The organism is Klebsiella sp. BIGb0407, assembly GCF_024807845.1.
GTDB lineage: Bacteria > Pseudomonadota > Gammaproteobacteria > Enterobacterales > Enterobacteriaceae > JGM124.
Genome location: NZ_JANUEQ010000003.1, coordinates 230687 through 346029, shown reverse-complemented (window position 1 = coordinate 346029; position 115343 = coordinate 230687). Strand labels below are relative to the sequence as shown.

Sequence of the window (115343 nt, the reverse complement as noted above, 5' to 3'; positions counted from 1 at the left end):
GCGGGCGAAATGTATCAGGAACAAATAGTCCTGAGTCAGATAACGGCGGAAAGCGACTTCTGGCAGAGTGCCAGCGCCAAGTTGTTGCAGAAAAGGATGAGAAACATAGTGTTGCCAGTCTTGTCCGGCGCTTTCACGCAGACGGCCAAACAGACCATATTCAAACATTGAAACAGACATAAGATCTCCAAAAAATGGTGGAGATCCGGGGTGCGCGGCGGTGTGAAGAGTCAAAGCACAGCTGTGCCTGACAACCCGTCCCTTCGCTGGCATGACCCAGATCAGGTTCAAAGGGTTCGGCATTACTACTGCCATCTCAGCCCATTACAGGACACCCCTCGGAGATGCTTGTTATACGATATTTATTTTTGTATTACAACATAATGCGGGGTAGGGCTAAGGGGGCATGCTGCTATAAGCATATGCGGGAGGCGAGTTTACAGGCATAGAAAATAGGGACTAACGTTCAAGATGATTCTTAGGGCAACTCCGAAACTCTTTAATAATTTATAGTTACATGTTGATAATAAAAACTGAAATAATTATCATTTTTATTCAAATTGTGAGGATTTTCTCTCTCTGACTGCCCTTTTGGGGTAGCCCAAAAGATAATTTAAGGGTTGTTCTAATGAGATTTACCGCCTTATACGCCGCGATGATGTTGTGTCTGACCTCCTCTGTCTATGCACAAACCACGACAAATGCGGATGATGAATTGATTGTCAGTGCAACCCGTACTGATGGCTCAAGTAATGATTCACCTCAGGTTATTAAGATCATTACCGCAAAAGAGATAGCGCAGCAGCGAGAGCTGACTTCGGATACTTCACAGATCCTCAGTAACCTATTACCCTCATTTTCGCCTTCCAGACAAAAACTATCAGGTAGTGGTGAAACACTCAGGGGGCGAACTCCCTTAGTGATGATCGACGGTATCCCACAATCAAATCCGTTACGTCCAACTGGGCGTGAAATGCATACGATCGATGCTTCAATGATCGAGCGTATTGAAGTGATTAAAGGGGCTAATGCGAGTAATGGTATCGGTGCAACCGGGGGTGTTATTAATATCATTACTAAACGCGCCCAGCCAGGTAAGGTAAATCAGCACTTCAGCATAGAAACAACCACACCGACCTCAGAGCTTGACCACAATACGCTTTCCTATAAAACCAACTACAGCGTGAATGGTAGCGAAGAGTATCTCGATTATATGTTTGCCCTGAGTTATGAAGATCAGGGTTTATTCAAAGATGCCAATAACAATGCGATAGGGGTTGATAATACCCAGGGGGATCTGATGGATTCTCGCGCATGGGATATGATGGCGAAAGTAGGATACTGGCTGGATAACGATCAGCGCGTACAGCTCAGTATTAACCGTTACAGATTAAAAAATAAAAATAATTATCTGAGTGTCAGAGGTGACCGCGCGGCTGGTTTACTGACAACATCCGTGAGAGGTACACCGGAAGGAAGTGCACCTCATAACGATGTCTGGACGGTGGGAACCACCTACGATAATTATGATTTTGCCGGTATGAAACTCACGGCACTGCTCTACTATCAGCGCTACGAGGCATTATTCGGAGCCACTAACTCTTCATCATTCCAGGATCCGACCATTGCTCCTATCGGTACACTGTACGATCAGAGCCGCGCTTATACCGATAAATACGGCAGTAAAATTGCACTGACAAAAGACGATCTCTGGGATGATAAAATTAAAGCTACGGTAGGCTTCGATACCTTATTTGATAACTCAAAACAGGATCTGTGGTCGACTAAACGTACTTACGTTCCTGAAATAAAATACACCGATCTCTCACCTTTCCTGCAACTGGAATATGCACCGATAGAATCGGTTACGCTCAGCGGGGGAGTACGTTACGAGTACGCTCGTTTGAATATTAATAGTTATCAAACGGTATGGGCTAACGATAATGTCAGTGTTCAAGGCGGAACCCCTACGTTTAATAAGACATTGTATAATGCGGGTATTGTCTGGACGCTATTTGAGCCAGTGAGTTTATTCGCCAGTTATAATGAAGGTTTTACGGTTCCTGATGTGGGTCGTGTATTGCGCGGTATTGATACTCCGGGCGTCAGACTGGACGATTACAGTGGTTTACAGCCAATCGTCACAAAAAACAGCGAAGTCGGTATTCGGGTCCAACAATCTGCATTTGATTTTGAAGCCAGCTATTATAAATCAACTTCAAAACTGGGAAGTCGGGTTGAATTACTGGACGATGCCTTTGTTGCCCGTCGTGAAAAAACTGAAATAGATGGCATGGAAATCAGTGCGGGTTATCGTCCTAATGAGGATCATAAATTAACGCTTGCCTGGTCACATATGCGCGGTCGTTATGACAGTAATGACGACGGACAGCTTGATGCGAAACTGGATGGTTTAAATATCGCACCCGATCGTATCATTGCCAGCTGGTCTGCTAACTGGGATCCAAAGCTAAGTACCTTCTTACAGGCCAACTGGGCTTTGGGTAAAACCTTTGACGATCAGAATAAAGACTTTTCCGGTTATGCATTAGTTGATGCTGCCGTCGCTTATCGCCTGCCTCATGGTAAGTTAAGCCTTGGTGTCAGTAATCTGTTGAATAAACAGTACATCACGTATTATTCGCAAAGTGCTTCTGTTGATCCGGATCGTTATTTTGCAGGGCGTGGCCGTACTGCGACACTGGGTTACAGTATTGATTTTTGATTAGGATTGCCCCCTAACCGGGGGCAATAGTATTAATAATGAAAAATGATTATCCGTTTTCGCTCTTGCGTCGTCGTTGCTTGCAGGCGTTATTGCTGGGCAGTGTTTCGCCTACATTATTTGCAGCGCCTTCTCGCCAGCCGCGCGTCGTTTCCTTGTTCCAGGGATCAACGGATAGTTTGGTGGCATTGGGCGTGACGCCCGACGGTATTGTGGAATCCTGGGCGGAAAAACCGGTTTATCGCTATCTGCGTCCTTACCTTTCTGGCGTCCCGCAGTTAGGGCTGGAAACCCAGCCTTCGCTTGAGAAAATTGCCCTCATTAAACCTGATATCATTTTTGCCTCGCGTTTTCGTCACCAGGATGTCGCTCCCTTGATGGAAAAGATTGCTCCGGTCATGTTGCTGGACGATGTTTTTGAATTTAAGAAAACATTACAGGTTGTGGCGGAAAGCCTGTCGTTAACGGATCGTGGCAGTGAATTACTGACTGAGTGGTCACAGCGGACCGCTATCATTCGCGAACGGGTTGGAAAACAGTTTACTTCTCCGGCACCTCCGCAGGTTTCCGTGATTGAAATCCGCCCCGATCATATTCGTCGCTATACCGCTCATAGTTTTCCAGGCTCAGTAATGTCTGAACTGGGTTTTGGCTGGCAGGAGCAAGATACCCAGACGCGCAATTCATCAATCCGTTTTTCCAGCATGGAAAATATTCCGCTGCTGGATGCGGATATCTTTTTTATTTTGTTACGCGCCAATAGCCCGGCAATTACTCGTCAGTATCACAGCCTGGTTGCTCATCCTCTGTGGAAACAGCTGAAAGCGGTAAAAATGAACCAGTTATGGGAAGTCGATAGCGTTCCCTGGAGTTTATCGGGTGGCATTCTCGGTGCAAACCAGATACTAACCGATGTTGATAACGCCATGATAGGGCGGAAGGCATGAGAAAAGGACTATTCTCAGGTACTATTTTATTGATTATTCTGGTAATTCTGAGCCTGATGACGGGCCCTCAATTCTACTCTTTAACGCAACTGATGAATGCGTTATTCCACAATGACCCAACCCGTACCGTTGATATTATTATTCACACCTCCAGGATCCCCCGGACTTTACTGGCAATGGGAGTAGGCGCCTTTCTTGCCGTTGCCGGTGGATTAATGCAAGCCTTGACGCGTAACCCGCTGGCTTCTCCGGGGCTGTTTGGTGTCAACGCTGGAGCAGCATTATTCATTGTTTTTGCCGGTAGTTTTTTTGCCATAAGCACTCCCGGAAGTAGCTTACTACTGGCTTTCTGCGGTGCATGTGCGACCGGAACACTGGTGTGGTTTGCGAGCAAAGTCAGTAACGGGCAGCTTAATCCATTGCGTCTGGTACTGGCAGGGGTAGCCATTACGGCTCTGTGTAATGCTTTTACCCAGGCTATTCTGGTTATCGATCAAGAGAGTCTTGATACCATGCTTTTCTGGCTGGCGGGAAGCCTTGCCCGAAGTGATGGTGCCAGCATCTATCCGGTATTAATTTTCGGAGGGGTATTGGTCATTCTGGCCTGTATGTTTGCCGGACAGATGAGCGTGCTCAATGCCGGGGAAGATATTGCCCGAGGATTGGGTCAGAATATTGCGCGGGTGCGTTTACTCGCCAGCATTATGGTGGTGGGTCTGGCAGGTTGTGCCGTTGCCCTTGCGGGGAATATCGGTTTTATCGGTCTTATTGTACCGCACATTGCCCGCCAGCTATTTGGCAGTCATCTTAACCGCTCCTTGCCTGCTTGTGCTCTGCTTGGTGCATTATTGTTGCTTGCGGCAGATATTCTTGCCCGAATCGTTATTTTACCTCAGGAAGTCCCTGTCGGGGTGATGACCGCTTTGATGGGCGCGCCATTTTTTATTCTGTTAGCCCAGCGCGGAGGAAAATATGCCTGATAGCCAGATTTTCCGTTGTGGCCCATTACAGCGTGAGTATTCGCCGGCTCTTCTACCGGTTTTTCTGCTGTGCTGCACTGCCACGCTATTAATTATCGTTAGCGCATTGAGTATTGGCGAAGTGGTTTTCAGTCTACCGCAAACTCTGAAATTGCTGTTTGAGCCGGATACCAGCGCGCAGAGTTTTATTTTGCATGAACTGCGACTGCCGCGTGTCATTCTCGCCTTACTTGCTGGCGGAGGATTAGGTATTGCAGGACTCATTATGCAGACCCTGGTACGTAATCCCCTGGCGTCGCCGGATACGCTTGGTGTCACAACGGGAGCCAGTGTCGGAGCATTAGTCTGGTTATCATTTTTTAGCCTCAAGTACGGTAGCTCGCCAATGCCCTATGCGGCCATGACCGGTGCAGCCGTAGCAGTCGGATTAATTTTCCTGCTTTCATGGCGTAGTGGTGCCACTCCCTTAAGGCTAATTCTTACCGGGGTAGGAGTTTCGGCTCTTGCCGGTGCCGGGGTCACGCTGATTCTCGTTTTTAGTCCGCTAACGACGACTTTTTCAGCCTGGGTATGGCTGAGTGGCAGTGTTTATGCCGCAAGCTGGGAGAAAGTACGCCAGTTGCTGGGCATCTATTTATGGGCTCTGCCAATTTTGCTGATGCTACTTCGCTATATGAAAATACTCCAGCTGAATGATCATCTTGCGATTGGTCTGGGGGTATCAATCCACCCTCGCAGGATATTATTACTTCTGGCTTGTGTGATTTTATCAGGTGGCGCTATTTCGTTAGTGGGTGCAATGGCCTTTGTTGGTTTAATAGCCCCGCACCTCGCCAGATTGATTGTTCGCAGTGGATTTTTCAGTCAGCTATTGATAACGGCCTGTTGCGGCGGATGTATGGTGATTATTGCCGATCTCCTTGCCAGAACGCTATTTCTACCCGCAGACCTGCCCGCGGGTATTTTTGTTGCTCTGGCTGGGGCCCCGTTATTTTTATGGTTACTTATTCGGCAGCGGACATAACCTGATGGAGAAAATGTGTCTCTTTTAACCCAAAATCTGAGTATCAGCTATCAGCAGAAAAAAGTGATAGATAATCTCGATTTAACCTTGCCGGCACATAAAATATCGGTGCTGATAGGCAGCAATGGCTGCGGTAAGAGTACGTTACTTAAATCTATGGCAAGGTTACTGATACCTCAGTCTGGCGCTGTTATTCTGGATGGTGAGGATATTCATGCCAGTAATACCGCTCAGATTGCGCGTAAGCTGGCAATTTTGCCGCAAACACCCGTTGCGCCAGAGGGGGTTACCGTTCGTCAGCTGATTAGTCTTGGTCGTTTTCCTTATCAGAACTGGCTGCGGCAATGGTCAGAAGAAGATGAAAAGCAGGTCGATGAAGCATTACGTCTTACCGATACTTATGCATTACAACATTCAGCCGTAGACGCATTATCCGGCGGACAGCGCCAGCGGGTCTGGATTGCCATGACGCTGGCACAGGATACTAACTACCTGCTGCTGGATGAACCTACGACCTATTTAGACCTGGCGCACCAGATAGAGATCCTGGAATTGCTGCGTGAGCTGAATCAAAAACAGAATAAAACCATCATTATGGTTCTTCATGACCTTAATCTGGCCTGCCGTTATGCCGATAATCTGGTCGCGGTGCATCTTGGGGGGATTTATGCCCAGGGTAAACCACAAGATATTATGAATGAAGCGCTGGTTAACACAGTATTTAATCTACGCTGCAAGATTATCGATGATCCTTTTTTCAATACTCCTTTGTGTATTCCGTTTCCCGGAGCATTGAATGCTAACGCCTGCTGAACGATCCTATTTATACACTTCTTTTCGTCTGCGCAGGTGCAATGAAGCTGATGTTCGTAGCATCGCGGCAGATTCTTTACTTGATACTGATACTTGCCGCCGCATGTTAACGACGATTATGCCGTTGATAGATGCTCCTGACCTGGCCATTACCGCCTCATTATATGTTAAACGGTTAGCCTTTCTTACCACCGGTAATGTGTTGTATGCGATGAGCGTATTCGATAAAGGATTAATTCTGTCACTTTCAGGCAGCCAGCTAGAATATGCGCATGATGACGGACTATGGACCTCCTCATTACCGGCAGATATGACCGAGAGTATTGCTCCCTGTGAGGGGCGTGACCAATGGCGTGAAGCTATTGTTGGGGCATTATTCAAAGACTTTCTCTCGCCATTATTGAATGTTTTGTCGCAGGTTAGTGGTATCCCAGTCCAAATACTCTGGGAGAATATCGCAGTTCGCGTTTATTCCCTGTATCGGGGAAGGATGGAGGGTCTTGACTCGGAACAGGCACAACGCTGTCAGGCGGATTATGACTGGTTATTAAGGCAGGCTGATGCGACGGTATTTGGTCTGCCCTGGAATCCATTAAAACGATTTAACCGGCCACTGAAACAAACGGCTACTGGCGAAAAAGTCCGTTTTCGCCGGACCTGTTGTTTTTATTATAAAGCAACCAGTCCTGTTGAATATTGCCATAATTGCCCGCTTCTTATTACCAAGAATATCGAGGCTGCAACCGGCCATAAGAAATAAAATAATGCCTCATCAGTCTGAAACAGAGGTGCATAGATACACCTCTGTTTATCCCTCTCTACTGAGTCAGAAACTCCATGTCAGTCCCAGCACCGGGCCACTTTGCAATATGTCATGGACATGGCCGCTGCGGTCGTAATTAACTTTAAAAGCCTTATAGCCTGCTGAGAGCGTAAGGCTGTTGGCAAAAGTATAATTAACGGTGGATAGCACCGACCAGGTGTACTCAGACCCTATACCGAATCCTCCGGCATCAATCTCAGACATAAAAGAAATATTGTCGGTGACAGGGACAAAGCCTCTGGCACCAATTAGCGGGTCTATCCACCAGAATTTTTCACCGTAGGAGACGCGCTGATCGCCAATTGAAGGGTGGCTTGCATTCACTCTGACGTTATTTCTGATGAACCAGTAACGGAGTCCTCCTAGTAAATCGAGTGTGTAATGCGGTGTGTCTTTGATGCGATAGCCACCCATCATGGTCGTCATAAATTGAGTGGAGTCGGCTCGGCCACTGATGTGCGTACCCTGGGGGATAACGCCTGTGATCCCTGGTACCTGGAATGCGGGTAAATCATTGTATGTCTGACGGTCAGTACCGTCGGCATACATGATATTACCGGAGAAAACTAAACGCCCGTTTCGTGCCCAGATATTGGTAAAACTTCCCAGATTAAGGTTACTCAAAACTTCAGAAAAGGACTGATTAACCTCGACCGTTTCTCCGCGCTGAAAAGGAGCGACTCTGCCGCTGATGCCTGCAGCCCAGATAAATGGACTGATCTGAAATACCCAGGGTTGCCTTTCTTCTTCAACAGGAATCTGGATAGGGGTTGAAGGTGCTGCATTGACGGTTTGCAAGCCAATGAGAGGAAGTACAATTAACAGAGAGTATCGGTTCAAGGTGCATTTCCTTATGCAATAAATACCGGTTAAATAAAAAGGTTGATGTGTTTGATGCTTTCTATAGAATTACAATTAGTCTTTTAATATAGTGTTTTGTTTTATAATTCATGGTGTTGTGATTGTTTTTATTACGATGTTTGAAGTGTTTAGGAATGATTGTGAAATAAGATTTCCCGGTGTTGTTAAGATAATGAAAATTTGCCATAGCTGTGATTTTTTATCAACATTATTAAATTTATTTATTGGGTTTTATTCTGTTTTCATATGTAATGTTTTAAATGAATGATATATGTAGCCAGTAATAACTAATAGTTTCCTGTTAATAAAATCACTTTATCGTCTTATTACAGAAGACTTTTTATTTTAACTAACATTCTGTTTCGATAAATTACTCTGCTAATAGCCGTCAATAAACAAAAATATGCTAAATGTTATTAGTTAAACTCAGTGATAAAATAATTAAATATTGCTTTATAAATTCCAGAAGGTGACTTCTTACTCAATTTTTCGTGTAACTCGCTGAGAAACTTACCTTAACCTGTTAGCTAAACGGAATCCTGGCGGATGGCTACCAGAAGCTCCCGAAATTTTAGCAAAATGTGCTATTTTTTTGCTGATAAAAAATATTTTCCATTTTTTCTGGAGAAAAATAAGGTCAGTAAAATGAGTCAATCTACCGATTTCTTCCTTCACATATTCCTCACAATTTCCCCATTAAACCCTCATTAATCGGCCTCTGGCGCATCTTTCTTCACGGCGATTGTATCCGTTGGTTTCAGCAAAAAAACGGCAATAACCAGCCACAGAGCGGCCCTGAGAGGTGTGTTGTAAGGGTTATTACTGTATTGATAATGATTATGAGAATAATTATCATGCCGATAATCGTTTGTAGCAATTGTATAGAAAGTACTAAGGCGTTGGGTTTGATATGTTAAAAATCATGCAACTGATTTTTACCGGGCTGCTGTTCCTGGCAGTAGGTTGCCAGCAAAAACAAAATGACAGAATCACTTCTTCGGCTGTGCCTGATACGGCTCTGGATGCAACTGCACAGATAATTGATCTGAAGACTTCAGAGCAGATAACACCTCGCGCGTTACTGAAGGCGATAAGTGATAAACCGATGGTGATAGTCGGGGAAAAACATGATAACCCGAGCCATCATCTGATTGAGCAGTGGCTGCTTGAACAGCTTGCCACCCTTCGTCCTCAGGGCAGCGTTATCCTCGAAATGATAACCACTGACCAGCAAGAGGCGGTTAAAACCATTGAGGCCGGTCTTAAAGATAATCCTTATATCCGCGAGCGTCGTATTCAAGAACTACTGGCCTGGAATATCGGCTGGCCCTGGCCGCTTTATCGCACCATGATAATCAGCAGTTTGCAGGCAGACTATCCGGTTCTGGCGGGAAATATCAGTGAGGATAAAGTCACTGAATTCTATAAAAACCGGGTACGACCAGAGGGGCAATTATCCCGGCAGCCAGCGGTCATTGAAAAGATGTCACAGCTGATTATTGAGATGCACGACGAGCCAATTTGCTGTGAACAAGTTGCATCCATGCTGGCGGTTCAGCAACAACGCGATCGCTTTATGGCACAACAGTTACTTAAAGCGCCTAAACCAACGTTATTAATCGCCGGTGCCTTCCATGCTGCCAGTAACTTAGGTGTCCCGCTTCATCTGCAAGACTTGGCTCCAGGCCAGAAGCCGGTGGTGGTTATGCTGGGGGAGAAGGGGATGAATATTACCCGCGCTGAAGCAGACTACATCTGGTACGTCGACGCGGTTACACCATAATGACGGCTTCATTTTCTCCGGTACTGGAACGAGAGCCTCTGCGCTATGGTCTCTCTTCTGCACTGAGCGTGATTTTCCATCTGGGCATTGTTGCTTTACTGATTGTCACCTTTGTTGACGAGACGCCGGTAAAGGTTCCTCCGGCGGCGATCATGCTCAGTTTTGCCGAACAGATTCAGGTAAGTCAGCCGAAAGCGATTTTGCCTCTGGGCGTGAATCAGCAGCAGAAGGCGGAAGCTTCCGCTGCTGAACAGACGCCACAGAAGGAAGAGGTAGCGCGCATTTTAGCCGCAGAAACCGGTGAGTTTGCGGAGAAAAATCCACAAAAAGTCACCAAAGTGACGCCAAAACATATCGATGCTAAAAAACAAAATACCCTGAAGCAGCAGGCTATTCAGGGGAATGCGACCCTGACCAAGAGTATTATTTTATGTGTAATCTGCGTTTTATTCTCGCGGCGGGCTGTCTTTTTGCCGCAAAACTGTGTCTGGCTGACATTCAGCTTAAGGCGCCTGTTGCTGAAGTTATACCGGAGACACTGACCACCCTCCAGGATACCCGGGTTGATAGTTACCGCTGGCTGCGCGATGACAGTCGGCAGAATCAAAAAGTTATCGACTACCTTGAGGCGGAGAATACCTACAGTTCCGAAAAGTCCAAGGACTGGCAGCCCCTGACCGAAGAGATTTATCGGGAGATGAGCGCCCGCCAGGAAGAACAACGTTATATCCCACCTTATACCAAGAATGACTGGACCTATCAGAGCCGCTACCCGGACTTGGCCAACTACCCGGTTATCTTCCGGCAGAAAAAGGGCAGTACAGACTGGCAAGAAGTGATCGATGCCAATACGCGTGGTGCCGGCAAGGCATTCTATCGAATGTCGGGTTACGCGGTCAGTGAGGATAATCGTTTTATCGCCGTGGCAGAGGATTTCAGCGGCGACAGCCAGAGTCAGATCTCATTACTGGATACCGCGGCGAACCAGTGGCTGACCGATTCACTTCTGCACACCTCAGGCAATATGGTTTTCAGCCAGGACGGTAAACAAATTTACTATGTGCTGAACGATGAGCAAACCCTGACCCCTAATCGGGTCATGCGCCATATTATCGGAAGTCAGCAAGCGGATACTGAGGTCTATTTTGAACCCGATGGCCGTTTTTTTACCGGTATTGCGCGCTCAGCTTCAGGGGATTATCTGCTGATTACCCTTAGCGGGAATGATATTTCAGAAGTCAGGGCGTTATCCCTGACTTCTCCTGAAGCCAGAATTCAGGTGATTAAGCCGAGAGCGGAAGGGGTGGAGTACTATGCCGATCACTTTGCCGGGCGTTTCTATATTCGCAGTAATCACCAGGATAAAAACTTTGCTATCTATACCGCATCTCAGCCCGGTAGCGCGCTGCAATCCCTGGTGGCTCCAGAGAAAGAGACCCTGATTGAGAGTTTTGACCTGCTGGGGCACTGGCTGATTATCACCAAACGCAGTGAGGGCAAAACGCAGTTTACTAAATACGACTTGACTACTGGCCAGTGGCAAACTCTGCAATTTCCGGATGCCAGCTATATGGCCCGCCAGGGCAGTAATACGGATAGCTCCGCAAAGGTATTCAACTATATCTATTCCTCCCTGAACCGACCGCTGAGCTATGAGCAGTGGGATTTGACTACCGGTAGTGCTAAGCCGGTGCATCAGCGCAAAATTGCTGACTATCAGGCCGGTGACTATGACAGCAAACTGGTCTTTATTACCGCCCGGGATGGCGAGTCAATTCCTGTCTCTCTGGTATGGCGTAAAGACCGCTTCCATGAAGGGAAAAACCCGCTGCTGGTTTATGGCTATGGTGCCTATGGTATGAGTCTGGATGCCGCCTTTAGCGCCCCGCGCCTGAGTCTGTTAGACAGAGGTTTTGTCTTCGCTCTGGTTCATGTACGCGGCGGAGGGGAGAAAGGCGTTGACTGGTATCAGCAGGGGAAACTGGCTCACAAACAAAATAGTTTCAATGACTTTATCGACAGTGCCCGTGGCCTGGTTGCTGAGGGCTATGGGGAAAAACAGCGGGTTTATGCCATGGGAGGCAGCGCGGGTGGCTTGCTGGTGGCTGCTGCGATAAATCAGGCACCTGAGCTGTTTTCAGCGGCCGTATTACAAGTTCCTTTTGTTGATGTACTGAATACGATGCTCGATAGTTCGCTCCCCCTGACTCAGCAGGAGTATGCCGAATGGGGAAATCCTGCCACGCCTGAGTATTACTCACTGATTAAAAGCTACAGCCCTTATGACAATCTCGCTGAGAAGTCCTATCCGGATATGCTTATTACCACGAGCTTAAATGACACCCAGGTGCCTTACTGGGAAGCGGCTAAATATATTGCCCGACTGCGCGCGGTGAATCAAAACCCACAGGCGACCTTCCTGTTGAATACCAATATGAATGCGGGCCACGGCGGACGTAGCGGACGTTATTCCCGCCTGCAGGACTCAGCCAATGCTTTCAGCTTTCTTATCTTTATCGATCAGCAAAAAAATAAAAATCCAGGAGTTACGCCGTGAAGTATATCCAAGTGGCTAATGTTGCTTTAGCTGGCTGTCTTTTATTGCCTGTTGTAGCCAGTAGCGCGACTGAAAGCAAAGAGTCGAATTTCTCTGCCTTAGAAGTTTCTGACGATAGCCAGCAATCGGAAGAGAGTGGAGTGGGCTCTGCTGAAGAGACCTTTACTAAAGCCGGTGCACACAGCACTCGTAAAGTTAACACTAACTTGCAAAGTGTTGACTCTCTGTTCCGAAGCGTTCCGGGTACCTATACCCAACAAGATCTTTCCCAGGGGACGGTAAACGTCAATATTCGTGGGATGAGTGGTTTTGGTCGGGTGAATACCATGGTTGATGGTGTCAGCCAGTCGTTCTATGGCACCACGCCCTCGAGTTATCACGGTGGAAACAACAGTTCTTCCGGGGTGTTAATCGACCCTAACTTTTTAGCCAGTATTGATATTCAACGGGGTAACAGCGGTGGCCCTCAAGGCGTGAATGCCCTGGCGGGAAGCGCCAATATGCGCACCATTGGCGTTGATGATTTATTGAAAAAACATCGTCAGGTAGGCGTTTTGTCGCGCTTCTCTGTCGGTGATAATGGTTTTGGCCGTACGGGTATGATTGCGGTTGCTGGCCGTACTGCTGCTCTGGGGGATGGCGGGAGTATCGGTGGATTAGTGGGGCTAAGCGGCAATGTGCAGCATGCCACCTTTGAGAATGGCGCAGGTGTTAGTAGCAGCGAATTTCTTGGAAACGATACCCAGTATATGAAGCAGAAGCCGAAATCACAGCTTTATAAACTGAATATTAACCCGGATCGTTTTAATAAAATTGAATTCTCAGGCCGTAATTATGAGAATAAATTTACTCGCAGAGATATTACCAGCGACGACTATTACCTTAAGTATGACTATACGCCCCTGTCAGAGCTGATTGATATAAATATGCTTGTCAGCACCAGTAAGTCGCGCCAGGCCTATGATGCTGACTCGCTGAGTGATGCCAACCACGCCGTTACCACCAACCGTTCAAATGCTATTACGCTTACTAATACCAGCCGTTTCTCTCTGAGTGACTATGACTTTGCCTGGCAGTTAGGCGGTAAACTGATGGATACGCGATATGAGCGTATGTTTGATAATAGCGATGAGAAAACTCACAATACTTTCGCTCCAGCCGGTAAACAGAAAGTCACTTCGGTGTTTACGGGGCTGACGATTAACAAAGATATCTATCAGCTCGATCTTAACCTCAACTACAGCGACTTCCGGGTCAAAGGGTTTAAGCCCGCCTGCCTTGATGGCCAGCGCTGCTTCCCTCAGGGAGACGCTCATATTGAGCTTAATGATCACGCAGTCAATCCAAGTATTGAGTTTTCGGCACAGGTTACTCCCTGGCTGCAACCTTTTGTCAGCTATAGCTACTCTTCACGCGCACCGGTCCCACAAGAGGTCTTTTTCGCCAATGAGGGTGGAGCGTCAATGAACCCTTTCCTTAAACCGGAAAAAGCAAAAACCGCTCAGGTTGGTTTCAATATCAATCAGAACGGCATTCTACTTGAGCAGGATTCATTTCGTCTGAAAGCTTTGGCTTATCAAACCCGGATTAACAATTATATCAACAGTGAGCGTTTCTTTATCTGTTATGAGGGAGCCTTGTGTCAGGATATTAACAACTCTCAGGGGAGCTTCCAGGCCAATATATTTACCAATTCGCAGTCAGAAGTCAGAACTGATGGCTATGAAATTGAGGCAGGCTATGACGCTGAATTTGCCTACCTGAATGTTTCCTGGAGCAAGCAGAACACTAATCAGCCTACTTCAGTAGCCAGTACAACTATAGGCGGATTTGGTTATGATGACTTAAGCGACTTGCCGAAAAGCTATGCCACCGTAGATGTGGGCGCACGTTTCTTTGATAAGAAACTGGTTGTCGGTAGCCTGATTAAATTCACCGGTAAATCAAAGCGCCTCAGCACCGAGGGTATTAATGGTGACTCCGGTCTGCTGGAAAAAGAAGCGATGCCGGATATTCCGACCGTGGTTGATTTGTACAGTAACTATCAGGTGACTGACAACGTGCTGCTACGCTTCAGTGTCCAGAACCTGGGCAATAAGAACTATGCCGATGCGCTGAATAAAATGAACCAGGACTATAACTACGCCGGGGATGATGGCCGTTCCATCAATACCACCGCCCGGGGCCGAACCTATATCTTCGGCGGAGAACTTAGCTTCTAGTTTTATCCCTCTCTTTTTATGGCCTGCCTGTTGGCAGGCCTTTTTGTAAATCAGCTTACAAATAATTACGACTGTTTGATTTTGATGACAAGATATAACATCTGAGATTATCTTTTACACTTATGATGTTAAAATGTTTAGTGTGCTTTGGTTTGTTTTTGTGTTGTTTTTGTTTTTATATATCAACAATAAAGATAAGCATTGTTAAATTAAAGGTGATTTTACTTTAAGCAATAAGAATACGCCTTAAGTAAGCGCCTGATCGTAAACGCTCTTTAAACGTGAATGATATTTCAGTGGGTTTCTTCAAAATAACTCATCAGATGAGCTGGAAATAAACAGTTGTTATTCGTTACCTGAATAAATTAGGATTGAGAGAATATTATTTATATCAGTCATATTTTATTGGTGTTGCAAAGGGCGAAATAAGTCTGGCAATAGTGATTTTTTATATTGGTTGGCAGGTTAAATATAATATTGTGAATTATTTTTGCTGTATCTTTCTCAATAACTAAAATTAAAGGTATTTTTTAATGAAAAAATTAACACTTTCGTTAATGGCGTTAGCTTTAGCTGGATTATCCACAAGCGCGATGGCATCGGTAAGCGATGAAGGTTATTACGGCGCTGCGAGACTGAGTAAAGTCTGGCAAAAAGCCGATAGTATGGACACCAGCAGCCGTCCGGGTATTGGCCAGTTTGCAGCAGGTGACGATAAAGACAATTTTTATAATGGTTCAGTGGCAGCAGGTTATCAATATGGTAATGGCTGGCGTACCGAGGCTGAATATACCTTTAAGAAAAAAAGTGAATATACCAGTGGATCCACGACTTTCCCTGCCAGCCTGAATCATCATAAAACTGATTCTCAGCGTTTAATGCTGAACGCGTATCGCGACTATGAAATCTATCAGGGCATCTCCCTGTATGGCACCGTTGGTCTCGGTATTGCTAAAGTCCAATCATCTGGCTGGCAGGGTAATACCACGCGTCAATACAGCAGTAATACCGATACTAATCTGGCATATTCTGTTGGCGCGGGCGTCAGCTATGAGCCGATTGATAAATTAAACTTTGATTTAGGCTATCGCTATATTGATTTAGGTAAAGTTGAAAGCGGCATGAATACTTTTGACAACGCCAGACATCTGCAAGATGAACAGATGAAAGCGCACTTAAAATCACAAGAGCTGGTTTTAGGCGTCAGATATTTATTCTGATGAGCTTTATTTGATTTAGTTAATAATATCCGGCGAATTAATATTTCGGCGGATATTTTCCTATGTTGGAGCAGAGCGCTATATCTTAACGCTCAGTGCAGAGCTAAAGGCTCCGGCTTTCTGTTAAATGATATCCCTTCTTCTTGTAGGCTATTCTGATAAGAGAAATAGTCTGTTGCTTTTCTCCGTTCTCTGTATCGCTCATACCTCAGATATAATATTGTTTCTACACCGCTACGTTATGGATACTTTTTCGTGATTTTAATCATCTACGCTCACCCTTATGCGAACTTTTCTCATGCTAACCGTTTTATGCTGGAGCAGGCGAGTTTGCTCCCCGAGGTGAAAATCCATTCCCTGTACGATAACTATCCTGATTTTTCGATAGATGTAGCCCGTGAACAACACCTGCTTTCAGAAGCCAGCCTTATTATTCTTCAACACCCGATGCAGTGGTACAGCATGCCCCCTCTGTTGAAACTATGGCTGGATAAAGTGCTGGCCTATGGCTGGGCTTATGGGCCTGACGGTAAGCAATTACAGGGTAAATCGTTCCTCTGGGCGGTCTCTACGGGCGGAAATTCAAGTCATTTCTCACTGGGTGACCACCCTGGTTTTGATATCCTGGCGCAGCCACTACAGGCCACAGCGCTCTATTGCGGTATGAACTGGCTTCCCCCGTTTGCCGTACATAATGCGTTTGCCGGTGATGATGGCGAATTACAGCGCGGCGCTGAACGCTATAAGCAGAGACTGGTTGAATGGCTGGAGGCGAAGCGTGGATAGTCACAGCATTGAACAGGTCTTAGTGTACCTGGGAGCTGCCGCCTTTATTGTGCCGCTGGCGGTGCGTATTGGCCTCGGTTCGGTACTGGGGTATTTAATTGCAGGCTGTATCATCGGCCCCTGGGGCTTAAAATTCGTCGATAACGTACACACTATTCTCGAGTTTGCTGAAATTGGCGTGGTACTGATGTTATTTGTTATCGGGCTGGAGATGGATCCCAAGCGTCTGTGGAGTATACGCAGAGACGTGTTTGGCAGCGGCACCCTTCAGATGATTATCTGCGGGCTTGGCCTTTCTGCATTTTCGATGGTGATGGGGCTAAGCTTGCCGGTTGCGTTACTGATAGGCTTTACGTTAGCGCTATCCTCCACGGCGATTGCCATGGCGGCGATGAATGAACGTAACCTTCTGACCTCGCCCGTTGGCCGTTCGACTTTCTCGGTGCTGTTACTTCAGGATATCGCGGCTATTCCCCTGGTGGCGATTATTCCACTGCTATCCAGCACTGGCAGCGCGATGGATCTTCACTCCATCGGTATCTCTACCGCCAAGATAGTTGCCGCTTTAGTACTGGTTGTTCTGCTCGGCCGCTATATTACTCGTCCTATTCTGCGGTTTGTTGCCCGCTCGGGCGTCCGGGAAGTGTTCAGTGCCGTTGCCTTATTCCTGGTATTTGGCTTCGGTATTTTGCTGGAAAATGCGGGGCTGTCTATGGCGATGGGGGCTTTCCTGGCAGGCGTTCTGCTGGCAAGTTCTGAATACCGGCATGCGCTGGAAAGCGATATTGAACCCTTCAAAGGACTGTTGCTTGGCCTGTTCTTTATGGGCGTTGGCATGTCCATCGATTTCGGAACCCTGTTTGAGAATCCGTTACGTGTCCTCGGTTTCCTGGCCGGTTTTCTTCTCATCAAATTATTCACCTTATGGCTGGTGGCGCGTATCACCCGAGTTGCCAGACTACAAAGACGCTGGTATGCGGTGCTACTCGGGCAGGGCAGTGAATTTGCATTTGTAGTCATTGGGGTGGCTAACAGTGCCCAGGTGCTCGACGATAACTGGGCAAAAATGCTGATTTTAGTGGCCGCGTTATCGATGGCGATTACACCATTATTACTGCTTGCACTCTCTGCCGCTGAGGGAATGAAGAAGAAAGAGGACTTACCGGCAGATAGCATTGATGAAGATGCTCCGGCCGTGATTATTGCGGGCTTCGGGCGTTTCGGGCAAATTGCCGGGCGTTTGCTGATGACCGCAAATGTTAAGGTGGTGGTACTGGATCATGATCCTGACCATATTGAAATCTTGCGTAAGCTGGGGATGCAGGTCTATTACGGCGATGCAACAAGACAGGACTTACTGGAATCCGCCGGGGCGCATAAAGCTAAGCTGCTGATTAATGCCATTGACGATCCTGACAATAGCCTTGAGCTGACGGAGATGGCGAAGACTAACTTCCCGCACCTTTTGCAACTGGCGCGTGCGCGGGACGTGGAGCACTATGTGGCATTACGCCGGGCAGGTATTGAACATCCGCAGCGAGAAGTGTTTGAAAGTGCGCTGAGTATGGGGCGTGATGCTTTGACAGCTCTGGGCGTGGGTGCCTATGAAGCCAAAGAAATGAGCGATCATTTCCGTCGCTATAACACGCAAATTCTCGAAGAGCTTTCCATGGACGATAGCCTGACAACACGCGCTGAAATGCTGAAAAAAGGTCACCATTTAATCAGCGATATGATTACCGACGATAAGCTTCATCTCTCTTCTGTCCGGCTGCATGGCTGGAAAGGGACGGACGAGGGTCAGCACAACGGAGCCACAGAAACCCGTATTCAGTAAGCGACATTTTACTGGAGTAATGTCCGATAAACAGCCCATCCATTGCCAGCATAATAAAATGGATGGGCTATTTTTATGCCCGTTATTTGCCTGTTTGTTTACTCGTTATTAATTCCCTTCATGTTGTATCCACTATCTCATTTTATTTTCTATTTTCCCCTCTATGACCTGACTCATTATGGTGCACCACCTGCACTCTATTTTATTACCCTGGTGCAATTTTGGTGAGGGATGTATTTTTTTATCTATTTATCAGTGTCATACCTATTGGCACGCTCTTTGCTTTTATGAATATCGAAGAACATCAGTTTGATGAGTAGTGATTCTGGTGATGCAGTTTAAGTGGCAGGCCCGACTTTACTTTATGACGATTCATTCCTTCTTTTGATATTTCTGGGGGCTTTACAGCATGAAAAAACGTTCATTGTTTAACTCGATGGGGCTTTGTGCGACGGTAGTCAGTCTTGGTCTGGCATTCAGTGCTAAGGCAGAAGACACCATTAAAGTCGGTATTATGCATTCATTGTCCGGAACTATGGCTATTTCTGAGACACCCTTAAAAGATGTTGCCTTAATGACCATTGATGAAATTAATGCGAAAGGTGGCGTTCTCGGGAAAAAATTAGAACCTGTCGTTGTTGACCCTGCCTCGAACTGGCCATTATTTGCTGAAAAGTCACGACAGTTACTGTCCCAGGATAAAGTTGCCGCGGTATTTGGTGCCTGGACCTCTGTTTCCCGTAAGTCTGCACTCCCGGTATTTGAAGAGCTGAATGGTTTACTATTTTACCCGGTGCAGTATGAAGGTGAAGAAATGTCACCTAACGTTTTCTATACCGGAGCGGCTCCGAATCAGCAGGCTATTCCGGCGGTTGAATATTTATTAAGTGAAGATGGCGGCGGGGCGAAAAGATTCTTCCTGTTAGGCACCGATTATGTTTATCCCCGTACTACCAATAAAATTCTGCGCGAATTCCTGCATTCAAAAGGCGTAGCGGATAAAGACATTGAGGAAGTCTATACCCCGTTCGGTTATAGCGATTATCAGACTATTGTCTCTGATATTAAGAAATTCTCTGCTGGCGGTAAAACCGCGGTGGTCTCGACCATTAACGGGGACTCTAACGTCCCATTCTATAAAGAACTGTCCAACCAGGGCATTAAAGCTACCGATATTCCAGTGATTGCTTTCTCAGTAGGGGAGGAAGAGTTACGGGGTATTGATACCAAACCGCTGGTAGGCCAGCTGGCAGCCTGGAACTACTTCCAGTCTCTGGATAACCCGACCAACAAGCAATTTGTTGAAGATTACAGAGCCTACGCGAAGAAGAAAAACCTGCCTAATGCCGATACTGTCGTCACCAATGACCCGATGGAAGCCACTTACGTTGGCCTCAATATGTGGGCGCAGGCCGTAGAGAAAGCTGGCACTACCGATGTCGATAAAGTTCGTGCCGCTATGGCCGGGCAGACCTTCAAAGCTCCTGATGGCTATACCCTGGTGATGGATGAAACTAACCACCATCTCCATAAACCGGTGATGATCGGTGAAGTGGGCCCTGACGGGCAGTTTGAAGTGGTATGGCAAACAGAAGAGCCGGTTCGCGCTCAACCCTGGAGCCCTTACATCGCTGGCAATGATAAAAAACCTGACCACCCTGTTAAATCAAACTAAAACCTTTGCCATCCGGCCCTGAAATCGGGCCGGGTGATGCTGCCCGTTGCAACAAGGCCTGAATGATGAATACTCTCCGCTACCTCGGTTACCTGTTGTTATTTCTGCCATGGCTGGTTCAGGCGGGAGATAGCGCCGATTTCACGACTGCCAGTCGTAGTCAGCAGGCTCTGTTACTTGAACAGTGGGCTTCTGCACCGCAGCTACAGCGCTTAGGATTACTTGAAGCCTTGCGCAATGAAACTGTGGTTATTGACGAAAATAAACAGCCTTTCTCACAGCAGAAAGGGCAGTTAATACCTCTTGATACGGTACAGCAGCCGGCGGGAGAGGTGAAAAAAATAGTGATTAATAACCGTCTGCGAGGGTTGATTGCCAGTGCCCTGGCTGCGCATCAGCTGGTCAGCGATGACGCAGCGACCCGGCTCAAAGCCGCCCGTGCTTTGCAGGTTAATGGTGTTCCCGACCAGCTCCCGCTGCTTGAAAGCCGTATTGCCGGTGAACAAGATAGTCAGATAAAAGAAACCTTAACCATGGCTGCGGCGCGACTACAACTAAGCAGCCCTGATGCTGAAGTCCGGTTACTGGCGGTTGAACGACTGGGCCACTCCAGTGACCCCGCGATGCAGTCGCAACTATCCGCGCTGACACAGACGGCCAATGAGCCGGATGCCAGAGTCCGCGCCAGTGCCGAAAAAAGTTTGCAGGCGATTCAGTCCCGTCTGCAGTGGGGAGACTGGCTGGGGCAGATTTTCGCAGGTCTCTCTCTCGGATCCATTCTCTTACTGGCGGCATTAGGCCTGGCCATTACCTATGGTCTGCTCGGCGTTATCAATATGGCACACGGCGAAATGCTGATGATTGGCGCCTATGTAACCTGGCTTACCCAGGGGGCTTTTCAGCAGTTTGCTCCTCAGTGGCTGGCCTGGTATCCCTTATTTGCGATCCCCGCCGCTTTCCTCGTTACGGCAATGATCGGTATGGCGCTTGAACGGACACTGATCCGCCACCTCTACGGTCGCCCGCTGGAAACCTTACTCGCGACCTGGGGGATCAGCCTGATGCTGATCCAGCTGATCCGTGTACTGTTTGGTGCCCAGAACTTAGAAGTGGCTAACCCGGGCTGGTTATCCGGCGGTATGCAGGTTCTGCCGAACCTGGTACTGCCCTATAACCGTATTGCCATCATTATTTTTGTCGGCATCGTACTGATGCTGACCTGGATGATACTCAATAAAACCCGCCTCGGGCTTCGCGTCAGAGCGGTAACCCAGAACCGCCAGATGGCCGATTGCTGCGGCGTACCGACCGGAATGACGGATATGCTGGCCTTTGGTCTGGGATCGGGCATTGCCGGTCTTGGTGGCGTTGCATTATCGCAGCTTGGCAACGTCGGGCCGGAGTTAGGCCAGGGTTATATTATCGACTCCTTCCTCGTGGTTGTGGTCGGGGGCGTCGGACAGCTGGCAGGAACCGTTATCGCAGCCTTTGGGCTGGGTATTCTTAACAAGTTTCTTGAGCCGCAGATGGGGGCCGTGCTGGGTAAAATCCTCATTCTTCTGATAATCATCCTGTTTATTCAGAAACGTCCGCAAGGATTATTTGCCGTCAAAGGGAGGGTTATTGACTAATGCGCCAGCCATTTACCGTTTTGATGATACAAAAGGCCCCCTGGCTCACCTGGATCCTCGGTGGCATTCTGGTGCTGGCTCTGCTGACCATGCCGTTTCTGGCACTGTTGCCGGAAAGTCACCCCTGGGCTCTGTCGACCTATACCCTGACGCTGGTCGGTAAAATATTATGTTATGCCATTGTCGCCGTGGCTCTCGATTTAGTCTGGGGCTATGCCGGATTGCTCTCTCTGGGGCATGGCTTATTTTTTGCGCTTGGCGGCTATGCGATGGGTATGTATCTGGTCAGACAAAGTGCCGGAGAAGGGTTGCCTGCTTTTGCTTCTTTCCTGTCATGGCAGGAATTACCCTGGTTCTGGACGGGAACCCAGTTCTTCCTCTGGACGCTGTGCCTCATCATCCTGGTGCCGGGAATACTGGCGTTTATCTTTGGTTTTTTTGCCTTCCGCTCAAAAATTAAAGGCGTCTACTTCTCGATTATTACCCAGGCGCTAACCTACGCCGCCATGCTGCTGTTCTTCCGCAATGAAACCGGCTTCGGCGGTAATAATGGTTTTACCGGCTTCAGTACCTTGCTTGGTTTTACTCTGACTGATACTTCCACACGAATAGGTTTATTTATTGCCACCGTTGTATTACTGCTCTTCAGCCTGTGGCTGGGCTATCGGCTGGCACGCAGTAAATTTGGCCGGGTGTTAACCGCCGTGCGTGATGCAGAAAACCGCGTGATGTTTATTGGCTATGATCCTCAGCGTTTTAAGCTGTTTATCTGGACGCTTTCTGCGGTGTTATGCGGACTGGCGGGCGCCTTGTACGTGCCGCAGGTCGGGATTATTAACCCGGGTGAAATGTCGCCGACTAACTCGATTGAAGCGGCTATCTGGGTCGCGCTGGGTGGGCGGGGATCGTTGATTGGTCCGGTGCTCGGGGCGGCGATTGTTAACGGCGCCAAGAGCTGGTTTACCGTCGCTTTTCCGGAATTCTGGCTATTTTTCCTCGGCCTGATGTTTATTCTGGTGACGCTGTTTCTGCCTTATGGCGTGGTTGGTTTATTCCGTCGGAGGCGTAATGACTGAACAACTTTATACCCAAATCTATCCTAACGATTCTCATCGGGAACAGCGTGACCCGGTACTGATGCTGGATAAAATCAACGTCTCATTTGATGGTTTTCGTGCTCTGACAGACCTGTCTCTGAATATTGGTATTGGCGAGCTACGCTGCATTATCGGGCCCAATGGAGCGGGTAAAACGACGTTAATGGATGTTATTACCGGCAAAACGCGACCGGATAACGGCCAGATTACCTATGACCAGGACATAGACTTAACCCAGTTATCCTCGGTAGAGATTGCCAGAGCAGGGATTGGCCGTAAATTTCAAAAACCGACGGTTTTTGAAGCATTAACGGTATTTGAGAATCTCGAAATTGCCCTGAAAACCACCAAAACAGTCTGGGCTAGTCTGCGCACTCGTCTCAACGGTGAACAGCGAGACCGTATTGATGAGGTACTGATGTTATTGCGTTTGCATGCTTCAAGCCAGCGACAGGCCGGACTGTTATCCCATGGCCAGAAACAGTTTCTTGAGATTGGTATGCTGCTGGTACAAGACCCGCATCTATTACTGCTTGATGAACCCGCTGCCGGTATGACCGATGCGGAAACCGAGTACACGGCGGAGCTATTTCGCGGATTAGCGGGAAAACACTCTCTGATGGTGGTTGAGCATGATATGGGCTTTGTCGAATCGATAGCCGATCATGTCACGGTACTACATCAGGGACAGGTGCTGGCGGAAGGGTCACTGCGCGAAGTACAGGCCGATGACCGCGTAATCGATGTCTATCTGGGGCGCTAATATGTTACAGGTTAAGGATTTAAATCAGTATTACGGTGGCAGTCATATTCTGCGTGGCCTGTCGTTTGAGGTGCAGCATGGAGCAATCACCTGTCTGTTAGGACGTAATGGTGTCGGCAAAACCACCCTGTTAAAGTGTCTGATGGGCCTGCTAGCGGTGAAAACCGGAGAGATACAGTGGCAGGGCAAGGCGATTAATCGCTATAAACCGCATCAACGTGTACAGGCTGGTATCGCCTATGTGCCCCAGGGGCGAGATATTTTTCCCCGTCTTACAGTTGAAGAAAACTTGCTGCTCGGACTCTCTCGCTTCTCGGGCGCTGACAGTCGCCGGGTACCCCAGGATATTTACCGACTTTTCCCGGTACTGGAAGAGATGAAACACCGACGCGGGGGCGATTTATCCGGCGGTCAGCAGCAGCAACTGTCGATTGGCCGGGCGTTAGCCAGTAAGCCTCAGTTACTGATCCTCGATGAACCCACAGAAGGGATCCAGCCTTCTGTTATCAAAGAGATAGGCGCGGTGATTCGCCAACTGGCGCAGCAGGGCGATATGGGAATACTGTTAGTTGAACAGTTCTATGATTTTGCAGCCGAACTGGCGGACAACTATCTGGTGATGTCCAGGGGCGAGATTATACAAAGAGGGGCGGGTAAAGATATGGAGCAAGACCGGGTCAGGGATCGCGTGACAATATAAACAGCGATTGTACTCACTCAGCTCGCCGAATCGCCCGCTCGGGCTATAAGATTCGGCGCGCCTGATTTAAGAGCCTATCCCATTAGGCTATTTTATTTGTCATTTTGGCCCTGGGCAGTGCTCAAAATCCTCACGGACGAAGTGTACGCTCCGGTTTTTCCGCGCTGTCTGTGTCCAAACTGACTGCAACAATATACGCCTAATGGGATAGGCTCTAAGACTGAGTGAGAGCCTGATAAACGCTCAGGCCATTAACGCTATTTTCATCAAAATCCAGCTGCTGTTGCAGGGCGTCTAAATGATCACGCATTAACCGCTGTGCCAGGTCACAATCGCCGCTACGTAAGGCCGCGATGATCTGCTGGTGTTCATCGCAATGACAGTGGGTCGAAATATCTTTCTGATAGAGCATCATAATCAGCGAACTCATCACCATCAGGTTATTGAGAATATCGCGTAGCACCTCGTTGTCAGCAATACGGGACATCAGGGCATGAAATTCCCCTAATTGATGCACCGTATCCCGATGATTTTTACTGAGTAATGAGCTGTGTTCATTGTGCTGCTGCTGTTCTATTTCTTTGGCAAAACGGGCCATCTTCTCGGGCGTAATACAGGAAATAATCGCGCATTCCACCATATTACGAGCAAAAAAGATTTCCTGGGCCTGTTTTGCCGAAGGACGAGCGACCATTGCGCCATGATTCGCCTCAATCTGGACAATACCCTGACTCGCCATGCGTTGCAGCGCGGACTGAACGTGATTACGGTTCGCCTGAAGAGACTCCACTATTTGCGCTTCAATAAGACGCGTGCCCGGCCGTAATTTATGCTGACCGATTGCCTGAGTCAGTGCGTCTACCACCCGATTTACTTCCCGTTGTTTTGGCGTCAATATTTTAGTCATGACTTTTTTTATCCATTTTTACTTCCTGTACCAGACCTTTTTCCCGCGAAAGTAGACAGCATCAGCCGCAATCTGCCTGGCGACCACTTCAGCAGAGCAGGACGCATTCATTAATATAAAGCTGGCTTCATCACCTGCTTTTGGCCATGCACGTTCACCCTTATCATTAAGCGGCAGGCAATTGCCGGTGGCGATAGCCAGCGAGCGACTCAGGTTAAATTCATCGCCGCGGGTATAAAGCCTTGCCCAGTCATAGGCTTTATCCAGCATGCTACCTGACCCAAAGGGAGACCAGTGATCGGTCACACTATCGGTTCCGCTCAGTAACGATACGCCTTTTTGGCGTAAAAATGGCAGTGGCATTACTGATTTACCGAGAGGGATCCCGGTTGCCAGTGAAACACCTAGCTCCACCATTTCATCGGCTAATTCGTCCAGTTCTGCCGTTTCTATCTGTGCCAGACAATAAGCATGACTGAGCGTTAACTTGCCTTGCAGGCAAGGTTCTTTTCTCAGCGCATTGAGCAGATAGCGAATACAGGCGATGCCCGTCGCTTTATCCTCATGTAAATGATAATCGATACCTTTTCCCGCTTCCAGTGCCAGACGAAGCGTTATCTCGAGGGAACGCACCATATCGCCGTCTACCTTGCTCGGGTCGAGGCCACCGACCCAGTCACAACCCAGCGACATAGCTTCTTTCATCAGGGCCGCGGCATTTGAGCGTAATAAGCCATGTTGTGGAAAAGCGACGATTTCACAATGCATCTGCTCGCGCCAGGGGATTAGGGCTTCCTGTAGCTGAAGTAAACTTTGCAGGCCACTGGTGGGTTCGATATTGCAATGGGTGCGCACATGGGTGGTGCCTTTTTCCTGCAACAGTTGTAGCAGGCGATGGGTACGCCGTTGTGCCTCTGGCAGTAATGTCGGCAGCAGGCTCTCTTCCAGAGCAATCATCTGGAAAATATCCCCGGCATTATTACCCCGAGCGGCGCGCCAGGGGTCACCATAGAAGGTTTTATCTAAATGAATATGCTCATCCCGGGTGCCGGGAAGCAATAATCGTCCCAGGCCATCCACGCAGGCTACATCCGGAGAGTGCAGGTCACCTTCATGGATAGCGGTAATCTTATCGCCGTCAATTTCCAGCGTATATTCCTGACATTCAGTACGTTGAACCCATCCGTTATCGCGGACAAAACCAGACTCTAAACGCACATTATTCAGCAGATAACGTTTAGTCATGGTTAGCTCCTTTCTGATGTAGAGGAAAGGTTGACGGTACAATCTCGGAGACCGGGGGATGACCGACGGTTCGCTCAGGATAGGTGCTGATAATGTGCTGAAAAACGGACTGAGACTCGGCATGTAATTCATCAAGACTGAATCCGGCCTGAACCATTTCGCCTTCCCAGAACACCTTCCGTCCGGCAACAATAGTACCTTTCACATCCCGGCCATTACCGTTCAGCACCAGCGCGGCGATAGGGTCGAAAATTTGCCCTAAAGCAGGCTGGTTAAGGTCAATCACCACCATATCCGCCTGACACCCGACGGCCAGTCGGCCTAAATCATCGCGTCCGAGCGCTTTTGCCCCGCCAAAGGTTGCCATGCGGTAATAGTCCGCGCTATTAGCAGCAGAAATATCGCCGCTTACCACACGGCTTAACACTACGCCCATGTGCATATTGCTGAACATATCCGGCGGGAAGGTATCGGTTCCCAGCGCCATATTGATACCAGATTGCTTAAAGCGCGGGTGATACTCCATATATTTTGCATGCCTGCCAGAGACCAGCGGACAGCTGACAACGGTTGCACCTGAACGGGCCAGGCGGGTAATATCCTCCTCGACACGCCCGGCATCAGGTTGAGAACCGCCTAAATACTGGCCATGAGGGAGCAACATATGCTGATTCAATAGCCCGCTCTCTTCCAGTACTGCCAGCGAGCTTTTACCGCCAAAACGCCGGGCAATTTCATTGATCTCCAGTTCGCTCTGACAGCAGTGCAAGCGGGTGGGGCAGGCGAGAGTACTGACCAGTTGAGCGAGGTCGTTGAGCCAGACCTGATCCCCTCCCTCAATTCTGTCCGGAGCCAGCATTGCACTGAGCGTCGGAACTCCACGCTGCTGAATACGGTTAGCAAAAGTGAGCGCATCTTCCAGCCCCTGATGTGCTCGCTTTTGGTCTTTCCGGCGACTGATCTGACCCTGTTCATCGGTGACATAGTATCCCGCCATAAAGGCCGGACCCAGCCAGGCGCGCGCTCCCAGCGATTCAGCCACATCCGCCGCATACAGGTACTCATCAAACTCTTCAGCCCATTCGCGATAGAGAATCGAGGTAATAGGTGCAAAGCTGGTGATACCGTTACGCAGTAACTGGCTATAGGCATAGCGTTTGGCGAAGTCGAGCTGACTGCGGCTGTAGAGATCCCGGCGCTGCCAGTCATGCGCCACCACCCGGCCTTTACGCCAGCCTGGCTGATTATCAAACGCCAGTACCGTGGTATCTAAGTCTCCTAGCGCATCAAGATCGATAAACCCCGGGCCAACCAGCGCATTGCCGACATTAATTTCTTCATCAACCCGGCCTGGATAGTCGTGGCCGACAAACAGAATTTTATCGCCCTGATAGACCACTTCGCCCTGAGGATACAGGCAGTGATCGCCGTTCTGATAGCCGACAACCCAGGCGGCACGGATGCGGGTTACAGTTGTTGTCAAAATAAGCACTCCCCATTCTCAGCAATCAATACCCCACGCTTAAAGACGGTACGGGCCGTCGGCAGTTCCACCAGCGATTCGACCATGCTTCTGCCCGGCACCAGGACTAAGTCAGCCCGACAGCCGACCTCCAGTCCGTAATTTTTAAGCCCCATCACTCGGGCACCGCCTTCGGTAATAGTTTTGGCGGCACGTAGTATTTCACTGTCTTTGCGCCAGCGGTAACGTAACCCCATGGTGACGGCCCGCTGTAACATATCGCCATTTCCATAAGGGCTCCAGGTATCGCGTACACCATCATTACCGGCACAAATGGCAACGCCTGCGTTGTCCAGACACTCCCATGGCGGGACCGCAATATCAGAAGGGGCGGTGGTCGCCACGCTGACTCCTAGTTCGGCCATCTGTTCGGCAAAATACTGCTGCTGAGAGGCTTCCACCATGCCGAGACAGAAACCATGACTCAGGGTCACGCCGTTCTGTTTCTGGTAGCGGCGAGTATAGTCAAGGATCAGTTCCAGACTGAATGCCCCCAGCTCGCCACGTTCATGAAGATGAATATCAATTTTTTTGTTATGACGGCAGGCCAGCTCAAAAATAATATCCAGGTGCTTTCTCGGATCGCGGTCAAAAGAGCAGGGGTCAAGTCCGCCTATTAATTCCGCTCCCATGGCTAAAGCCTGGTCGAGCAGGGCCTCGGTTCCGGGATTTTGCAAAATCCCGCTTTGCGGAAAAGCGACTATTTCAATATCGACATAACCGGCTAATTTGCGACGCGTTTCGAGCACGCCTTCCAGATTAGCGAGGCCAATCTCGTTATCAATATCAACATGGGTGCGAATAAATGAGGTACCGCTGGCGATACCCCCGCGGGCAATACGTTCAGACTGTACCTGGGCGTCGGGTTGCTGTTGCTTGCGATAATGACGTTCATTTTCAATCATCGCCCCCAGGCTGCGGGGAACATCATTGATGTACCAATCCCGGCCCAGTAAGGTTTTATCCAGGTGGGCATGGGCATCAACAAAACCAGGGAACAGCTGTAATCCCCGGCAATCGATAGTTGTCGCTCCGTCAGGAGCGGCTAATGCGATGCCTCTGGCTGCAATGATTCCGTCTTTAAGCAGTAAATCAACAGGCGTCTGGCTGTCAAAAGGGGTAACCCCGGTAAGCAAATATTGTTTCATTTAAGAGACCTGCGCTAACGGAATTGTGTCGTGGTGCGCCATCACCTCAAGGGGGAAATGGCACTCGATTTGGTGATTATCGCTGAGACTAAAAGCCGGGGGCATAGACTGGTGGCAGCGCTCTTTTGCATAAGGGCAGCGGGGAGCAAAAGCACAGCCCGGCGGGGGTGCCAGCGGGCTTGGCGCTTCACCGCGAATAGGCTCGCGTACGACCTCCGGACTATCGAACTGCGGGATAGCGGCAATAAGTAGCCGGGTATAAGGATGAGCGGGGCGAGCGAAAATCTCTTCCACGCTACCTTGCTCTACGATACGCCCCAGATACATCACCCCGACGCGGTCAGAAATATGCGAAATAACGGCCATATTGTGGCTGATAAAGAAATAGGTCAGGCCGTGCTCGCGCTGTAGCTTGCGCATCAAGTTAAGTACCTGAGCCTGGACTGATACATCCAGAGCCGAGGTCGGCTCATCGCAAATCAAAAAGCTCGGTTGTGTAGCCAGGGCGCGGGCAATCGAGATACGCTGACGTTGCCCGCCCGAAAATTCATGGGGAAACTTATCCAAGTCTTTGGCCGAGAGCCCAACCTGTTCCAGCAATTCGCCACAGTACTGCCGCGCCTGGCGGCTATTGCCAATTTTTTTCGCCAGTACCAGCGGCTCTGCAATCGAACGTCCTATGCGCCAGCGGGGATTAAGGCTGGCATAAGGGTCCTGGAAAATCATCTGGGTGCCATTCTGTTCACGCCCGTTGCTATCGGCACTGTCTTGCCAGGCAAAGTGAATCTCGCCGTCAGAAGGCTTATAAACCCCCGCCAGGGCGCGAGCTACCGTTGATTTCCCGCACCCGGACTCACCGACAATACTGAAGGTTTCGCCTGCCCGAATGGTCAGGTTTATTCCCCGTACCGCATGGAGTTCCTTCTTTGCCGCCGGGCGGAACAGCGAGGTCTTTTTCTCCCGACCGAGGTTAAAGCGAATATGGAGATCGCGAACGGTCACAATTTCATGAGCTGATGATTCACTCATAATGAACTCTCCTGTGGGTGGAAGCAGGCCAGTTGCACCCCATGATGAGGATGGATGACGGGCTGTTGTTCGTGACATTTAGAGCTGGCATGAGGGCAGCGAGGGCTAAAAGCACAGCCTTGTGGCAGGGCATTCAGTCTGGGCATTGCCCCGTCAATCTGGGTGAGATTTTCCCGGCGTTCGCGCATTGAGGGAATCGCGCTGATAAGTCCCCGGGTATAAGGGTGCTGTGGCCGACGAATCACTTCGGCAATAGGACCGGTTTCAACGATACGTCCGGCATACATTACGGCAACGCGGGAACAGACTTCCGCCACTACGCCCATATCATGGGTTATCAGCATTACCGCAGTGCCATGCTGTTCACACAGGCGACGCAGTAAACTTAATACCTGTGCCTGAACCGAAACATCCAGCGCGGTGGTTGGCTCATCGGCAATCACCAGTTGCGGATCGACACACAATGCCAGCGCGATGACCACCCTTTGACGCATACCGCCAGAAAGCTGGTGGGGATACTGATTAATACGCTGTTCCGGGCTGTTAATGCCCACTTCGGTCAGTAAAGCGATAGCCCGTGCTTTCGCTTCACTGGCTGACAGCGGTAGATGGGTTCTGATGGTCTCGATCAGCTGCTGCCCGACGGTCAGCACCGGGTTAAGGCTGGTCAGCGGATCCTGGAAAATGCAGCTAATTGCTTTTCCCCGCAGCAGGCGGCGTTCCTCCTCGCTGAGATTATCGATGCGCCTGTCGTTAAACCAAATCTCACCCTCGCGAATACGTCCGGGACTCTGGAGTAGCCCGGCAATCGCTGAACCAGTGAGTGATTTACCGGCACCCGACTCACCTACCATGCCGAGTATTTCACCCGGTTGCATGGTCAGAGACAGTTCCTGAATCGCCTGTAAATTGCCCTTGCGGTGCAGAAATTCAATGCTTAAATTTTTTACTTCCAGCAGTGAAGAGGAGGTAATGGTCATCAGGTTATCCTCTTAGCGGAGTTTGGGGTTTAGCGTATTCAGTAACCAGTCGCCGAGTACGTTAAATGACAAGGAAAGAATCACCAGTAAGCTTGCCGGGAATAACACCGTCCACCACTGTCCGGAAAACAGATACTGATTACCTTCGTTGATTAGGGTCCCTAATGAGGGCTGATCCGGCGGCATGCCGACACCGAGGAATGACATCGTCGCTTCGGTTAAAATGGCGACGCCCAGGTGCAATGTGGCCATCACCAGTACCGGACGCATCACATTAGGAACGATATGGCGCAGCATAATATGCAGCGGGCTGCCTCCACTGATTTGGGACGCCATCACATACTCACGGCCTTTTTCCAGTAGCGTCAAACCGCGTACCGTACGGGCATACTGCATCCAGCCGGTTAAGGCGATGGCACCTATCAGGATCATCGGGGCAAAGTGGCCGATATATTCTTTAGGAATAACGACTCGGGCCACACCGCTCACCAGTAAGGTGAACATAATGGTTGGAATACTGAGCATCGCATCGGCAAAACGCATAATAACGGTATCGACGATGCCGCCGAAATAACCGCTCAAGACCCCTAATGTGACACCAAGAATTACGGCGGCGAGCACGCTTAAACCACCGATGATCAGTGAAATATTAAGCCCATAAAGCATCAGCGAAAGGATATCCCGCCCTTGCACATCGGTACCCAGCCAGAATTTCGGGTCGCCGCCGTTAATCCAGAAAGGCGGTAACTCAGAATCCATTAAATCAAAACTGGACGTATCAAAAACATTATGCGGCGCTATCCAGTGGCTGAATAAAGAGCAAAACAGAATCAGCATGCAACAGAAAAACGCAATCACCGCGCTTTTGCTCTGCCAGAATAACCAGACAAAATCGCTATCAGAAAATGTCCGCCAGCGGGTGAGGAGACGCGTGGTTAATTTCTCTTTGGTCTCACTCTGGGAGTAATGTTGAGGTTGCATTATTGCTCCTTATTGTGCGCGCATACGCGGATCGATCAAGTAATACAATAAATCGACGATGGTGTTGATAACGATAAAAATAAAGGCAATAAATAACAGGTATCCGGATAATACCGGGACATCAACATAGTTAATTGACTGAATTAATAACAGCCCCATACCCGGCCATTGGAAAACAGTTTCAATGACGATAGCAAAAGCAATTAAGCCTCCAATTTCCAGACCAATAACGGTAACGACCGGTAATAACGCATTTCTCAGAGCATGATAAAACCAGATACGATGGCTTTTTATTCCCCGAGCCCGGGCAAATTTAATATATTCGGTTTTCATTACCTCCAGCATTTCCGTTCTCACCAGCCGCATAATGATGGTAATCATCGACAGTGCCAGTGAGAGCGCCGGGAGAATAAGCGCTTTGAGTCCAGTGGCGGTAAGTAACCCGGTACTCCAGAAACCTATTTTTACTGTGTCTCCTCGCCCGCTGGATGGAAGCCAGCCAAGCCAGACCGAGAAAACGATAATTAGTAATACGCCAATCAGGAACCAGGGCAGCGAGACGCCAATCAGAGAGATGATTTGCACCGCTTCACGCATAAATTTATTCGGTGAAATGGCCACCCAGACGCCGAGCGGGATACCGACCAGCAAAGCGATAGTGATAGAGACAAAGACTAATTCCAGGGTTGCCGGTAGACGCTCGATAATTAACTGAAATACCGACAGTTGATTATAATAAGAGATGCCGAAATTACCGTGCATTAACCGAGTGATATAATTTAAGAATTGAACGAACATCGGATCATTCAATCCAAGACTGGTACGCAATTGTAATCTTTCTGCTTGAGTGGCACTCTCTGGCAGCATATTAGCGACCGGGTCACCAAGATACTGAAAAAGAACAAACGAGATCAGGGCAACCCCAATCAGTAAAAAAAATGCCTGAAATAGCTTCCGCAATAAGAAAAACATTATTGCCTCCAGTATGAAATTAGGGCCTGACTAATTATTCAGTGAAATAAAATAGCGTTACCGTTATACAGTATGATTTTAATAGCTGATTATCAGGCCGAAAATGTTAGTTATATAAATATTTAAACTGTCATTTATTATTGTTTTATCGTTGCGTACCACAGACGCTGAATATTATCCGGGGTTTGCTTAATATCGAGATTTTTACCTACCGCCCAGACTACCGGCTCAAAATGCATCGGTAAGAATGGCAAGTCCTGGTTGGCTTTACCGACCGCTTCACTGAGTAGGGCAAGACGCTTGGTATTATCCAGTTCACCAACGGACTGATCTATCAGGCTATCCACCTCAAGATTGCTATAACGGGGAATATTAAAGGTACCCATATTTTTGCCATCATTGGTATGTAAGAGCTGAACGGCGACACTGTACGGATCCATAATTGGCAGGTTGGCCCAGCCGAGCACGCCAACATCGGTTCGTCCATTAACAATAATCGGGTCATACACACTGGCCGGATGCATATTCAGCGTCGTTTTAATGCCAATTTTCGACCAGTAACTTTGCACCGCCTGACACCACTGAACGGCATTAATATAGGTGCCTTCCGGGCAGTCGAAGGTGAGGTTAAAGCCATTCGGATAGCCTGCCTCGGTCAGTAGCGCTCGGGCTTTTGTCGGGTCATAGCTAATTTTTGGTGCTGCATCAGCATTATAACCAGGAATATCCGGGGCTAAATAGTTATCGGTCGGGATAGTCAAACCGCGCATCACCTTTTGCGTAATGGCATCACGATTAATCGCCATCAGCATTGCCTGACGTACCCGAAGATCTTTTAACGGGTTTTCCGCTTTGTCATTTTTAGCATTCAACTGGTCACGAAGATTAAGACTTAAATAATCGACGCGCAGTGAAGGGCTGACTTGCATATTCAATTTTGGATTGCTTTGCAGACGCGGAATATCCTGCAGGGGTACTGAAGTCACGAGATCATATTCCCCGGCTAATAAACCGGAAAGACGGGTTGCATCTGAGGTGACGGGTTTAAAAATGATTTTATCAACGTTGCCGCCAGCAGTGGTATTCCACCATTCGGGGTTTTTGACCAGCACCATTTGGGTATCGCGCTGACGGCTTTGTAAAATATAAGGGCCGGTACCATTGGTATTATTGGTTGCATAGCCTTCGGTTCCCTGACTGATATCAGTGGGCTTCAGGGCATTATGCTCGGCAAGCCAGGGCTTGCTCATAATCATCACCCCGGTTAATTCATTCAGGGCAATACCGGTTTTTTTCACCAGATGTATATCAACGGTATGTTTATCGACCGCGACCGCATCTTTAATCGTCGAGGCATTGGCCCGTACGCCGGAGGCCGGGTCGGTGATACGGGCAACTGAGGCTACCACATCGTCGGCGGTAAACTCATTACCGTTGTGGAACTTTACCCCTTCACGCAGTTTAAAGCGCAGAGTGGTGTCGTCAAGCTGTTCCCAGCTCGTCGCCAGCCATGGCTGGATTTTAAGATCTTGGTCACGTTGTACCAGCCCTTCATAAATATGGTTCTGGAAGGTTAATGCTTTGGTTGAAGCATAGGCATCCGGGTCAAGAGTTGGGATATCAGCATCGGTTGCCCAGCGGATAACATTTTCCGCACTGGCAGTGTGTGAAGTCACGGCAACAACGCTTCCAATCAACAGCGATAACAGTAATTTTTTCATCATTCATCACCCAGTTGTTTTGTTAGTAATATTGCTAGCAATCTTATTCATATCTGCAATAACGGTGCCAGGTTGCTTAATCCTGATTGAATCAGGCTATCAGAGAGGCCGCCCGGTCAGGGACTGATGTCATAGGTACTCTAAAGTGGTATTGGTCTGTTTTACCGGTGGCCGGTGAACCGTTATTCTCAGGACCCTGCACTTTTTTAGTTCAGTTGCTGCCTGAATGGTGCTTATCTTGTCTGTTTATGAAGCCTGGGACGAAAACGACCGGGCGATAGCTGAAGGCGTTGTCAGCCAGATATCATTGCGCTGCTCTATCAGATGACGCAGGGTCTGCTTTAACTGATAAAAACGGAACGGCTGACCGACAATATAAGGGTGTAAGGCAATGCCCATTATTTGTGCGCTGCGCTGGCTGCGTTGTTTCAGTTCACTAAATTGATCCTCAATCATGCGGCAGAACAGTTTGATAGAGGCACCGTTAGGAATAATGGTCGGAATATCATTAATCTCTTGTGGATAGGGGAGGGATAACAGCGGCCCTTCTTCCGTTTGCATCCAGGTAGGCATATCGTCATGGGCCCAGTTCAGGTTGTAGCTAAAGCCCTGGCGTTTAAGAAAATCAGGAGTCTGCTGACTTTCCGAGATCCAGGGAGACAACCAGCCAGCCACCGGTTTGCCCTGAAAATCGGTTAAACGTTTCTGACAGTATTGAATTAACCGCTCTTCATCGGCAGGGCTCAAATCCCCCTGGCGCTGTGAGTTCGTATGGCCGTGGCCGATTAATTCACTGCCCGGAATCGCAAGCCAGCGTTCCAGCAAGTCCGGGCAGTAATCAATAATTGAGGTATTACAGATAACCGCCGGGGGAATCGCTAAGGATTCGAATAAATCGGCCAGATGCCAGGCCCCCACCCGGTTACCGTAATCCCGCCAGCTGTAGTTAAGAATATCCAGCGAGTTTGCAGCCCGGGATAGCTTCGCCCCTTCCGGGCTGCCGAAAGCAAAATGCTCAAGATTGATGGCGATATAGAGCGCCATTTTTTTCCCGTCAGGCCAGGTAATCTCTGGTGCCTGATGGGCTGCCCGCCAGTCAAAACGTCGGTGTGTATTGATATCCCAAATAATGTCAGGTGTGGCCATAGTCAAACTTCCGCGCTAAAGGGGTAGGAGAGAGTGTTCAAGCAACTCCTGTGCCAGGTTAGCAATATTGCTAGCAACGAAGATGGCAGAAAAACGGGCTACTCAGACAGTTAAACGCAATAGCCGTGAGGGGATGAACCCCCTGTAAGGGGCGCTAAATATCGGTTAGCTAAAAAGCGGAAAATGACGTGAGGATTTGTTATTTCAATTATTTACAACGCGATTGTTAGTCTGGATTTCAACCTGCATAAATAATAAAAGGTCGAGCCCATGACAGACTCAAGACAGATTAAACTCGGTGCATTTCTTCCCGGCGGTGGGCAGCATATTGCTTCCTGGCGTCACCCGGAACAGCCCTCTGACGGGGCAACACAGTTTGAGTTTCACCTCCAGCTTGCCCAGACCGCAGAGCGGGGATTATTTGATGCCTATTTTCTGGCTGATGGACTAGCGGCCTCTTTTGCCGGTGGTTCAGAAGGCGGTAGCGCTAAAGTGGCGGGCTTTGAACCGCTGACCCTGTTTTCAGCGCTGGCGCCATTAACCAAAAATATTGGTTTTATTGCCACCGCTTCTACTACCTATGAAGAACCCTATAATCTGGCGCGTAAATTTGCCTCGCTGGATTTAATTTCTGGCGGACGTGCCGGCTGGAATGTGGTTACCACGGCGACAGAAGCGGCGGCGCGTAACTTTAATCTTGATACTCAGCATCCCCATGAATACCGCTATCAACGTGCCAGAGAGCATGTCGAAGTGGTGAAGAAATTATGGGATAGTTTTGAAGATGATGCTTTTATTCGCGATAAAGCCAGCGGTCAGTTTTTAGATTTAGAAAAGCTTCACGCGACCAACCATGTCGGGCGCTTTTTCAAAGTACAGGGGCCGCTCAATGTTCCGCGTTCCCCTCAGGGACACCCGGTAATTGTGCAAGCGGGTCAGTCAGAAAGTGGCCGCAGCCTTGCCGCGCAAACGGCAGAGGTAATTTTTACTTCTCACCAGCATTTACATACGGCTCAGGAATTCTATCGGGATATTAAAAATCGTGCCCGCGCCGCGGGTCGTAACCCTAATCATCTGCTGATTATGCCGGGACTGGCGCCGTTTATCGGACGCACCCTCGAAGAGGCGCAGGAAAAATACCGCACCCTGACCTCACTGATTGTCGAGTCTGATGGTATTTCGTTACTCAACGGTTTAGTGGGCGGTGGTGTTAACCTGGCTGATTTTGACCTGGATGGACCGCTCCCGCCACTCCCGGTCACCGAGGGAATGAAGTCGCGCCCGGAACTGATCCGCCAGATTGCCGATGAGCATGATTTTACTATTCGTGAATTATATCAATGGGTGGCCACCGCTCGAGGTCATCTGACCGTTGTCGGTAGCGCTGAACAGGTGGCGGATATTATTCAGGAGTGGTTTGAAAATGAGGCCGCCGATGGCTTTAACATTCTTCCGCCATGGTTGCCCGGCGGGCTGGATGATTTTGTCGACTTAGTGGTTCCTATTCTGCAAAAGCGTGGGCTGTTCCGTACCGCTTACGAGGGAAGCACACTGCGTGATAACCTGGGACTGCCTTATGGGGTGAATCGCCATAGTCTCCCCCAAGCTAAATCTGCCTGAGGAATGAGCCGATGAGTATTATTTATCCCCCTAGGGCGAGCAGTAAAAAAAAGCAGGTTTCCGCCAGCCCTTCGGTAACTATTGCTTATAAACGCAGCCTGAATCTGGCCTCGCGCTATGGTTTACTGCTGCTGTTTGTCGCCTTCTGGCAGACAGGCAGCCACGTTGGCTGGCTAAATCCGGCCGTATTACCCCCTCCGGACAGAGTGATAAGCGCACTTTATCAAGGTATTGTTTCGGGCTCATTGCTGGGTGATATCACCATCAGTCTGCAACGTGCGGGTCTGGCATTCTTCTCTGCGGTGATTATTGGTATTCCGCTAGGCCTGTTTATGGGACAGAGCCGGGTGATTGAGCAGGCGCTTGATCCGATTCTACAACTGTTTCGTCAGACCTCCGCCTTAGCGCTATACCCGGTCTTTATTCTGATTTTCGGTCTGGGCGAAACCTCAAAGGTCTTTGTGATTTTCTGGGCGGCTCTGTTCCCGGTATTACTCTCGACCATCAGCAGTGTTAAAGAGGTGGACAGCAAACTACTCGAAATGGCGAGAACCTTTGGAGCCGGGCGTTTAACCCTGTTTTACCGGGTCATTGTTCCGGCTTCAATACCGGGTATTTTTGTTGGCCTGCGTCTGTCTGCGACTACGGCACTGTTGCTGCTGATTGCCGCAGAAATGATTGGAGCCAACCGCGGTGTAGGTTTTCAGGTCATTAACGCCCAGTACAATTTCCAAATACCGCTGATGTTTGCTTCTATTCTGCTTCTTGCCCTGGCAGGGCTATTAACCAACACCCTTCTGGTTCTGTTGCAGCGTCGTTTGTGTCGCTGGAATCCCCGTAGCCGGTAATTACTCATTCTCTTTTTTATACAGGACACCAGAATATGAAGATTTCGCACTCTTTGATTGCGGGCGCGACCCTGCTAATGGCTGCAACCAGTTTTACCGCCAGTGCTGAGGAACAAGTGACCCTGCGCTATATGCCAAGCCACGGGGGAATTTCGGCCCATGAGCTGGCTGATGCGCTGGGCTACTTTAAAGGTACTGGCATTAACATGAAGAATGTCGGTTATGCCAGCGGTGGGCCGGAGTCCCTGTTTGCTCTCGCTTCGGGCAGTATCGAGGTTGGCTCTGCTGCAACCCCTGCGGTGATTAATGCGATTGCCAGTGGTAATAAATTTGTGGCCGCGTATCCGACTAACGGGATAGATGACGAGACGAAATCTATTTTTTATGTGCGCGAAGACAGCCCGATAAAAACGGTAAAAGATTTGGCGGGTAAAAGCATTGCTATTAATACCTTAGGTGCGCATCTCGACTATACCCTGCGTGAGGCGCTGCATAAGGCTAATCTTCCTGAAAGAGCTGCACGCCCGGTGGTAGTACCAGGGCCGCAGTTAGAGCAGACTCTGCGATCCGGACAAGTGGATGTTGCCGCTTTTGGTTACTGGCAGACCACCTTTGAAGGTGCCGCTCGTAGTAACGGCGGACTACGCCCGGTGTTTAATGATACCGAAGTGCTGGGGCCAATTGCCGGAGGATTTACGGTATTGAGCGCTGATTTTGTTAAACAGCATCCGCAGGCGGCACGTGACTTTGTTATCCAGTCAGCCCGGGCACTTGATTTTTCCCGTGAAAACCCGGAGAAAACCCGTGAAATACTGGCCGAGCAGCTAAAAGCGCGTGGTGAGAACCCGGAACTGGCCCAGTACTTTACCGGCTATGGCGTTCGTCCTGGCGGCCGTGCCGAAGACCATGATATTCAGTTCTGGATTGATATTCTTGAGCGTGGCGGTGTGATTAACAAAGGCCAGCTTAAAACCAGCGATATCTTACTTAAAGTCTAGCCGGAGGTGCACATGCAGACAGAATCTATTCGTTCAGGCGAAATCACTATCCGGCATTTACATAAAGCGTTTTCGCTTGAGGGCAAACCCTTTGATGTGTTTCGTGGCTTAAATTTACACATTGAAGGAGGGCAGAGCATTGCTATCGTTGGCCCCAGCGGCTGTGGCAAAACCACACTTCTGCGTATCCTCGCGGGTCTTGAGGAGCCGGACGGCGGAGAGGTGAATATTGACGGGCGGGAGGTACATGGCATGAGCCGTGAGCGGGCGGTGATTTTCCAGGAACCCCGGCTACTGCCCTGGCTTTCCGTACTGGATAATGTCCGTTTCGGGCTAGACCTTCAGGGTGTCTCAGCCAGTAATGCACGGGCAAGAGCACAACAGGCGATTCAACTGGTAGGCTTAGAGCAGTATCAGAGTGCGCTGCCAGGACAGCTTTCAGGCGGCATGGCGCAGCGAGTGGGTATTGCCAGAGCGCTGGCGATTGACCCGGAAATCTTGTTACTGGACGAACCGCTGGGAGCTCTCGATGCCATGACGCGCATCACCATGCAGGAAGAGCTGGAGCGTATCCGTGCGCGCGGTAATCTGACCATGGTACTGGTGACTCATGATCTGGAAGAAGCTATCTACCTGGCTGACAGAGTGCTGGTGTTACCGAAAGAAAAAGGCAATGCGATTCGTATCATTGAAGTGGCTCTGAAGCGCCCAAGGGAACGCAGTAGCCAGGCGTTTGTGGCGTTGCGCCAGCAACTGATGGCTGAGTTTGGTTTGCATTAATCTGTCATATTTCCGGTTGTCTGGATGCCTTACCGATCATGGCGTATGCGGATATTGTTTTTGATTGACCCTGTCTTTTTCAGTTAAGTTGTTAGCTCTGCTATATCTGGAGAAGAACAATGATAGTAAGAACATGGCATGGGTGTGTACCGCTTGAACACGCTGAGGATTTCGCTGTACATCTTGATTTAACGGGGGTGAGGCATTCTCAGAATATCGAAGGTAACAAAGGTGCCTTTGTAAAAAGAGTGACCCAAGGTAGCTGGGAACATTTTTTCCTTGCAACATATTGGGACGGTATTGAGGCGGTTAAAGCTTTCGCGGGTAACGACTACCATGTGGCTGTTACCTATCCTGATGATGAGAAATTTTACTTATTGTCGGATCCATATGTTTTTCAGCATGAAGTAGATGCTATTCATCCACTTTGAGTGGATGAATAGCATCACTGTCAGTGATTAAGAGGCGCTTAATCACTGATTTACCCTCTGAGGAATTAAACGCGGAACGCTTCAACCATATTCCGCAGGTTATGCGCCTGATCTGCGAGAGACTGGGAGGCGGTAGAGGATTCACCAACCAGCGCGGCATTGGTTTGTGTCACGCTATCCATCTGGTTAACCGCAATACTGACCTGAGAAATACCCTGCATTTGCTCCGCAGAGGCTATCGATATATTGTCCATCGCTTCCGCCAGTTCACCGACCATGCCGACAATTTTCAGAATACTTTGGCCGGTACCGGCTGCAACGACAACCCCGTTTTCTACCTGGCTAACCGCTTGTTCAATCAGAACTTTGATATCTCTGGCCGCGGTAGCACTACGCTGTGCCAGCGTTCTGACCTCTCCTGCGACAACGGCAAAACCGCGACCCTCTTCACCCGCACGCGCCGCTTCTACCGCAGCGTTAAGTGCTAATATATTGGTCTGAAAAGCAATACTTTCGATGACAGAAGTAATCTCCCGCACCTTCCCCGCGCTGAGTGAGATCTCTTTCATCGTCCCGGACATGCGTTGCATATCCTTCTCACCAGAGCGGGCAAGAGAGGCTGTTTCCCGGGCTGACATAGCTGTCTGCTGAGCGCTTGTAGCATTACTTTTTACGGTAGCTGTAAGCTGTTCCATACTCGCAGCAGTTTCCTGTAACGCCGCAGCTTGCTGTTCGGTACGAGAGGAAAGTTCTGCATTCCCCTCTGATATCTCATCGGAAGCCAGGGCCACTGACGACGACGTATCCTTGATTTTTGATACCAGCCTGCGCAAGTTAGTTTGCATACTCTCCAGCGAAGCGAGCAGGCTGGAAGTATCGTTTTTCTTCAGGATAATCTGGGAAGTCAAATCGCCTGCCGCAATTGCGGCTGCCAGTGCTTGCGCCTGAGCAGGTTCCCCGCCCAGCTGACGTTGAAGTCGGCGGGTTATCAGCCAGCTCAGAGTTAATCCCAATGCTGCGAATACAAAAGTCAGCACGAATAAGGTGACAAAAACGCCCGAAATAGCCTGGGAAGACCCCTTTGCCGTCCCTGTTGTGACACGAGCCTGGTAAGAGACCATATCATCAACTGCGGAGTGATAGCCTAAGATAGCGGGTATCAAATCAGCATTCAGAGTCTGTTTAGCGGCGTTATCCTGTTGCCCAAACAGCGTTTTAGCCTTGGTGCTCACCATCGGTGCCGCAAGTTCTATTTTCTCTAATAGCCCGGAAGCTTCATCAACTTCTTTAATGTTAATGCCAGGTATTGCCCTGGCACCGTTAATCAGCATACGGAACTGAGAAATAGTCTCATCGTTGTTTTTCTGAAGGGTAAAAAACTTTTGCTCCTGACTATTTTGCTGTTGTCTGTTATCGGAGAGATAGCTCAACAGCAGCATATTTTGCTGGTTTATATTATCTTTTAATGTTTGAAGTAACTGTAAATCAGCCAGTCGTGCTCCGGTGAGATCCTGCTGTTCATTTGCAGTTCTAAGCTTAATTCCGGCAAACCCTGTAACAAAAACCCCCATCAAAATGACAAAAAGGAATGCCATCATCAGCATGACGCTTAATTTTATTTTTTCTGGCCGAATCATAATCTTACTCCGCAAGTTTAGTCAGGAATATCAAAACATTTTTCTCGCGTCCAGGTGACCCTGGGTCACAGATCTCTATCGGCATAAAATTAAAGAGCTTCATGCGTTTTGTTTGAAGTTATGGCTTATTGTTATTGAAAGCGAGGGGATTCTGTTGATTTGTATGGTTATTTTTTATGTATTTATATTTCTCTTATGAGCATAAATATTTTCCCTGTTATAAATAGAGAGTCATAATTAGAATTTAAAGAATTTATCAAAATAATAAATCAACTTAATATTCACGATAATCCAGTCAAGTCGTCATATTATTTTAATATATGAAAAGTCCATTCGAGTTAAAATACGTTCAGTTAACCTGTATGTAATTTATCAGTTATCCATTACCGGTAGTACAGCGGACTTGATTGCCTCTATAGCTAACGTAATGATGCCCATCACAGTTGTTCTGGCTTTTTTTGTGGCCATCAGCTGGCACTCCAGCTGATGGCCCTTGGAAGGGGGCAATAATAATATTGAACGCTCAACTTGGCCTGACTATACTCCAGTTAATGTAGCGGAATGCTTCATCAGTATTGGTTGAAGGGGCTCTTGATGTTCTGCCCGCACCAGAAAGTTTTTTTGGTATATGTGGCTTCGTATTCCCGGCTAAGATGTATCCACCTGACTTAATTTTAGATGAAACTGACTCTCTTGGGGACTTCTTGCGGGTAGAGCAAAAGAGGGTGGATGAAAAAATGTTAACACAAATATTTTGTCAATTTGCCTATAACCCTAAATAATTCGAGTTGCTTGTAGGCGCAAAGCTCAGACAGCCGATGAGCATAGATAAACTATGTAATTCGCTATCTGAGCGTATGCAACGCCCAAACAGCTTGAAATATGACGGGTATATATCACAAAAAATGAGCGTGATTATGCGTACATCTATTGTCTGAATAATATTTAACAAATTTAAAATATTTATTATATGATATTTCCCATGACTTATTTAATGGACTGCGTATGACTTTATTTTCATTTTGTTTTGCTCCTGTTTTCTTTTCCGTACTGGCTTGTTTATTTTTTCTACACGGAAATACTGACTTGCATAAAAAGAAGTTGCAAATATTTATATTAATACTAATATCGGTTTCAGTATGCTTCGCATATCCTTTATCAAACGTATATATTAGTGGGCGATATGAAATATTTGATGATTTTTTCTTATTTTGTTTTCTTTCCTCACTAATTTCTATGTTTATAAATCTAATGATTTTTATAATAAAATCAATTAATGGTTCTTCATCTAATAAAGGGAATTAATTTATGAAAGAAATCAGTAAACAAGATTTAGCTCTCGTTTTTGGTGCTGGCGATCCTAATGATAAATTAGTGAAAGATTTAGGTGAAAATATGGCATGGGGTGCCGCCTTTGGTGTCCGTGGTGGCCCAGCGGGTATGGCTTTGGGTGCAACTGCAGGGGCTTTACAAACTGTAGGGCAAGGGCTAATTAATCATGGCCCCGTTAATGTACCTGTTCCGGTACTTATGGGGCCGAATTGGAATGGTAGTGGAAGTAACACACCGAATAATGTTAATAATAGGAAATAGGTACCATCAGTCATAGTGGTCAAAAAAATATAAAATAATCTATAATAATGCATATATAAAGCATCATGTAATTCATGATGTTGTTATGATGCGGGGTGAATATACTATAGGTTGAATGATTAACAATAAAAACATGACACTAGTTAATTATTTGGTGTAAGAATGGCATTAAATCTGTGTGATGATGTTTTTTATTCAACCTTATTAATTTTAACTCACCAATGAAAAGTTTTCCCAGGCAATATCATTTAAATATTAAATGTCCGGATCATTTATTACGGTGACCGCCGGTACGGTCACTTCTGAGAAAAAATTTACACGGAATATATGTATAAGATCATGTGACTGTTTTACGTTCACTCTCCTGTCTGCCCCAGGGTACTGGTCACTATCAGAAAACGCCTATCTCAGCGCCTGTGCCAGTAAAGTAATGGGATGTTCACAGCGTTTACTAGTGGACATCTCAATTTGCCACTTACAGGTTTCGCAGTCGGTGACGACTATATCCGCGCCACTCTCTTCAATCTGACGAAACAATGGTGCACCGATAGATTGCGACGTGGGATAGTTCTCTTTCTTAAAGCCGTAGGTTCCTGCAATGCCGCAGCACTGGGAATCCAGTACCGTCAGTTCCAGTCCCGGAATTTTACGCAGCAGTTCAAGGGTATAAAGCGTCCAACCCATTTTTTCCATATGGCAGGGCGTATGGTAAACCACTTTTAATGGCAAATTTTTCAAGGGCAGTGTTTTGCCTTCATCCAGCTTACGCCAGAGCCAGCGGGTGGCAAGTTCGATATGTTCACGCAGGCCAGAGTTATCAACATCGAGGACTTCCGGATATTCATCGCGAAGCGCAAAAGTACAGGTTGATGACGTGGCGATGACCGGAATACCTTTTCCCTCAATGGCTTCACGCAGTGATTCGACATTCCTGACCGCCTGTTTACGCGCTTTATCCGTAAAACCATTGGCAATAAGCGGAACACCGCAGCATTTCTCTTTATTCAGCAGCTGTACTCCGGTTCCCATCGCGTTCAGAACGGTAACTAAATCCTTACCAAGCTGAGGGTGGTTATAATTGACAAAACAGCCGTGGAAGAAGGCGACCTGATCCTCAAACTGCGCTTGCTGTTTCGCGATGCTGCGATACCAGTGACGGAAGGTACCCAAAGAGTATTTTGGCAGTGTCCGCCGATGGTCGATTTTTAAGGCATAGTCGAGCAGCTTGCGCACCGGCTTAAGTGAGGTCGCGGTATTCACGAGCGGGGCAAATGGCGTCGAGATGCTGCCCATCAGGTCAGTATGACTGAGGACAAAATTACGCAGCGATGGCCGGGTAGTATCATATTTTGCCCTGGCTCGCTGGATAATATCGCCGATTTTTATATCCGACGGGCAGGCGACTTCGCAGCGTTTACAGTTGATACAATACTTCAGGGCTTCATCATACAGGGCGCCATCTTTCAAACGCAGACGTTCGCCATCCGGCCCGGCCTGTTTAGGTCCCGGATAGCTCGGATTCACCTGGCTTACCGGACAAACGGTGGTACAGACTGTGCATTTGATGCAACTTTCAAAGCGGGTATCGTTCATTGCTTCTCTCCTGCGCGTCTGGCGACCTGCCGGGCGGCATACAATGCGCTGACGGCACAGACGCCGCCTCCACAACCTTGAGCTATTGGGTCGAATCCAGCGAGTATCGAACCGATGGCATAGAGGTTTTCGATAGTTTTACCCGCCAGTGAGGGGCGCAATGTTTCATCGGTCATCACGCCAAACTGCTGCCAGGGCTGGGGGTCAAAAAAGTCACGCTGATACCAGTCTGCGCGAGTAGCGGTTTGCTGCACATCCAGACCGAGAATAGGTTCTCTGATACTGTCCCGACTGGCGACTAAACCCTGGCTAAAGAAACTGCCGCTGGCGAGCACGGCAAAACGCGGACGCAGTGGGATATCCGCATGATTACGCGTCCAGATTTCACTGACCACGCCATCGTGACAAGTGATTCTCTTCACCTCATCGCCGGGCATCCAGATACCGCCCTGACGAACAAATTGCCGTTGCAACTGGTTTTGCAGACGGATACCCAGAACCGAAGGTGGCAGGGTAGGAAGAAGCATCACTGAGCAGGGGAGTTTTTCATTAAGCCAGCGCCAGAGCCGCTCATCGGCGAGCCCGAAGCAGGCCGGTAAGATTATCATTTCGCAGGTTCTGGCTATCGGGAACAATGCTTCGTACAGCGACGGCCACAGATCTTCTTTATCCAGCTGGCGGGCAATATTCACCGAGCGAAATTCGGTTGGATTATCACGCAGGACATCTAACTGCGGGAGTTCTATTTCAGCGGTCTCGGCCGTCACTCCCTGTTCGGACAGCGAGGCGGCGGCCAGATGTGCCTGAAAATCCAGCAATCCACTGATGCCTACCAGGCAAACACGTTTGGCAGAGAGGGGCCAGAGTGGCACTTCTGGCGAGCTTAACCAGGTTGAGCGCAGAGTCCCCAGCGGTGTGACGCGGTGCTGGATGCTGTGAACATCCCCCTGCAAATGCGCCCCTGATTCTGCCAGCAGGTTTTGTGCCTGCTGCGCCAGTTGCAGCACGGTTTGGGTGCCTATAATACTATAAGGGTGCCGTGGGGCTTGTTCCGACAAGGTATCGAGACCGGCTTCGATATCGGTAACAGGCTGACCATCCGGCAGGTAACTGAGTAAATCGAGAGAACCTGAAGAGAAGGACAGTGCACTCTGGCCTCGGGTGATAATCGCGCAGCGTACGCCGCTTTTTTGCCGTTGCAGGCCGTAAAGTAAACCGGCCAGGCCACCGCCGATAATAACCGAGTCAAATTTCATGTTTGTGCTCCTTCTTTTCCATACCGCATAATCCCTGGTACACCCAGCGAGTAAACTCGCTTTCGCGTAAGGCATCTCCCCAGGCAATCGGCTGCACCCCTTTCCAGCGCTCATTGAGGAAGTCAGAAAGCTGAGTAATAGATTGTGCGGCGGTGGTGACATTAAATCGCTGTAGCAAACCTGCTGCCCGGCAGGCACACAGCTCTCCCTGACAAGTTCCCATTCCCACGCGGGTACGACGACGTAAGTCAAGCAGGCTATTCACGGTCAGATTTTCAACCGCGTATTGCACTTCGCCTGCGGTGACGGCTTCGCATTCACAGACCAGACTACGGTGCTGACGGCCTTCGCTGAGCCAGGAGGGAGTACGGTCGCCGTGGCGATAAACGGCAGAGCCGCGTAGCGGGACGGGCAGGGAGATCACGCGCTTAAGCGTGCTTTCGGTTGATTCTTGTGAACCCGGCAGCGGCGTGTCGGCGGTGGTGCAGGGACGATTATTCCCCAGCTTGCGGCAAACCGCGTCGGTCGCCCATTCGGCCATTAAACGGTAGGTCATTAATTTCCCGCCGGTAATCGTAATAAATCCGTCCATTCCGTCACGTTCAGCATGGTCAAATAACACAATACCGCGGCTGACGTTACGACCGGTGGGGTCATCATCCGTGGCAACCAGCGGGCGCACGCCGGAGTAGGCACGCAAAATGCGGGTCTTAGCCATAATCGGGGCCAGTTTTTCCCCTTCGCGAAGCAGAATATCCACTTCCTGGGCGGTCACGCGGTTGCAGTCAATATCGTTGTAGTCAATATGCTGGGAGGTGGTGCCAATCAGTGAGATGGTATCACCGGGCACCAGAATGTCGGCATCAGAAGGTTTACGGCAGCGGTTAATCACATGCTGATTAATTCGGTGATCCATGATTAACAAAGAACCTTTCGCCGGAAGCATGCGAATACTTAAATCGGCATATTCTGCAATACGCTGCCCCCAGATCCCGGCGGCATTAACCACCACGGGGGCATGCAGAGAGAGAGTTTCACCGGTCAGGTGATTACGCAGATTGACTCCGTGAACCCGGGTTCCGGTACGAATGAGCCCGGTGACTTCATGAGCAGTTAAAATAACGGCGCCGTGCTCTCTGGCATCGAGCATATTGGCAGCGGTCAGACGAAAGGGGTCAATGGTGCCATCCGGTACTTTCACCGCGCCGGTCAGTAGCGGATTGACCGCGGGTTCAATAATACGTGCCTGTTTGGGATCAATGGCTTGTGCACTAATACCCGCTTCTTCACAGGCACGAATAAAAGTGGCCTGGAATGAAAGCTCGTCTTCCGGCAGGGTGATAAACAGCCCTCCGGTTGGCTCCACGCAGTGACGCGCTATGCGTTTCAGTATTTGGTTTTCGCTTATGCACTCGCGAGCAGATTCCGCATCGGTAACCGCGTAGCGTGCACCGCTGTGTAACAGACCGTGATTTCGGCCGGTTGCTCCGGTAGCTATATCATGGCGCTCCACCAGCGTCACCTGCAATCCACGCAGTGCACAGTCGCGCGCAATTCCCGCGCCAGTAGCTCCTCCACCAATGATAATCACGTCACTTGTTTGTGAGTCATGAATTTTCATTTTTCTTCCCGATGTGGTTCGTTTCTTACTATTTAGCCACATTAAAAACATGACTTGTTTGATTTTGCTCAATATCGCCAGTATTCGAAAATATAATTACGCATATCGCTCAATTTCGAACATATATTATTAAATGTGTGGCGTAATTCACATTAGTTGTAGGGCTATTTCTCTTAACATCGCCGCTGTATTGAAAACAACTGAGTTGTTTGCACAATTTGCACTGTGCACTTCTGATGGGATAGAAGGTAATGGAGGCTTTACATGTTGAGTATCTTTAAACCTGTGCCACATAAAGCACGCTTACCTGCAGCGCAGATAGACCCGGTCTATCGCAAGCTTCGCTGGCAAATTTTCTTAGGAATATTCTTCGGTTACGCTGCGTATTATCTGGTACGTAAGAATTTTGCGCTGGCGATGCCTTATCTGGTTGAGCAAGGTTTCTCCCGCGGTGATTTGGGCTTTGCACTGTCGGGAATTTCGATTGCTTACGGCTTTTCGAAATTCATCATGGGTTCCGTTTCTGACCGTTCGAATCCGCGCGTTTTCCTGCCCGTCGGCCTGATTCTTGCCGCCGCCGTTATGCTGTTTATGGGATTTGTTCCTTGGGCGACTTCGAGCATCGCGATTATGTTCGTTTTGCTGTTTCTTTGCGGATGGTTTCAGGGAATGGGGTGGCCACCTTGTGGTCGAACAATGGTGCACTGGTGGTCTAAGAAAGAGCGTGGCGGTATTGTATCGGTGTGGAACTGCGCCCATAACATTGGCGGTGGTTTGCCTCCGCTGCTGTTTCTGCTGGGAATGGCCTGGTTTAACGACTGGAAATCCGCGCTTTATATGCCCGCGTTTGGCGCGATTATCGTGGCGTTAATTGCCTTTGCTTTAATGCGCGACACCCCGCAGTCCTGTGGCCTTCCACCGATTGAAGAGTATAAAAACGACTATCCCGACGACTATAACGAAGAGGCAGAAGAAGAGCTTACTGCGAAGCAAATCTTCATGCGTTACGTGCTGCCAAACAAACTGTTGTGGTATATCGCGATTGCTAACGTCTTCGTTTATCTGCTGCGTTACGGCATCCTCGACTGGTCACCCACTTATCTGAAAGAAGTGAAGGATTTCTCGCTCGATAAGTCATCCTGGGCCTACTTCCTCTACGAATATGCCGGTATTCCAGGCACTCTGCTGTGTGGCTGGATGTCGGATCGTGTCTTCCGCGGTAACCGTGGTGCAACCGGCGTCTTCTTTATGACATTAGTGACTATTGCCACCATCGTTTACTGGCAGAACCCTATCGGTAATCCGAATGTTGATATGGCTTGTATGATAGTCATCGGCTTTCTGATCTACGGTCCGGTGATGCTGATTGGCCTGCATGCCCTTGAACTCGCACCGAAAAAAGCAGCAGGTACAGCAGCAGGCTTTACCGGATTATTCGGTTACCTGGGCGGCTCTGTTGCGGCCAGTGCTATTGTCGGTTATACCGTTGACTACTTTGGCTGGAATGGCGGGTTTATGGTAATGGTCGGGGGTTGTGTACTGGCTATTATCTTGCTGTTTATCGTAATGATGAGCGAAAAGCGCCACCATGAAATGATGCAGAAACGTAATGGTGATGAGGCTCATTAAGTAACAAAGGTAGTGATAAACCGCATGACAGCGACCTGTATCAATAACGGGTCGCTGTCAGAAATGGCATAGCTAGTATTGTTTATCGGCTAAGGCGATAGGTATAAGCATATTCAAGGCCCAGTGCGAAATCCCAGGGAACATGTTTGATAAACAGATACTCGCCCTCGACTGAGAAAGGAACCTCAACGGTTTTACCCTGGCACAATAAAGTACAGTTCTGAGGTGTTTCTCCCTGAACTAACTTTATTTTAATCGCACCCACCGGCCAGGACTGGCTAATCACATAGTCATTATTACCGACCTGGGTTAGCGCAACCTGCTCATCATCGCAGGCCAGCCGGGTACAGATTTCACTGTTATAAATAGCTTCGCCGTTAATTTCCATCCAGCGGCCAATATCGCGCAGTCGTTCTTGTTGCAAGGTCGGAATCCTACCGTCAGCGGTAGGGCCGACATTGAGCAGGAAATTGCCTCCTTTAGAAACGATACCAATTAACTGATTTACCAGCTCCTGGGAGGTACAGTAGTCTTCCAGCTGCTCCGCGCGGTTAAAGCCATACGACTTGCCGATACCGCGACTCTCTTCCCAGGCATGATGTTTACCGAAGCCCTCTTTATCGTTGTATTCGGTACTGTAGTAGTCACCGTGATTACCCGGCATGCCTTTATAGAAGCGATCGTTGACCACAACTTCGTCTTTATTACTCGCTTCATTATATAGCCAGGAAAGTAGCTCTTTAGTCTGGCTGAATTCCTCGCTGAGATCCCATTCTCCGCCATCAGAGAAAATCAGTGACGGCTGATAGTTTTGCACCAGCTCTTTAAGCTGTGGGATCAGAATTTCGTCAGGATAATCTTTTTCCGGAATACCGAATTTTTCCCGATCACGCTCAGGTACAAAATAACCGCCTTCTGCACGGTGGGTCCAGTTGGTTTCCCAGTCAATGATGGAGTAATAAATCCCCATTTTCAGGCCGTTATCACGTACTGCCTGCGTAATATCGCCGAGCAAATCACGTTTCGGGCCGGTATCACCGCTGTTCCAGTTTTGTTTATGCTTATTCCTGGTTGGCCACAAACAGAAGCCATCGTGGTGTTTCGTCGTTAGTACGACATATTTTGCACCTGAGGCTTTAAATAATTCAGCCCATGCCTCCGGCTGGAATAGTTCGGCCTTAAACTGTGGCGCAAAGTCACGATAGAGGAAATCTTTCCCGTAGTGTTGTTCATGAAAACCCGCATCATTATTACGATAGTTGCCATAAACGCTGGCGTAATACCATTCGGCGTAGGAGCCAAATAACGTATTATCGACGGTACGCCATGCCGGAACAGAAAAGACGCCCCAGTGGATAAATATGCCGAACTTAGCCTCGTTAAACCAGGCTGGCATTTCACGGCTGTCGAGACTTGCCCAGTCAGGCTGATAGGTTTTATTACTCATGAATCAATTCCTTTTTTTCTACAACTACAGTGTCAGTATCAGTATCGGGATCGGTTTTGGCAATGCAGATGCCGGTAACGGCATAGAAAGCGGCAATGATCAGCCCGGCGTAACATTGTACCGCCCATAAGGCATAATCCAGAGTTGGAACACCCAGGGTGCCGGCCATAAACACGCCTGCTGCGGTCCAGGGAATTAAGGGTTCAATAACGGTTGCCGCATCTTCAACGGTACGGGAAATATTTTTACGATGCAGTCCGTTATTCTCAAAGGCTTTACGGAATAACTCAGAAGGCAGTAAACAGGCAATATTGTTATTACCGGTTGCTGCGATTAAGGCAAGACAAGCAGCGATAGTTGAAAAAATAAGACCCGCAGCGCTTTTTACCACTTTGGTAAAGTTATTAATAATGATATCCAGTGCCTGGGTCAGGGTCAGCGGGCCGGCAAAAGAGAAGGCGCAAAGGATAACCAGAATTAATGGCATCATGGAAACGACGCCACCGCGTTGTAACAAGTTGCGGATACTCTCAGGGATAGCTTCAGGATGATCGGTGAGATTGCCGGCATTAAACCCTGATACCCAAGTATTGAGGTTCTCAATAATACCGATACCCTGGGTAAAGTAGGAAATAGCGATAGAGATACCGGTTGTGAATAACAGAACAGGGATCACCGGTTTTTTCATCAAAGCGCCAATAAGCACGATAAAAATCGGTACCGCCAGTATCCAGTGCGTGTTATAGAGAAGATGTATCTGATCGACAGTCTGCTGAGCAGAATCAGCACTGATCGCGGTTTCTTGCGTATATAAACCAATCACCAGGTAGATGATGACCGAGACAATATAGGCTGGGATCGTGGTTTTACATAAATGTTTAATATGCACATAGAGATCGAGATTATTGACGATAGCAGCAAAGTTAGAGGAACCGCTTAACGGCGAGATCTTATCTCCGAAGTAAGCACCACCGACGACTGCACCTGCAACAGCAGCTACGTTGGCATCTAAACCGTGGGCAACTCCCATAAAGGCGACGCCAATAGTGCCGGCGGAACCCCAGGACGTCCCGGTACAGGTTGCGACAATACTGGTGACGATAAAGGCAATCATCACGATATACTGAGGGTTAATAATTTTTAAACCCAGCGTAATTAAATAAGGAATAGTTCCTGAACTCATCCAGACACCAATAAGCCCGCCGACACACATTACAATCATCAATGAAGGTAATGCCTGCGAGAACTTCTGTACAATCTCATCGATGATATTCTGGAAGCTGTATCCTAACCACATTGCGACAAACGAGATAATGATTGCCGTAAGAATCAGTAACGCTTCTAGTTGTATATTCAGCAAGGTATAGCCGAAGATAATAAAAGAGAGTGAGAGCCCTAATAATAAAAAAGAACTGGCTAAACTGAGCTGTTTAGAACCGGGTCTTTTTAGCGGCTCTTGGATTGTAGACATAGAAAACCTCGCTATATTTATAATATTGTTGCGATAGCACACGAGTATGCGGACTCGTTATTTTTTTACATTATTATTTGAGAAAAAATCAGGCAAATATCACCTGTTCATATATATGACCTCGTAGCGTTTTTTAATTAAATATTATTGGTCGTGTAACGAGAATATCTGTTCCATCCTGACCCACTTTTCCCCTTCAGGTGTCCAGGGGGTCGGGCGCTGGAATTTCCACATTAAGGTTTCCCAGCGCTGGATCACCGGGTTAATTTGTGATTGCTGAGCAAAATGTTGCTCATCAAAGGTTTCGTCAACTTCCATCACCATTACCAGACGCGTACCTAGCCGATAAATTTCCATCCCCGTGACGCCGTGCTTGCAGATATGTGTCGCGACTTCAGGCCAGATTTTTTGATGAAGCTGACAGTATTCAGCGATTTTTTCTTCTGAATCGGCCAAATCAAGCGCCAGACAGAATCGTTCCATTTTCTTAATCATGATGTCGCCCTATCAAGATGCAGATATCCACCGTCGACGCTTAACCACTCGCCCGTGGTATGAGAAGTCCGGGATGAAAGTAAAAAGACCACGGTGTTAGCAATTTCCTGCGGAGTCGTCATGCGATTACCTAACGGCACGCGCTGGTTGATTTTCTCCAGTTCGACATCAGGGTCAGGGAAGGAGGTTATCCACTGTTTATACTGCGGGGTCATCACCTCTGCAGGCACCACGGCATTAACCCGCACGCCGCTGTGACGTAATGACAATGCCCATTCCCGAGTCAGCGATAAAATCGCGCCTTTTGCCGCACAGTAACCGCTGGTACCACCCTGGCCACTGAGTGCCGTTTTTGAGGCAATATTGACCACCGCGCCCCGGCTGATTTCCAGTGCTGACTGGCAGCAGTGCATCATTTGATAATAATGAAATAAGTTTTTTTCCAGCGACTGGATAAACGCGGTTCTGCCCGCTTCGATTCCCACTCCATCATTGATGCCTGCGTTATTAACTAATCCATCAATGCGACCAAAACGTTCTAGCACGTTTTGTACCGCGCCTGCACATTGTTGTTCATTGCATAAATCAGCAATCAATACCGTGCTTTCCGGTTGCTGCTGATTTAAGGCTGCCAGCCAGGCTTCATCGGGGGAGGTGTTAGTGATCATCACCGGAATGGCGCCTTCTTCAGCTAACAGCTGAGAAATGGCCGCACCGATACCTGAGCCACCTCCCGTGACAATCACGACTTTATTTTTTAAATACAGATCCATTTTATCCTCGCTCCAGACCATAAATTCGGGCTGCAGTTGTTCCCCAGATTGCGTCCTGCTCAGTGGGCGATAAGCGTTGTATCTCTTGATGTATCAGCTGACAGGTTTCATCATATTCAGCCGCTAACAAACAGACCGGCCAGTCCGATCCAAACATCAAACGAGAAGGGCCGAAGCGTGTCAGTGCTTCTTCGATAAAAGGACGTAGTAGCTCATGATTTCCCCGCTCGGCGGGATTTTCGGTGACCAATCCGGAAAGCTTACAGACCACATGGGGGAGGGCTGCCAAAGGCGCTATTTGTTTACCCCACTCAACAGCACCACGGGAAATATCGGGTTTACCGAGATGATCCAGTACCAACCAGTGATTATCATGCTGACCCGCAAAGCGAGCCGTGGCTGCGAGAGAGCGCCAGGTCACCAGTATCTCCCAGATATACTCCTGCTGTTGTAAGCGTTTTATTCCTTGAGTAACCGCTGGCTGGTATAGCCAGCCAGCCGGATCGGCTTCATCCTGAACTTGATGGCGAAACCCTTTTAGTAAGGGATGCTTGAGCATTTCAAGATGATGGTTTAAATCTGGCGACTGAATATCGACCCAGCCAACGACGGCATTGACGCCATCACCTTCTTCCGCCCACCTTAATAGCTGTTGGGTTTCCACCATGCTGTGACAGGCCTGAACACTGATTGAACCCTCGAATTGTTGCCCAGCCAGCAACGGTTGCAACGTCCCAGGCAGAAAATCCTGTTTAAGACGACCCAGTTGCTCAGTTATCCAAGGATACTGTAGCGGGTTATAGCGCCAATAGTGCTGATGGGCATCAATACGCATTTTTATGCTTCCTTCACCGAATAACGATATTTTTCACGCGACTCAGGATACATTTCGATGGAGAAGCCCGGCGCACTCGGTGGCATATAGGCCGCGCCACGAATTTCGCAAGGATGCAGGAAGTGTTCATGTAAATGGTCAACAAATTCAATCACGCGACCTTCATGGGTTCCGGCAATGGCGACAAAATCAATCATCGACAGATGCTGAACATACTCGCAGAGCCCAACGCCACCCGCATGCGGGCAGACCGGCAACTGGTATTTTGCTGCCATCAGCAATACCGCCAGGACTTCATTGACCCCACCCAGACGGCAGGCATCGATTTGCACTACATCGATAGCACCACGCATGATAAATTGCTTGAACAGAATTCGGTTCTGGCACATTTCACCGGTCGCGACTTTAACCGGCTCTACGCCTTCGCGAATTTTGCGGTGCCCTTCGATATCATCCGGGCTGGTGGGTTCTTCAATAAACCAGGGTTTAGCAAATGCCAGCTGTTTCACCCAGTCGATGGCTTCGCTCACTTCCCAGACCTGGTTGGCATCAATCATTAAATGGCGATCCGGGCCTAAAACTTCACGGGCGACCGTTACGCGGCGGATATCATCCTCCAGGTCACGACCCACTTTCAGTTTGATATGCGAGAAGCCTGCATCCACCGCTTCCTGACACAGACGACGTAATTTTGCATCGTCATAGCCCAGCCAGCCAGCAGAGGTGGTGTAGCAAGGGAAACCTTCTTCCTGTAATTGTTGTATCCTCTGTGCTTTACCTGCCTGACGTTGGGTCAGCAGCTCAAGTGCCTCTTCCGGGGTAATACAGTCAGTCAGATAGCGGAAATCGATACAACGCACCAGTTCTTCGGGTGACATATCGGCGACTAATCGCCACAGGGGTTTTCCTTCCGATTTGGCCCATAAGTCCCAGACGGCATTGACTACTGCACCGGTCGCCAGATGAATCGCACCTTTATCCGGGCCAATCCAGCGTAGCTGACTATCTCCGGTGATATCACACCAGAATTTCCCCATATCAGCGGCAATATCAGCCAGTTTACGGCCGATAACCAGAGGTTCGAGGGCGCGGATAGCGGCGCAGCAAATTTCATTTCCACGGCCAATGGTGAAAGTCAGCCCGTGACCATTCAGTGCCGGGTTATCGGTTTCGATAATCACATAAGCGGCGGAATAGTCCGGATCCGGATTCATCGCATCAGAACCATCAAGGTGCTGAGAGGTCGGGAAACGAATATCTTCCACGCGCAAAGCGGTTAAAGTGGTCATTATGCGGTCCCTACCGTGGTTTGACGTTGCTCTCCAAGACCTTCAATACCGAGGCTCATGACTTGTCCTTCACGTAGATAAACAGGCGGTTTTTGTCCCATTCCCACGCCTGGAGGCGTTCCGGTTGAAATAACATCTCCCGGTTGCAGGCTCATAAACTGACTCAGGTAACTAATAATTTGGGCGACGGTAAAAATCATCGTCCGGGTATTACCGTTTTGATAGCGTTTACCGTCGACTTCCAGCCATAAATCCAGCTGCTGCGGATCGGCGATTTCATCGGCGGTCACCAGCCATGGCCCCAGAGGTCCGAAAGTATCGCAGCCTTTCCCTTTATCCCAGGTGCCGCCACGTTCAATCTGGTATTCACGCTCTGAAACATCATTGATCACGCAATATCCGGCAACATGAGACAGGGCATCTTCTTCGGAGATATAGCTGCCACCTTGGCCGATAACCACACCCAATTCGACTTCCCAGTCCGTTTTTATCGAGCCACGAGGAATACGGACATCATCGTTTGGCCCAACCACGGCGCTGGTCCATTTACTGAAAATTATCGGTTCAGCGGGAATATCTGCGCCGGTTTCTGCCGCATGGTCGGCATAGTTAAGGCCGATACAGATAAATTTACCAATCTGCCCGACACAGGCTCCGATGCGTGGATTACCGGTGATTTCAGGCAGCTCGCTGACCGGAAGTTGGCGTAATTTATTCAGCGTTTCAGGAAGCAAAGCCTCGCCTGCAATATCAGAAATATGCTGAGATAAATCACGTAAAACACCTTGCTTATCCAGCAGCGCCGGACGTTCCTGGCCAGGCGTACCTACACGTACTAATTTCATGTCCTACTCCTTAATTAATTACTCCAGCCGCCATCGATAATCTGTACCGTGCCGGTTGTATAAGAACTGACGTCTGAAGCCAGATAAGCGGCTAACGCGGCTATCTCTTCAACGTTGCCAATACGCCCAATCGGCTGACGGGCGACAAAAGCGGCATAAACCTCTGCTTCGCTGCGTCCTTCCGCTTCTGCCTGGGTCGCAATACGCTGACGCAATGAAGGAGAGTCCACAGTTCCCGGGCAAATCGCATTACAACGAATACCCTCCCCGATATAGTCCGCGGCAACAGAGCGAGTCAGTCCAATAACGGCGGCCTTTGTCGTACTGTAAGCAAAGCGGTTGGCAACGCCTTTCACGCTCGATGCGACAGAGGACATATTGATAATTGAGCCGTTTTTCTTTGCTATCATCGCTGGTAAAAATGCCTGAATCATATGGAACATCGCAGTGACATTAAGATCTAACGCAAACTGCCAGTCCTTATCACTGCATTCCAGTAGTCCACCGCTATGGACCACGCCTGCACAGTTAAACAGCACATCCAGAGTGCCGATTTCTGCTACTGCCGCAGCAATCGCCTGCTTATCGGTAACATCCAGAATGAACGGGGTAATACCCGGTAAATTCTGTAATGCAGAAACATTGATATCACTGGCAATAACTTCTGCACCTTGGGCAGCAAAATATCGGGCGCTGGCAAGGCCAATTCCCTGTCCTGCAGCAGTGATAAGAACGCGTTTACCTTGTAAATTCATTACAGCCCCTATGGTTCAATGATCTAATGGTCAGGCCAATTTACGTGTGCATTGCCCATAAAACGGGTATAGGGTTACACTACAAACTTAGCTATCTGGGATGATGTTTTATTAACATTCGAATAACATTGAAAGCATCATGACGTTTTTTTGTGCGCGACATCACTGAATAAAAAAAAGGTTAAAATGAAATGCCGATAAAAAAAGTTGAAACCTCCAGACTTTACAGGCAGATAGCCGATCAACTTATAAAATTGATTGATAACAATGAATTTCCACCTGGCAGCCGCCTGCCGTCAGAGCGCGATCTGGCTGAACAGCTGCAAGTGAGTCGTGCTTCCGTTCGTGAGGCGATTATCGCTCTCGAGGTCATTGGCCTGGTTGATGTCAAAGTCGGCAACGGTGTTACCGTTAAAGCCCGCCCGAGTAATCATGAGCCCGTCATGCAGCAGGCGGGGCGTAATCAGTGGCTGGACTCAGATACCGATTTACCGATTAAGCTCGATCTCTCAACCGAATTGCCCCCGTTTTCTTTGCTGCAAGCTCGCCGTCTGATTGAGCCCGAAGCGGCTGCTCTTGCGGCATTGCATGCCAGCGATCAGGAATTGCTGACAATCCGCGAGGCCTATCTGCAAAATTGTGAAGATAACCGGGCCGGGTCGCGTGACCACCCTGGTGACCGCCTGTTTCATATTCGTATCGCTCAGTCCTGCGGTAATCCTGCCTATGGTTTTATGATGGGTTACCTGCTTGGTCACCGGTACGGCAGTATGTTCAGAACACTACAAGCCCACTATACTCCCGACGATATGCCCGATACCTCAGAGGCAGAACATCTCGCGATTTTACGGGCATTGGAAAAACGAGACTCAAAAGCAGCCCGCCTGGCAATGAAAGCGCATATCGACCGCGTTATTGCTATTTTTGGTCGTACCGATACTGATGAGTAATTATCTGGCCGGGATTGAGTCAGTTCCCGGCTACATTTTTCTCAGGATATCAATTGAGCTGCTATTTCATCGGTGACCACTCTGCCACGCGATACCGGGTAATACACCATAGATTATTCTTATGATTCAGATGCAATATTTCTATCGCAAATCTTATAGTACGGCCCATCACAAAGGCATAAACTGTGCCGCGGAAAATATTCCGAACTCGCTAGTATCTTCAATTTTTCAGGAATCCCTACATGTCTGGCATGTTAACTTTTCTTCGTGTGTGTCTGCTGGCGCTGGTGGCGTTTATGCCTCAGTGGACTATGGCGAGTGATAGCGATCCGCAAAATGGCGATGTGCCAGTCAAGATCAATGCTGCTGTCGAACTGCCTAAGATGCAGAAAGTGCTCGATAAGATTAAACAGCAGGTTTCGGGTGAAACCAATGATGCCCGACTAAAAGCGCTTAATGACTTGGCGCTTGAACTATCCAGTGATGCCGATCGTTTGACTCAGGCCCTGATCCCCTCAAGTACACAGCTCCAGGCTCAACTGCAGGTACTTGGCCCGGTTCCGGCCGCGGACAGCGGAGTAAAAGAACTCGCTGAGGTCACCAGTAAGCGCAGCAAGCTGGAAAGCCAGAAGACTAAAACGGACGAACAGATTAAGCAGGCGGAGGCTATCAAATCCGGGGCGATGAATCTTTCTGCCCAGATTGTTAACTTGCGCCGCGATGCGGTGAAAACCCAGCTGGCGCTTAATGCTGGCAGTATCTTTAGTCCGCGTTTTTGGTCTCCGCTGACCAATACGCAGAGCGATGACAGCGACAAAATTAGCGAGTTCTTTGATGAGCTGACCTCAGCTGTCACACTTTCCTTCACGCCAGACTGGATATTTGGCACGATAAGCTGGATTTTTGCGGCCGGTCTGGTTGCCACCCTGGGCCGACGCTACCTTGAGGAATTTCTTGCCTGGGTAGGTATCCACCACTTACCAGAGGGGCGATTACGTCGCAGTTTCCTCGCTGCCGCGACCGCACTGACTACGCTTGCAGCCGTGGTACTGGCATTTAATTTCCTCGATCTGGCATTTACCCGCAATGATGGGGTTGTTGATAGTGTCCGGGTCTTCGCTGATAAGCTGGTCGGATTAAGTATTTTTTGTGGTCTGATTGCCGGTCTTGGGCGCGCTTTTCTGTCCACACGCCGGCCTTCCTGGCGTTTGCCGCAAATCTCAGACCAGGTTGCACTGGCATTAAAGCCGTTTCCTCCTCTGACTGCCACGCTGGTGTTTATCTTCCAGGCGATTGAAAGTTTTATCAGCAGTGCAAATACCAGTGTCTCTACCACGATTTTTGCTAACGGTATGACTGCATTACTGATTGGGGCCACTGCACTGTCTATTAGCATGCGTACCAATCTGGTTCGTCGCCGTATGATTCAGGAGGGTATTCAGCCAGAAGCCAGATCGACGCTGGTTGGCTTGATTCAGATGGCGCTGACGTTGATTGGCTTTGCCATCATGCTGGCACTGGTGATTGGCTATATTACCCTCGCGCGTTTCCTTGCCTATGAGCTTATCTGGATGGGAATCGTCTTTGGCTTATTCTATATATTCAGTCAGTTGATCTCCGATGGTTGTGAAAGTTTGTTCTCGACCAATAATGCGTCCGGCAAGCGGATGCAGGCTTCCCTGAATATTAACGAGCGTCATCTTGGACAAGTTGCGGTACTGCTGAGTGCGATAGGAAAAACAGTCCTATTGCTGGCTGCTGTAATGGCACTACTGAACGGAACCCTGGGCAGTGCCACCCCTATTGAACTGGTGCAGAAGTCGATTGAGTTCTGGGGCGGTCAGGGGCTGGAGTCGATGAATATTGTCCCGGCACACGTCGTTAATGCTTTGCTTTGTCTGATAATAGGAAGCTGGGTGCTTCGTTCGGTGAAGCGCTGGCTGGAAAACGACTTTCTGCCAAAAACGACCATGGACAGGGGGATGCGGGTTTCGCTGATAACTTTGTTTAGCAATATTAGTTTTGTATTGTTAATCCTGATGACGTTGTCGATTATGGGTCTGCAATGGAACAAGCTGGCCTGGATTGTGAGTGCCCTGTCGGTAGGTATTGGTTTTGGCCTGCAGGAAATTGTGAAAAACTTTATCTCTGGCCTGATCCTGCTGACTGAGCGCCCGGTAAAAGTGGGTGATCTGGTGAGTATCAGCGGGATAGAAGGGGATATCCGTCGGATTAACGTGCGAGCCACGGAGATCCAGCTTAGCGATAAGTCCACGGTTATCGTGCCTAACTCGCAGTTTATTTCACAGAACGTACGCAACGTCACTATGGGTAATGCGCATGGCGTGGCGACTATTACTCTGACATTCCCATTGGATATTGACCCGGTACATGTGCGTCAGCTGTTGCTGGATGTATACAATGATAATGAGCGTATTTTAGAGACCCCGGAGCCGTCGGTATCTTTTAAGGATTTGACCTCGACCGGTATTATCATGTCGGTTACAGGCCAGGTGGCAAGTCCCCGGCAGGTTAGTGGTGCAAAAAGCGATCTGCTGTTTGATATTCTTACTCGTCTGCGTAAAGAAGGCGTGATGCTCTCTTCGCCGCAAACTATGGTGATTGAACGTAAAACAGGGAAAACCGAGCTGCGGGAAGCATCAGAGTAGCCGTACAGGGGCCGCTACCATTGCGTAGCGGCCTGACCTGTTTCAGAATCGCCAGGTCACGCCAATCACCGGGCCACTAAGCAGGGTGTTATACACATGTCCGTTATGATCATAATCCACCTTCAGTGCCTTATAACCCGCTGATACAGAAAGCGTATCAGTGAATGTATAAGTTGCGCTGGCAAGTATCGACCCAGTGAAATGAGATCCCGCGCCAAACCCGCCTATATCTGCCTCAGACTGAAGAGACCAGTTATCGGTCAGTGGAACGAAAATTCGCGTTCCTATTAACGGGTCAATCCATCCGAAGTCTTCACTATAAGACGCAGAGTGACTCCCTATCGATATATGGCTGGTGGTAACGCTAATGCTATTCGATATATGCCAGAATCGCATCCCTGTGAGCATATCGAGAGTAAACTCTGGCGTATCCAGTACTCGATATCCTCCGAGTAGCGTTGCCATAAACTGTGTTGAATCGACCCTACCCTCTGCACTGGCACCCGCCGGGATAGTGACACCCAGGCCTGGTATCTGGAATGCAGACAGTGGGCCACTTGCCCGTGCATCACGCGTATCGACATACATCAGATTGCCGGAGAGCACAAAACGCTGGTGGCGTGCCCAAAGATTCAGAAACCCACCCACTCTGAGGTGTTCCATCACATCAGAAAACGATTTATCCACGTCCAGGGTTGATCCCCGCTGGAATGGCGAAATTTTTCCGCTCAGGCTGGCTGCCCACAGAAAGGGGGTAACCTGTAAGGCCCAGTCTGATTTTTTATCCTCAAGGGTACTGATTTTCTGTGATTGAGCGAGGACAGGCAACGCCTGAATACCGTAAAGGGACAGCGCGATGAGAAGCGGCAATCGGTACAAAGTATCGTTCCTTTTCTGCTATACAGGGATATAGGTAAGAAGGATATTTATTCATCATAATAAGAATAAATATTAAATAGGATCTGATGATAAGTCAGAGTCTGATTAATACAACCGAATTTATCTACCCAGTATTTTTTTTAATTAATATAATTGATGAAGTTAAACCCACGAAATCAAAATGAGATAAGAGCTATGATCTTGAAAAAAAATTCATTTCTCTCTACCTGTAGTGTCGCACTTCTGTGTGCCGGAATGCTGATGCCAACGGTCGAAGCCTGTACACGACTGGTATATCTCGGTGCCAATGAGCAAGTGATTACCGCCCGCTCGATGGACTGGAAGGTCGATGTGGGTACCAACCTCTGGGTATTTCCGCGTGGAATGGAGAGAAGCGGAGAGGCCGGTAAAAACTCGGCTACCTGGAAATCAAAATACGGCAGCGTTATCGCCTCCGGTTATGATATCTCCACCACTGATGGTATGAATGAAGCCGGACTGGTCGCTAATGTGCTGTGGCTGGTCGAGTCGTCCTATCCTGAGCAGGATGCTAAAAAACCGGGTCTGACGATTGCGGCATGGGCGCAATACGTGCTGGATAATTTCGCTACGGTACAGGAAGCCGTTGATGTACTGAAAAAAGAACCCTTCAGCATCGTCACCGATAATGTGCCTGGAGAAGAGCGTCTGGCTACCTTGCATCTCTCGCTGTCAGATGCCAGTGGTGATAGCGCCATCATCGAGTATATCGACGGTAAGCAGGTGATCCACCATAGCCGTACCTATCAGGTGATGACCAACTCACCGACGTTTGAGAAACAACTGGTTATTGATGAGTACTGGAAACAGATTGGCGGCACCGTAATGCTGCCTGGGAGTAACAATGCGACTGACCGCTTTGCTCGCGCGGCCTTCTATGTCAACGCTATTCCTAAATCAGAAAATCTGGTTGAAGCGATTGCCAGTACTTTCAGCGTAATTCGTAATGTATCGGTTCCCTATGGTATTTCAACCCCCGACCAACCGAATATCTCCTCCACACGCTGGCGGACGGTATCTGACCAGAAAAACCGGGTTTACTTCTTCGAGTCAGCTCTGACGCCGAATGTTTTCTGGACCGATCTGAAAACCCTCGATTTCTCAGAGAAAACCGGAAAAGTAATGAAGCTGGACCTAGGTCCTAATCAGACCCATGTTTATGCAGGGAACGCCAACGAACACTATAAAGAGGCAAAACCGTTTAAATTCCTTGGTGTTTAAGACCCTAATATCTGATTTACCGGCCTGCTATATGTAGGCTGGTAACCTGTTTATTTCTATATCATTTATTTGGTTTTTTGTAATGAGTCAGCGCAGCTGGCGATAGCTTAGCCCCTCATCTTACCAGTAGAACACACTGGTTTTGTGCACAATTTCCTCTTCTATATTCTCTCTGTTTCTCAGTCTAAAGTGATCACGTTAACAATCTGGAGTAAATGTCCGGTTATTGTTTGTGTTTGTGTCAAGATTATTAAATGTAAGGCGTTTCATGGGTACAAGACGTAACACTCCCTACTACTGACACGGATAATAATTATGAATAATTCAGGAAGGTACCTTATGTGGGCGCTACTCTCCGTTATCGGAGCGTTCGCCTTGGGTTATATTGCGCTAAATCGGGGAGAACAGATCAACGCCCTGTGGATCGTCGTGGCTTCAGTGTGCGTTTATCTAATCGCCTATCGCTTTTATGGACGATATATCGCGAAAAATGTCTTACAGGTCGATCCCACCAGGATGACACCTGCGATCAAACATAATGACGGACTCGATTATGTCCCGACGGATAAAAAAGTCCTTTTTGGTCACCACTTTGCGGCGATTGCCGGTGCAGGGCCTTTAGTCGGACCGGTATTAGCGGCTCAGATGGGCTATTTGCCCGGCATGATCTGGCTCCTGGCGGGTGTAGTTCTGGCCGGAGCGGTGCAAGACTTTATGGTACTGTTCGTCTCAACCCGCCGGGATGGGCGTTCGCTGGGTGAACTGGTACGTGAAGAGATGGGCCCTACTGCCGGGGTACTGGCGCTAATCGCGACCTTTATGATTATGGTTATCATCCTCGCGGTACTGGCAATGATTGTGGTGAAAGCCCTGGCTCATAGCCCGTGGGGCACCTATACCGTGGCATTTACCATCCCGCTGGCGCTATTTATGGGGATTTATATTCGCTATCTGCGCCCCGGACGCATCGGTGAGGTTTCGATTATTGGTCTGGTATTGCTGGTGTTTGCCATTATATCAGGCGGTTGGGTTGCCGAGAGTGAAACCTGGGCACCGTGGTTTGACTATACGGGTGTGCAGCTAACCTGGATGCTGGTGGGCTATGGTTTTGTGGCCTCTGTACTGCCGGTATGGCTGCTGTTAGCGCCGCGTGACTATCTGTCAACTTTCCTGAAAATTGGCACCATTGTCGGACTGGCTATCGGCATTCTGATTATGCGTCCAACGCTGAGTATGCCAGCCCTGACTAAATTTATTGATGGCAGCGGTCCGGTGTGGGCAGGCGATCTGTTCCCATTCTTGTTTATTACTATCGCCTGTGGCGCGGTTTCAGGTTTCCATGCTCTGATTTCATCGGGCACTACACCTAAAATGCTCGCCAGTGAAGGCCAGGCCTGTTTTATCGGCTATGGCGGTATGCTGATGGAATCCTTTGTCGCCATTATGGCATTGGTCGCCGCCTGTATCATCGATCCGGGCGTCTACTTCGCCATGAACAGCCCGATGGCAGTTCTGGCCCCTGCGGGAACGGTTGATGTGGTCGCATCCGCCGCACAAGTGGTGAGTTCCTGGGGCTTTACGGTTACACCTGATTTACTGCATCAGATAGCGAATGAAGTGGGTGAGCAGTCTATTATTTCCCGTGCGGGTGGGGCACCTACGCTTGCGGTAGGTATGGCTTATATCCTTCATGGCGCACTGGGTGGCCTGATGGATGTGGCATTCTGGTATCACTTCGCTATTCTCTTTGAAGCATTGTTTATCCTGACCGCTGTGGATGCAGGAACCCGTGCTGCACGCTTTATGCTGCAAGACTTGCTGGGCGTGGTGAGCCCTGGGCTAAAACGTACCGATTCGCTGCCTGCTAACCTGCTAGCCACCGCGCTTTGTGTGCTGGCCTGGGGATATTTCCTGCATCAAGGGGTGGTTGACCCACTAGGTGGTATCAATACGCTCTGGCCGCTGTTCGGTATTGCTAACCAAATGCTGGCCGGAATGGCGCTGATGCTCTGTGCAGTAGTGCTGTTCAAAATGAAACGTCAGCGCTACGCATGGGTGGCTCTGGTGCCAACCGCATGGTTACTGATTTGTACTCTTACCGCGGGCTGGCAGAAATCATTCAGCCCGGATACCAAACTCGGCTTCCTGGCGATTGCTAATAAATTCCAGGCGATGATTGATAGTGGTAACATTCCTCCACAATATACCGAGTCACAGCTTGCGCAGCTGGTGTTCAACAACCGTCTGGATGCGGGTCTGACTATCTTCTTTATGGTCGTGGTGGTGGTGCTGGCTATCTTCTCTATTAAAACAGCCATGGCAGCCTTGAAAACAGACAAACCAACGTCAAAAGAAACACCGTACGAACCGATGCCGGCAGATGCAGCCTATCTGAGTGGCTCAACAAAACGCACACATTGATGTAAGATGTCACCCGGCCTGGCACGTTCAGGTCGGGTTTACTGAAAAAGGACAAAAATAATGTTTGATACACTCTCTAAAGCAGGCAGATACCTCGGCCATGCAGCAAAAATGATGGTCGGCGTGCCGGATTATGACAATTATGTGGAACATACCCGCATTAATCACCCGGACCAAACGCCTATGACCTATGAAGAGTTTTTCCGCGACAGGCAAGATGCGAGATATGGCGGAAAGGGCGGAGCCAAGTGCTGCTGATTGTCAGGACGGGTATATTTCGATGATATTGAAGGACGTGATGCCAGGGGGGCTAAGATGTATTCTCAATACATTATCGCTAGCTCACTTGCAGAGCGCTTAATTCTTTTTAAGTTTCTTTTTCTTCCATCTTAACGCTAACCATTCAAATTCTTGATACGTTGTCCCGGAGTTTATTTTGTCTCGTATCGCTTTGATGAGAGGCTCCGAAGTCTCCCAAGTATCAATAACTTTTTTCATTTAACCTCCTTTATACAGTGATATGCACCATAGGGTATTTTTCTCTAAATATTTTAATAGAACTTTAATGGCCTTGTTGGTCATCGTAGTCAATACCGCAGCGCGGTGTAAAGTGAAGCGGAATATATAAGATATGCCCGGGTTCTACACCTCAGCATCAACTTCTCACCGTAGTGGTACAGTAAAATTCATCTATCTATTCGCTTTCTGACAGCGCAATACATGGCCGGAAAACAGTCGGGCAATTGCGTTTTATCTGATGGTTTTTGATACAGATTATTACTATACTTTTATGTGCCAATTTTTGAATGCTTTTCATGAAAAATAATAACAATATCATAAAGTTAATTTTTTATTAAAAATGACTTCGGTTACGGGCTCTATGGTTTAGGGATACTGCTACAGATGGATTTACTCAGATTCTTGCTTCGTTTGCCTTTTACCTTGATAAAAGGCCTTTTTTGCCTGCTGGCTTTTATTTTCAGTCTGCTCGGGCGCATCATTAAACCTGTTGTCGGTAATATCGACTGGCAGCCTCCTGTCTGGTGGCCAGCCGTGTCCGGCTGGCTGAAACGCGGCTTTAAACGCATGGAATCTGGGGTTGATAAACATCCGAAAGCAATCTTCCTGGCGATTCTGGGGTTGATTGGCGTGGCAGTTGCGGGGGTTTATGGCTGGCACTGGTGGCTAAATCGCCCGCAGCCGATTGAACCGGCACCGATGGTGTATCAGAAAACCAGTGTGCGGATCAATGGTCCGGAAACACGCAATTATAGGGCGCAAAACCCAGCGCCTCAGCAGGTTGTCTTTACTTTTAATCACTCTGTCGCGCCGATAACAGATATCGACAAAGTGGTAGAAAAGGGTATTTCGTTAAATCCCACTGTAGCAGGTGAATGGAAATGGGTGACTGGCGACAAGCTGGTGTTCACGCCAAAACAGCCCTTGCCGATGGGCACAACCTGGAGCGTTAATTTCTCGCCAAAAGTTTTACTTGCGCCGCAAATTCAATTGCCGAAGACAGACTATGAATTTACTGCGCCAGCCTTCGACTATCAGATAAACAATTCGGAGTATTATCAGGATCCGCAGGACTCCCAAAAACGTAGTGCAATCTTTAACGTCAAATTCGATGCTCCGGTGGATGTGAGCAGTTTTGAGAAAAATATCTCTCTAGGCCTGAGGGAAGGGAAGGCCAAAACAGAATCAAAACTGAAGTTCTCCGTGGTTTACGATCAGAAAAAACTTAATGCCTGGGTACATTCTGAACCGCTGAAATCACTCGATTACGGTGGTTCTGTGAATCTGACGATAGATAAGGGTGTGAAGGCATCGGTCGCGTCAAATGCCACTACCCAGGCGCGCAGTGCCAGCGTTTCTGTGCCGAATCTTTATAGTCTGAAAGTGAATAACATCAGTGCCCAGCTCGTTGATTCCGATGGTGCAAAAGGACAGCGCGTACTGGTTATTGATTTCAGCGATGCAGTAAAGGACAAAGATATTCGCCGGGCAGTAAAAGTTTGGTTGCTGCCACAGCACAATCCTAATGATTCAGAGGCTGCGACCGGTCCGGACGATTACGCTAACTGGAATGTCAACGCTATCGAGAATAACGTGCAGGCTCAATCCACGCCGCTCGAGATCCAGTTGAACGAAGGCGAGAGCGACTATCAGCCTCAATTTAGTTTCCAGTTTGATGCTCCCGCCCATCGCTCCATGCTGGTAGAGGTGAATAATGTACTGACCTCTTCCGGTGGCTATAAAATGCCGGAAAAAAACTACTTTATTGTTAGCGTTCCGGAGTATCCGAAGTCTTTGCAATTTATGTCACAGGGTTCGCTGCTGTCAGTGAAGGGTGACAAGCAAATTAGCGTAGCTGCGCGTAACGTGCCAGGAATGCGCCTGGACATCAAACGGGTGATCCCGAGCCAGCTGCAACATATCGTATCATTCAAAAGTCGCGAGTATTCATCGGTGGATTTTAATCGTCTTGGCGATGAGTATTTTACCGAACACTTCAAATATCAGACTGCGATAAATAATGATAACCCAGGAGAGGTTAACTACCAGGGCATAGATCTTTCCCGTTATCTCACGACCGATCCCAGTTCGCATCGTGGAGTATTCCTGCTGACACTCTCAGAGTGGGATCCGAAAAAGAGAGAAGATACCGCGCGTGATGATGAGGATCTTTCGTATCAGGAGGGGAGTGAAGAATTGGCGGTCGGTGATTCACGCTTTGTGGTGGTAACCGATCTGGGAATTATTGCCAAGCGTTCACAGGATAAAAACCGCGATGTATTTGTGCAGTCTATTCACGATGGCACACCGGTCAGCAACGCCAAAGTATCGGTTATTGGTAAAAATGGCGTTGCGTTACTGACGCAAACTACCGGTGACGACGGTCACGTACGTTTTCCGGCGCTGGATGTTTATACCAGTGAACGCACGCCTGTGATGTTCCTGGTTGAAAAAGAAGGCGATGTTTCGTTCCTGCCCGTCGACTACAGCAATGACAGATGGCTCGACTTCTCACGCTTTAATGTCGGTGGTGATGCTACGCCGAGTGACCCTCGTACATTAAGCAGCTACCTGTTCTCCGACAGGGGCGTCTATCGTCCGGGTGATACCTTCAATATTGGTCTGATTACCCGTGCTGCTAACTGGAGCCTGGGCTTAGCGGGTGTACCTGTTCGTGCTGAAATCCACGATCCGCGTGACAAACTGATGAGAACTGTTCCACTGACTCTTGGTTCTGCTGGTTTCAATGAGCTGAGTTATACCACGGATGAGAACTCACCTACCGGTGAGTGGAATATCTATCTGTACCTGGTTGGCAAAGATAATGAGTCTTCCGTATTGCTGGGGCATACCGCCGTCAATGTAAAAGAGTTCGAGCCGGATCAGCTAAAAGTAAAACTGCAGCTGACACCAGAACGTAAACAGGGATGGGTAAAACCTACGGAGCTACAGGCCAGTATTGATGTACAAAATCTGTTTGGTACACCAGCACAGGATCGCCGCGTAGCATCGAAACTGACGTTACGTCCGATGTATCCGAGTTTTGATGCGTTCCCGGACTATGCTTTTTACGAAAATCATCAGAACAGTGACGGGTTTGAAGCTGAGCTGGAAGACCGTACAACGGATGAGAAGGGTAGTGCGGATATTCCGTTGGACCTGAAAAATTATGCTGATGCCACCTACCAGCTGCAGCTGTTGTCAGAAGCCTTTGTGGCGGGCGGCGGACGTTCAGTCTCTGCGACTGCACGAGTATTGGTTTCACCTTATGATTTTCTGATTGGTATGAAACCGGATGGTGATGTGGGATACATCAATCGCGATGCGGTTCGTCATCTGAATATCATTGCTATTAACCCAATGCTGAAACAGATTGCCCTGCCAGACCTGAAAGTCGTATTGATCGAACAGAAATATATTTCTGTTCTGACTCAGCAGGATTCCGGGGTCTATAAATATCAGTCCAAGCTGAAGGAAGTTCAGCTATCAGAAGAACCGCTTTCGCTCTCTGAGCAGGGCAGTGACCTGGTGCTTGCAACGGATAAACCGGGCGATTTTGTGCTGGTAGTAGAAGACTCACAGGGCAAAGTGCTCAACCGTCTCTCTTATACCGTTGCGGGTAATGCTAACCTCAGCCGCTCGCTGGATCGCAACGCTGAACTGAAAATTAAGCTCAATAAGGCGGAATACCTGCCGGATGAAGAGATAGAGGTCGCCATCAATGCGCCTTATACCGGCAGCGGGCTTATCACTATCGAAAAAGACAAAGTGTATAGCTGGCAGTGGTTCTCGACAGATACCACCAGCACCGTCCAGAAAATCCGTCTGCCTGCTGACATGGAAGGTAACGGCTATATCAACGTCCAGTTTGTACGTAATGTGAACTCTGATGAAATCTTTATGAGTCCACTGAGTTATGGCGTGATGCCATTCAAGATCAGTACTAAAGCGCGCCAGAATGCCCTCGCTGTGAATGTCCCGGACGTGATTAAACCGGGCAATAATCTGACGATGACAGTTACCACAGAAGGACCACAGCAGGTCGCGCTGTTTGCTGTTGATGAAGGTATTTTGCAGGTTGCCCGTTATCGTTTAACCGATCCGCTCGACTATTTCTTCCGTAAACGCTCACTGGATGTGGACAGCTCGCAAATCCTCGATCTTATCCTGCCGGAGTTCAGCAAGTTGATGCAGCTGAGCGCAGCGCCAGGAGGTGACGGCGGCGAAGGGCTGGATCTGAATGTTAACCCGTTTAAACGCAAACGTGATAAACCCGTCGCTTACTGGTCCGGTATCACAGAAGTGAATGGCGAGAAGCAGTTTGACTATCCGGTGCCAGATTACTTCAACGGTAAAATCCGCGTTATGGCGATTTCCGTGACTCCGGAAAAAATCGGCAAAACGCAGACTTCGGTGACCGTGCGTGACAACTTCATCATGACGCCAAACGTACCTGCGATGGTGGCGCCTGGAGATGAGTTTGATATCAGCGTCGGAGTCAGCAATAACCTTGAAGGGCTGAACGGTAATAGTGTGGATATCAATCTGCATCTGACCGTACCTCCGTCACTGGAAGTGATAGGTAAAGCGGACCAAAGTCTGTCGCTGGCGGAAAAACGCGAAGGCGTGGTTAATTTCCGTCTGCGGGCGAATGCCGTGCTGGGTGATGCTCCACTGATTTTTGACGCCCGATACGGCGATAAAACCAGCCGTCGTACGATCAGTACATCAGTCCGCCCGGCCATGCCATACCGTACGCAATCGGTAATGGGGCGCATGAGCGGTAGTAGCCAGAATATTGATAATCTGCGCCAGATGTTTGATGCCTATTCAGTGCGTAATGCGGCGGTTTCTAACTCGCCTCTGGTGCTGACTAACGGGCTTTCTCAGTATCTGGAGGATTATCCTTATTATTGCTCTGAACAGATTGTCAGCCGTTCTATTCCACTGATCCTCACGGGCGCTCATCCGGAAATGAGCGGTTCGCAGAACCAGGCGGAAAACAGTAAAAAACTGAAAGACATGATGGCTGTTCTGCGTTCACGACAGAATGATAACGGTGCAATTGGTATGTGGAGATCGTCCCCGCAAGTCGATCCGTTTGTCACGCCTTACGTGGTGCAATACCTGCTGGAAGCAAAAACCGCTGGAATAGCTCTGCCACAGGGCATGCTGGACGAAGCGAATGCGGCACTCCGTGAGCTGGCTGCCAGTCAGTATGATGATTTATATTCTCTGCGTTTACGCACCTGGGCAATTTATTTGCTGACACGTCAGGGCATCATAACCACCAGTGCACTGGCATCCGTTCAGGACCAGCTGCAACGGCTCTATCCGGACAGCTGGAAAACCGATCTCAGTGCGCTGTATCTGGCATCGTCTTACCGTATGCTGAAAATGGATGATGAAGCTAACAAGCTTCTGCAACCAACCTGGCAGCAGCTGAATAAGGCATATGACAAAGGCTGGTGGACACAAAATTACTTTGACCCACTGGTTCAGGACGCGACAAGACTGTATCTGATCACGCGGCACTTCCCGGAAAAAGTGTCTGCGATTCCACCTCAGGTACTGGAAAATATGGTCAAATTGTTAAAAGAGGAGCGTTACACTACTTACTCTTCAGCAATGAGCATCCTGGCGCTGGAAGGGTATTCTTCTCAGATAGCTGCCGAGGCAGTGTCCCCGGATGCACTGAAAATCTTCCAGATCGGTAAAAACAAAGGTGCTGAACCACAGCTGATTTCCAGCCTTCAAGGGTTATTTGCGAAAGCACATTTCACCGCAGATACTGAGAGTCTGCGCATTCAAAACGCGAATAATGCACCCGCATGGTATGTGGTGACCCAGGCTGGCTTCGATTTGGCGGCACCGAAAGAAGCGATTTCGCGGGGACTGGAAATTACCCGTGATTACACCGATGAGCAGGGTAAACCTGTGACTCAGGTTATCCTGGGGCAGAAAATTAATGTACACCTGAAGGTTCGCGCTAACTCGAAAGAAGGGCAGGATAATTTAGCCATTGTTGATTTGCTGCCAGGCGGATTTGAAGTCGTACAACAGACGCCACCGCAAGCTGATAGTGATTCAGAGGAAATGGAAGAGGATGCTTCTGCGTCCTGGCAGTCACCGCTTGCCGCTGCGGGTTCAACCTGGGCCCCTGATTACAGCGATATTCGTGAAGATCGCGTGGTGATTTACGGTAGTGCCAGCACCGATGTGCAGGAGTTTGTCTATCAAATCAAGGCGACCAATACCGGGAGTTTCACCATCCCACCTGTCTATGGTGAAGCGATGTATAACCGTGAAGTGCAGGCGTTGTCCGTTAGTGACCAAAAACTGGTGGTAGTGCCTGCCGGGGAACCGGTTGTTGCTAAACAATAATCGACCGCAGACGACGCCCCGTGATGTTAGCGGGGCGTAACTACGCTGAGTAGTAAGATGAACATTTTCCCCCGGTCTTTTAAAATGGCCAGACGGTTACTACAGAATATCGCCATGGCGATATTTTTACTGGCACTCCTGGTGCTTGGTTGCCGTCTGTGGCCTCATCCGCCCCTCTCTGAGGGGCAGCCTTTCTCCTCAGTCTATTATGACCAGCAGGGCGTTTTAATGCGCATTACGCTGGCAAATGACGATCGCTATCGCCTGTGGACACCCCTTGAAGAGATATCGCCTCTGGTGATAAAAGGTTTATTACTGCACGAAGATCGCTGGTTTTACTTCAATCCTGGATTTAATCCATTCAGCCTGATGCGCGGTTTCTGGCAGAGCTATGTGATGGGAGGAACGATGCAGGGAGGGTCGACTATCGCCATGCAGCTTGCCCGGATGCACTGGCACCTCAATACCCGCACACCTTCGGGTAAAGTTATGCAGATTTTACGCGCGATACAGCTGGAGCTGAGTTATTCCAAGCACGATATTCTCGAAGCCTATCTGAATTACGCCCCTTTTGGCCGCAATATTGAAAGTATTGGCGCCGCCAGCCTGATTTATTTTAATAAATCATCCCAGGATTTGACGCTGCCAGAAGCGCTGACGCTTGCGGTACTGCCGCAATCCCCCAGCTACCGGATGAGTGCCAAAACCGGCGAGCCGGGCGTGAAGCTGGTGCAGGCGCGTAACAGGCTATTCGCGCGCTGGCAGAAATACACTCCCACTGATAGCAGCCAGACAGCCTTGTTCAGTTTACCGCTGGTTCTGCGCCAGCCTGAGCAAATGCCTTATATTGCGCCACACTTTATTGAACAGCTTCGGCAGCAAACCCGGCAACTGGTTCAGACTCAGAACCGCACTGATACTACGCTGGATGCCCGTCTCCAGCGTTTAATTGAGCGTCAGGTTAACGCCTTTATCACCCGGAATAACAGCAGGGGTATTAAGAATGCTGCCGTTTTACTGGTGGATACCCGTGATATGGGCGTGCGGTCGCTGGTCGGTTCTGCGGACTATTATAACCGTACCATTCAAGGCCAGGTAAATGGCACTAATGCCAAACGATCGCCCGGGTCGGCACTGAAACCCTTTATATACGCCCTGGGGATGGAGCAGGGGGTTCTGCACCCGATGACCGTGCTGAGAGATGTCCCCTCCGCTTTTGGAGCCTATGCACCGGAGAATTTTGACCGCCGCTTTCTCGGGCCGGTAACGGCAACCGATGCGCTGAACTTCAGTCGTAATATTCCTGCCGTCTATATTGCCTCGCAGCTAAGGCAGCCAACCTTCTATCAATTCCTGCGGTTGTCGGGTGTCGCTGAGATGTCCAGTGAAAATCACTACGGTTTGTCGCTGGTACTGGGGGGCGGTGAAATTACCATGCAGGAGCTGGCAAAGCTCTATGCGCTGCTGGCGAACCGAGGCGTGCTGCAGCCACTGCGAATGAAAAAAAATGATTTAGCCCCTGAAGCGCCGGTCAGATTACTGAGCGAGGAGGCCAGTTTTATTACGCTGGATATGTTACGCCAGCACCGTCGGCCTGGCGATACGCTGGCCCAGCGCTCTTCATCTTTGCCGGTATACTGGAAAACGGGCACATCCTGGGGATTTCGTGATGCCTGGAGCGTGGGGATCTTCGGGCCTTATGTACTGGTAGTCTGGGAGGGTAATTTCGACGGTAAAGGGAATAATGCCCTGGTCGGCGCCGAGGCCGCTGCGCCGTTATTTTTTAATATTATAGACAGTATTATTGCCAGTTATCCCGGATTACAGGAACCCCGACATCCGTTTCCGAAACAATTAAAGCGTGAAGAGATCTGCCTCGCCAGCGGTGATTTACCGACGCCCTGGTGCCAGCAAAAAGGCAAAACCTGGTTTATTCCCGGAAAATCGCCCATCAAAGTGGATACCGTTTATCGCCCGGTACGACTGGATAATAACACTGGGGAAGTCGCGTGCTCTCCTTATGAAGAAAATGAAACCCGAATAGAAGTCTTTGAGTTCTGGCCATCTGACCTGGCCAATGTTTTCGCTCAGGCCGGCTTGCCAAAACGTAAGCCTCCGGTGAGCCAGTGCGCCGATAGCGGTATAGAGATGAGTGGTAATCCTCCACGCATCACCTCACCCCTTAGAAATACGGTCTACACTCTGCGGCAATCCCAGCAAGGGCGTGACAAAATTTCGTTCAATGCCATAACGGATGCGGACAGTAAAACCGTTTACTGGTTTGTGGACGATATCTATCTCGGCAGCTCTGCCAGCAAATCCGTTATCGACTGGCGCCCAAATAACAACGGGCAGTACCGTATCCGCGCCGTTGACGACCGTGGCAGGGCTGATAGCCGGTTAGTCAGGATCCAGATTGTGAATTGAATAGTCTTTCTGATTCAGATTTATTCAACAACGCTCGGTCATAGAACTGTAACTTATCCTTTTTATACTCCCTCCGTTTTACTTACAAAACTTTACGGAGAAACAACGTGAAACCAAGTGCTCTTATCGTCGCTATGCTGCCAGTTTTGATGTGTGCTCCTTCTTCTTATGCGCAAGAAAATTTTCCTCCTCTGGAAAATCGTGCAGCTCAAGGAGATATTACTCAAGTTGGTGGTGCCCGGCGTATTACGGACGATCGTACTGAAGCTTTACGTGCCTCATTAAGTAATAAAACAGCCAAAAATATTATTCTGCTGATCGGTGATGGCATGGGGGATTCTGAAATCACCGCTGCACGTAATTATGCTGAAGGTGCAGGCGGCTATTTCCGCGGTATTGATGCCCTGCCTCTGACCGGGCAATACACGCATTATTCCCTGGATAAAAAAACGCATAAACCCGATTATGTGACGGATTCTGCGGCTTCTGCTACGGCGTGGAGTACTGGCGTTAAAACTTATAATGGTGCTCTGGGCGTTGATGTAAATGGTAAAGACCATGTGACCATCCTGGAGCTCGCTAAAGCGGCAGGAAAGGCGACGGGTAACGTCTCTACCGCTGAAATACAGGATGCCACGCCAGCCGCGCTGGTTTCTCATGTCACGGGACGTAAATGTTATGGCCCAACGATGACCAGTGAAAAATGCGCGACCAATGCGCTAGAAAACGGCGGCAAAGGTTCTATTTCTGAGCAACTCTTGAATACCCGCGCCGATGTAACCCTCGGTGGGGGAGCCAAAACCTTTAAAGAAACCGCTAAAGCCGGTGAATGGCAGGGGAAAACGCTGCGTGAGCAGGCTGATTTACGTGGTTACCAGTGGGTCGCTAACGCCAGCGAACTGGCAAAAGTGACTGAAGCAAACCAGAAAAAACCGCTGATTGGCATGTTCTCTGAAGGAAATATGCCTGTGCGCTGGGAAGGTCCTAAAGCGACTTATCACGGTAATATCGATAAGCCAGCGGTCACCTGTACTGTTAATCCAAAACGTGATGAAACCGTACCAACGCTGGCTGTGATGACTGAAAAAGCGATTGATTTGCTCAAGGGTAACGAAAATGGATTCTTCCTGCAGGTTGAAGGGGCCTCTATTGATAAGCAAGACCATGCTGCTAACCCATGCGGACAGATTGGTGAAACGGTCGATTTAGATGAAGCCGTTCAGAAAGCGTTAGAATTTGCCCGTAAAGATGGCAACACACTGGTGGTCGTTACCGCCGATCATGCTCATTCAAGCCAGGTTGTTGCGCCAGATACCAAAGCGCCGGGTCTGACTCAGGCTCTGAATACTAAAGACGGTGCCGTGATGGTCATCAGCTACGGTAACTCAGAAGAGGAGTCTCAGGAACACACCGGCTCGCAATTACGTATTGCCGCCTACGGCCCTTATGCGGGTAATGTAGTGGGTTTAACCGATCAGACAGACCTGTTTTTCACCATGAAGTCTGCGATGGGCCTGAAATAATCTGTTGATACTTAGTGATACAAAGCAAAAATGCCCCTGTTCGTGAGAGCCGGGGCATTTTTTACTGTCCTGTTTACCTCGCCTGCGAGGGCGGGAAACCATACATTTTCCTGAATGCCGCGCTGAAGCTGCTAACGTGTTCATAGCCCGCCATCGCTGCAGCCTCCTCAACAGATAAATCATACTGGCGGAGGGCCTGAAACGCCTGTTCCAGCCGATTTTTACGCAGATAGGCGGCGATGGTGATGCCGTTGCGAATACGAAAACCATTCTGTAAATCAACCGGGTTGGTCGCCAGCGCTTTCGCCATTTGTCGAATACTCAGGCCATCTGCTTCGCCACTATCCAGCCAGTCTTTCAGGCGCGCCAGGCAGCTTTCAAGGTGCGCACCAAAGCGTTTTTGCCGGGGCGATGCCTCCTCAATACTGCGTAAAATGTCTGCTGCCATATCCAGCGCAAAACTTTCGTATTGCAAGCGCTGTACCAGTGAAACAGAGGAAGTATGCTCAACCGCCAGGCGGGAACCGCGTTGCAGGATATCGGGTGAAGGCTGCCAGAAAAGACTTTGCCAGTGTGCGCGTCTGAACTGCAATAATTTGTCACTGCACAGACCGTAGTCGTCAGAAAACTGTTCGAACCAGGCCGGACTGAAACTCAGGCTTATCTTGGTTTCCCGCCTGCCGGTTTGCCAGTGACGCTGAAACTGATCGCTATCTGTCAGGTTTATCAGCATGGCTCGTTGCCGGCCACTGCAGGTATCAAAGCACAAACGCTGGCCTGCGATATCGACAGCGGCTTGCCCCTGCACCAGAAATGAAGCGGTAATCCCCGGTGATAACAGGTTCTGGCTACAGGCATCGATGAGATCTTCACTCTGGCTCAGATAGAGCACCAGCCCATTATCCAAGTTCAAAACCCGCTGCCATCCCGCCAGGACAGGCTGTTCGGCCGACAGTTCATGGCGAAAACGCAATTTACCGCCCAGATCTCGGGTCGCTTTATCTAGTTGACCTAAGGTCAATACACGCATTGAACGTACCGGAATAAATATCGTCGCGGCTAATTTTTTCTTTTTTTAGCCTAAGCAGACAATGTTAATTAGAAGTATTCTCATTTGTAACATAACAATACATGCCTGTCTAAGATCTGCGACATTTTCATTTTGGGGAAACAACCATGGTTTTACGTATTAGGCAGACCGCGCTGGTCGAAGCTGTATTTCAGAATCACGTCAGCGCTGGAGAAATACGTGAATGGCTGGCTCATATCGGAGATCTGATTGAGCGCCAGCAACCGTTCTTTTTTATCTCCAGCACCCAGGAAAACACCACATTTGACCGTGATTATCGGAATATTCAGGCGTTCTGGTACCGGGATCATAAACCGGCTTTTCAGATCTATTGCCGTGGCCTGGTTCGTATCGCGGGTAATGACGCCGAACAGGCGCGGCTGGATGTTCCGGCATTACATCGAAGCTGGGGCATACCCTATTTCGTGACCCGGGAAAGGCAGCAGGGCTATTTATGGATCGCTGCACGCCTGGCGGACGTAACACCATGAAACATACTCCGGAACTTGCGTCGGTCAGTCGTTTGGGGCTTGCCGTTATTGTGACGCTCTACCTGGCCCATGCGCTGCCGCTTTATTTTTATAATGTTGCCTTGCCGGCTATTTTACGTACTCAGGGCGTCGATCTACGCTGGATAGGCATGCTTTCCCTGCTGTATCTGCCATGGGCCTGTAAATTTCTCTGGGCACCGCTGACCGAGCGCTACTATTTTCCGGCTCTTGGACGCCGTCGTACCTGGCTATGGCTGACGCAGATAGCGCTGGTGGCAGGCGTGCTGGCACTGGCATTGACCGGGCTGGATTATGGTCTGTTGCCTTTTGTGCTGATTGGCTTATGGATTTCTACCTTTGCCGCAACCCAGGATATCGCCATTGACGGCTACACGGTTGAGTCGCTGACGCCAGCCGATCATCGCCTTGGTAGCATGGCACAGAGCGTGGGCGTCGCGCTGGGCAGCATGATTGGCGGCGCCGGAATGCTATTCGTTTATCAGCTTTACGGCTGGTACAGCGCCTTGCTGTCCCTGGCGATATTAAGCGCGTTAACCCTGTTTGCTGTCAGCCAGGTAAACGATCGCCCACAAGCCTCTCTCACATCCGAACGTCCCAGTTTCGTCCGCACGTTCAAACGGCGTGAAATGCTTTGGGCTCTGTTACTGATTTTGCTCTACCGGCTGGTTGAGGCGCCCGCGATGGCGATGATTACCCCCTTACTGGTTGATCAGCAGTGGTCGCTACCGCAGATAGGCTTGCTGATGTCGGTAGCAGGAGCCGGGGCCGGGCTGCTGGCCGCTATCACCACCGCGAAGGCACTTAAACGTTACTCCGCCGAAGCCCTGCTAATCCAGGCAGGATGGCTGCGCAGCGGTATCTATCTCCTGATCGCTGCTCTGTTTTTCAGCGGCTTGATCAATGCTTCAGGATTCTGGCTTGGCACTCTGGTCATCGTCATGCTGGCAGTCCGCTATATGGCAATGACCAGCCTTTATGCGCTGTTTATGCGTCTGTGTTCCCGCCAGCAGGCGGGCACTGATTTTACCGTTCTGGTCTGTGTCGAACTGCTGGTGTTTTTTATCGGTGGTTCATTTTCTGGCTTTCTCGCAGCCAAGCTCGGCTATGGGGCCTATTACCTGCTGCTTGGCGTGATGTCGCTGCTCAGTATTCTGCTATGCCGCCCGATTATAAGAAAACATTTGGCTAACGCCATTCAACCTTAATCCCGTTTTACAGGAGACACTATGCGGTATCTTTCGACACCGGTTCGGATAACATTCTTGAGTCTGGCGGTCAGTGCTCAGGTTTACGCGCAGACCGATACGGCTACAGCACCTCAAGCCAGTGGCCAGGTGCTGGAAACTGATACTATGACGGTCACAGCCGCTCGTTCAGCAAAGAGTATTGCTGATATTGCCGGAACGGTTTACAGCATTGAGCACCAGGATATCGCCCAACAAGTCTCTGCGGGGAGATCCACTGCGGATATTCTCGGTCAGTTGGTTCCCGGTTTAGCTCCGGCTTCAGGAACCACCAGCAATTATGGGATGACCATGCGCGGGCGCACGGTGCAAATTATGCTTGATGGCGTTCCGTTGACCGGCTCTAGAGATGGTTCAAGACAATTAAACAGTATTGCTCCAGCGATGATTGAGCGTGTTGAAGTGGTCTCCGGTGCGAGCAGCCTTTACGGTTCAGGTGCGACGGGGGGAATCATTAATATCATTACCCGTAATGCTGAGGATGAAGCCTCTGCTTTCAGCACCCAGCTTGGGCTGACCAGTCCTAATAAACCCTCTTCATCGGGCATGGCCTGGACCGGAACGCAAACCGCTTCTTTCCATCAGGACAACCTGAGCGGCTTTGCCGGACTCAGCTATTCAAAACAGGGCGATATACGTGATACGCACGGTGACAGGATAGGCCCGGAAATCGCCCAGACCGATCGTCAGGATACCACCAGCCTTGATTTCAATAGCCGACTTAACTGGTATATCGATGATAACCAGCAGTTGAGCGGGGCATTCAGATTTTATGATGATAAACAGGACAGCGACTATGGCCCGGATTACGGACCTGGACTGGCTGCTCTGCTTGCTCCCGCGACTCATCAGCCCAGCCTCAAGGCAATTAAAGGGCTGCAGCTTGATGAGCAGCCGCGCACCCGACATTACGGGGTCAATACGCAGTACCAGAATAAGGATCTTTTTGGCGGCCAGCAGCTGACGGCGGAAGCCTATTACCGTAAGGAAAAATCGCGCTGGTTCCCGTCCGTTGCCGTTGTCCCGCACTCATCGTTACCCGGGGGCTATACTTATGCGGTGATGCAGTCCAATACCGATATTGATGTCTGGGGCTTACGCACTGCACTACAAAAAGACTTCAGTCTTGCAGAGCGCAATTTACAGTTAACCTACGGTCTTGACTATGAACAGGAGAAAGACAGCCAGAGTGGGACAGGCTATAACCTGAACGCTTTTATGGCCAGTAACGGTTTGAATTACCAGACCGACAGCCGTTATGCCATGGGGCCGGACGTCACGGTGGAAAAGACCGGGCTGTTTTTACAGTCTGACTATGCGCTGACTCAGCGTTTGAGCCTGCAGTCCGGTGTACGTCATGAAATCATTCGTAATAAGGTATCCTCTTCAACGCCTTACAGCGAAGCGATTGTGGCGAATAATGTTCCGGGCTACCAGGCACAGCAACTGGGCGGTGGCCGGGTCAGACACAGTGAGACGCTGTATAATCTGGGGCTGTTGTACCAGTTGACGGATGCTCAGCAGGTGTTCACCAACTTCTCTCAAGGTTTCAGTCTTCCCGATACCCAGCGTATGTTGCGTGACGTGCCGCCAACTTTCACCATTAATGGCAATAACATCGATCCCATTAAGGTCAACAACTATGAACTCGGCTGGCGTATGCGGGATAATAGTGGTCTGAGCGCGGGCGTGACTGCTTTTTATAATACATCAGATAAAGTCGTGCAGTTTAACCGCGATTACAGCGTATCCGTGGCTGACACCGACGAGCGCATCTGGGGGATGGAAGGTAACCTGCAATACCTGCTGGTCGAAGGCTGGAATATTGGGGGTACACTCGCCTATACGCGGGGCGAATATAAAGACGCCGCAGGAAAATGGAATGAACTGAGCGCATTCCGCGTTGCACCGCTAAAAGCCACGCTATTCAGCGACTGGGAGTTTTCCAATGGATACGGTGTTCGCCTGCAATCCCTGACGATTGGTGGCACCGACAGGGCTTATAATGACGCTTTATCCGCGACCACCAGCTCAAGTATCCGTGCAACACCGGCTGCGAATATCCAGGGTTATACCGTCATCGATTTGCTCGCCCATGCGCCGTTGCTGGGTGGAAAAGTGGGGTTCGGTGTCTATAATCTGGCAAACCGTGATTACAAGACGGTGTACAGCCAGCAGGCTGAAGCCACCTATGGCAAGCTCTCCAGCCTAAAAGCGCAGGGGCGGACTTTTGCGCTGACTTACAGCATTGATTACTGAGAAAGCATAACCGCAGGGGAGTCAGGTATTAAGGCACTGGCAGATTGAATCTACAGCTATGCGCTTGATGCCAGACTCCCCAGGTCGTTCATTAATATGTACTGCTCAGAGGGTAATAAATGTGCTCAGCCTGCCGGGAAACCGAATCAGAGTCGCCCAGCATTTTTTCAGCAACCGTAAAAGCAAAATCGAATGAGACGCCAAGCCCTTTGCCGGTGATTAAATTGCCATCAACGACAACGCTTTCCCCGGTATAATGGCCGTCCTGGCAGTCACGCCAGAGCTCTCCTGAACAGGTATATTTTCTATTTTTCAGTAATCCGTTTGCGCCTAAAACTCTGGCGGGAGCAGAGCAAAGGCCACATATCCAGGCGCCTGATAAGTCATGTCTTTTCAAAAAATCAATAACACCTTTATTTTGAGACATGGATAAGGTTGACGCAGGCCCCCCGGGAATGATGACAGCATCATAATGTGCATCTATAACATCATTAAATATTTTCCCAGCTATAACAGATAATGAAAAATATCCGTTAAGAGACGGACTCCCTGAGCAGGAAATAATATCTGTATCGATTTTCATTCTTTTTAAAATATCATACACAATGATAGCTTCGGCATCTTCAAAGCCATCTGAAATAAGTAGAGCCGCTTTCATAAAAATCCCCTAATATATTGGTCATACTTTAAGTTATCCGGGCTTCTTATATCGCTTTCTTTACCAGTACAATTTCCAGCTTTGCGTTAAACGCACTAAAGCTTCAACGTAAAAATAGTCTCCCCAACTGGCCGCCTCATCGACCCCTTTATTACTGGCTAAATGATAAACCGAATGTTTGAGCAGTCCATTACCCGGCTCATCGATTTTCGATAAATAGCTCTGGCTGAGTGATGACATAATAGCGCGGGCGGCGGCTAAATAGTTTGCCCGGTCAGGATCGATAACAGGCAGGTGCTTACAAAGCTCCAGCAGGCCGCATACCGCAATGGCTGCCGCGGAAGAGTCACGCAGGGCATCGGTTCCCAGCAGAGCAAGATCCCAGTGACACACCTTGTCTTCGGGTAATCGATTCAGAAAATAGTTTGCTAAACGTTTGGACAGTTCGAGAAACTCTCTGTTTCCGGTATAGAGAAAACTCAGCGTAAAACCGTATATTCCCCAGGCCTGCCCGCGAGACCAGCAGGAGTCATCTGAATAGCCCTGTTGCGTGCTACCGAAGCGCGGCTCTCCGGTTTTAATATCCATATAGTAGGTGTGATAGGTCGAAGCATCATCGCGAACCAAATAGCGGGCAGCCTGAAGCGCATGCTGATAAGCCGCTGTGGCAAACCGAGCATCTCCGGTTTGTTCACTCGCCCAGTACAGTAGAGGAAGATTCATATTACAGTCGATTATCATTCTTCCCGCTTGTTCAGGATCGGATAAGTCGCCCCAGGCTTGAATAATTTTAGCCTTTTCATGAAACCGCTCAAGCAGTGCCTCGGCGGCTAAAAGTGCAAAGCCTCTCGCTTCTTTATTTCCCGTCAGACGCCAGTCCGCTACGCAGGAAAGGGTGTAAAGAAAACCGAGATCGTGGGTGTTGGTATCCTCACGAGCAGCGATACGTAAGCCAAAGGAACGGACATTTTTTTCAGCCAGGGCACGAAATTTTGCCTCGCCACTCATTTCCCAGGCAAGCCACAGTTGACCAGTCCAGAAGCTGGTGGTCCACTCCACGTTTTCGGTGAGTGGGTAATAGCCTTCGACACAGGTTTCCGCCGGGAATTTTTCGCCAAAGTCAGACAAATTACGGCTAATTAACCCCAGTACTTGTTCCCGGGCACTCTGGAGCTGCTGCAAAAATGCGAGATTTTCTTCGCTAGTAGCATGCGGGTTAGATAATGGCTCTTTCACGATTTGGCGTAGCATAGATTGACTCCTTTGCATCTGGTCTCATAAAGCCAGAAATTAACTTTTTTCAACTTCAGGTGAATTTAACGGTGTCGTTACCTGAGTACGATTAGTTCGGCAGGCTGAGAGCGTCAGGGAGGAGATCGCGGTAAATATCAGCGCAATACATCCCATGATGATGTAGGTGTTTTCAAAACCAATTTTGTCGTACAGCTGGCCTGCGGGGGCAGAGACCACCACGTTCCCGACATACAGCATCGCCTGATATCCCAGCAAGTACATGGTCGCATTGACGCGCTTATCAAAATGTTCAGCGATATATTTGAAAACGGAGACCAGCAGCAAACAGATTTCTAAGCCATAAAGCGGTTTAAGTACCGAAATAAGCAGATGTGAGTCGCATAACCCTGAGATAATCAGCCGCGCCCCGACAACCAGCCCGACAATTAAGAGTCCTTTTTTGGCACCGATATAGTTAACAAAGGCAGGAATAATCATATACATGAGGAATTCCATTCCCGACTGCACCGTGCCGAGATAACCAAAGACCGCATTCCCCTGATGGACATCGTCAAAAAAGGTCACAAAATAGCGGGAGAACTGCTGTTCAGCGATAAACATCATCCAGGCGACGCCGGCGATGTACAGGCTGAATGCCCAAAATTTTCGGCCTTTTATTAAGGCATAGACATCTGCCAGAACAATTTTCTCTTTAGAAATGACTTCGCTGGCGTGGGCTGTCCCTGAATTCACTTTCAGGCTCAGCAGGACAAAGAGCATCAGCACCGAGATCACGCTGCCTAAAATGAAGTTATAAGAGGGGGATAAATTAAAGAGAATACCTGAGAATGAGGACGCAACGGCCCAGCCCAGCGACCCCCACATTCTTATTTGGCCAAACTCCATACCGTTCAGACGACTATAGCGATCGGTATAGGACTCACAGGCGGCGACGCCAGCATACCAGGCAAAGCTTAAATAAATAGCGCCAACAATAATGCCCAATAAAGTATTAGAGAGCAGCAGCGGCTGATAAACATAAATAAAAAATGGTGCCATTAATGCCGACATAGCAACGACAAAGTAGAGTAGATATTTACTCATCCCGATCTTATCTAATATATAGCCATAAATAGGTTTCAGAATAACGGAGAAAATACCGTTCACGGCAAAAACGGTTCCAATTACAGCTCCGCTGAGTTGTGTTTTTTGCCCTAGCCATATCGCTAATAAGCCAATGCTGGCTGACCAGGTAAAGAAATACATAAAAATAAATGTACTTATTTTATAATACTCAGATCGATTTTCAGATGTTATATTTTTCATAACAACCCCAATGGTTATTTATATTTTTTAATTAAGTTTTTATTCAGATATTGACAGGCAAAGCTTTACTCTTGTTTAAATAATGAATGAATAACTGATTTCCATGTAGCGTCAGTTGTGGTGCAGGACTCAATATTTGGTGTCTTTTATCACTGGCCGCGACCGCACTCATCAACCAATTTATTCCCGGAGAAATTAATCCGCTTAAAGTGGGAATTACGGCACATTCCGCAAACATGATGCTGCTATTCGGCGGCGTTACCACATGGCCTGATGCACGGGTAATAAAGAGCGATAAATCACGGATCGCACTGATGCCGTTGTCGGAAGAGACGACACTTTCCTGCCGTTCCATCGGGCTGGTTTCCAGATGCTGATTGCTTATAGCAAATCCGCCCTCTACCGTTTTGAGACGCCGAGCGCTGTCGATACGGTGGACGCGAAGGTGCCATTCGCCGCAGGCGACCAGCCAGGTATCAATATGCACATCTTTCCAGGGCGACCATCGCGACCAAATCATATCCGCATCGACGCGTACCTCTTCACAATCCCGCCGACCGCGCCAGTAATCATCTTCTTCGCACAGCAATAACATCGAATCACAGGCCGCATGCTTGATGCCATAACGCCCGCGTTCAAAAGTGAACCCAAACAGTGATGAATAGGCAAACTTGGTGTATTTCGACTCGGTGTTGACGTAGTTATTCAGCTCTAGCTGGCCCGATGTCAGCAGATAAACGTGACTACTCTCTTGAGGATGAACAACAAGCTGTGACGCCTGTGGGATCGCGTGATGTTCATTGAGCAACGGTAGCTCTTCTTCAGAGCAGGTCCAGAAGATATCGTCCTCGGGAATAGCCACAATCAGAAAGGTTTTTAATGCCCAGTAGGGAGAGCCCGGAGAGTTATAGTCCTCGCAGAAGGCCAGATTAGGGTATGTATAACCGAGGGTCATAATGCCATCCCTGTCGATAAAGGGCTTACTTTGCCACCAGCGCAGGTTACGCAGAATAATGCCTTTCACCTGTCCAGGGGTGAGCACATCAAGCTGAGAGAAAGCCACTGCACTCCAGAATGCAACGGTCGCAAATCGGTAAGTCAGGCTGCGGCCAAAAGGAATAGAGGCCCCGTCTTGCGCGGACATATAGACAAAATCCTGAGCAAAAAGGCGGGCTCGCTGGCGAAGTTCTTCTGCGCGTTCAGGGTCATCATGCTGATTCAGCGCGGCATAGATCAGGCCATAAAAATGGAATGCCATGGAAATATAATAGTCACGCGGGCGCCCTGGTCCGTCGGAATACCATCCTCCACCAAGATAATAGGCTTCCATCAGGTTAAAACGAGACTCGATAGCCTGTTTATCCCAGGGTAAACCGGCACGTTTAAAGCCCAGCTGTACCATGATGGCGAAATAGTTCCAGTTACTGTCTGGCATGACCGAAGAGGAGATTTGGCTAAGCCAGTCAAACAGATTGGATAGCTCTTGTGAAGTGAACGCCTTCGTCAGCTTATCTTGCAGCAGAGCGAGTCCCAGCCCATAAACAGCCATTTCAACCAGACGCTGATCGTAAGGTCCCGTAGCTCCCCAGTACTGAGAAGAAGCAGGGTCAGTTCCGCGTTTGATGGCTTCAATATAACGGGGACTTATCTCCCTATCTTCTCCACTCATCATGAGGGGGAAAACACCCCAAAGAGCGCGTGAAAGTCCTTCCATACGTGCAATATCTGCTCCGTAATGGGCAGAAGTATCCCCTAAGTGAAAACCTGCCTCACTTGCTGAGAAATGGGCATCCAGCGGCTTTAACAAGGTGGATAAATACTGAATAACGTCGTGTCGTGTAGACAAACTATTTAACTTTATATTTCCGCTATCCATAGTGTGGCCTCTTACATTTACTCGTTATTTTTCCGGCTTCAGGAATCAGGATTCGAGCCGAAAAGTGGCATGAGTCGATGCACAGAGGATAAAGAGGGGGAGGAGGTTAAAATGTTATCGTCATCACAGATACAGCATGGTTTCGATATGCCGTTCTTGAAAATTTAAAAAAACGTTTTATTAATGTGTTTAATCCTCAAAAAATTTAAAAATATTGCACTATGATGACTACCGATGGGCCCGATAAACTCGAGTTAATTGCGCTTAAAGACAGAATCGTTTCTTTCAGTCGGCTCAATGCGAATGCCATTCGCTACCATCACTGGCACCAGTGTCTTGAAATCTTATATATCGAGGCAGGATATGGTGTGGTGATGACGAATCATCGCCATTACACGCTGCGTCCGGGTCGGCTCTTTTTTTTCCCACCCTTTACGCTGCATAAAATCATGGTAGAGGAGCAGGCTGCCAGCGTTTATCGTCGCACCATTATTCATGTCGATCACAATGTCATATTGCCCCTGCTGACCTCCTTTCCTCGTCACCATCACCTGCTTTTGCAACTCACGGTTCGTGATGGACAGGCGCTGGTCGTGGAGATGGAAAACTTGAGCTCCTGGTTAGATACCCTGTTCAGCCACTATAACCAGCTTGGGGAAAGGCACGAGTTAGACCGGGAAAATGTGGTCAGTTTACTGATGTCACTTTTCACTATGTTGCCGGCAACGGAAGTCAGAGTATCGGAAGACGAATACCGGCTGTCTGAACAGGTGATGCTGTGGGTTGAAGAAAACTTTATGAATAAAATCAGCCTGGACAATATTGCCGCAGACTTACAAAAGTCTAAAAGCTATATTTCGCGGCGTTTCCACAGTGAGACAGGGGAAAAAATCAATGAATACATCACCACTTATCGACTACGCAAAGCCTGTGAACTGTTGCTGCGTACCTCACTGCCCATAAATGAAATTGCCCGACAGATTGGCTATGCCGAAACGACATACTTTATTACGGCGTTTAAAAAGGGTATTGGGGAATCGCCGCTGCAATATCGCAAGCACCTGTCAGCGAGGGGTTAACGGCTCTCAAAAAGCCAGATATCCAGGCGGAGTTTGAATAAGCGAAGATGCACTTAGGCGGCTTAATCATTCAGTGGTTTATTAACCATTGCGTGACATGAGGTCAGTCAGTTTACTCACATTTTATAATACTTTTTGAGTATAGCTTATAACCCTTTGATCTTAATCAACCGCCAATTTTCACATTCCCGTACGGTGTATGATGGATGCAATGTGAGAATTACATAATGAAAAATAAACTAAAAAACTTTTTATCAACCCCGATTACCCGACGAGAGGCAGTAAGTACTGCCGCGAAATTGGGCTCCGCTGTTGCCCTCAGTAATGCGATTTCACTTCCGTTTTCATCAATTGCCCGTGCGGATACGCCGGGGCAAACCGTAGTTAATGACGGGGAAACCGTGCGCCATAGTGCCTGCCTGGTGAACTGTGGCAGTCGTTGCCCGTTGAAAGTCATCGTCAAAGATGACCGGATTGTGCGCATAGAACCGGAAGATGCGAAAGATGATGCGGTATTTGGCGAGCATCAAATTCGCCCTTGTTTACGCGGACGTTCAAGCCGCTGGCGTGTCTACAGCCCGGATCGGGTGAAATACCCAATGAAGCGGGTTGGCAAGCGCGGTGAAGGAAAATTTAAACGGATAAGCTGGGAAGAAGCGACAGCACTGATTGCCGCCGAGTTCACCCGCGTCACCGAAAAGTATGGCCGCGAAGCGATTTATTATAACTACCAGTCAGGGGCCTATTATCACACCCAGGGTACACCCGCGTGGAAGCGTCTGTTAAATCTGACCGGTGGGTATCTGAATTACCACAACACTTATTCAACCGCACAAATTGCGACCGCGACACCGTACACGCACGGGAGTTATATCGGCAGCCATTTTACGCAAATTGCGCATTCCGATCTGGTGGTGCTCTTCGGGCTGAATTTATCGGAAACGCGCATGTCCGGTGGTGGTCAGGTCGAAGAGTTGCGTCGGGCACTGGAGGCCTCAAAGGCCAGAGTAGTGATTATCGACCCACGTTATACCGACTCGGTCATAACGGAACATGCGGAGTGGTTACCGATTCGCCCGACGACTGATGCAGCCCTGGTTGCGGGCATCGCCCATACGCTGATTAGCGAGAACCTGATCGACGAAGCGGAGGTCAATAAATACTGCGTGGGTTATGACAGCAGTTCCTTGCCTGCGGCCGCTGCACCCAATGCCAGTTACAAAGACTATGTGATGGGTACCGGCAGTGACGGTATTGTCAAAACTCCGGAATGGGCCGCGGATATCACCGGTATTCCGGCAACCCGCATTCAGCAGCTGGCGCGTGAAATTGCGACTGCGCGCGCCTGCTATATCTGTCAGGGATGGGGGCCGCAGCGTCATGCCAACGGAGAGCAAACCGTGCGCGCCATTCAAACTCTGCCTGCCATTACCGGTCATTTTGGCCGCCCGGGAACCAACAACGGCAACTGGCCTTATGGCACACCTTACGGCGTGCCTTCTTTGCCCATCGCTACCAATCCCGTAACAACGTCGATCCCTTGCTATTTATGGACCGATGCGATTCTTAACCCGGAGAAAATGACCGCCACCACCATGGGGGTGAAAGGCGCTGATCATCTTAAAACGGGTATTAAGCTATTTATCAACCAGGCCGGTAACGTTCTGCTTAATCAGCACGGCGATATCAACCGGACGCGTAAAATTCTGGCGGATGAAAGTCTGTGTGAAACCATTGTGGTGATTGAAAACCATATGACTCCCAGCGCGAAGTATGCCGATATTCTGCTGCCGGAAACCAGTTATCTGGAGGCAGAAGATTTAGTCGACAGCTCATATGCAGCGGGCTCGCACAACTACATGATTGCGATACAGAAAACCATTAAACCTATGTGGGAAGTGCGCAGTACCTACGATGTGTGCGCGGATATCGCCGGGCATCTCGGGCTGCGTGACAAATACACGGAAGGAAAAACCCAGGCGCAGTGGGCTGAGGATCATTATCAGCAGATCCGCGAAAAACGCCCCTATCTGCCAGAGTGGTCGGTCGCAAAAGAAAAAGGGGTTATCGATCAGCGTATCGCCACTGAAAAAGAGAGCATCGCATTTCTGGCATTCCGTGAGGATGCCGCAGAAAATCCATTAACCACGCCGTCAGGTAAAATTGAGATTTACTCTCAGGCACTTGCCGATCTGGCGCAGAAATGGACGTTGCCGGAAGGCGATCGTATCCCGGCGGTACCGGAGTTCTGCGTAGTGAATGAATCGCATCTCAACAAAGAACTGACCACGAAATATCCGCTACAACTGAGCGGCTTTCACACCAAAGGCCATACCCACTCCACCTATACCAATATCCTTGCTCTGCATGAAGCGGTCCCGGATGAAGTGTGGATCAACCCAATAGATGCGGCGGAACGGCAGCTGGTATCTGGCGATCGGGTGCAGGTGTTTAACGATCGTGGAATTGTGGAGATCCCGTGCAAGGTCACCCAGCGCATTCTGCCCGGCGTAGCAGCGATGCCCCAGGGAGCCTGGACGCGTCTTGACAGTAATGGGGTCGACGTTGGCGGATGTATTAATTCGCTAACCAGTCAACTGCCGTCGCCGCTGGCGAAAGGCAACCCACAGCACACCAATCTGGTGGAAATCAAACGCGTCTGAGGAGTAATTTGCAATGAAACAATATGGATTTTATGTCGATTCCTCGCGCTGTTCAGGCTGCAAAACCTGCCAGGTGAGCTGTAAAGACAACAAAGATTTGGATGTAGGTCCCAAACTGCGCCGGGTTTATGAATACGGCGGCGGTAGCTGGGTAAAAGAAGGGCAGAGCTGGCACAACGATACCTTCACTTATTATCTGTCTATCGCCTGTAATCACTGCGACGAACCGACCTGTGTCGCGGGTTGCCCGACTGGCGCGATGCACAAACGTAAGGAAGATGGTCTGGTTCTGGTGGACAGCGAGATTTGTGTTGGCTGCCGCTACTGCGAAATGCGTTGCCCGTACGGCGCGCCGCAGTTTGATCCCCAGGCAAAAATTATGCGCAAGTGCGATGGCTGTCTCGACAGACTGGAGAAAAATTTACGCCCGATATGCGTGGACTCCTGCCCACAGCGGGCTCTGGAGTTTGGCCCCATCGACGAACTGCGGGCGAAATACGGCAGTGAAAACCAGATAGCGCCTCTGCCAGCTGCTTCATTTACCCGACCTAACCTTATCGTGAAGCCGCACCCGAAAGCGCGTCCGACGGGTGATAAAGAAGGCGCGATTCTTAACCCACGGGAGATACGCCATGCATGAGTTACCGCTGGTCTTTTTTACGGTATTTACCCAGAGCGCCGTGGGTGCATTCATTCTGCTGTTGATTGGCGGCACCCTGGGGAAAATTGACCCCCGACGCATGGCGATTGGCCTATTCGCCAGCATGTGTCTGTTTGCTTTGGGTCTGTGTATGGCGGCTTTCCATCTGGGCCAGCCTCTGCGCGCCATGAATGTGCTTTTCCGCACGGGCGCCTCGCCGATGAGTAATGAAATTGTTCTCTCGTCACTCTATGGTGCTTTAGGCGGTCTGGCCGCGCTGGGTCTGCTGCTGAATCGGGGTGCAAAAAAGCTGTTCACTATTCTGGCCTGGCTGGCAGTAATAACCGGCGTGGTGTTCTTGTTTGCTATTCCACGCATATATCAGTTGCCGACGGTGGTGACCTGGAGCTCCTCCTACACCCTGGTGATGATGATACTCACGCCGCTGATTGGCGGTGGGGCACTGGCGGCATTGCTGGGGCTACCGCGGATTGGACTCTCAGTGAGTGTGCTGGGTATTCTTGCCAGCTTCTGCCTGCGCCCGGGTTATATGTCGACCCTGATGAATGCCGATGGCCCGTTAACTTCCGCCCAGACTAACTGGTTCACCGCTCAGGCATTGCTTCTGGCAGCTGGCGTGGTGGGTGCCATCGTCAGCGGTCGTTTTAAACAGGGGCAACCAGTGCTGGCCGCAACGGTTCTGGTGGTTATCGCCGCAGAACTGGCCGGACGTATCGCATTTTATAATCTGTGGGTTTTACCCATGTAATAAGCTGACAGCCAGAGAGTATCTGGCTGTCGCTGTTTTCAGGAGTCTGACAAGATGTTATCCCATGCGGTATTGCCGCGTATCCTTGGTGCCCTGTTTTACTACTCGCCGGGGCGTCCGGAGGTCAGTGCTCTGTTTGACTGTCTGACCGAACTACCTGACCTCTACTCCTGGCAGGATAAGCATAAGATAGCCCGGCTTAGCGAGCACTGGCCTCACCCGGACGACGCTGCGCTTGCATGGCAGTTTTCTGTGCTATTTGAGGGGCAGGGGATGATGCCTGTCCCTCCGTGGGGTTCTGTCTACCTGGAAAGAGACAACCTGCTGATGGGGGAAAGCACGGCATCCTACCGAACGTTTCTGCAGACACAGGGCCTCACTTTTACAGGTGAGCAGAATGAGCCTGAAGATCAGTTCGGGCTGATGTTGCTCGCCTATAGCGCCCTGATTGAACAAGAAAACGAGGTAGCAGCCCGTACTCTGCTTGAAAGCTGGCTGCTCCCCTGGGCTACGCATTATCTGGGTTTACTGCAACGCAATGAAATCAGTCCGTTTTATGCGCAGCTGGCTGAGGTGGCCGCGCTTTTTCTGACCGATCTTCAGCAGCAACTCGGCCTGCGTCCTGAACAAAAACGGCTGTTTTTCGGATGAGCCGAACCGAGAAATATTATGAAGCTTACCTGTCCCACCGCCAGGTAAGCCGGCGCGGACTGTTTCGTGCCTTTTTAACGGCGGCGCGGGAGGTTACACCGGCAGCGGTTTCCACGCTGCCCGATCATCCGCTGCCCCCCGGCGCATTACCTGTTGCCGAATTTGTCAGCCGTTGCACTCATTGTCATGCCTGCATCGGTGCCTGCCCTATGGGGGTGTTAACGCAACATGAGAGTGGGCTACCGCAACTGGCTATCGAGTTTGCCAGCTGCGATGGTTGCGCGAGCTGCATCAAGGCCTGTCCGACGGGAGCATTACAACCACAAACGCGCTTCGATACCGGATTACGCCCGGCATTTACGCACAGTTGTATCAATGGGATAAGATCCTGTAACCAGTGTGTGGAGAGTTGCCCGGTTAACGCCTGCTCGGCTGAAGAGAACAGTGTACCGGTTGTGGATAGCACGCTTTGTAACGGCTGCGGCGAATGCGTGATTCAGTGCACGCACAGCGCTATTTTATTGAAGTAACCGGTGAGGAATAGCAATAAAAACCACCGCGTTAACGGTGATTTTCGTCCATGAAATCTAGAAGCTGTAGGTCAGGCCGAGGGTATAACGGCGTCCGTCCAGAACGGCGTCATAGGTACTATAGTCGATGCGTTTATCCAGCAGATTGTAGACACCCGCCGACGCCATCAAGTTTTTGTTGATGTCATACCGCAGACCGGCATCGATCAATGTATAAGAAGGTGTGCCTTCAGCCATATTACTGCGGCTTAAATATTCAGAGGTGGAACCACGAAAATTCAGACGGCTCCAGGCTCCAACGTCCGGGAGAGCCTGCCAGGAAAACGTCGTATTAAACATGTTCTTTGGCATTTTATTTAATGGCTTACCTGAGAACTGACCGCTCTTTTGCTCTGATTGGGTAAAGGTGTAGTTCGCTGTCCAGTTAAGATCGCGGGTTATTTTCCAGGCGAAAGTGGATTCTATGCCGCGGATGTTCGCTTTATCCACATTAACGCGGTCACTGATAAAATCGTAAGGGGTGCCGCCAATGTGACAGTCAGGCTCTGAGCGATTATTACACCGGCGGACTTCGGTTATTTTATCTTTGAAATCAGTGTTATAAATGGTGATTCCAGCGTTGAGATTATCATCGTTATCCCAGAACAGTGAAATCTCCTCACTCAGGCTTTTTTCGGGTTTCAGCTCCGGGTTACCGACAATAATGCCGTCGAGACTCCCTCCGCCGGTGACCTGCCCCCAGTTTGCCGAGGACTGGCGTAAATCCGGGGCACGATAACCTGCTGATATGCCGCCTTTCACGATCCACTGGTCTGTAAGGTTCCATACTGCATAACCACGCGGCGTCCAGTTAGTGCCGTATTTTTCATCCTTATCCATACGCAAACCCCCCGTAAGGGCGACTTGCCGGGCGACGAGCCATTCGTCTTCCATAAGCAGTGACCCGTTCCAGCGAGTCAGTTTGTTGAGCCCGTGAGCGGCTTTGAGCTGATTACCGTTATCGCGCAGTTCTTCATAGCGGTACTCTCCGCCGAGTGTAATAGTATGATCGTCAAGGAAAATCTGGGTTTTGTTATTGAAAACAGTATTGTAGGACTTCATTTCCCGCCCGGGATTAGTTGCCTCCTCCTGCTGTATAAAGCTTGTGGTATCAAATGCCCCGTAATAGCCGCTGTGGGTCAGCGAATAGGTTGTATGCTCGTAGCGACTGTCGCTTCTGCTGGCAGGTTGACATGTTCCCTGGCGGCAATTTTCTGAGGCAATTGACTTACCTGGGGTACTGTTACGATCCTGCAATTCCCGGGTGACCTCAAAATCGATGTCGTTCTTATCATCAGGCGTAAAGTTGAGAGTCAGCCCCCCGTTACGCATTTTTTGTTCGTTATAGCCGTTGAGGAAAGTATCTTCTGCCCGGTGCGAGATCAGCCCGGTGATTTTTGCGCCAAGCAGCCCGTCAATTAAAGGACCTGATGCATAGAGGTTTGTCTGATATAAATCGCCAGAATCATTATGTTGCTGAAAAGTAGAATCAGCATGGAGTGAACCGCTCCATGAACGTGTATTCGAAATTTTCTTCGTAATGACGTTAATAACGCCGCCCATTGCATCCGACCCATATAGTGAAGACATGGGGCCGCGCACGACTTCAATGCGTTCAATGGATTCAAGTGGGGGCATCCAGCCTTGCTCAATACCGGAGTTATCGCTGTTAGGCCTGGTCTCCCGGGTATTAACCCGTTTACCGTTGATCAGGAACAGGGTGTATTTTGAGGCCATCCCCCGAATACTGATATCGCTGCTGCTTCCCCCACCGGTAACAACAACACCGGGAACATCTCTTAGTGCATCAGTGACATCACGGTAAGCCCGATCCTCAATCTGTTTTTTGGTTATTACGGAAATTGAAGCGGGAGCATCCTGAATTTTTTTCTCAAACCCGGAAGCGGTAACAACGAGGGTATCCTCGTTTGCGGCCAATGCGAGCGTCGGCAGGTGAATGAGGCATATTGCCGATGAAATGGCCGTCATATACTGTATTTTCATTGTATCCATACCCTAAAAATGTGTCCTTGAAGTATCACTATCAACATCAAAATATTGAGCTGATGAGTGATGAGTCGACATAAATCAGGGCCAATATTGTACAAAAACAGCTTACTTGCAAATGAAAATGGTAATTATTATCGTTTGTATGTGTTTGATTAAATAGAATATGTAAGTGATTATGTTTAGGTCTTATCGTTAATACATCGGAATGATGCCCGATACACTATTCAGCGTCCGGGATAAGACAGCGTCATACAGGTTCGCCAAATAAAATATTTGCAAGCGGGCTACAGGTGGCATACTGAATGAAGTAACTACATGACGAGATAAGGATCGCTATTGTGGCTGGAAGTAGCTTATTAACATTGCTCGATGATATCGCCACACTGCTGGATGATATTTCCGTTATGGGTAAGATGGCGGCCAAGAAAACCGCAGGAGTACTGGGAGACGATCTCTCCCTCAATGCTCAGCAAGTCTCAGGTTTACGGGCGAATCGTGAATTGCCTGTGGTTTGGAAAGTGGCAGTAGGATCTTTTGTTAATAAATTGATTCTTGTCCCTCTGGCGCTGGTGATTAGCGCTTTTGCACCCTGGGCTATTACTCCCTTATTAATGATAGGGGGGGCTTATCTCTGTTTCGAAGGGGTCGAGAAAGTCTTTCATTACCTGCATACCCGTCGTCATCCAGAAAGTATCGAGCAAAAACAGGCGCGCCTGACGAGCTTAGAAAATGAAGACAGCGGTGAATTTGAAAAACAAAAGGTGAAGGGCGCGATACGCACCGATTTTATTCTCTCTGCGGAGATAATCGCCATTACTCTGGGGATCGTGGCGGGCGCACCGCTGTTGAACCAAGTTCTTATTCTTTCGGGGATCGCCATTATCGTGACTATTGGCGTCTACGGATTAGTGGCTGTCATTGTCAAAATAGACGATCTCGGTTACTGGCTGACAGATAAAACGAATCGTATTGCCCAAAGCCTGGGTAACGGATTATTAGTTCTGGCACCAAAGCTTATGAAGACGTTAACTATCGTGGGAACGTTAGCCATGTTTCTGGTCGGTGGAGGGATTATTATTCACGGCATTCCCGCTCTCCATCATGCTATTGAGGAGAGCGCCATTGCACTGGGTGCAGTCGGATCTGTGATTGCTGTAAACGTGGCAAACTTAGTGTTAGGTTTTCTGATTGGCAGTTGTGTACTGCTTGCCGTTAAAGGCGTTAACCGCCTGCGCGGTATACCCTCATGATAGAGTTATCCGGGCGTCAGAAAGAAATGACTGGAAGCGTGGCTTAAAGACCTCAATGACCCGCCAGCCAAGGGCATTGCCAGTGATCTCTGGCTGTCAATGATAATAGCTGTAGCAGTCTGTTCTGTACTCTGAATGAACCCGCGAAAGCGCGCGGAGCAGGGGGAACTCGCAGTTGTATTTACAGCGCTAAAAAAAGGCGGCTTAGCGTTGCATTTCGGACTTGAATCCGAAGTTACGTTGCCGTATAAAGCGTGCAACATTGCTACAACTATAGGTTTTTTCTATTAACGTTGCAGTGAATATTGATTCATTGTGGATCTCTATTTTATGGCAGGCGCTCACCGGTTCGCGTGCTTAAGAAATGTACCTTGGGTACAGCTGTAATTATCCCTGTTCAGGAGAATGGAAGATGTTCAACCAACGTAAAAAATGGTTGTCAGGTGTCGTTGCGGGCGTGCTGATGGCGACCTCTGCAAGCTCACTGGCGGAAGATAAGACGCTGCACGTCTACAACTGGTCCGATTATATTGCGCCAAACACCGTAGCGGATTTCGAGAAGCAAACCGGTATCAAAGTCGTCTATGACGTATTTGATTCTAATGAGGTGCTGGAAGGTAAACTGATGGCGGGTAGCACAGGCTATGATGTCGTGGTGCCATCGTCCAGCTTCCTGGCGCGTCAGCTGCAGTCAGGCGTGTTTCAGCCGCTGGATCGCAGCAAACTGCCAAACTACAAAAACCTTGATCCGGAACTGATGAAGAAGCTGGAACAGCACGATCCAGGTAATGAGTACTCTGTTCCTTATGTGTGGGCGACTACCGGTATCGGTTATAACGTCGAGAAAGTCAAAGCTGCACTGGGCGCAGATGCCCCGGTCGACAGCTGGGATCTGGTATTAAAACCGGAAAACCTCGAGAAACTGAAAAGCTGCGGCGTCTCCTTCCTTGATGCGCCTGAAGAGATATTCGCCACCGTGCTGAACTATCTCGGCAAAGATCCGAACAGCAGCGATGCCAAAGACTACTCTGGCGCCGCGACCGATCTGCTGCTGCAGCTGCGTCCAAATATCCGTTATTTCCACTCTTCCCAGTATATTAACGATCTGGCGAACGGTAATACCTGCGTTGTAATCGGCTGGGCGGGCGACATCCTGCAGGCGAAACAGCGTGCGGAAGAAGCTAAAAATGGGGTAAATATTGCTTACAGCATTCCGAAAGAGGGCGCACTGGCGTTCTTCGATATGCTGGCTATCCCGAAAGATGCAAAAAATCCTGAGGCTGCCTATCAGTTCATCAATTACCTGTTGGAACCACAGGTGATGGCGCAGATCTCAAATACCATTTTCTATGCCAGCGGCGTGAAAACATCTCTGCCGTTTGTTGATGAAGCTATCCGTAATAATCCGGGTATCTACCCAACACCAGAAACCATGTCGAAACTGTTTACGCTTAAGCTGCAGGATCCGAAACTTGACCGTGTACGCACCCGTGCATGGACTAAAGTTAAAAGTGGTAAATAACGGAGAGTGAGTTCAGCTCACTTTTGCTAAGCGACAGAGGCCCGTTTATCGGCCTCTGTTTGTTATTTTGGGCCTCCCCACGGGAAGGCTATTCAGCGCCGGAGAGTAATGGTAGTGAACGACGCGATCCCCCGTCCTCAAAATAAGGCAAGCAGGGCGTTAACGCCGCTGCTGGAAATCCGTAACCTGACGAAATCCTTCGATGGTCAGCATGCGGTGGATGATGTAAACCTGACCATCTATAAAGGTGAAATTTTCGCTCTGCTGGGCGCCTCCGGCTGCGGTAAGTCTACGCTGCTGCGTATGCTGGCCGGTTTTGAGAGCCCGACCCAAGGGCAGATTTTGCTGGATGGTCAGGATCTCTCTCATGTGCCTCCTTATCAGCGCCCGATCAATATGATGTTTCAGTCCTATGCACTGTTCCCTCATATGACGGTGGAACAGAATATCGCTTTCGGACTCAAGCAGGACAAACTGCCGAAAGCGGAGATTGCCAGCCGCGTGGCTGAAATGTTGACCCTGGTACATATGCAGGAGTACGCCAAGCGTAAACCGCATCAACTTTCCGGTGGCCAGCGTCAGCGTGTGGCCCTGGCGAGAAGCCTTGCCAAGCGGCCCAAGCTGTTGTTGCTCGATGAGCCTATGGGCGCGCTGGATAAAAAACTGCGTGACCGCATGCAACTGGAAGTCATCGATATTCTTGAGCGCGTGGGTGCAACCTGCGTGATGGTGACCCACGACCAGGAAGAGGCCATGACTATGGCCGGGCGTATCGCCATCATGAACCGTGGTAAATTTGTGCAAATTGGCGAGCCGGAGGAGATCTATGAACATCCAACGACCCGCTTTAGCGCTGAGTTTATTGGTTCCGTTAATGTCTTTGAAGGCCTGCTACGTGAGAGCCAGTCGGACGAATTAATCATCGACTGCCCCGGTCTGGTCTATCCGCTGAAAGTGGAGTCAGATGTCTCTGTCCTGGATGGTGTACCTGTCTATGTGGCATTGCGTCCGGAAAAAGTCATGCTGTGTGAAGAGGCCCCGGCTGACGGTTTCAATTTTGCCGTAGGTGAAGTGGTGCATATTGCCTATCTGGGCGACCTGTCTATCTATCACGTTCGTCTGCGCAGCGGACAGATGATCAGTGCTCAGCTGCAAAATGGTCATCGCTTCCGTAACGGTATGCCGACCTGGGGAGATGAAGTCAGTCTCTGCTGGGATGCAGACAGCTGTGTGGTTCTGACGGTGTAAGCGGGAGAAGATCATGAGCCAAGTTTCTGAACGCACTGCCCGGCCACCCGGCGTGCAAAAAACCAGAGTATCGTTGCTGACCCGTCTGCAAGTCGCCCACGGCCGCAAGCTGGTCATTGCGCTGCCCTACATCTGGCTGTCGCTGCTGTTTCTGTTGCCGTTTCTGATTGTCCTGAAAATCAGTTTCGCTGAGATAGCGCGGGCTATCCCACCCTATACTGAATTACTGACCTGGGCCGATGACAGTCTCAGTATGGTGCTGAATCTGGGGAACTATTTTACCCTTACAGGCGATCCGCTCTACATTGATGCTTATCTGCACTCATTACAGGTTGCGGCTATCTCAACGGGCATATGTCTGCTGATTGGCTACCCCTTGGCCTGGGCGGTGGCACATGCTTCGCCCTCTACGCGTAATATTTTGCTGCTGCTGGTCATTCTGCCGTCCTGGACCTCGTTCCTGGTTCGCGTCTATGCCTGGATGGGGATCCTGAATGATAACGGTATTCTCAACAACTTCCTGATGTGGGCTGGCGTTATCGATCAGCCGATAGCTATCCTCTATACCAACCTGGCGGTGTATATCGGTATTGTGTACTGCTATCTGCCGTTTATGGTATTACCGATTTATACGGCGCTGACCCGTATTGATTATTCGCTGGTGGAAGCCTCGCTGGATCTGGGTGCCCGCCCGCTGAAAACTTTCTTCAGCGTGATTGTGCCTCTGACCAAAGGCGGCATTATTGCCGGATCGATGCTGGTGTTTATCCCGGCGGTAGGCGAGTACGTTATTCCTGAACTGCTGGGTGGCCCGGACAGCATTATGATTGGCCGTGTACTGTGGCAGGAATTCTTTAATAACCGTGACTGGCCGGTAGCTTCTGCGCTGGCGGTAATCATTTTGCTGATCCTTATTCTGCCTATTATCTGGTTCCATAAGCATCAGAACAAAGAGATGGGGGATAAGGCATGAGTCAGTTGCCGACCATTCGCTCAAAGTGGCGTACCGCTATCCTCGCGGTCGTTTTCTTCTTCCTGTATGCGCCGATGCTGCTGCTGGTTATCTTTTCATTTAACTCATCGCAACTGGCAGCGTGGGAGAGTTTCTCCTTCCGCTGGTACCAGGTGTTATTCCAGGATGATGCGATGATAAGCGCCGTGACGCTGAGCCTGTCGATAGCCGCACTTTCGGCGACGGCTGCGGTTATCCTCGGGACGATTGCCGCCGTGGTCATTGTGCGTTTCGGGCGTTTCAAAGGATCGACCGGTTTTGCCTTTATGCTGACGGCACCTCTGGTCATGCCCGATGTGATTACCGGTTTGTCCCTGTTGCTACTGTTTGTGGCGATGGCCAATGCGTTTGGCTGGCCTGCTGAACGCGGGATGCTGACTATTTGGCTTGCCCACGTGACCTTTTGTACGGCCTATGTGGCGGTCGTTATCAATTCCCGACTGCGTGAGTTGGACCGTTCGATTGAAGAAGCCGCGATGGATCTCGGTGCAACGCCGTTAAAGGTCTTCTTTGTGATAACCGTACCGATGATTGCACCGGCGCTGGTAACCGGCTGGCTGCTGGCGTTTACGCTGTCGCTGGACGACCTGGTGATATCCAGCTTCGTGACCGGGCCGGGAGCCACCACATTGCCAATGCAGATCTTTGCGACGGTACGACGTGGTGTGAATCCGGAAATCAACGCGCTGGCTACACTGATCCTGTTTGTGGTGGGACTGGTCGGCTTTATTGCCTGGCGCCTGATGGCCCAGAAAGAAAAGCAGCGCCTGAAGGATATTCAGAAAGCACGTTCTGCCGGGCATTAAGCTTTGTTGTGATGGCTGGTGGATACCCCGCCAGCCATTGCTCTGCTATTCAGACCCTTACTTCTCCAATATGCGTCAGCGCATCAACAACCATATCCCAGAAGTAAGTGTGATCGAGTTTAACGGCTACCTGCGTATGGCAATCGGCGGGAGCAGGAGCCCGGAAATCGGCAACGGTCATTCCCAGCGTTAATGTTCCTGTCAGTTCAATATCCACAGGAACTTTTTTTACCGTCATGACAGCCGGGTCAATAACATAGGCAACGGCACAAGGATCATGCACCGGCGGGTAGTCAAAACCTTGAGCATCCTTATAGGCAGCGCCAAAGAAATCTAATAACTCAAGGACAAATTTTGCAGGCTGCGTACCGACCTTCTTGATTTTATCTACCACCTCTGGGGTCGCCAGAGCCTGATGCGTCAGGTCAAGACCCACCATGGTCAATGGCCATTTTTCATTGAATACAATATGAGCAGCTTCCGGGTCAATCTTGATGTTGAACTCAGCCACTGCGCTCCAGTTACCTACATGATAACCGCCCCCCATCAGGACCACTTCTTTCACCCGCTCAACAATGCGTGGCTCTTTTCTGGCTGCCAGAGCGATATTGGTTAATCCTGCTGTCGGCACCAACGTGATGGTCTTTGCCGGATGGGCCATGATGGTGTCAATAATCAGGTCAACGGCATGACGTGGATCCAGCTCAATGGTGGGTTCAGGCAAGACAGGACCATCCAGACCTGACTCGCCGTGAATATCCGGAGCCACTTCTATTTGTCGAACCAAAGGCCTTGGGCAGCCTGCGGCGAAAGGAACCCCGGTAATATTGGCGATACGCGCAACGGCTAGCGCATTTTTAGTCACTTTCTCCAGGGTCTGATTGCCAACGACGGTGGTGACCGCCAGCAATTCAATCTCCGGGTTACCGTGCGCTAATAATATTGCAATGGCGTCATCGTGACCGGGGTCGCAATCAAGAATGATTTTCTTCGTCATGTGGGTATTCTTCCTTTTTTAGCTAAGTCAGTGACGTCCAGTTTTCTTTTTTCTGGATCACTCTGCAATGCCTGGCTTTTTCTGTAAACATCTAAAGAGCTTCAGGTTCTTTTTATAATAATGTGTTTTTATGGAAAAAAATGACTGTAGCCAGGCATTATTGGTCAAAACGGAAAGTTGGGCCTCCACTATCGGCATCTCTGGAGAGAGCGACTCTGATAGATTTTTTTAGGAAATTATAAAAAATAAACGCTATTTCAATTTTTTTAAAATTATAATTCATTATCATTTGTATTTCTTACTTCTCCCCAGACGATAGATAGAAGGAAATAAAATGATAAAAAAAAACGATAAATTCACGCTGATGTCTTTCTGTTTGCCTCTGTTAATACAAACTACTGCCAGTTACGCAGCGCAAACTCAGCAAGCGCCAGAGTTAACCCCACAGGAAGCCGCCGTCTTTACGCAGCAAAACTATTTCTCACGAGGAGGTTTATTAACTGAAACCGTCTCTGATGTCTGGATACCGGATGAACACATAAAGACCGATGAGTCGACGCCTTGGGTTGTGGGTAAAGAGGCCGCCTATCAGACTGTACAGCAAGCGCTAAATGCCGCACTGAGCGATAAATCTGACAGTTCGGATAGCAGGATTTATATCAAGATTTTACCAGGTACCTATGTCGGCACGCTCTATATTCCGGCAGATTCTCCTCCTGTTACACTCTTTGGCAGCGGAGATAATCCAGAACAAGTTGTGTTGTCCCTGGCCGTTGATTCAATGATTTCACCTGAAGTGTGGCGTAAAACGGTAAACAACCAAGGACAATATCAGCCAGGCGATCCGGCCTGGGATATGTACCAGACCTGTGCTACGACCACTGAAGAGGTCGTTACGACGTTATGTTCTGCTGTAGTCTGGTCACAAAATAATGGATTTCAGCTGACCAATTTGACCGTTGAAAATAGCTTATTAGATACGGTCGATAGTAACGCCCATCAAGGCGTTGCTTTGCGTACCGACGGAGATAAAGTTCAGATCGAAAAAGCACGTCTTATTGGCAGACAAGATACTTTTTTTGTTAATACCAGTGATAAACATAACCGATACGTCACCGATCGTATCAGCCGTGCTCTGATAAAAGACAGCTATATTGAGGGGGACGTTGATTATGTTTTTGGCCGCGCAACGGCGGTTTTTGATGGCGTTCATTTTCACACTGTCTCTAGCCGCACTTCCAAACCCGTCTATGTATTAGCCCCAAATACCTTAACAGACAATCCTTACGGATTTTTAGTCACCGGTAGCCGATTTACCAGCGATAGCGGTTTTGGTGAAAAAAGACATGCGTATTTAGGGAGAGCCTGGGATCAAGGCGCCAGGGAAACGGGTTATATACCAGGCAAAACATCAAATGGCCAGGCGGTGATTACGCTATCCACTTTTGATAGTGGATATAACGCCCAATCCCCCTGGGGACCCGCTGCAACAACCAAGCGTCCTTTTCAGGGGAATATAGCGAAAGATCGCGATTTAAATAATATTGAATTCAATAGATTATGGGAGTTCAATAATACCCGGCAGGTAAAGTGATTATTGTATAAGTTGTGTGATTCATAGATATCGTTTCGCTGTAATAACTCACTGTGAATAAGGAAATTCAGCAGCGTATACAGCGGGTAAAATTATATGAAATGTCCGGTGATGTCGGGTTCGTATGCCGTCGCTGTGGCATTTCTCTGTCATCAGCAAACCAACTTGGTCTTGAAGTCTTACAGCGGATAACGTCTCATATGTCCAGCCACAGCCTTACTACCAACATAACTATCTGATTTTTATTATTCTTTGACGCAGACGAACTCATAGTTCTCCTTATCATTGCGAGAATCATAGAAGGCCTTAGACACACTTTTGGCGCGCTCTTTTGTCATAGTAATATTTACGTACTCTATGCCTTCATGAACGGAACGTTTTGCGGCAGACTGTGCTCTACGCAACGACAATGTTTCGTTTTGCATGATACTACCTCACAATATAAAGACTCATCACTGAACCCGTTTGTCAATCAGGTAATAGTACGTGCTAACCTGAGTTAGCGCCTCTTGCATACTACCAAGATTCGCCTTTAAACAAAGAAGAATGAGTGTCAGTAGAACAGCCGATGGTGCATTGGTTTAGCGATTAGAATTGTGCTACAGGTACATAGAGATGCACAGAATGTTGGCATCAGGCAGGTAATAAGGTTTATCCGGGGGCTGCGCAGCGTTTATGTGTTTTACGGTCAGCACGAGCAGAATTCATATGGATAAGTTTTACTGACAGTGGGGGAGGCTGATCTGACTGGTTATCAACTGGTGTCCCCTGCAGGAATCGAACCTGCAACTAGCCCTTAGGAGGGGCTTGTTATATCCATTTAACTAAGAGGACTTCACTGGCTTGTGGCTGCCTTTGTTTTGAAGCGCTTCGATGGTACGCAATATTGGGTGATTCATCAAGCTGTTATGGGGTTAAGAGCGGTAGTTTTCGCCATTAATTTCATACAGGTACTGATTCGTTTATTTATTATTCAGTATCGACGCTATGGGCGATTACCTCTGATGGCCATTATACTTCTCCATTTCTCTATTCTATTAGCCATTCAGGTGACCGTTTGTACGATCACCCTCAGTGGATATATTATATGAGGTGTCGTTTGACGGGGATAATCAGAGTCCGGCAGGACGAGGAACTTCAATATAGTTACCGTCGATATCTTTCTGATAATAACTGCCATTACGCACGTAATAACGTTTATTATTATAATCAACGACGTTGAGATCGGAGCGGGCATTTTCTGGTGTTGGAACAAGAATATATTCAGCGCCTTGTTTTCTGTAATAAGCGTCATTGACAATATAGTAGGTCAGCCCGCCGAGAATGAGGGTGGTTGCCAGCGCCGGGAGAAAATCCAGTCGAGGCGATCTTGGGCCTGGGCTACTGGGGGCGGGGTTAAAATGAGGCCCGTTATGACCGCCATTTCCTCGATAGTCGCCATGTCCACCCGGGCCGCCGGGACCGGCATAAACCAGTGACGGTGAGGCTGTTATTATCGCCATGGCTAAAGCGCAGATGTGTTTTTTCACCGCGGTATCTCCTGCTTAAATCTGTAGCGTTGTTACTACTGAGATAATTATAATCAATCCCGGCAGGGATTTGTTTCACTGAGCGTAAATCCTTTAAATATTCATAATTACCCGTAGAAGTAATTATCTGATTTTTACTTTTCGTATTAGTCTTATTTTTTTTCTAAAATAAAAAGTATTGGGTTTTTACTCTGCTTTAAATATTTCCGTCAATGAATCCACATATATTCTCATCATCACCCTCTTTGTAAGCGAAGAGGTTATTACCTGATATTTGAGCCGTTATGCATATTTTGTTGACACTATCGGGCGCATTTTTAGTTATACTTTAACAACTATTTCTAAAAGTGACTGGCCTCGCTGACCGGTGACTGAATCCGTTGAGGCGTCGTGTGTATCGCCGACTTCCTGTAACCTGAATAATTTAGTGTATAGTGTAGTAAAAGGCAGTAATGGCTACAAAAATGACTGGGCATCTGAGTAGACTTCCTTCAGGAAAGATAAATATTTTGGTAACCAGTACCTTATTTTAGCGCCCGGCAAGGGTGAACAGAGCACTGAAAGCGCAGATCAAAAAAATGGAGACGCTTATGAATTTTCGCCTGACCGGACTGGCATTGGCAACCACCTTTTTGCTGGGGTGTGCCAGCTCGGCTGATAAAAAACCAGACGAGCGTTCCGATCCGCTGGAAGGGTTCAACCGAACCATGTTCAACTTCAACATGAACGTGCTGGATCCTTATATTGTTCGCCCGGTTGCCGTTGCATGGCGTGATTATGTTCCGCAACCTGCACGTAACGGTCTGAGCAATTTCACCAGTAACCTTGAAGAACCCGCCTCAATGGTGAACAATTTTGCCCAGGGCGATGTTTATCAGGGAATGGTGCATTTCACCCGCTTCTTCCTGAATACGATACTGGGAATGGGCGGCTTTATTGATATCGCCGGTATGGCAAACCCGAAACTTGAGCGGACCTATCCGATACGCTTTGGCAGCACCCTGGGTCACTATGGCGTAGGTTACGGCCCTTATATTGTATTGCCGGGATACGGTAGCGTTACGCCGCGTGAAGATGGCGGTGAATATGTTGATACGCTTTATCCGGTGCTATCCTGGCTGACCTGGCCGATGTCTATTGGTAAATGGACTCTGGAAGGGGTTGAAACGCGTGCGCGCTTACTGGATAGCGATGGTCTGCTGCGTCAGTCTTCCGACCCGTATATTCTGGTTCGTGAAGCTTACTTCCAGCGTTACGACTTCCTGGCAAATGGCGGCAAGCTGAGCCCGGAAACGAATCCAAATGCTATAGCTATTCAGGATGACCTGGCAGAGATCGACGGTATGTAGTCTTTCCTGAAAATGAAAAAGGCGAACCTCGGTTCGCCTTTTTGCTTTCTGAGCAGCCTGTAGGGCTGATTAGAATGAGTAGTTAAAGTTGGTACCGTAAAGCCAGGCTTTACCTTCAGAACGGAAGCTGTAAGGACCTTCTTGAATATTAACCGCTTTGCCATGCATATAGGAGACACCGACATCAATCGAAGCATCTTTATTGAAGGCATAGGTTGTCCCGGCGCTGAGCCAGAAACGATCCTGATCGGGAATAGAAATAGAGCGTTTATTCGCCGGTACCGGGCTATCATCAAAAGCAATACCGGTGCGGAAGGTCCAGTTTTCATCCATAAAATAGGTGGTACCTATTGCCAGACGATAAGCGTCTTTAAAGCTTTCATCCTTCAGGAACAGTAAGTTACCATCACTGCCTGTCGCTCTCAGTTCTTTAAACTGACTCCAGCGGGTATAAGCCATGCTGTAGTGAACGGCCCACTTAGGCGCCACAGTATTGTAACCGGACACTTCCCACATCTCAGGTAAGTTCAGGCTTAAAGAACCCGGGATGGTTTCACCGCCGGTGCCATATAAACCATAGTCCCCTAAGATAGGGTTAAAGGAAGCAGGCAGGTCGCTTTTATAGTCGCCATCAAAATCAATTTTGACTTTTGAACGGTAGGTTAACGCGTAGCGATTGCCCTTGTTAAGCTCATAAAGTACCCCTGCGTTCCAGCCAAAGCCCCATTTATCGCCTTTCAGACTGGTAATCTGCGTATTTGCTGGGATGCCTGCAACAATATTGCCATATCCGGGAGGGAGCTTACCGCTTCCAGCTAAAATCGAACCCAAATCACCCGCATAACGCTCAATTTTCGCTTTCGCGTAAACCGCATTCAGACCTAAACCGAAGCTCCAGTTAGGATCAAGACGCCAGGCTCCGCTCAGGTTAAAGTTAGCGGTCTGCAAGTCGGTTTTTCCGCCGACCGAACCTGCGCGATAGCTATTATTGAACTCGGTGGCCAGCCCGTAGTTGGAGGTGACTGAGGCACCCCAGCCAAACTTCTCGTTAATCGGGGCGACGAAATGCAGGTTTGGAACCCAGGCATTGGGTGCAATATTTTTAGCATCGGTGCTGCCTCCCGCAGGGGAGTTACCAAAAATATTGACGTCTGGCTGAATATAAACCGCACCGCCAGAGAAAGAAGGCCTGTCAAACATCATGATGGTGGCCGGGTTGCGGCTGGCAGAGCCCGCGTTGTCTGCAACAGCCCCTTCTCCTGAATAGGCTCGTCCCAGACCAGAAGAAGAAAATTCGTTTAACTGAAAGCCCGCGGAATGTGTTTGTAAACTGACCATTGCTACAGCAATTGCTATAAATGACTTGGCGAACAGGGTTCTCTGGCTCATAACCAAAACCTCATTGATTTATTTTTATACAAAAAATGCTACTTACCGTAACCGAAGCGCGCATAGTAGGGACTGTGCTGGTAGATAGAAAGCAGACCAGTTATTCGAGTATAGGTACGACCAGTGGGTATGTTGCAAGAATGTTTCGCGTTTATTGGTGAGTTGTTGTCGGAAACATGATCAAGGCAGCAAAAAATAGCAACTTTCCGGCGCTATGGGGGGGGCAGAATTTGTTTTAGATCATTTTTAAGTGTGATTTCCGTCACTCACGCCGATTACCAGAATAATCAACTGGAGTGAAAATTCAGAGCGACGTAAAATAGCGACCATGAAAGTTAGGGCGTTTATCTTTTAGGTTATACTCCTCATACTTCGATTTGCCTGGGTGTTGCTTTCGCAAAACGCATCGAATCATAGAGTTTTCCGGTACGCATCGGTTCTCTTCACTCAGCGCTTAAAACAACCCGAATTATTCTGAGTATATAATACTAAGGAACGAATCATGAGTAGAAATAGTGCAGATGAAACCCCAGTTTGTTGCTGCATAGACGTCGGTTCTATCATTGATAATACGGATTGTGTTGCCTCCTATAGCCGTGTGTTTGCCAGCAAAGAGCAGGCCGAAGAGACTCTGGCGGCACTGAGCGCTAAAGCGCGTGAAGTGGAGTCCGAGCCTTGCCAGATTACACCGCGCTTCACTGAAGAAGCCGAGGGTGTACGTCTCGATATCGACTTCCAGTTCTGCTGTCAGGCAGAAACGATGATTTTCCAGTTAGGCTTGCGCTAGGCTGACTGCTTGAACAAAAATGGCTGACTCCTATGTCAGCCATTTTTAAAGCCCCTGATTATTCCCCGATTAAAAACTCTCCCATTTTTTTGTTTCTCCCATCGTGAAACGTGCTGCTTCTCGCAATTTTCCCCCTAAAGGGTTGGCGAAGTGTGAATAATTAGTTAACACTGGCATCAGGTCAGACCACTAATTATTTTCTCTGTAGGGGAGCGTTATGAACCAGGCATTACCATTGGTTACGCGTCAGGGTGCAAGGATTGCCATCGTCAGTGGGCTGCGTACGCCCTTTGTCCGTCAGGCCACCGCTTTTCATGGTATTCCTGCCGTCTCTCTCGGCAACTGGGTCGTTCGGGAACTCTTAATTCGTAGTAACGTTGCGCCGGAGCTCATTGATCAGGTGGTATTTGGCCAGGTGATTCAGATGCCTGAGGCCCCCAATATAGCGCGCGAAATTGTCTTAGGGAGCGGTATGAGCGTTCATACTGATGCCTATAGTGTCAGTCGCGCCTGTGCCACCAGTTTTCAGGCGATAGCCAATGTTGCTGAAAGTATTATGGCAGGCACCATCCAGTCGGGTATCGCCGGCGGGGCTGACTCTTCTTCCGTTTTGCCTTTTGGTGTGAGCAAAAATTTAGGCCGCACCCTGGTGGACTTAAGTAAAGCCCGTACGCTTACTCAGCGTCTCAAACTGCTCACTCGCCTGCGGCCGCGCGATTTGCTACCTCTTCCTCCTGCCATTGCTGAATACTCCACCGGGTTGCGTATGGGCGATACGGCAGAGCAAATGGCCAAAACCCATGGTATTACCCGTGAACAGCAGGATGCGCTGGCGCATCGCTCCCACCAGCTTGCGGCTCAGGCCTGGCAGGAAGGCAAACTGGCGGATGAAGTCATGACGGCTTTTGTCCCCCCTTATCGCCAGTCGATTAGCGAGGATAATAATATCCGCAAGCAGAGTAGCCTGGCGGATTATGCAAAATTACGTCCGGCGTTTGACAGGAAACATGGCAGTGTTACCGCCGCAAACAGCACACCGCTGACAGACGGCGCGGCAGCCGTCATTTTGATGGCAGAATCGCGTGCCAGAGAACTGGGGCTGATACCGCTGGGTTATCTGCGCAGCTACGCCTTTACCGCCATTGATGTCTGGCAGGATATGTTGCTGGGCCCTGCATGGGCGACACCCCTGGCGCTGGATCGCGCCGGGCTGACGCTTAACGACCTGACGCTATTTGATATGCATGAGGCTTTTGCCTCACAGACCCTCGCCAACCTCAAAATGTTAGCCAGCGCCGAGTTCGCGCGTGAAAAACTGGGGCGTTCTCAGGCGACGGGAGAAGTTGACGAGGCAAAATTCAATGTTCTGGGAGGCTCTATTGCTTATGGTCATCCGTTTGCGGCTACCGGGGCGAGAATGGTAACCCAGACGTTACATGAATTGCGTCGTCGTGGCGGTGGGTTTGGTTTAGTGACGGCCTGTGCGGCTGGTGGACTGGGTGCTGCAATGGTACTGGAGGCCGAATAATGGAACAGCTTAGTGCATTTCGCCTGGAGATCCGGGCAGATAACGTAGCGGTAGTCACCATCGATGTTCCCGGCGAAAGAGTGAATACGCTGAAAGCCGAATTTGCTGCGCAAGTTCGGGAGATTATCCAGCAAATCCGCGCTCATTCGGGTATTAAAGGCGTGGTTTTTATCTCAGCTAAACCAGACAATTTTATTGCTGGTGCTGATATTTTCATGATTGCAGAGTGTAAAACAGCCGAGGATGCGGAAACTTTGGCGCATCAGGGGCAGCAAATCATGGCGGATATTGCCTCTCTGCCTGTACCTGTGGTCGCCGCTATTCATGGCAGTTGCTTAGGCGGGGGGCTTGAGCTGGCACTGGCCTGTCATGCGCGAATCTGTACTGACCAGCCGGAAACCCGGCTGGGTTTACCCGAAGTCCAGCTAGGCTTACTGCCAGGAGCCGGTGGAACGCAGCGTTTACCGCGGTTAATTGGCGTATCGAAAGCGCTGGATACTATCCTTACTGGCCGACAGCTCCGCCCGAAGCAAGCCTTAAAGCTGGGGCTGGTTGACGAGGTCGTTGCGAAGTCACAGTTACTGGATATTGCTGTCGCTCTGGCCTTGCGTGGGCATAAACCGGTTCATCGCCTGCCGGTGAAAGAGCGTTTTCTGGCAGGAATAGGGCGGCCACTACTGTTCCGTCTGGTCAGTAAAAAAACGCTGCAAAAAACCCAGGGAAACTACCCAGCAGTCAATCAAATTCTTGATGTTATTGAGCTTGGTCTGGCACAAGGAAGCGACAAAGGCTATGAGGCGGAAGCGAAAGCTTTCGGTATCCTGGCTATGTCGCCGCAATCAGCCGCCTTACGCGGCCTGTTTTTCGCCAGTTCAGCGTTGAAAAAAGAGTCCGGCAGCGAAGTGCCTCCACGGCCTCTGCATTCTGTTGGTGTGCTGGGTGGCGGTTTAATGGGCGCGGGTATTACTTATGTCACCGCAATCAAGGGGCAATTGCCGGTTCGCGTCAAAGATACGACGCCCGAAGGCATTAATCATGCCCTGAAATACAGCTGGGATCTGTTGAGTAAACAGGTCAGTCGTCGTCAGATTGCCCCGGTGCAAAGAGAACGGGAAATGGCGCGGATTTCCGGGGGAACTGACTATCAGGGATTCCGGCAGATGGATGTTGTGATTGAAGCGGTATTTGAAAACCTGGCGCTGAAACAGCAGATGGTGGCCGAGGTTGAACAGTTTGCCAGCCCTGAAACTATTTTTGCCTCCAACACCTCATCGATACCTATTCGCGATATCGCGGCTTATGCCACACGCCCGCAACAGGTTATTGGTCTGCACTATTTTAGTCCGGTCGATAAAATGCCTTTGGTAGAAGTGATACCTCATGCCGGAACAAGTGCTGCAACTATTTCCACGACCGTGGCGCTAGCGAAGAAGCAAGGTAAAACCCCGATTGTGGTAGGCGATAGCGCGGGATTTTATGTTAACCGTATTTTAGCGCCCTATATCAATGAAGCTTTGCGTTGCTTGGTGGAAGGTGAGCCGGTAGAACACATTGATAATGCCCTGGTGAAGTTTGGGTTCCCGGTCGGCCCGATTCAGTTACTTGATGAGGTTGGGATCGATGTCGGAACCAAAATCATGCCCGTGCTTGAAGAAGCCTACGGCGAGCGTTTTGCGCCTCCTTCGGCGTTGAATGCCATTTTAGCTGACGATCGTCGCGGGCGGAAAAATAGCCGTGGCTTTTATTTGTATCCGGCGCGAGGGAAAAAGAGTAAGAAACAGGCGGATAACACTATTTATGGCCTGCTTGGCGTCACACCAGCGGTCCGGCTGAATAGCGAAAGTCTGGCTGAACGCTGCGTGATGATGCTGCTTAATGAAGCGGCTCGTAGCCTGGATGAAGGGGTGATTCGCTCTACGCGTGATGGTGATATTGGTGGGGTATTTGGTATTGGTTTCCCGCCATTTCTGGGCGGTCCATTCCACTATATGAATCAGCTGGGAATCGCCACTGTGGTTGCGCGCTTACAACACCTGGCGCATGTGTATGGTGAGCGTTTCACTCCCTGCGAGCGTTTGATAGCGATGGCAGAACAAAGTGAGTCTTTTACTGATGGAAACTGATTGATAATCGTTCAAATCCAACGATTAGCCGTCGTTAGCGATGATTTTATCAACAAAGATTGACTGAGTTCACAGCATTAAGGTAAAGATCAGCGTTTCATTCGATGTATGAATCAGGCACAATGCCGGGCTGCCAAATCCTTTTCCTTTGCGTGGGGATTTAAGGTGTCCTTGGTTAACAAAAGCGGTGCAATATGCAAGTGTTTATTATGCGTCACGGTGATGCGGCTCTGAATGCTGCAAGCGACTCAGTACGTCCTCTGACAGAGTGCGGCTGTGATGAATCACGATTGATGGCGGCCTGGCTGAAAGGTCAGACAGCAAATATTGAGAGAGTTCTGGTCAGCCCTTATTTACGCGCAGAACAAACCTTAGCCGTCGTGGGTGAAGAATTGTCGTTTGCGGGTCAGACGGATGTCCTGCCAGAACTGACGCCAGGGGGAGATGCCGATAGCGTTGCTGGCTATCTGAATATGCTCGCCGCGGAAGGCGTATCCTCGGTACTGGTTATCTCCCATCTGCCTCTGGTAGGTTATCTGGTGTCGGCGCTATGCCCGCAAGAATCCCCACCGATGTTCTCTACTTCCGCGATTGCCAGCGTAACGCTCGAACCGCTGACCGGGAAGGGCACTCTTAACTGGCAGAAAAGTCCGTGCCAGTTTAAAACAGAAAAAACAGTCTGATTTTCTTCTCTGTTAGCAAAAAAGTCGCCCTGGCGACTTTTTTCGTTATGCGTTCCGCAGATTAAATCAGTTCAGGTGGCTGCCACTCTTCGACTTCAATCAGCACCAGTAAGGCTGCATCGCCGCCATAGGTTTTCGGGGCCTGATGAAACGCCATCACATGAGGGTGCTGTGCCAGCCACAGAGGTGTTTGTTGCTTGAGAATATGCTTTCCATGCCCGTGCATCACACAGGCACAAAACACATGTTCACGGCGGCAGGCGGCAATTAATGCGCCCAGCTCTTGTTTTGCTTGTTGCTGAGTCAGACCATGCAGGTCAAGAAATAGGTCCGGGGAGTAATCACCGCGGCGAATTTTTTTTAACTCAAAATGGCTGACATCTTCTCGTACATAGCGCGTCGGACCTTCGGAGGGGAGGCGAGGCTGAAATTCATCCGAAAAATAGTGGCTGGCATCGACCTGATCTTGTAGCAGACGTTTTACCGGCACTTCAGTTATCTTTTTACGCACCGTGCGATGAACAATCGTATCCTGGGTGAGCTTTTTTGTATCAGTCATCAGGCCCCGGAACAGGGATTCATCTTCTGAACTGAGCGGTGAGGACTTTTTCATATTTTCTCTTCTCGCATTCATTTTATCCTCAGTTTACCCGTTTTCCCGACCTTCAAGAAAGAAAAGGATATATTCCAGAGCACACATCGCATTATGAATGCTGATTTGTCCCGGTCTTCATGGCAAACTAGCCGCTTATTATTGAACAAGCATGAGTCGCCTGCGGAGGGCAGCATGGATAAAATTTTTGTCGATGAGGCAGTGAATGAACTGCATACCATTCAGGATATGTTACGTTGGTCGGTGAGCCGCTTTAGTGCCGCCAACATTTGGTATGGTCACGGCACCGACAATCCGTGGGATGAAGCTGTTCAACTGGTCCTGCCAAGTCTCTATCTCCCGCTGGATATTCCAGAGGATATGCGTACTGCACGCCTGACCTCAAGCGAGCGTCATCTGATTGTTGAGCGGGTTATTCGTCGGGTGAATGAGCGTATTCCCGTCGCTTATCTGACTAACAAAGCCTGGTTCTGCGGTCATGAGTTTTATGTTGATGAGCGTGTTTTGGTGCCTCGTTCACCGATAGGTGAGCTGATTAACAATCACTTTGCCGGTCTTATTAATCATCAGCCGCGTCATATCCTGGACATGTGTACCGGAAGCGGTTGTATTGGCATTGCCTGCGCTTATGCCTTCCCGGAAGCCGATGTCGATGTAGTGGATATTTCAGTTGATGCTCTGGCTGTTACTGAGCACAACATCGCTGAACATTGCCTGGAAAATAACGTCACGCCAATGCGTTCCGATTTATTCCGTGACCTGCCAAAAATTCAGTACGATATTATTGTCACGAATCCGCCTTATGTTGATGCGGAAGATATGTCTGACCTGCCGGGCGAATATCATTTTGAACCGGAATTGGGTCTGGCTGCGGGTAGCGATGGCTTGGAACTGGCGCGCCGTATTCTTGGCTGTGCACCTGACTATCTCACTGACGACGGTATACTGATTTGTGAAGTCGGAAATAGCATGGTACATCTGATTGAACAGTATCCGGACGTGCCCTTTACCTGGCTTGAGTTTGATAAAGGCGGTGATGGTGTCTTTATGCTCACCAAATCACAACTGCTAGCGGCGCAAACCTGGTTCGCTCGCTATAAGGATTAAGCCGTAATCACGCTTACGGTTAGAATAATTAAAACAGACAACAACGACGACAACGGTAAGGAGCCGTGATGGCTGGTAACAGTATTGGACAGGTTTTTCGAGTAACGACATTTGGGGAATCTCACGGCATCGCGCTGGGTTGTATTGTTGACGGCGTACCGCCGGGCATCAGCCTGACCGAAGCTGACTTGCAACACGATCTCGA

91 protein-coding genes, 1 tRNA gene, 1 pseudogene and 1 riboswitch (2 of these 94 running past the window's edge) are annotated in these 115343 nt (G+C 49.2%); of the genes and pseudogenes, 55 read left to right on the top strand and 38 right to left on the bottom strand.

The genetic code is table 11. The annotated features are described in order from the left end of the window. Window positions 1–180, bottom strand: partial view of a TenA family protein gene (locus M2387_RS11585; protein ID WP_259049411.1) — the 5' end (the start) only. The gene continues 522 nt to the left of window position 1, outside the view; the window shows 180 of its 702 coding nt (coding positions 1–180); the start codon lies at window positions 178–180; the stop codon falls past the left edge of the window. A 61-nt stretch (window positions 181–241) separates the two neighbouring features. Beyond that, a riboswitch (TPP riboswitch) is annotated at window positions 242–349 on the bottom strand. A gap of 279 nt (window positions 350–628) precedes the next feature. On the opposite strand from M2387_RS11585, the gene M2387_RS11580 reads away from it, so the two are divergent. Genes M2387_RS11580 through M2387_RS11555 form a run of 6 tightly spaced genes read left to right on the top strand, consistent with a single transcriptional unit; the run spans window position 629 to window position 7249 of the window. Further along, window positions 629–2725: a TonB-dependent receptor gene (locus tag M2387_RS11580; protein WP_409039817.1), complete on the top strand. Its 2097-nt coding sequence runs from the start codon at window positions 629–631 to the stop codon at window positions 2723–2725. A 35-nt stretch (window positions 2726–2760) separates the two neighbouring features. Further along, complete coding sequence (locus M2387_RS11575; protein ID WP_409039899.1) at window positions 2761–3672, top strand: ABC transporter substrate-binding protein; 912 nt, start codon at window positions 2761–2763, stop codon at window positions 3670–3672. Then, entirely contained in the window at window positions 3669–4652 is a 984-nt protein-coding gene (locus M2387_RS11570; protein WP_259049409.1) for a FecCD family ABC transporter permease, read from the top strand. Before M2387_RS11575 ends, M2387_RS11570 begins: the two co-directional genes overlap by 4 nt. Then, complete coding sequence (locus tag M2387_RS11565) at window positions 4645–5676, top strand: FecCD family ABC transporter permease (protein ID WP_259049408.1); 1032 nt, start codon at window positions 4645–4647, stop codon at window positions 5674–5676. The genes M2387_RS11570 and M2387_RS11565 overlap by 8 nt, the downstream gene beginning before the upstream one ends. Window positions 5677–5691: 15 nt before the next feature. Continuing rightward, on the top strand, window positions 5692–6489 hold the full coding sequence (locus tag M2387_RS11560; protein WP_259049406.1) for an ABC transporter ATP-binding protein: 798 nt from the start codon (window positions 5692–5694) through the stop codon (window positions 6487–6489). Further along, entirely contained in the window at window positions 6473–7249 is a 777-nt protein-coding gene (locus M2387_RS11555) for an IucA/IucC family C-terminal-domain containing protein (protein ID WP_259049405.1), read from the top strand. The genes M2387_RS11560 and M2387_RS11555 overlap by 17 nt, the downstream gene beginning before the upstream one ends. 66 nt (window positions 7250–7315) lie before the next feature. On the opposite strand, the gene M2387_RS11550 is transcribed toward M2387_RS11555, so the two are convergent. Then, window positions 7316–8152 (bottom strand): hypothetical protein, encoded by an 837-nt coding sequence (locus M2387_RS11550; protein WP_259049404.1) that lies wholly within the window; start codon window positions 8150–8152, stop codon window positions 7316–7318. Between the two features lie 931 nt (window positions 8153–9083). Here M2387_RS11550 and M2387_RS11545 point away from each other — a divergent pair. The 12 genes from M2387_RS11545 to urtE all read left to right on the top strand — a co-directional run bounded on the left by M2387_RS11545 (window position 9084) and on the right by urtE (window position 24444). Further along, window positions 9084–9956: a ChaN family lipoprotein gene (locus M2387_RS11545; RefSeq protein WP_259049402.1), complete on the top strand. Its 873-nt coding sequence runs from the start codon at window positions 9084–9086 to the stop codon at window positions 9954–9956. Next, entirely contained in the window at window positions 9956–10498 is a 543-nt protein-coding gene (locus M2387_RS11540) for a hypothetical protein (protein WP_259049401.1), read from the top strand. The genes M2387_RS11545 and M2387_RS11540 overlap by 1 nt, the downstream gene beginning before the upstream one ends. Then, window positions 10387–12513, top strand: coding sequence for a S9 family peptidase (locus tag M2387_RS11535; RefSeq protein WP_259049400.1), 2127 nt, complete (start codon window positions 10387–10389; stop codon window positions 12511–12513). Before M2387_RS11540 ends, M2387_RS11535 begins: the two co-directional genes overlap by 112 nt. Next, on the top strand, window positions 12510–14735 hold the full coding sequence (locus tag M2387_RS11530; RefSeq protein ID WP_259049399.1) for a TonB-dependent receptor domain-containing protein: 2226 nt from the start codon (window positions 12510–12512) through the stop codon (window positions 14733–14735). The genes M2387_RS11535 and M2387_RS11530 overlap by 4 nt, the downstream gene beginning before the upstream one ends. Before the next feature lie 533 nt (window positions 14736–15268). Continuing rightward, window positions 15269–15955 carry an outer membrane protein gene (locus tag M2387_RS11525; RefSeq protein WP_259049398.1) on the top strand — a complete coding sequence of 229 codons (687 nt, stop codon included), beginning with the start codon at window positions 15269–15271 and terminating at the stop codon, window positions 15953–15955. A 255-nt stretch (window positions 15956–16210) separates the two neighbouring features. Then, window positions 16211–16741: a glutathione-regulated potassium-efflux system oxidoreductase KefF gene (gene kefF / locus M2387_RS11520; protein WP_259049397.1), complete on the top strand. Its 531-nt coding sequence runs from the start codon at window positions 16211–16213 to the stop codon at window positions 16739–16741. Further along, window positions 16734–18578: a glutathione-regulated potassium-efflux system protein KefC gene (gene kefC, locus M2387_RS11515; RefSeq protein ID WP_259049396.1), complete on the top strand. Its 1845-nt coding sequence runs from the start codon at window positions 16734–16736 to the stop codon at window positions 18576–18578. Before kefF ends, kefC begins: the two co-directional genes overlap by 8 nt. Window positions 18579–18987: 409 nt before the next feature. Then, entirely contained in the window at window positions 18988–20253 is a 1266-nt protein-coding gene (urtA, locus tag M2387_RS11510; protein WP_259049395.1) for an urea ABC transporter substrate-binding protein, read from the top strand. A 65-nt stretch (window positions 20254–20318) separates the two neighbouring features. Continuing rightward, window positions 20319–21884 (top strand): urea ABC transporter permease subunit UrtB, encoded by a 1566-nt coding sequence (gene urtB / locus M2387_RS11505; RefSeq protein ID WP_259049856.1) that lies wholly within the window; start codon window positions 20319–20321, stop codon window positions 21882–21884. After that, complete coding sequence (urtC, locus tag M2387_RS11500) at window positions 21884–22960, top strand: urea ABC transporter permease subunit UrtC (protein WP_259049393.1); 1077 nt, start codon at window positions 21884–21886, stop codon at window positions 22958–22960. The genes urtB and urtC overlap by 1 nt, the downstream gene beginning before the upstream one ends. Continuing rightward, the gene (gene urtD / locus M2387_RS11495; RefSeq protein WP_259049391.1) at window positions 22953–23744 is read left to right on the top strand and encodes an urea ABC transporter ATP-binding protein UrtD; all 792 of its coding nucleotides are present in this window, start codon (window positions 22953–22955) and stop codon (window positions 23742–23744) included. Before urtC ends, urtD begins: the two co-directional genes overlap by 8 nt. Window position 23745: 1 nt before the next feature. Continuing rightward, entirely contained in the window at window positions 23746–24444 is a 699-nt protein-coding gene (gene urtE, locus M2387_RS11490; protein ID WP_259049388.1) for an urea ABC transporter ATP-binding subunit UrtE, read from the top strand. Between the two features lie 214 nt (window positions 24445–24658). On the opposite strand, the gene M2387_RS11485 is transcribed toward urtE, so the two are convergent. The 10 genes from M2387_RS11485 to M2387_RS11440 form a co-directional block, all read right to left on the bottom strand. After that, on the bottom strand, window positions 24659–25351 hold the full coding sequence (locus M2387_RS11485; RefSeq protein ID WP_259049386.1) for a GntR family transcriptional regulator: 693 nt from the start codon (window positions 25349–25351) through the stop codon (window positions 24659–24661). 18 nt (window positions 25352–25369) lie between these two features. Beyond that, window positions 25370–26596, bottom strand: a complete 1227-nt coding sequence (locus M2387_RS11480) for an amidohydrolase (RefSeq protein ID WP_259049385.1) — start codon at window positions 26594–26596, stop codon at window positions 25370–25372. Then, window positions 26589–28079 (bottom strand): chlorohydrolase family protein, encoded by a 1491-nt coding sequence (locus M2387_RS11475; protein WP_310572773.1) that lies wholly within the window; start codon window positions 28077–28079, stop codon window positions 26589–26591. Before M2387_RS11475 ends, M2387_RS11480 begins: the two co-directional genes overlap by 8 nt. After that, a complete protein-coding gene (locus M2387_RS11470; RefSeq protein ID WP_259049382.1) occupies window positions 28076–29266 on the bottom strand; it encodes an amidohydrolase family protein in 1191 nt (396 codons plus the stop codon). Before M2387_RS11470 ends, M2387_RS11475 begins: the two co-directional genes overlap by 4 nt. Further along, window positions 29267–30295 (bottom strand): ABC transporter ATP-binding protein, encoded by a 1029-nt coding sequence (locus M2387_RS11465; protein WP_259049380.1) that lies wholly within the window; start codon window positions 30293–30295, stop codon window positions 29267–29269. Further along, window positions 30292–31275 (bottom strand): ABC transporter ATP-binding protein, encoded by a 984-nt coding sequence (locus tag M2387_RS11460; RefSeq protein ID WP_259049379.1) that lies wholly within the window; start codon window positions 31273–31275, stop codon window positions 30292–30294. Before M2387_RS11460 ends, M2387_RS11465 begins: the two co-directional genes overlap by 4 nt. A 12-nt stretch (window positions 31276–31287) precedes the next feature. Beyond that, window positions 31288–32256, bottom strand: coding sequence for an ABC transporter permease (locus M2387_RS11455; protein WP_259049378.1), 969 nt, complete (start codon window positions 32254–32256; stop codon window positions 31288–31290). 9 nt (window positions 32257–32265) lie between these two features. After that, a complete protein-coding gene (locus M2387_RS11450) occupies window positions 32266–33228 on the bottom strand; it encodes an ABC transporter permease (protein ID WP_259049377.1) in 963 nt (320 codons plus the stop codon). Between the two features lie 137 nt (window positions 33229–33365). Beyond that, a complete protein-coding gene (locus M2387_RS11445) occupies window positions 33366–34949 on the bottom strand; it encodes an ABC transporter substrate-binding protein (protein ID WP_259049854.1) in 1584 nt (527 codons plus the stop codon). Between the two features lie 246 nt (window positions 34950–35195). Next, window positions 35196–36095, bottom strand: a complete 900-nt coding sequence (locus tag M2387_RS11440; RefSeq protein WP_259049376.1) for a polysaccharide deacetylase family protein — start codon at window positions 36093–36095, stop codon at window positions 35196–35198. 270 nt (window positions 36096–36365) lie between these two features. On the opposite strand from M2387_RS11440, the gene M2387_RS11435 reads away from it, so the two are divergent. The 5 genes from M2387_RS11435 to M2387_RS11415 all read left to right on the top strand — a co-directional run bounded on the left by M2387_RS11435 (window position 36366) and on the right by M2387_RS11415 (window position 40772). Beyond that, complete coding sequence (locus M2387_RS11435; RefSeq protein WP_259049375.1) at window positions 36366–37715, top strand: LLM class flavin-dependent oxidoreductase; 1350 nt, start codon at window positions 36366–36368, stop codon at window positions 37713–37715. Window positions 37716–37726: 11 nt separating this feature from the next. Further along, window positions 37727–38563, top strand: a complete 837-nt coding sequence (locus M2387_RS11430; protein ID WP_259049374.1) for an ABC transporter permease — start codon at window positions 37727–37729, stop codon at window positions 38561–38563. Window positions 38564–38598: 35 nt separating this feature from the next. Continuing rightward, window positions 38599–39561, top strand: a complete 963-nt coding sequence (locus M2387_RS11425; protein WP_259049372.1) for an ABC transporter substrate-binding protein — start codon at window positions 38599–38601, stop codon at window positions 39559–39561. Window positions 39562–39573: 12 nt separating this feature from the next. Beyond that, window positions 39574–40341: an ABC transporter ATP-binding protein gene (locus M2387_RS11420; RefSeq protein ID WP_259049370.1), complete on the top strand. Its 768-nt coding sequence runs from the start codon at window positions 39574–39576 to the stop codon at window positions 40339–40341. Window positions 40342–40460: 119 nt separating this feature from the next. After that, window positions 40461–40772 carry a hypothetical protein gene (locus tag M2387_RS11415; protein WP_259049369.1) on the top strand — a complete coding sequence of 104 codons (312 nt, stop codon included), beginning with the start codon at window positions 40461–40463 and terminating at the stop codon, window positions 40770–40772. A gap of 65 nt (window positions 40773–40837) precedes the next feature. On the opposite strand, the gene M2387_RS11410 is transcribed toward M2387_RS11415, so the two are convergent. Then, a complete protein-coding gene (locus tag M2387_RS11410) occupies window positions 40838–42409 on the bottom strand; it encodes a methyl-accepting chemotaxis protein (protein WP_259049366.1) in 1572 nt (523 codons plus the stop codon). Between the two features lie 1308 nt (window positions 42410–43717). On the opposite strand from M2387_RS11410, the gene M2387_RS11405 reads away from it, so the two are divergent. After that, on the top strand, window positions 43718–44002 hold the full coding sequence (locus tag M2387_RS11405; RefSeq protein WP_259049365.1) for an E492 group microcin: 285 nt from the start codon (window positions 43718–43720) through the stop codon (window positions 44000–44002). 402 nt (window positions 44003–44404) lie between these two features. Here M2387_RS11405 and glpC read toward each other — a convergent pair whose 3' ends face one another. Genes glpC through glpA form a run of 3 tightly spaced genes read right to left on the bottom strand, consistent with a single transcriptional unit; the run spans window position 44405 to window position 48472 of the window. After that, window positions 44405–45595, bottom strand: a complete 1191-nt coding sequence (gene glpC, locus M2387_RS11400; RefSeq protein ID WP_259049363.1) for an anaerobic glycerol-3-phosphate dehydrogenase subunit GlpC — start codon at window positions 45593–45595, stop codon at window positions 44405–44407. Beyond that, complete coding sequence (glpB, locus tag M2387_RS11395) at window positions 45592–46851, bottom strand: glycerol-3-phosphate dehydrogenase subunit GlpB (protein WP_259049362.1); 1260 nt, start codon at window positions 46849–46851, stop codon at window positions 45592–45594. Before glpB ends, glpC begins: the two co-directional genes overlap by 4 nt. After that, entirely contained in the window at window positions 46841–48472 is a 1632-nt protein-coding gene (gene glpA, locus M2387_RS11390) for an anaerobic glycerol-3-phosphate dehydrogenase subunit A (protein WP_259049361.1), read from the bottom strand. Before glpA ends, glpB begins: the two co-directional genes overlap by 11 nt. 264 nt (window positions 48473–48736) lie before the next feature. Here glpA and glpT point away from each other — a divergent pair, with 264 nt between their 5' ends. After that, complete coding sequence (gene glpT / locus M2387_RS11385) at window positions 48737–50101, top strand: glycerol-3-phosphate transporter (protein WP_259049360.1); 1365 nt, start codon at window positions 48737–48739, stop codon at window positions 50099–50101. Window positions 50102–50183: 82 nt separating this feature from the next. On the opposite strand, the gene M2387_RS11380 is transcribed toward glpT, so the two are convergent. From M2387_RS11380 to M2387_RS11345, 8 genes are all read right to left on the bottom strand, one after another. Then, window positions 50184–51548: an alpha-L-fucosidase gene (locus M2387_RS11380; RefSeq protein ID WP_259049358.1), complete on the bottom strand. Its 1365-nt coding sequence runs from the start codon at window positions 51546–51548 to the stop codon at window positions 50184–50186. Further along, window positions 51541–53019, bottom strand: a complete 1479-nt coding sequence (gene nhaC / locus M2387_RS11375; protein WP_259049356.1) for a Na+/H+ antiporter NhaC — start codon at window positions 53017–53019, stop codon at window positions 51541–51543. Before nhaC ends, M2387_RS11380 begins: the two co-directional genes overlap by 8 nt. Before the next feature lie 144 nt (window positions 53020–53163). Beyond that, window positions 53164–53514: an L-rhamnose mutarotase gene (locus tag M2387_RS11370; protein ID WP_259049354.1), complete on the bottom strand. Its 351-nt coding sequence runs from the start codon at window positions 53512–53514 to the stop codon at window positions 53164–53166. After that, complete coding sequence (locus M2387_RS11365; protein WP_259049352.1) at window positions 53511–54287, bottom strand: L-fucose dehydrogenase; 777 nt, start codon at window positions 54285–54287, stop codon at window positions 53511–53513. The genes M2387_RS11370 and M2387_RS11365 overlap by 4 nt, the downstream gene beginning before the upstream one ends. 1 nt (window position 54288) lies before the next feature. Continuing rightward, window positions 54289–55122, bottom strand: a complete 834-nt coding sequence (locus M2387_RS11360; protein ID WP_259049351.1) for an amidohydrolase family protein — start codon at window positions 55120–55122, stop codon at window positions 54289–54291. 2 nt (window positions 55123–55124) lie between these two features. After that, window positions 55125–56411, bottom strand: coding sequence for an L-fuconate dehydratase (locus M2387_RS11355; protein ID WP_259049349.1), 1287 nt, complete (start codon window positions 56409–56411; stop codon window positions 55125–55127). After that, window positions 56411–57256 (bottom strand): fumarylacetoacetate hydrolase family protein, encoded by an 846-nt coding sequence (locus M2387_RS11350; RefSeq protein WP_259049347.1) that lies wholly within the window; start codon window positions 57254–57256, stop codon window positions 56411–56413. Before M2387_RS11350 ends, M2387_RS11355 begins: the two co-directional genes overlap by 1 nt. A 14-nt stretch (window positions 57257–57270) precedes the next feature. Then, window positions 57271–58011 carry an SDR family oxidoreductase gene (locus M2387_RS11345; protein WP_259049345.1) on the bottom strand — a complete coding sequence of 247 codons (741 nt, stop codon included), beginning with the start codon at window positions 58009–58011 and terminating at the stop codon, window positions 57271–57273. Window positions 58012–58202: 191 nt separating this feature from the next. Here M2387_RS11345 and M2387_RS11340 point away from each other — a divergent pair, with 191 nt between their 5' ends. Together M2387_RS11340 and M2387_RS11335 are read left to right on the top strand one after the other, a co-directional pair. Continuing rightward, window positions 58203–58961, top strand: a complete 759-nt coding sequence (locus tag M2387_RS11340) for a FadR/GntR family transcriptional regulator (protein ID WP_259049343.1) — start codon at window positions 58203–58205, stop codon at window positions 58959–58961. Between the two features lie 242 nt (window positions 58962–59203). Further along, a complete protein-coding gene (locus tag M2387_RS11335; RefSeq protein ID WP_259049341.1) occupies window positions 59204–61630 on the top strand; it encodes a DUF3772 domain-containing protein in 2427 nt (808 codons plus the stop codon). 42 nt (window positions 61631–61672) lie between these two features. Here the strand turns inward: M2387_RS11335 and M2387_RS11330 are convergent, their stop codons facing one another. Further along, the gene (locus tag M2387_RS11330; protein WP_259049338.1) at window positions 61673–62509 is read right to left on the bottom strand and encodes a porin family protein; all 837 of its coding nucleotides are present in this window, start codon (window positions 62507–62509) and stop codon (window positions 61673–61675) included. 195 nt (window positions 62510–62704) lie between these two features. Between M2387_RS11330 and M2387_RS11325 the strand changes: the two genes are divergently transcribed. The 3 genes from M2387_RS11325 to M2387_RS11315 all read left to right on the top strand — a co-directional run bounded on the left by M2387_RS11325 (window position 62705) and on the right by M2387_RS11315 (window position 66448). Beyond that, window positions 62705–63769 (top strand): linear amide C-N hydrolase, encoded by a 1065-nt coding sequence (locus tag M2387_RS11325; protein WP_409039801.1) that lies wholly within the window; start codon window positions 62705–62707, stop codon window positions 63767–63769. Window positions 63770–64084: 315 nt separating this feature from the next. Next, window positions 64085–66190 (top strand): pyruvate/proton symporter CstA, encoded by a 2106-nt coding sequence (gene cstA, locus M2387_RS11320; RefSeq protein ID WP_259049336.1) that lies wholly within the window; start codon window positions 64085–64087, stop codon window positions 66188–66190. A gap of 60 nt (window positions 66191–66250) precedes the next feature. Next, window positions 66251–66448 (top strand): YbdD/YjiX family protein, encoded by a 198-nt coding sequence (locus M2387_RS11315; RefSeq protein ID WP_259049334.1) that lies wholly within the window; start codon window positions 66251–66253, stop codon window positions 66446–66448. Window positions 66449–66547: 99 nt separating this feature from the next. Here the strand turns inward: M2387_RS11315 and M2387_RS11310 are convergent. Further along, window positions 66548–66679, bottom strand: a pseudogene (locus tag M2387_RS11310) (DUF4760 domain-containing protein); the annotation flags it as partial. 414 nt (window positions 66680–67093) lie between these two features. Between M2387_RS11310 and M2387_RS11305 the strand changes: the two are divergent. The 3 genes from M2387_RS11305 (at window position 67094) to phoA (ending at window position 77043) form a co-directional block, all read left to right on the top strand. Beyond that, complete coding sequence (locus M2387_RS11305) at window positions 67094–73093, top strand: alpha-2-macroglobulin (protein ID WP_259049331.1); 6000 nt, start codon at window positions 67094–67096, stop codon at window positions 73091–73093. 84 nt (window positions 73094–73177) lie between these two features. After that, a complete protein-coding gene (gene pbpC / locus M2387_RS11300) occupies window positions 73178–75520 on the top strand; it encodes a penicillin-binding protein 1C (protein ID WP_259049329.1) in 2343 nt (780 codons plus the stop codon). A gap of 107 nt (window positions 75521–75627) precedes the next feature. Next, window positions 75628–77043 carry an alkaline phosphatase gene (gene phoA, locus M2387_RS11295; RefSeq protein WP_259049326.1) on the top strand — a complete coding sequence of 472 codons (1416 nt, stop codon included), beginning with the start codon at window positions 75628–75630 and terminating at the stop codon, window positions 77041–77043. Window positions 77044–77116: 73 nt separating this feature from the next. Here the strand turns inward: phoA and M2387_RS11290 are convergent, their stop codons facing one another. Further along, the gene (locus M2387_RS11290) at window positions 77117–78073 is read right to left on the bottom strand and encodes a helix-turn-helix transcriptional regulator (protein ID WP_259049324.1); all 957 of its coding nucleotides are present in this window, start codon (window positions 78071–78073) and stop codon (window positions 77117–77119) included. A 146-nt stretch (window positions 78074–78219) separates the two neighbouring features. Here M2387_RS11290 and M2387_RS11285 point away from each other — a divergent pair, with 146 nt between their 5' ends. Genes M2387_RS11285 through M2387_RS11275 form a run of 3 tightly spaced genes read left to right on the top strand, consistent with a single transcriptional unit; the run spans window position 78220 to window position 82127 of the window. Beyond that, window positions 78220–78603, top strand: a complete 384-nt coding sequence (locus M2387_RS11285) for a hypothetical protein (RefSeq protein WP_259049323.1) — start codon at window positions 78220–78222, stop codon at window positions 78601–78603. After that, window positions 78567–79829, top strand: coding sequence for an MFS transporter (locus tag M2387_RS11280; protein WP_310572772.1), 1263 nt, complete (start codon window positions 78567–78569; stop codon window positions 79827–79829). The genes M2387_RS11285 and M2387_RS11280 overlap by 37 nt, the downstream gene beginning before the upstream one ends. A gap of 21 nt (window positions 79830–79850) precedes the next feature. Then, complete coding sequence (locus M2387_RS11275) at window positions 79851–82127, top strand: TonB-dependent receptor (protein ID WP_259049321.1); 2277 nt, start codon at window positions 79851–79853, stop codon at window positions 82125–82127. A 91-nt stretch (window positions 82128–82218) separates the two neighbouring features. Here the strand turns inward: M2387_RS11275 and M2387_RS11270 are convergent, their stop codons facing one another. From M2387_RS11270 to M2387_RS11255, 4 genes are read right to left on the bottom strand one after another with little or no spacing between them, the layout of a single operon-like run. After that, window positions 82219–82785: a DJ-1/PfpI family protein gene (locus M2387_RS11270; protein ID WP_259049319.1), complete on the bottom strand. Its 567-nt coding sequence runs from the start codon at window positions 82783–82785 to the stop codon at window positions 82219–82221. A 60-nt stretch (window positions 82786–82845) separates the two neighbouring features. After that, window positions 82846–84036, bottom strand: coding sequence for a glycoside hydrolase family 88 protein (locus M2387_RS11265; protein ID WP_259049317.1), 1191 nt, complete (start codon window positions 84034–84036; stop codon window positions 82846–82848). Window positions 84037–84075: 39 nt separating this feature from the next. Then, a complete protein-coding gene (locus M2387_RS11260; RefSeq protein WP_259049315.1) occupies window positions 84076–85344 on the bottom strand; it encodes an oligosaccharide MFS transporter in 1269 nt (422 codons plus the stop codon). A gap of 43 nt (window positions 85345–85387) precedes the next feature. After that, window positions 85388–87220, bottom strand: coding sequence for a DUF2264 domain-containing protein (locus tag M2387_RS11255; RefSeq protein WP_259049313.1), 1833 nt, complete (start codon window positions 87218–87220; stop codon window positions 85388–85390). Between the two features lie 221 nt (window positions 87221–87441). Here M2387_RS11255 and M2387_RS11250 point away from each other — a divergent pair, with 221 nt between their 5' ends. The 6 genes from M2387_RS11250 to M2387_RS11225 all read left to right on the top strand — a co-directional run bounded on the left by M2387_RS11250 (window position 87442) and on the right by M2387_RS11225 (window position 93552). Then, window positions 87442–88299, top strand: coding sequence for a helix-turn-helix transcriptional regulator (locus tag M2387_RS11250; protein ID WP_259049310.1), 858 nt, complete (start codon window positions 87442–87444; stop codon window positions 88297–88299). A 227-nt stretch (window positions 88300–88526) separates the two neighbouring features. Continuing rightward, window positions 88527–90962 (top strand): DMSO/selenate family reductase complex A subunit, encoded by a 2436-nt coding sequence (locus M2387_RS11245; RefSeq protein WP_259049308.1) that lies wholly within the window; start codon window positions 88527–88529, stop codon window positions 90960–90962. A 13-nt stretch (window positions 90963–90975) separates the two neighbouring features. Next, on the top strand, window positions 90976–91602 hold the full coding sequence (locus M2387_RS11240; protein WP_259049307.1) for a DMSO/selenate family reductase complex B subunit: 627 nt from the start codon (window positions 90976–90978) through the stop codon (window positions 91600–91602). Next, entirely contained in the window at window positions 91595–92371 is a 777-nt protein-coding gene (locus tag M2387_RS11235; RefSeq protein WP_259049305.1) for a dimethyl sulfoxide reductase anchor subunit family protein, read from the top strand. The genes M2387_RS11240 and M2387_RS11235 overlap by 8 nt, the downstream gene beginning before the upstream one ends. A gap of 54 nt (window positions 92372–92425) precedes the next feature. Then, on the top strand, window positions 92426–93022 hold the full coding sequence (locus tag M2387_RS11230) for a TorD/DmsD family molecular chaperone (RefSeq protein ID WP_259049303.1): 597 nt from the start codon (window positions 92426–92428) through the stop codon (window positions 93020–93022). Beyond that, the gene (locus tag M2387_RS11225) at window positions 93019–93552 is read left to right on the top strand and encodes a 4Fe-4S binding protein (RefSeq protein WP_259049302.1); all 534 of its coding nucleotides are present in this window, start codon (window positions 93019–93021) and stop codon (window positions 93550–93552) included. Before M2387_RS11230 ends, M2387_RS11225 begins: the two co-directional genes overlap by 4 nt. Window positions 93553–93609: 57 nt before the next feature. Here M2387_RS11225 and M2387_RS11220 read toward each other — a convergent pair whose 3' ends face one another. Beyond that, on the bottom strand, window positions 93610–95595 hold the full coding sequence (locus M2387_RS11220; protein ID WP_259049301.1) for a ligand-gated channel protein: 1986 nt from the start codon (window positions 95593–95595) through the stop codon (window positions 93610–93612). Window positions 95596–95939: 344 nt separating this feature from the next. On the opposite strand from M2387_RS11220, the gene M2387_RS11215 reads away from it, so the two are divergent. The 5 genes from M2387_RS11215 to potI all read left to right on the top strand — a co-directional run bounded on the left by M2387_RS11215 (window position 95940) and on the right by potI (window position 101439). Then, window positions 95940–96851, top strand: coding sequence for a DUF808 family protein (locus M2387_RS11215; RefSeq protein WP_259049300.1), 912 nt, complete (start codon window positions 95940–95942; stop codon window positions 96849–96851). Window positions 96852–97263: 412 nt separating this feature from the next. Further along, a complete protein-coding gene (gene potF, locus M2387_RS11210; protein WP_259049298.1) occupies window positions 97264–98373 on the top strand; it encodes a spermidine/putrescine ABC transporter substrate-binding protein PotF in 1110 nt (369 codons plus the stop codon). Window positions 98374–98487: 114 nt separating this feature from the next. Then, a complete protein-coding gene (gene potG / locus M2387_RS11205; protein ID WP_259049848.1) occupies window positions 98488–99621 on the top strand; it encodes a putrescine ABC transporter ATP-binding subunit PotG in 1134 nt (377 codons plus the stop codon). Window positions 99622–99634: 13 nt separating this feature from the next. Beyond that, complete coding sequence (potH, locus tag M2387_RS11200; RefSeq protein WP_259049297.1) at window positions 99635–100594, top strand: putrescine ABC transporter permease PotH; 960 nt, start codon at window positions 99635–99637, stop codon at window positions 100592–100594. Further along, entirely contained in the window at window positions 100591–101439 is an 849-nt protein-coding gene (gene potI, locus M2387_RS11195; protein WP_259049295.1) for a putrescine ABC transporter permease PotI, read from the top strand. Before potH ends, potI begins: the two co-directional genes overlap by 4 nt. A gap of 49 nt (window positions 101440–101488) precedes the next feature. Here potI and uriH read toward each other — a convergent pair whose 3' ends face one another. Next, on the bottom strand, window positions 101489–102436 hold the full coding sequence (uriH, locus tag M2387_RS11190; protein ID WP_259049294.1) for a uridine-preferring nucleoside hydrolase UriH: 948 nt from the start codon (window positions 102434–102436) through the stop codon (window positions 101489–101491). 334 nt (window positions 102437–102770) lie between these two features. Between uriH and M2387_RS11185 the strand changes: the two genes are divergently transcribed. Further along, entirely contained in the window at window positions 102771–104030 is a 1260-nt protein-coding gene (locus M2387_RS11185) for a putative acyl-CoA thioester hydrolase (RefSeq protein ID WP_259049292.1), read from the top strand. Window positions 104031–104275: 245 nt separating this feature from the next. Here M2387_RS11185 and M2387_RS11180 read toward each other — a convergent pair whose 3' ends face one another. The 3 genes from M2387_RS11180 to M2387_RS11170 all read right to left on the bottom strand — a co-directional run bounded on the left by M2387_RS11180 (window position 104276) and on the right by M2387_RS11170 (window position 105559). Beyond that, window positions 104276–104455, bottom strand: coding sequence for a hypothetical protein (locus M2387_RS11180; RefSeq protein WP_259049291.1), 180 nt, complete (start codon window positions 104453–104455; stop codon window positions 104276–104278). Between the two features lie 334 nt (window positions 104456–104789). Then, window positions 104790–104864 (bottom strand) — tRNA-Arg (locus M2387_RS11175). A 278-nt stretch (window positions 104865–105142) separates the two neighbouring features. After that, window positions 105143–105559 (bottom strand): DUF6515 family protein, encoded by a 417-nt coding sequence (locus M2387_RS11170; RefSeq protein ID WP_259049288.1) that lies wholly within the window; start codon window positions 105557–105559, stop codon window positions 105143–105145. Between the two features lie 590 nt (window positions 105560–106149). Here M2387_RS11170 and mlaA point away from each other — a divergent pair. Beyond that, window positions 106150–106908, top strand: a complete 759-nt coding sequence (gene mlaA / locus M2387_RS11165) for a phospholipid-binding lipoprotein MlaA (protein ID WP_259049287.1) — start codon at window positions 106150–106152, stop codon at window positions 106906–106908. 69 nt (window positions 106909–106977) lie between these two features. Here mlaA and fadL read toward each other — a convergent pair whose 3' ends face one another. Beyond that, window positions 106978–108297: a long-chain fatty acid transporter FadL gene (gene fadL / locus M2387_RS11160; RefSeq protein ID WP_259049286.1), complete on the bottom strand. Its 1320-nt coding sequence runs from the start codon at window positions 108295–108297 to the stop codon at window positions 106978–106980. A gap of 502 nt (window positions 108298–108799) precedes the next feature. Here fadL and M2387_RS11155 point away from each other — a divergent pair. The 4 genes from M2387_RS11155 (at window position 108800) to sixA (ending at window position 113418) form a co-directional block, all read left to right on the top strand. After that, the gene (locus M2387_RS11155; RefSeq protein WP_259049285.1) at window positions 108800–109084 is read left to right on the top strand and encodes a YfcZ/YiiS family protein; all 285 of its coding nucleotides are present in this window, start codon (window positions 108800–108802) and stop codon (window positions 109082–109084) included. Between the two features lie 217 nt (window positions 109085–109301). Beyond that, the gene (gene fadI, locus M2387_RS11150; RefSeq protein WP_259049284.1) at window positions 109302–110612 is read left to right on the top strand and encodes an acetyl-CoA C-acyltransferase FadI; all 1311 of its coding nucleotides are present in this window, start codon (window positions 109302–109304) and stop codon (window positions 110610–110612) included. Further along, a complete protein-coding gene (fadJ, locus tag M2387_RS11145) occupies window positions 110612–112735 on the top strand; it encodes a fatty acid oxidation complex subunit alpha FadJ (protein ID WP_259049283.1) in 2124 nt (707 codons plus the stop codon). Before fadI ends, fadJ begins: the two co-directional genes overlap by 1 nt. A 194-nt stretch (window positions 112736–112929) precedes the next feature. Continuing rightward, window positions 112930–113418: a phosphohistidine phosphatase SixA gene (gene sixA, locus M2387_RS11140; protein ID WP_259049282.1), complete on the top strand. Its 489-nt coding sequence runs from the start codon at window positions 112930–112932 to the stop codon at window positions 113416–113418. A gap of 61 nt (window positions 113419–113479) precedes the next feature. Here sixA and smrB read toward each other — a convergent pair whose 3' ends face one another. Beyond that, window positions 113480–114031, bottom strand: coding sequence for an endonuclease SmrB (gene smrB / locus M2387_RS11135; protein ID WP_259049280.1), 552 nt, complete (start codon window positions 114029–114031; stop codon window positions 113480–113482). A 174-nt stretch (window positions 114032–114205) separates the two neighbouring features. Between smrB and prmB the strand changes: the two genes are divergently transcribed. Together prmB and aroC are read left to right on the top strand one after the other, a co-directional pair. Beyond that, a complete protein-coding gene (gene prmB / locus M2387_RS11130) occupies window positions 114206–115138 on the top strand; it encodes a 50S ribosomal protein L3 N(5)-glutamine methyltransferase (RefSeq protein ID WP_259049278.1) in 933 nt (310 codons plus the stop codon). Between the two features lie 68 nt (window positions 115139–115206). Then, a protein-coding gene (gene aroC / locus M2387_RS11125; protein WP_259049277.1) for a chorismate synthase crosses the window boundary here: on the top strand, window positions 115207–115343 show its 5' portion. Its footprint extends 961 nt past the window's final position; 137 of the gene's 1098 nt are visible here — the first part of the coding sequence; its start codon is at window positions 115207–115209; its stop codon lies off the right edge, out of view.

Excerpts from the sequence above, each read along its gene's own strand:
- M2387_RS11440 (WP_259049376.1), bottom strand. The coding sequence starts at position 36,095 with ATGGCCACACCTGACATTATTTGGGATATCAATACACACCGACGTTTT.
- M2387_RS11260 (WP_259049315.1), bottom strand. The coding sequence starts at position 85,344 with ATGAAAAATATAACATCTGAAAATCGATCTGAGTATTATAAAATAAGT.
- prmB (WP_259049278.1), top strand. The coding sequence starts at position 114,206 with ATGGATAAAATTTTTGTCGATGAGGCAGTGAATGAACTGCATACCATT.
- urtA (WP_259049395.1), top strand. The coding sequence starts at position 18,988 with ATGAAAAAACGTTCATTGTTTAACTCGATGGGGCTTTGTGCGACGGTA.
- M2387_RS11450 (WP_259049377.1), bottom strand. The coding sequence starts at position 33,228 with ATGTTTTTCTTATTGCGGAAGCTATTTCAGGCATTTTTTTTACTGATT.
- M2387_RS11305 (WP_259049331.1), top strand. The coding sequence starts at position 67,094 with ATGGATTTACTCAGATTCTTGCTTCGTTTGCCTTTTACCTTGATAAAA.
- urtD (WP_259049391.1), top strand. The coding sequence starts at position 22,953 with ATGACTGAACAACTTTATACCCAAATCTATCCTAACGATTCTCATCGG.
- fadJ (WP_259049283.1), top strand. The coding sequence starts at position 110,612 with ATGGAACAGCTTAGTGCATTTCGCCTGGAGATCCGGGCAGATAACGTA.
- M2387_RS11420 (WP_259049370.1), top strand. The coding sequence starts at position 39,574 with ATGCAGACAGAATCTATTCGTTCAGGCGAAATCACTATCCGGCATTTA.
- M2387_RS11370 (WP_259049354.1), bottom strand. The coding sequence starts at position 53,514 with ATGATTAAGAAAATGGAACGATTCTGTCTGGCGCTTGATTTGGCCGAT.
- M2387_RS11540 (WP_259049401.1), top strand. The coding sequence starts at position 9,956 with ATGACGGCTTCATTTTCTCCGGTACTGGAACGAGAGCCTCTGCGCTAT.
- M2387_RS11230 (WP_259049303.1), top strand. The coding sequence starts at position 92,426 with ATGTTATCCCATGCGGTATTGCCGCGTATCCTTGGTGCCCTGTTTTAC.
- urtB (WP_259049856.1), top strand. The coding sequence starts at position 20,319 with ATGAATACTCTCCGCTACCTCGGTTACCTGTTGTTATTTCTGCCATGG.
- uriH (WP_259049294.1), bottom strand. The coding sequence starts at position 102,436 with ATGACGAAGAAAATCATTCTTGATTGCGACCCCGGTCACGATGACGCC.
- fadI (WP_259049284.1), top strand. The coding sequence starts at position 109,302 with ATGAACCAGGCATTACCATTGGTTACGCGTCAGGGTGCAAGGATTGCC.
- M2387_RS11435 (WP_259049375.1), top strand. The coding sequence starts at position 36,366 with ATGACAGACTCAAGACAGATTAAACTCGGTGCATTTCTTCCCGGCGGT.
- M2387_RS11565 (WP_259049408.1), top strand. The coding sequence starts at position 4,645 with ATGCCTGATAGCCAGATTTTCCGTTGTGGCCCATTACAGCGTGAGTAT.
- M2387_RS11485 (WP_259049386.1), bottom strand. The coding sequence starts at position 25,351 with ATGACTAAAATATTGACGCCAAAACAACGGGAAGTAAATCGGGTGGTA.
- M2387_RS11405 (WP_259049365.1), top strand. The coding sequence starts at position 43,718 with ATGAAAGAAATCAGTAAACAAGATTTAGCTCTCGTTTTTGGTGCTGGC.
- M2387_RS11415 (WP_259049369.1), top strand. The coding sequence starts at position 40,461 with ATGATAGTAAGAACATGGCATGGGTGTGTACCGCTTGAACACGCTGAG.
- M2387_RS11570 (WP_259049409.1), top strand. The coding sequence starts at position 3,669 with ATGAGAAAAGGACTATTCTCAGGTACTATTTTATTGATTATTCTGGTA.
- M2387_RS11355 (WP_259049349.1), bottom strand. The coding sequence starts at position 56,411 with ATGACCACTTTAACCGCTTTGCGCGTGGAAGATATTCGTTTCCCGACC.
- M2387_RS11180 (WP_259049291.1), bottom strand. The coding sequence starts at position 104,455 with ATGCAAAACGAAACATTGTCGTTGCGTAGAGCACAGTCTGCCGCAAAA.
- M2387_RS11580 (WP_409039817.1), top strand. The coding sequence starts at position 629 with ATGAGATTTACCGCCTTATACGCCGCGATGATGTTGTGTCTGACCTCC.
- glpC (WP_259049363.1), bottom strand. The coding sequence starts at position 45,595 with ATGAACGATACCCGCTTTGAAAGTTGCATCAAATGCACAGTCTGTACC.
- M2387_RS11430 (WP_259049374.1), top strand. The coding sequence starts at position 37,727 with ATGAGTATTATTTATCCCCCTAGGGCGAGCAGTAAAAAAAAGCAGGTT.
- M2387_RS11360 (WP_259049351.1), bottom strand. The coding sequence starts at position 55,122 with ATGCGTATTGATGCCCATCAGCACTATTGGCGCTATAACCCGCTACAG.
- M2387_RS11280 (WP_310572772.1), top strand. The coding sequence starts at position 78,567 with ATGGATCGCTGCACGCCTGGCGGACGTAACACCATGAAACATACTCCG.
- M2387_RS11350 (WP_259049347.1), bottom strand. The coding sequence starts at position 57,256 with ATGAAATTAGTACGTGTAGGTACGCCTGGCCAGGAACGTCCGGCGCTG.
- mlaA (WP_259049287.1), top strand. The coding sequence starts at position 106,150 with ATGAATTTTCGCCTGACCGGACTGGCATTGGCAACCACCTTTTTGCTG.
- urtE (WP_259049388.1), top strand. The coding sequence starts at position 23,746 with ATGTTACAGGTTAAGGATTTAAATCAGTATTACGGTGGCAGTCATATT.
- smrB (WP_259049280.1), bottom strand. The coding sequence starts at position 114,031 with ATGAAAAAGTCCTCACCGCTCAGTTCAGAAGATGAATCCCTGTTCCGG.
- M2387_RS11220 (WP_259049301.1), bottom strand. The coding sequence starts at position 95,595 with ATGAAAATACAGTATATGACGGCCATTTCATCGGCAATATGCCTCATT.
- glpT (WP_259049360.1), top strand. The coding sequence starts at position 48,737 with ATGTTGAGTATCTTTAAACCTGTGCCACATAAAGCACGCTTACCTGCA.
- potI (WP_259049295.1), top strand. The coding sequence starts at position 100,591 with ATGAGTCAGTTGCCGACCATTCGCTCAAAGTGGCGTACCGCTATCCTC.
- M2387_RS11265 (WP_259049317.1), bottom strand. The coding sequence starts at position 84,036 with ATGCTACGCCAAATCGTGAAAGAGCCATTATCTAACCCGCATGCTACT.
- M2387_RS11285 (WP_259049323.1), top strand. The coding sequence starts at position 78,220 with ATGGTTTTACGTATTAGGCAGACCGCGCTGGTCGAAGCTGTATTTCAG.
- M2387_RS11345 (WP_259049345.1), bottom strand. The coding sequence starts at position 58,011 with ATGAATTTACAAGGTAAACGCGTTCTTATCACTGCTGCAGGACAGGGA.
- M2387_RS11480 (WP_259049385.1), bottom strand. The coding sequence starts at position 26,596 with ATGACTAAACGTTATCTGCTGAATAATGTGCGTTTAGAGTCTGGTTTT.
- potF (WP_259049298.1), top strand. The coding sequence starts at position 97,264 with ATGTTCAACCAACGTAAAAAATGGTTGTCAGGTGTCGTTGCGGGCGTG.
- M2387_RS11455 (WP_259049378.1), bottom strand. The coding sequence starts at position 32,256 with ATGCAACCTCAACATTACTCCCAGAGTGAGACCAAAGAGAAATTAACC.
- M2387_RS11240 (WP_259049307.1), top strand. The coding sequence starts at position 90,976 with ATGAAACAATATGGATTTTATGTCGATTCCTCGCGCTGTTCAGGCTGC.
- M2387_RS11525 (WP_259049398.1), top strand. The coding sequence starts at position 15,269 with ATGAAAAAATTAACACTTTCGTTAATGGCGTTAGCTTTAGCTGGATTA.
- M2387_RS11470 (WP_259049382.1), bottom strand. The coding sequence starts at position 29,266 with ATGAAACAATATTTGCTTACCGGGGTTACCCCTTTTGACAGCCAGACG.
- M2387_RS11290 (WP_259049324.1), bottom strand. The coding sequence starts at position 78,073 with ATGCGTGTATTGACCTTAGGTCAACTAGATAAAGCGACCCGAGATCTG.
- potH (WP_259049297.1), top strand. The coding sequence starts at position 99,635 with ATGAGCCAAGTTTCTGAACGCACTGCCCGGCCACCCGGCGTGCAAAAA.
- pbpC (WP_259049329.1), top strand. The coding sequence starts at position 73,178 with ATGGCCAGACGGTTACTACAGAATATCGCCATGGCGATATTTTTACTG.
- nhaC (WP_259049356.1), bottom strand. The coding sequence starts at position 53,019 with ATGTCTACAATCCAAGAGCCGCTAAAAAGACCCGGTTCTAAACAGCTC.
- M2387_RS11255 (WP_259049313.1), bottom strand. The coding sequence starts at position 87,220 with ATGGATAGCGGAAATATAAAGTTAAATAGTTTGTCTACACGACACGAC.
- M2387_RS11460 (WP_259049379.1), bottom strand. The coding sequence starts at position 31,275 with ATGACCATTACCTCCTCTTCACTGCTGGAAGTAAAAAATTTAAGCATT.
- M2387_RS11235 (WP_259049305.1), top strand. The coding sequence starts at position 91,595 with ATGCATGAGTTACCGCTGGTCTTTTTTACGGTATTTACCCAGAGCGCC.
- M2387_RS11445 (WP_259049854.1), bottom strand. The coding sequence starts at position 34,949 with ATGAAAAAATTACTGTTATCGCTGTTGATTGGAAGCGTTGTTGCCGTG.
- M2387_RS11535 (WP_259049400.1), top strand. The coding sequence starts at position 10,387 with ATGTGTAATCTGCGTTTTATTCTCGCGGCGGGCTGTCTTTTTGCCGCA.
- M2387_RS11250 (WP_259049310.1), top strand. The coding sequence starts at position 87,442 with ATGATGACTACCGATGGGCCCGATAAACTCGAGTTAATTGCGCTTAAA.
- M2387_RS11270 (WP_259049319.1), bottom strand. The coding sequence starts at position 82,785 with ATGAAAGCGGCTCTACTTATTTCAGATGGCTTTGAAGATGCCGAAGCT.
- urtC (WP_259049393.1), top strand. The coding sequence starts at position 21,884 with ATGCGCCAGCCATTTACCGTTTTGATGATACAAAAGGCCCCCTGGCTC.
- M2387_RS11335 (WP_259049341.1), top strand. The coding sequence starts at position 59,204 with ATGTCTGGCATGTTAACTTTTCTTCGTGTGTGTCTGCTGGCGCTGGTG.
- M2387_RS11275 (WP_259049321.1), top strand. The coding sequence starts at position 79,851 with ATGCGGTATCTTTCGACACCGGTTCGGATAACATTCTTGAGTCTGGCG.
- M2387_RS11380 (WP_259049358.1), bottom strand. The coding sequence starts at position 51,548 with ATGAGTAATAAAACCTATCAGCCTGACTGGGCAAGTCTCGACAGCCGT.
- M2387_RS11555 (WP_259049405.1), top strand. The coding sequence starts at position 6,473 with ATGCTAACGCCTGCTGAACGATCCTATTTATACACTTCTTTTCGTCTG.
- cstA (WP_259049336.1), top strand. The coding sequence starts at position 64,085 with ATGAATAATTCAGGAAGGTACCTTATGTGGGCGCTACTCTCCGTTATC.
- M2387_RS11325 (WP_409039801.1), top strand. The coding sequence starts at position 62,705 with ATGATCTTGAAAAAAAATTCATTTCTCTCTACCTGTAGTGTCGCACTT.
- M2387_RS11340 (WP_259049343.1), top strand. The coding sequence starts at position 58,203 with ATGCCGATAAAAAAAGTTGAAACCTCCAGACTTTACAGGCAGATAGCC.
- fadL (WP_259049286.1), bottom strand. The coding sequence starts at position 108,297 with ATGAGCCAGAGAACCCTGTTCGCCAAGTCATTTATAGCAATTGCTGTA.
- M2387_RS11545 (WP_259049402.1), top strand. The coding sequence starts at position 9,084 with ATGTTAAAAATCATGCAACTGATTTTTACCGGGCTGCTGTTCCTGGCA.
- glpA (WP_259049361.1), bottom strand. The coding sequence starts at position 48,472 with ATGAAAATTCATGACTCACAAACAAGTGACGTGATTATCATTGGTGGA.
- M2387_RS11185 (WP_259049292.1), top strand. The coding sequence starts at position 102,771 with ATGATAAAAAAAAACGATAAATTCACGCTGATGTCTTTCTGTTTGCCT.
- M2387_RS11465 (WP_259049380.1), bottom strand. The coding sequence starts at position 30,295 with ATGAGTGAATCATCAGCTCATGAAATTGTGACCGTTCGCGATCTCCAT.
- M2387_RS11155 (WP_259049285.1), top strand. The coding sequence starts at position 108,800 with ATGAGTAGAAATAGTGCAGATGAAACCCCAGTTTGTTGCTGCATAGAC.
- M2387_RS11425 (WP_259049372.1), top strand. The coding sequence starts at position 38,599 with ATGAAGATTTCGCACTCTTTGATTGCGGGCGCGACCCTGCTAATGGCT.
- M2387_RS11225 (WP_259049302.1), top strand. The coding sequence starts at position 93,019 with ATGAGCCGAACCGAGAAATATTATGAAGCTTACCTGTCCCACCGCCAG.
- M2387_RS11245 (WP_259049308.1), top strand. The coding sequence starts at position 88,527 with ATGAAAAATAAACTAAAAAACTTTTTATCAACCCCGATTACCCGACGA.
- sixA (WP_259049282.1), top strand. The coding sequence starts at position 112,930 with ATGCAAGTGTTTATTATGCGTCACGGTGATGCGGCTCTGAATGCTGCA.
- M2387_RS11315 (WP_259049334.1), top strand. The coding sequence starts at position 66,251 with ATGTTTGATACACTCTCTAAAGCAGGCAGATACCTCGGCCATGCAGCA.
- M2387_RS11365 (WP_259049352.1), bottom strand. The coding sequence starts at position 54,287 with ATGGATCTGTATTTAAAAAATAAAGTCGTGATTGTCACGGGAGGTGGC.
- glpB (WP_259049362.1), bottom strand. The coding sequence starts at position 46,851 with ATGAAATTTGACTCGGTTATTATCGGCGGTGGCCTGGCCGGTTTACTT.
- M2387_RS11410 (WP_259049366.1), bottom strand. The coding sequence starts at position 42,409 with ATGATTCGGCCAGAAAAAATAAAATTAAGCGTCATGCTGATGATGGCA.